This is a genomic window from Nocardia brasiliensis IFM 10847, assembly GCF_000710915.1.
In the GTDB taxonomy this organism is placed as follows: domain Bacteria; phylum Actinomycetota; class Actinomycetes; order Mycobacteriales; family Mycobacteriaceae; genus Nocardia; species Nocardia brasiliensis_A.
The window spans coordinates 1-112,755 of the sequence record NZ_BAUA01000044.1; the positions used below are offsets into that span (position 1 = coordinate 1).

Below are 112,755 nucleotides of genomic sequence, written 5' to 3' on the forward strand. Positions count from 1 at the left end.
ACGGCCGCGGCGCCCGTCGCGGCGGCGGCGCCGTCGCCGCACCGGCGCCGAGCTCCGGCGGCCCCCGCCCGGACGACATCGTCTTCACCGCCGCCGACGCCACCCGGGTGCTCATCGCGCTGTGGACGAAGCTGCGGCTGGATCAGATCGGCCCGGTCGACACCATCGAAGGCCTCTGCGACGGTGTGTCCTCGCGCCGCAACCAGCTGCTGGTCGACCTCGGTTCGGAGCTTTCGCTCGGCGCCATCGACGGCGCGGCGGACGCAGACATGGGTGCGCTCGCCGCGACCGTGGAGCGGCTCGCCCGCACCTACAAGCCGTTCGGCTCGGTGCTGACCGACTCGATCGGCGATCACCTGCGCAAGGTGTTCGGCCCGTCGGGCAAGCGCCCGGCCGCGATCGCCGAACGCGTGAAGAAGGTCTGGGAACTCGGTGACGGCTGGGCCAGCCACGTCACCGCCGAGGTCTCGCTCGGCACCCGCGAGGGCGCGAGCGTTCGCGGCGGCGAACTCGGCGGCCTGGTCGCCGGTTCGCTGGGTGACGGTGCCGCGGTGGACGCCGCCATCGACGCCGCCGTGCAGGCGGTCGCCGCGCGTCGCGGTGTCGCGGTGTCGTTGCCCTCGGCCGGTGGCGGCGGCGGTGCCACCGTCGACGCGGCCGCGCTCGGCGAGTTCACCGAGCAGATCACCGGACGGGACGGCGTGCTCGCCACGGCCGCCCGGGTGGTGCTCGATCAGCTCGGCCTGACCGAGCAGGTGTCCGCGCCGGAGGCGACCGACACCTCGCTGGTCGATCTGGTCTCGGCCGAATTGGGTTCGGACTGGCCGCGTTTGGTCGCGCCCGCGTTCGACGCGCGCAAGGCCGTGTTGCTCGACGACCGGTGGGCCACGGCCCGTGAGGACCTGGCCCGGCTGTGGCTCGGCAACGACGCCGAGACCGCGGCGCTGCCGGTGACCGGCTTCCTCGGTGCGGGTGAAGCCGTTGCCGCGCAGGCCAACTGGTGGCGCGAGCGGGCCAAGCACGAGGCCCGTTCGGTGCTGGCCGGGGTCTACGCGCAGATCGCCGAGGCCGCGCTGAGCACCGACGATCGCGGCATCTGGTCCGCCGATATCGCGGTGATCACCGGCGCGAGCAAGGGTTCCATCGCGGCCGCGGTGACCGGGCGACTGCTCGGCGGCGGCGCCACCGTCGTGGTGACCACCTCGGGTCTCGACGACGCCCGGCTCGCTTTCTACCGGAAGCTGTACCGCGACAACGCCCGGCACGGCGCGGCACTGTGGGTCGTGCCCGCCAACATGGCGTCCTACCAGGACATCGATGCGCTCATCGAGTGGATCGGCACCGAGCAGGTCGACAACGCCGGCGGCGCGAAGATCAAGACCAAGGACGCGATGACGCCGACCATGCTGCTGCCGTTCGCGGCGCCGCGGGTGGCCGGTGACCTGTCCGACGCCGGTGCGCGCGCGGAAATGGAGATGCGCGTGCTGCTCTGGTCGGTCGAGCGGCTGATCGGTGGGCTGTCGGTGCTCGGCGCCGACCACGACGTCGACGCGAAACTGCATGTGGTGCTGCCGGGTTCGCCCAACCGCGGCATGTTCGGCGGCGACGGCGCGTACGGCGAGTCGAAGGCCGCGCTGGACGCGGTGGTGGCCAAGTGGCGGGCGGAGAAGTCGTGGTCCGCGCGGGTCACCCTGGTGCACGCGCTGATCGGCTGGGTGCGCGGCACCGGGCTGATGGGGCACAACGATCCGATGGTCGCCGCGGTGGAAGAGGCCGGCGTGCAGACCTGGTCGACCACCGAGATGGCCGACGAGCTGCTCAAGTGGTGCACCTCGCGGGCGCGTCAGGTCACCCTGGCCGGCCCGCAGCAGATCGACCTGACCGGCGGATTGGCCAGGGCCAAGCTCGACCTGCCCGCACTGGCCAAACAGGCCGCGGAGCAGGCGGCCGCGGAGAACGCGGAAGCCGATGCGACCGCGACCATTCCGGCGCTGCCCGCACCGCCCGCGTTGACCTCGGTGCTGCCGGTGCCCGAATGGGGCACGGTCACCGCCGATCTCGCCGACATGGTGGTGATTGTCGGAGCCGGCGAGCTCGGCCCGTACGGCTCGGCGCGCACCCGGTTCGAGATGGAGGTCGAAGACCAGCTCTCGGCCGCGGGCGTGCTCGAACTCGCCTGGACCACCGGCCTGGTCACCTGGGAGAACGAGCCCAAGCCGGGCTGGTACGACGCCGAGACCGGTGACTACGTGCCGGAGTCGGAACTGGCCGAGAAGTACCACGACGTGGTGGTCGCGCGCTGCGGCGTGCGTCGCTACGGCGACGACGGCGCCATGGTCGACAACAGCGCGCCGCTGATGACCTCGGTGTTCCTCGATCAGGACCTGACCTTCACGGTCGGCGGCGAGGCCGAGGCCCGCGCCTTCCACGAGGCCGACCCCGAGCACACGGTGATCGTGCCGGTGCCGGATTCGGGCGACTGGACGGTGATCCGTAAGGCGGGCACCGAGATTCGGGTGCCGCGCCGGGCCAAGCTGTCGCGCACCGTCGGCGGCCAGATCCCCACCGGCTGGGATCCGACCGTCTGGGGCATCTCCGCGGAGATGGTGAACTCCATCGACCGCGTCGCCCTGTGGAACGTCGTCTGCACCGTGGACGCGTTCATCAGCTCCGGCTTCAGTCCGGCCGAGCTGATGAGCTGGGTGCACCCGAGCCAGGTCGCCAATACCCAGGGCACCGGCATGGGCGGCATGTCCTCGATGCGCTCGCTCTACATCGACAACCTGCTCGGCGAGTCGCGGGCCAACGACATCCTGCAGGAGGCGCTGCCGAACGTGGCGCTCGCGCACGTGGTGCAGGCCTACGTCGGCAGCTACGGCGCGATGGTGCACCCGGTGGCGGCGTGCGCCACGGCCGCGGTGTCGGTCGAGGAGGGCGTCGACAAGATCCGCCTCGGCAAGGCCGACCTGGTGGTGGCCGGCGGCTTCGACGATCTCGGTATCGAGGGCATCGTCGGCTTCGGTGACATGTCCGCCACCGCGGACTCGGCGGCCATGAGCGCCAAGGGCATCAGCGATCGGTACTTCTCCCGCGCCAACGACCGTCGCCGCGGCGGCTTCGTGGAATCGCAGGGTGGCGGCACCGTGCTGCTCGCCCGCGGTGACGTGGCGGTGGAGATGGGCCTGCCGGTGCTCGGCGTGGTCGCCTTCGCGCAGTCCTTCGCCGACGGCGTGCACACCTCCATCCCGGCGCCCGGTCTCGGTGCGCTCGGCGCGGGCCGCGGCGGGCGCGAGTCCCGGATCGCCGCCGAACTGCGCAAGCTCGGCGTCACCCCGGACGACATCGCGGTGCTGTCCAAGCACGACACCTCGACCGCGGCGAACGACCCCAACGAGTCCGAGCTGCACACCCGCTTGGCCACGGCCATCGGGCGGTCCGCCGGCGCGCCGCTGTTCGTCGTCTCGCAGAAGAGCCTGACCGGACACGCCAAGGGCGGCGCGGCCGCGTTCCAGCTGATCGGCCTGTGCCAGGTGCTGGAAAACGGTGTGGTGCCGCCGAACCGGAGTCTGGACTGTGTCGACGACAAGATGCAGGCCTACCCGCACCTGGTGTGGGCACGGGAGCCGCTGCGCTTCGGCGAGCGCTTCCCGCTGAAGGCGGGCCTGCTGACCTCGCTCGGCTTCGGGCACGTCAACGGGTTGCTCGCGGTGGTGCACCCGGAGGCGTTCATCCAGGCGATCGAGCCGTCCCGGCGGGAGGCCTACCAGCGGCAGGCGCAGGAGCGTCAGCTCGCGGGCCGGCAGCGCTTCGCCGAGGCCATGTGCGGCGGTGCGCCGCTGTACGAGCGCCCGGCCGACCGTCGCCTCGGCGGCGACGGCACCCCGGCCAAGCGGTCGCGGCAGCTCGAGGCCGACGTGTTGTTGTCGACCGAGGCGCGCCTCGGTGGTGACGGCGCATACCGGGCCGACGGCTTCGCGTGCGGTGCGGCGGTATCGGATGCGCAACTCGCGGCGGATGGTGCGCGCGCGAGCGGCCAGGGCGCGTCGTAGGCTCCCGCTCTATGACGATCCTCGGTATCGGCTTGGACTTGGTGACTGTCTCCGAGTTCGCCGAACAGCTCGAACGTGCCGGAACCACCATGCTCCGGGAAAGTTTCACCGCGGGCGAGCGACGCTACTGTCAGAGCAAGGGGACCGATCCGGCCCGCAGCTATGCGGCGCGGTGGGCGGCGAAGGAGGCGGTGCTCAAGGCTTGGGCATCGTCTCGGTTCGCCCGCCGTCCGCAGATCGGCGACAACCCCTACCCGCTGATCGAAGTGGTCAACGACGCGTGGGGCAGGCCGAGCATCAAGCTGCACGGCCTCGCCGCCGAATTCCTGCCGCGCGCAAGGGTTCACCTGTCGCTCACGCACGACGGCGACATGGCCGCCGCGATGGTGGTGCTGGAGGACCCGGGCGAACTGGCCGATCTGATCGCGGGCCGCGAAGGCCAGGGCTGACGATCAGTCCCGGTGGGTGCGCCGCAGCCGCCTGCGCTGCAGCGCCCACCACGCTTCCAGGGCGCGGTCGGGATCGGTGAGATCGATCCCGACCAGATCCTGGAAGCGGCGCAGCCGGTAGCGCACCGTATTGGTGTGCAGGCCCATCTCTTTCGCGGTGTGGTCCACCCGCATGCCGTTGCTCAGGTAGTGCTGTGCGGTGTCGAGCAGCGTTGCCGCGCTTTCGCTTTCACCCAGCGGCAGCAGATAGCGCCGATCGAGTTCCTCGCCCACCTCGCTGTCGGCCAGCACCGCCGGCAACAGCCCGAGGTCGGCCAGGGTGTGCACGCCGGTGAGCTCGAAGGCGTCGGCGGTCGCCATCGCGCGGGTGGCGCGCAGGAACGACGGTTCCATCCGGTCCAGCCGGGCGGCCGGGCCGATCCCGACCGCGGTCGGGAGCTCGACGGTCGGTGCCGCATCGACGATTCCGGCGATATCACCGTCGATGACCGCGAACAGCGCGTGCGGCCGATCACCCGCGGGCTCGAGCGCCCTGACCAACGCTTCGACCGGCACGGCGGCGCTCGGCCGGGCGCGCACCGCGTGATAGACGCGGAACGAGTCGAGGCCGTAACGCTCTGCCTGGACCCGGATTTCGGCGGCCGCGAGGGTGCCGAACAGGATCCCGCGCACCAGATCGGACCGGTGCTGCTGATCGTGCAGGGTCTGCTGGAACTCCACCTCGAGGTGCCCGCGTGCCACCGCGAGGATCGCCGAATCGGTCACGGCGAGAATGTCATTGGCCAGGTCGAGCAACTGCCGGTCGGTCAGCCCGAGTTTTCGGCCCATGGTGATGGTCTCGTCGGTCGCCACCCGCACCGCGAAGCGCCAGCCGTTGAACATCTCGTGCACCGGAATCCCTTGCCGGGCGCGTATTTTGCCGTGTTCGGTGAACAGTGCCAGCTCGGGCTCGGTCAGCTCGCTCTCGGCGGCGAGGGTGCGCAGCACCTGCTCGACGGTGCTGACCGCCGTCGGCAGGATCTCTTCGGTGTCCAGTCGCCCGTACGAGGGCACCTCGACGCGCATCCGTTCGATCGCGGTGGTGGTCAGGTCGGTGGCATGCGTGAGCAGCCGAGCCAGCAGGGCGCGGCGGTCCGCGGGGGTCGGACGAGTCGCCATTAACTGGAGGGTAACTCTCTTTTGGTCCGGCGACAAAGGGTGCGCCGGTTCGCCCGCCAGATTACGACAAACGGCATGATTGCGACGTGATCGCTCATGCAGTGTCCGCGGAACCGGGCGCGCCGCGACGGTCAGCGCTGGCTGGCCGAGCGCGATTCCTTCTCCGCGACCAGCAGATAGGCGACCATCAGCCGCTTGAGTTCCGACACCGCCTCGGCGTTGCTCTGCTCGTCCTGCACCGAGAAGTTCAGCATCGAGTAGACGACGTGCACCAGAACCTCGGCCATCATGGTGCGCCGCGCGCGGGGGGTGCGCGGCGTGAGGGGCCGCAGCATCTGCGCGACGACCTCGGCGAACTCCTTCTCGTGGATCGCGCCGGTGGCCCGCGTCGACGGGGTGGACTGCATCGCGAGCCACACCTCGCGCCGGGACGGGTCGGTCATCCACAGATTCGCCATGTGGTCGACGAACTGGTTCATGTGGCGCAGCCAGTCCAGCGACGGGATCTCGCCGTGGAAGTCGGCGAGCTCGCGCGAAACGGCCACGAGATCCTGCCGATTCAGCTCACAGACGATCACGTACTTGTTGGCGAAGAACTGGTACAGGGTGCCGATCGGCACCTCGGCTCTGGCCGCCACCTCTTCACAGGTGAACGATTCGAATCCGACCTCTACCAGCAGTTCTCTGGACGCCTGCAAGAGCGCGTCGAACTTTCGCTTGCTGCGTTCCTGCGTCGGCCGTCGCCGCGGCATGAGCTCCTGTGGGTCGTCCTGCAGCTCCAACGCAGGGTCCAGCCGTTGCTTCGACCTGGCCTCCGCGCGTACTTCCACGTATCCAGGCTAACGGTAGGGACACTCGCACGACACGCGCCGGGCATCTGCGTGTTCCTCTTCTGTCCGAATTCACCACCCATCCGGATCGAATTCGGCGTCGAACACATACCGAGCGCGCGTGGCTGCAGACGCGCGAAAGGATCAGGAAGGCGCGATCAGTGGTAGCTCGATCAGTGGTAACTCTCGGCGTCTCCACCGAACGTGGCGCCGTGCACGCGGTAGCTTTCGCCGACACCGGCTCCCGGCTACCCGAGCGCGTGCTGCTGCATCGGGTGCGGCGTACGCACAGCGACAGCAAGGCCGAACTGGCGGAAGCGGTCGAGACGGCGATGGACGAACTCGCCGCCGAACTCGGTCCCGAGCACGAGATCGCCGGCGCCGCGGTCACCTACCGGGACGCGGCCGAGCGGCGCGCGATCGTCACCAGGCTGGCGAGCGGGCGATGGCACACGGCCTCGCTGGTGTCGTCGAAATCGGCCCACCTCAGCGTGGCGGCCGTGATGACCTGGCTCGACGAGTTCGACGACCTGCTGATCTGTGAGGTCGTGCCGGGGTATCAGGCCTTCACGCTGGTCGATCGGGAGCGGCGCCGGATCGTCGCGGCGACCAGTCAGTCCGGCGGCGCGACCGCCGAGGCGATGGGCGCCGCGGTCACCGCGGCCTGGGACCAGTTCGAGGCGGCCGCGGTCCGGCCCGACGCGGTGGTGCTGATCGGTTCCGCCGCAGGCAAACCCGCGGTGGTCGCGGCCGTGGACGGCTTCGGCGCGCCGGTGATTCCGTGCAAGACGGCTTCGGCCGCGTCCGCCGCGGGTGCGGCGCTGTACGCGATGGCCGATCTGGACGAGTTCGGCCTCGCACCGGAGAAGGTGCGGCGGGTGCGCGGCGGTACGGCGGTGTTCGCGGCGGCCAGCGTGCTCGCGGGAGGTCTCGTGGTAGGCGGGGTCTACGTCGCCGGTGGTTCGTCGCGCACGCTGCCCGGTGCGGTCGTGAAGGACGCGCACGTCACCGCCGAGTCCAAGATGGTCGCGGGCGGGCCGGGGGGCGCGACCGGCGAGGATCGCGGGGGCGACGGCCCGGTGCTCGATCGGCGCGTGCCGGTTTCCGCGCACGTCCCGGATCTGACGGTGGTGACCATCGATCCGGCGGACCTCGGGCCGCAGTACTCCACGCAGCGGTGGGGCAGCGGACTGGAGCATCCGGAGCCGCTGCTCGCGGAGGGTGCGGCGCACGAGGCCGAGACCAACGCGGTCGCCCCGTTGACCTCGGGTTCCGGCATGCTCCCGGGGACGAACAAGGTCGGCGCGCCCAACGGTGCGCTGCTGTTCCCCGGCGAGACCCCGCCGCCGGCCGCTTTCACCCCCGAGTCCTACGCGTGGTGGGACAACCACTTCCGCATGATGTTGCAGTGGGCGGCCCAGCAGTTCTCGCCCGTGTAAACAGCGCAATGTCGACGGCCCGGTGCTTCGCCAGCACCGGGCCGTTCTCATGTGCCGCGTTCGCAGTGGGCTGTGTGGATGCCCGTGCCCATATAGTTTGCTAAAGTGTTGCCACAACGATCCTCTTGATCGTCTTCGTTGGTGGGTAGGTGGGGGATTCCTTGGGGGGTATTTGTGGATTTACTTAGCCAGAGAGCCATTTCGGGAGTTGCTACCGGCTTGGTAGCCATCGTTACCGATCGGTCGCTGAATGTAAGCCGATGCGCGCCTGTTCCCGCTCGTCCGCTCCCTTGGCGTCGACACCTTCGGGTCGCCACGGCTGTTGTCGCCGTGGTCCTGCTGGTCTGGGGTTGCGTGGTGGTGATCCTCCGTCCGCCGCTCGCGGCTGCTCAGCCCGACATTCCGTGTGAGCAGTGGCAGCAGATGCATCCCGGTTGGCCGTGTATCCCCGTGCCCAAGCCTCCGCCGCCGGGGCCGCCGACCGGGCCACCGACCACGCCGCCTGCGTCGGCGCCCGTGCTGCCGGGTCAGCCGCCCGGTGCCACCACTGGCGGCAGTAGGGCTGGAGCCCTCACGCCCCCGCCGGTCGGTCCGGGCAACGGCACGCCGATAGTGCCGGTACCGGGAGCGTCGCCTCCTGCGCTGCCCGGCAACTCACCGTCACCTCCGGTCGGCGTGCCGGTGCCGACGCGACCCTTGCCGCCGGAACGTGTACCACCTGCCGTGGAACAGACGCCGGCGCCACCGAGTATCCCGGTGCCTGTTCGGCAAGCAGCCCTGTGCCCGCTCGGGCGAAACCCCGACGGCAGCTGCCGCGGTCACAGTGCGCTCAATGGCTCGGGCGAGAAGGTTGAAATACCCGACGACTATATTTATGACCCGGACTGCGCGCGCGTACCCTCGGGGCGAACCTGCAATAGTTGGGTCTATATGCACGACTACTGCTCGGGCTCGCCCGACCAGCTGCCCAGCCCTGGTGCGAACGCAGACTTCCGGGGGCCTTGTGCGCGCCATGATCAATGCTTGGAACGCGGCGGGACGAACAATTTCTGCAACAATCAGCTGTACGCCGACATGATGCAGAATTGCGCGTACACCTATGGCACTTTGGATCCGCGCTACGAGCTCTGCCGGAAGAATGCCGAAGTGTACTGGACCGTCGTCACCGCCATCCAACCGCCCTTGCCTGGAAAGAATGGAACATGGTAGCGCTCACCAAGACCGTGTCGCGGATATTGATCGTGGCGGCTCTCGCCGCCGTCCCGCTGGGTTGTTCGAACGACGACGCGGCGCCTGATGATCGCCGGGTTCTCGAAGAGCGTGACCAGAAAGTCGATCAAGCGACTCGGGGGCAGATATCCACGGTCACCGATCGAGCGATCGGTGCATACAACAACGGCGACCTGACCGCTTTGCTGAATATCTCGTGCGGTCAGTTGAAATCGGAATTGGAGCGGACTGGCCCGGAGGCATTCGCTGACGAAGCGAAATCGGATACCGCGGCACGCGGTCCCGGGAACGTCACCGATGTCTCGGATGTCAAGGTGGTCGGCAATGTGGGCAGCGCGGCGGTGACCGTGCGATACGCACGCTACGTGGAAGGCTTGGACTCGGACAACAGTGTCAGGTTCTCGGCGGTCTATCAAAAGGACGCCGAGGTATGGCGACTCTGTGGGCTGAACTGAGTGCTGTCGGCTGAGTTGTCAGCGACGTTTCAGTGCATACGTGACGCTCAGCGATAGCGTCACGCAGATCAGCCACAGCAGAATATCCAGTGTGCTGGCGACGACCAGTGGCATATTGAAATAGACCAGGGATTCCGGTGGGTTGACCAGTGCATGATCGGAGAAAACGAGTTCGTCGTGTCCTGTTGTTGCGAATATCGCCTTGAATATTTGCAGGACACCTGATATGGCGGCCGCCGCCGAGATCGCCACAGACCGTCCGCGGCCGACAATCGGTCGCCTGATCAGTATCGCTGAAATCCAGAGCACGGCCGCGATCGCGAGCAGTGTCGTAAATGTCGCCACCAGGTAGGCGGTCAGCGATTCCCATTTCGGCAACGACGAGAGGCGTACGGCCACAACGCCGACGAGTATCGCGATGCATAAGACGGTCCGTATCCTACTGATGGATTTCGGTCCCGCAGAGACAGGCGCGGCCATATCGGAAAGCGTACCACCGCGCCATTTCGTCGCCGCAGTCTCAGTTCGTCGTGCGGCGGCGAAACAATGCGCCCGCGGCGAAATAGCCTGCTGTTCCGATGCCTGCGCACCACAGGACGGCCAGCCATGCGCTGTTCCCGATCGGGGTATCGAGCAGCAGGCCGCGCATGGTTTCGGTCACCGGGGTCACCGGTTGATGCTCGGCGAACCGGTGCAGCCAGCTCGGCATCGACTGCGGGGGTACGAATGCGCTGCTCACGTAGGGCAGGAACATGAAGAAGAAGGTCGCTGCGTTCGCGGCCTCCGGATTCTTCGCCAGCGCGCCCAACGCCGCCGCCACCCACGACAGAGCGAGTACGAACAGCGCGATGATGCCGTAGGCGGCCAGCCAGCGCAGCGGGTCGGCGGTAGGCCGGAAGCCGATCGCGACCGCCACGCCGATCACGATCGTCGTGGTGATCAGGTTGCGCAGCAGACTTTCCACGACGTGCCCGGTGAGCACCGAGGATCGCGCGATGGCCATGGTCCGGAAGCGGTCGATGATGCCGTTGTCCAGATCGGTGGACAGGCTGACCGCCGTTGTCGCCGAACCGAATCCGGCACACAACAGGATGATGCCCGGCACGATGTAGTCGACATAGGCGGTGCCGACGTTCATCGCGCCGCCGAACACGTAGACGAACATCAGCAGGATCACGACGGGTAGCGCGATCGTCACGATCATCGAGTCGGGACTGCGCAGGGTATGGCGCAGATTGCGGCTCAGCATGGTGGCCGAATCCTGCACGACGGTCGACATGGTCACAGCGCTACCGCCTTCTGCACAGTGGGATGCCCGGTGAGCGCGAAGAACACGTCATCGAGGTCGGGGGTGTGGATGGCGAGACCTTCGATGGTGATCGCCTGGTCATCGAACCGATCGAGCAGCTGTTTGAGGGTGCCGACACTGCCGTCCGAGGGCACCAGCAACTTCAGCTGGTCGACATCGATCTCGGCGTCCGGTACTGCCCGCGCGGCGGCGGCCAGTCCCGCCCGATCCGCGAACGACAGTTGGATGTGCCCGCCGGGCGCGAGCTGTTTCAGGTCGGCCGCCGTGCCCTGCGCGACGATCTTTCCGTTGTGCAGCACCGCGATTCGGTCGGCGAGCTGATCGGCCTCCTCCAGATACTGGGTGGTGAGGAAGATCGTCACGCCGTCGGTGACCAGATCTCGGATCACCTGCCACAACTCTCGGCGGCTGCGTGGGTCCAGGCCGGTGGTCGGTTCGTCCAGAAAGATGATCCGCGGTTGGCCCATCAGGCTCATCGCCAGGTCGAGCCGTCGGCGCATCCCGCCGGAATAGGTCGCGACGCGCGCGGCGCCGGCCTCGGTGAGATCGAACCGGGCGAGTAGCCGGGTCGTCCGGCGCGCGGATTCTCGGCTGCTCAGATGCAGCAGGCGGCCCATCAGGCGCAGGTTCTCCGCTCCGGTGAGTACCTCGTCCACGGCGGAGTACTGGCCGGTGACCCCGATGAGCTTGCGCACGGCGTCGGGTTCACGGGCCAGATCGTGACCGGCGACGCGGATCTCGCCGCCATCGGCGCGGGCCAGCGTCGCGAGGATGCGGACCATAGTCGTCTTGCCCGCTCCGTTCGGGCCGAGCAGCGCGAAGACCGTGCCTGCCGCGACTTCGAGGTCGATACCGGCCAGCACCTCCCGGCTGCCGAAGGCTTTGGTCAACCCGCTGATGCTGACGGCGGGGATGGATGGAACTGTCATAGTGTTCCTCGGATCGAAACTGTGTATGCGATAAACTTTGTTTAGATAGTACGCAGTTTTCGACGCGGGGCAAGAGGTGCTGCAGAGAAAGAGGTCGACAGTGATGGACACCCCGGAGACGAGTGGCGCGGAGGTGCTGGCCAAATCGTTCGCCCTGCTGTGGGGAATGGACGAGCAGGGCACCCGCGGGCCGAAACGCGGGCTCAGCCTCGATCAGGTGATCGACGCGGCCATCGAGGTGGCCGATGCCGAAGGGGTGGGCGCGCTATCGATGAGCCGCGTCGCGAAGCATCTCGGTTTCACCGCGATGTCGCTGTACCGCTATGTGGACAGCAAGGACACGCTGCTCGCGCTCGTGTCGGACCGGGTGCTCGGGCAGCCGCCGGAGCTGCCGGTCGGCCAGGGCTGGCGGGTCGGTATCGAGGCCTGGGCCTGGGCCGAGGTCAAGCAGATCCGGCGGCATCCGTGGTTCCTGAGTCTGCCGCTGGCGACGCCGCCGGTGGGGCCGTGCAATATGGCCTGGCTCGACGCGGGCCTGGCGACCTTCGCCGACAGCGCGGTGCCCGAATCGACCAAACTGCAACTGGTCATGAATGTTTCGCTGTACGTGCTCGGACGCCTTCGGGTGGCGCGCGAAATGGGCGGCGACGACGAAGACAACGACGAGTACCCGGCCATGCTGAGCCGGGTCCTCGACCCCCAACGCTTCCCCGCCCTGACCCGAGCCCTCGCCGCCCAAGCCTTCGACGAGGTGGACGCCGACTGGGACGACGCCGACTTCGCCTTCGGCCTGGCCCGCCTCCTGGACGGCTACGAACAATTCATCCGCTCCGTCGAGGCGTAGGGCTGGACCGACGCCGCCGACCAGCTCGCGATCTGATCAGCGGCGTTCTTCGACAGCGCCCCCGGACCTTCCCGAGCCGGCTTCCCCATCCCCACGGCAACCTGCCAAATAGCGCGATCGGTCATCGCGGTCGGTCAGACCGAGAGGTCGCGGCGGAGTTTGGCTACGTGGCCGGTGGCGCGGACGTTGTATTGGGCGACCTCGATTTTGCCGTTCTCGTCGACGAGGAAGGTGGAGCGGATCACGCCGGTGACGGTTTTGCCGTACATGGTCTTTTCGCCGAAGGCGCCCCAGGCGGTGAGCACGGACTTGTCGGGGTCCGACAGCAGGGGGAAGGTGAGTTGTTCGGCGTCGCGGAACTTGGCCAGCTTCGCGGGCTTGTCCGGCGAGATGCCGAGCACGGTGATGCCCGCGCCGTCGAGTTCGGCGAGGTTGTCCCGGAAGTCGCAGGCCTGCTTGGTGCAGCCGGGGGTGCTCGCGGCCGGGTAGAAGTACACGATCACCTTGCGGCCGCGGTAGTCGGCGAGCGACACGTCCTTGCCGTCGGCGTCGGGCAACGTGAAATCGGGGGCGGCATCACCGGGGGAGAGTCGTTGGTTGTCGGTCACGTCTTGCACGGTAATCGAAGGCTCGGACAGTCCGGGGACAGACAGAACGACACTGGCGATTACGACAGGCCCGCGCCCGCGGACCCGCGCGACACTTGTCGGGACCGACAGGGCACCGCGCGCTCGAGCGAACTACGACCGGACCGATAGACTCGTCCGGGAGCTGAGGGTGACCCGCGACGGCCGAACACGCACGCGATTCGAGCCCCGGCGCGCATATCAAATACAGGAGGCCGGAACGTGGCAAAGGACACCGAGCGGATCGAGCAGGAGATCGAGGCTGCGCGCACACGGTTGGCGAGCACGCTCGACGAGCTCGCGGTGCGTGCCGATCCGCAGCGGATCGCCAGCGACAGCAAGCAGATCGTGTTGCGAAAGCTGAACGAGCCCAAGGTGAAGTACAGCCTGCTCGGCGCGGCGGCGCTGGTCGTCGGGCTGGTGCTGCTCAAGATCTTCCGCTGATTCGTCGAACCCCGAACAGCAGAACACCCGGTGCGTACGTCACACCGGGTGTTCGTTTTTCACGGGTATCAGACCGTGGGGCAGGCGAACCCGTCACCATCTGGATCCAGGTGCGGACCGTAGCCCGGCTCGCCGCGAAAGAGCGGCGCCCGGCCGGCGGCCTTGGCGTCTTCGCAGTTGGCGAAAGCGCCACCCGCGGAACCGGTCTGCGTCAGACCGGCCGAACCGGTCGCGGCCGATCCGGTGTCGACGGCGGACGATCCGGTTCCGGAGGAACCCGAGGGAGGCTGCGCCCCTGCGGTCGGCGCCGCAAGTAGGGTCAGTCCCGCGACGGCAGCGCTGAAGGTAAGCCGGCGAACGTTCATGTATTCCTCTAAATAGTTGCTGCGATGGATAGGCGTCCGACCGGACGCCGCATCCACTGTTGTGACGGCTCGCCCTCTTGTCAACCGCGTCGCCGGAGAACTAGGGCATTAGGGGATCGGTCCGCAGCTGCGCTCACTCACCGAGCCGATGGCCCGCCAGATGCTCTGCCGGGATGTTTCCCATGCGTCCGGCCTGGTAGTCGTCCATCGCCTGGATGATTTCGGCGCGGGTGTTCATCACGAACGGCCCGTATTGCACGACCGGTTCCCGGATCGGCTGGCCACCGAGCAGCAACACTTCCAACTCGCCGCTTCGATTGTGTTGCGCCGCATCGGCACTCACGGTGATGGTGTCACCTTGACCGAATACCGCCAGTTGGCCCTCGCGCACCGGCCTGCGTTCCGCGCCGACGGTGCCGGTGCCGGACAGGATGTAGGCCATCGCCGTGAAGTGCTGCGGCCAAGGCGTTTCCAGCTGTCCGCCGGGGCTGATCGAGGCGTGTGCGTAGGCGATCGGGGTGTAGGTGGAGCCGGGCCCCTCGAAACCGCCGACCGAGCCCGCGATGAGCCGGACCAGCGCGCCGCCGTCGTGCGAGGTGACCAGCGTCAGTTCGCTACCGCGCAGATCCTGATAGCGCGGCTTAGCGAATTTGAGTGCGCGCGGCAGGTTCACCCACAGTTGGATGCCGTGGAACCAGCCACCCGCGACGACCAGTTCTTCGGCGGGCAGCTCGTCGTGCAGGATGCCGGAGCCTGCGGTCATCCACTGGGTGTCGCCCTCGCCGATCACACCGCCGCCGCCGTTGGAGTCGTGGTGCACCATGGTGCCGTCCATGACATAGGTGACGGTCTCGAAGCCGCGGTGCGGATGCCACGGTGCGCCTTTGGCCTCGTGCGGTTCGTAGGCGACCGGACCCATCTGGTCGAGCAGGATGAACGGATCGGCGGTGCGCAGGTCCATGCTCGGGAAGGGCCTGCGTACCTCGAAGCCCGCGCCTTCGCGCTGCTTGGGGGCGCTGACCACGCTGCGCACGGCACGGTCGCGCATGGTCTCGGTGCGGCGGGGCAGGCGCGGCAGCACCATGATGTCGGGGACGGTGATGGCGGGCATCGTGACCTCCTGAGCGGGTTGGTGTCCATGTCAACCAACTGGGACTAGACTTCATTCCCATGGAGTGGCTCAGTGATGAGGAGCAGGTGACGTGGACGGCGTACGTCCGCATGCGGCAGCGGCTGGACGCGGCATTGGCCGCGGGCTTGGCCAAGGACGGCGTGTCCGCGGCAGACTATGAGCTGATGGTCGCGCTCTCGGCCGCGCCGGGTGACTGCTTACGGGCCAAGGATCTCGCGGCCGAGGTCTGCTGGGAGAAGAGCAGGCTGTCCAAGCATTTGGCGCGGATGGACGCGCGCGGACTCGTCGATCGGCAGCCGGTGGCCGAGGACGCCCGCGGCGTACTCGTCCAGCTGACTCCGGCGGGCCGCCGCCTGCTCGAACGCGCGGCCCCCAATCACGTGCGGTTGGTCCGCGAGATATTCATCGATTGTGTGGATCCCGCTGAGGCCGAAGCGATTCAGGCGCTCTCGGACAAGGTCGTCACCGCGGTCGAGGAATCCTCGGTCGGCGCCCGTCAGGCGTCCTAGCGGCCGAAGAGCCGACGCCACCAGCTGACGCCGGACTGCGCGGGCGGCGACGCCGGGGCGGGTGCCGGACGCTGCGGCTTGCGCCGTCCGGCGCGCCACTGCTCGACGATCTCTTCGGTGTCCACCGGTGCGACCCGCACGTACGGACCGTGCGGCAGGCGCAACCAGTCGACGACGCGCTTGTTGAGCTCGCGCACGGTCTCCCGGACGGCGCGCTCGGACTGCAGTTCGCGCACGGTCTGCGGCAGCCGTTCGATATCGCGGCGCAGCAGGATCGACGGCGGCAGCAGCGCGTCGCCGCTCACGCCCTCCTTGCGGAGATAGCCCTTCAGCCACCAGTTCTCGTCGTCGCTACCGCGCGGGATCGGCTTGCCCGCGCCGGGCAGGTTCTGGAATTCGCCGCGCTCGGTCGCCTCGCGGATCTGCTTGTCGATCCACGATTCGAAATCGAGGCTCGCGGGCTTGCGCTCGGTCATAGCGGTCTCCATCACGTCGTCGTCGACGGCGGGTCTATGGCACCAGCGTACCGAATCGTCCTCAGCGCTGCTGAAACCGCTGCTGCGCAAGGTCTTTCGCTACGACCACGGCGTGATGGGCGGCTTCACCCAGAGCAGCTTCTCGTCGGTGTTCGCGCGCTGCGCGGCCGGATGGCCCGGGTTCCGCGCGGCCCATTCGTCCTTGTCCGTCAGCAGTGCCGCGACGGTGCCCCAGGTCTCCTCGGTGCTCGGCGGGTTGGTCTCGGCGGCCCTGGCGAGCTTGCGGCGCGTCGCGGCCGGCATCGCCAGCAGTTCCGGTCCGGTGATGCCCCGCTGCCAGATATAGCCCGCGAGGCGTTTGGCTTTTTCGGCGCGGCTCTTGGCCGCCGCGTCGCTGTGCGCGTAATCGGTCATCGCGGAAGTCCAAAGGGTCGGGTGATGAACGACCCTAGTCGCAGGTCGGCACGGACGCGACGACGCCTCCCCGCCGGCGGCGCGGGAAGGCGTCGGTCTGTGTGGCTCAGTACGCGCCGTGCACGTTGTCCATCGAGCCGTAGGTGCGCGCCGCGTAATTGCAGGCGGCGGCGATGTTGGCGACCGGGTCGTAGATGTCCCAGGAGGTGCCTTCGACGTGGTACGCCCGGAAGGTCGGATCGATCACCTGGAGCAGGCCCTTGGACGGGATGCCCGCGGCGGCGTTGGAGTCCCACAGATTGATCGCCTGCGGGTTTCCGGTGGATTCGCGCATCACGTTGCGCAGGATGCCGTCGTAGCTGCCCGGGATGTTGTTGGCCGCCATGATGTCGAGCGCCTGGCGGATCCAGCCGTCCAGGTTGTCCGGGTAGGTGGGCGCGGGCATCGGCGCCGGGATCGGCTCGGGCTCGGGTGCGGGGAGTGGGGCGGGCATGGGCGCCGGGAGGGCCGCGGCGACGGGTTGGGCGGCCAGGTGCCGGTCGGCGACCAGCGCGATGCGAGACGGGACGCTGTCGTCGGCCACCGAGACGGCGGAGGAGGCGGCCACGGCGACGATGCCGGCTGCGGCGATCGCGATGGTGCAACCCTCGCGGAGCGACGAGCGGCGGAGCTGGAAAAGGCGTCTGTCAGGCATTGCGAAATCGGTTCCTTTGTCGGGGACAGGTTTCGATCCGGGCGCGCGCGGGCAGCGCGGATCCGAGGCGGGGCGCGCGGGTCGGCGCTCGCCGGGACGGGCTGATGTGCTTTTGTGGGGTTTTGTTGTGCGGGACGTCCTGGTCCCGAAAACGCGACGCGTTCAGTGCGGCGATGCCGGGGCGCTCACTGCGAGCCCGGCCGCGATGTCGCGGGGAACTCCGCATCCTCGATGCGGAGAAAGTGGCGGAAGGTTGGGTTCGCGGGTCCGTTGCCGGATCCCGATCCGCCGACCGCGGCGGGCATGGTGCCTACCGTTGCGGTCGTTTTCCGAATGTGGGTGAACAACTCCTCGGTGTAACCAAACTCCAGGTCGCTTCTTGACCTGATCGCAGAATGGTCACAGATGGTTAACGCAGGGTGAACGAAAGGCGAATGGAAGATGCTACCGATCTTGGAATGCGCCCTCGGTAGTTGCCGAACCGTTACCTAAGCAGGGAGTTTGCTGCTAAACCGATTGTGCGACACGTCACAGAAGTTTTCGGCTAACGAATCCGTTTTCGGTTGCCGCATAGGGTAATGGTCCGGATCGGGGCCCGTGGTAAACCAGCGGCATCGGTCGGTTCCCCCGGTTGTCGCCCGGGGAAGTCCGATCCAGCGTGTGCGTGAAGCCGAATACAGGGGAGTAGCTAACCGTCGACACCTCGTTACCGGGGTAGATAGGACTGCCGTGAAGATCCGAACCGCCCCCGTGTGCCGTGCGGGCGTGCTCGTCGCCGGGGCCGCGACCGCAGCGTTGCCGTCTCTGGGTGTCGCTTTGCTCACCCTGACGACCATGGCGGCGGTCGATCTGCCCGACGCGGCGGGCCGGGGCGCGGTGATCAGGCAATATGCGGTCGTGCCGCTGGAGGCGGGCGTCGATTTCTGTCAGGACGCGAACAAAGACGAGGGGTACTACGCCGACCCTGACGACGACGCGGTGTTCTACCGCTGCCTCGATTCCGCGAACCGCCGCATGGCGACCCTGCACTTTCGCTGCCTCGATCAAGCCCGCTACGACGCGCAGCGTTCGGTCTGCGTGGTGCGTCGGCCGTACTGACCGGTCGCTCGTGAAATCTGCTGTGCCACAACGTGGACAGCGGGTTACGTGCGAATATTCGCTTTCCCCGGTGCGACCGCCGAGGCAGGATGGGCGCCGGTGGGCTGATCGGCTCGCCCGCGGCCGACCGGTGGGAGCGTGGTCATGGACTGGGTGCAACCGTTCTTCGAGACCGCCCCGCTCTGGTGGGGTCCACAGACGGTGCAGGAGAAAGACTTTCAGCGCGCGGACGCGATCGCCCGGTTGGCTGGTCCCGGTGTACGGCGGGTCCTGGAACTCGGCGCGGGCAGCGGCCTCACCGCGGCCGTCACGGCAGATCGGGGCTACTCGGTGGTCGCGGTCGAATTGAGTGCGACGCGTGCGCGGCAGGCCGCGGAACTGGTCGAGGGACGTGATCTACGGGTGGTCGAGGGCGACTTCTACACCGTCGACCTCGAGGGGCGGTTCGACTGCGTGGTCTATTGGAACGGTTTCGGCATCGGCACCGACGCCGAGCAGCGCACCCTGCTGCGCCGGGTCGGCGAGGAATGGCTCGCGGCGGGCGGCCGCATGATCGTGGACGTGTTCAGCCCGTGGAAATGGGCGCGGATCGCGGGTGAGCTCGAATACGACACCTACACCATCGATCTCGCCAATTCGAACGACTACGACCCGGTGGCCGGTCGTTTCAACGACCGCTGGTGGCCCGTCGGCCGAGAGGCGGAAGCTCTCGATCAGTTCGGTCGCTGCTACACCCCCGCAGACCTGCTGCTGCTCGTGGAAGGCACCGGCCTGACCGTCGAGCGGATGGAGCTGGACGGGGTGGAAATCCGTGCCGATCAACGGCATTCGGCGCAGCATCCGCTGTGGGAGGCCTGGGAGTATCGAGCGGTGCTGCGGCAGTCAGTCCCGGCCGACCGTCTCGAATAGGTTGAGCCGGTAGGTCTTCACCGGCGTCGTCCAGCCGAAGGCTTTGAGGCCGTAGCGGTATCGGGTCGGCCAGGTCCGGGCGACGGCGGGCTGGGGCGTGGCGAAGGTGCGTGACTCGCGTAGTCGCAGACCGCACTGTTCGAGGTCCGCGGGGTCGTCGCAGATCCATTTCATCCGTGCGGGAACCGCTTTGAACACCGGATTGCGATCCTGGCTGTTCATCATCATGGTCCCGCCGGTGTCGATTGCCAGTGGACTCGCCGGGAACGTCGCGGCGAACCGTTTCAGCGTGGTGCGCACTTGCTCGTCGGGGAAGTAGAGAAGCACCGCCTCGCTCAGCAGGAACACCGGTCCGGACCGCTCGGTGATCTGTGCGTACCAGTCCGTGTCGAAGATCGATCCGGCGATCATGGTGTAGCGCTCGCCGTCGTCGAAGAACTTGCGCCGCAACGCCATCGTGTCCGCGACGTCGAGATCGAACCAGCGAAGCCGGCCGTTGTCCAGGCGATCGAACCTGGTCGACAGGCCGCAGCCCAGGTCGACGACGGTGCCCTCGGGATGCTCGCGCAGGAACCCGCGCACGTACTCGTCGAAGATCGAGGCCCGCAGCACCGATCCGGCGAGTGACGGTCCGCGGAACTTGGCGAAGTCGTAGTCGATCGACTCGACGAGTTCGATCGCCTTGCGGTCGTGCAACACGCTCCGGCGCTGCCGGGCGTCGAGCGCTCGCCCGTACAGCGGGATCAGCAGCGTTTCCTGGACTTCGCCCAACGACACCATTTCGGCCACATGCGGAGCGTAACTTAGGTTAACCTAACCGTCTAGTGTCTCGGTGGTCAGGTCCCGTTTGCGATCGTCGGTTCGACTGTGCCGCAATGCAAATGGAGGAGTAAGGTGAACCTTATCGACTCCTTTGTGAGGTGCGTATGTCGACTACCTGGGTGGATACCCTGTTACGGCAAACACGACGATTAGGCGAGTTCCCCTACCCCCACCAGGCCGCGTTCCTGCTGGACAACCCCGTGCGCCGGTTCATCTCGAATCCGCGGTCGGTGATCGAACGGCTCGAGCTGGCCGGGACCGAACAGGTCTTGGAAATCGGGCCCGGCCCCGGCTTCTACAGCCTCGAACTGGCCAGGGAACTCACCGGCGGAAGGCTCGAGCTCTTCGATATCCAGCCGCAGATGCTGGACAAAGTGCGCCGCAAACTCGACCGGGCGGGCTGCGTCAACGTGGGATTCCACAGCGGTGACGCGGGCGCCGGTCTGCCCTTCGCCGACGGGCAATTCGATCTCGCGTTCCTCGCGGCGGTGATCGGTGAGGTCCCGGACCGCGCCGCCTGCGTGCGCGCCCTCGCACGCGTCGTCAAACCCGGCGGCCAACTCGTCTTCTACGAGTACTTCCCCGATCCGGACCGCTTGAGCGCGCCAGAGTTGCGGGAGCTGGCCGAGCCGGAGGGTTTTTCCTTCCGTGACGACCGCGGCGACCGATGGAGCGACCTCATTCGCTTCACCCGTGTCGCGTCGCCCAGCACCGCTGCCGAACCCGAATAGCGCTTCCCGGCAGCACCTTTCGGTCAACCGGCGCACGGCGCCGTGGCAGGTGCCGGTGCGACGGGCCGCGTCGGCATCGCGCGGAAGGTGCGGTGGCATACGGCGGCGAGCGCGAGCAACACCGCGCCCGCTGCCGCCGCGACCCAGAATCCCGCGTTCGCGCCGTGCGCGTCGATGATCGGCCCTGCGGCCGCGGGACCGATCGCGATGCCGAAACCGAGTCCGGCCGTGGACCAGGTGAGCGCTTCGGTGAGTGCGTGCGGCGGGACGGCGACCTCGATGAGTTGGGCCGCGAGGATCAGGGTGGGCGCGAAGAACATTCCGGCGATCAGCACCGTGACCGACAGTGCCGGAATGGATGTCACGAACAGCAGCGGCAGCGTCATCAGTGCGGTGGCGACGATGCCGAGCGCCAGGAGCTGCCCGATCGGCCGAGTGAGTTTCGCTGTGCCGAAAAGGAATCCGGCAACGCACGAACCGATGGCGTAGACCGACAACACGATACTGGCCGCCGCGGGCTGCCCCTGTGCACCGGCGAAAGCGATACTCGCCACATCGATCGTGCCCGCAATGGTGCCCATCGCGACCATCACGATCGTCACGGTCCAGACCGCCCGGTTCCCGAGCGCGCTGAACAGCGACGGCCGTTCACGCACCGCGGTGCGCACGGGTTCGGTGTCTCGCTGCGCGGCCAGCCACAGTGTTCCGGTGAGCAGCAGCAGGCCCGCCACCAGCGGTCCTGCCTGCGGGAACAGTGCGACGCTCAGTCCGAGTGACACCTGCGGTCCGACGATGAAGCAGACCTCGTCCAGCACCGTCTCCCAGGCGAACGCGGTGTGCAGGATCGGCGAATTACGGTGCAGCTCTGTCCATCTGGCTCGCACCAGAGCGGGAGCGCTGGGTGCGATGCCTGCTGCGGCCGCCAGTGCGAACAGTAGTTGATCCGGTCCGTGCAGGGCTGAGGTCAGCAGCAGTGCCGCCAGAGCGGACGTGCTCAGCAGGGCTGCCGCGGGTATCACTCGTCGTTGTCCGAGGCGGTCCACCAGGCGCGAGACCTGTGGTGCGGCGAGTGCCATCGAGACCGCGTAGGTCGCGGCGAGTGCGCCCGCCAGGGCGAAACTGCCACTGGTCTGCGACACCATCGTGATGAGTCCGATGCCGACCATGGACAGCGGCATGCGGGCGAGCAGGCCGGCGGTGGTCAGTGCTGCGGCTCCCGGCGAACGGAACAGTTCGCGATAGGAGTTGACCATGGGTCTCCCTTCGATGGGCGCCGCTCGAGCTTCACATACGGCGCGTATGTGAAGGCAAGCTATTTGACATACGTCGCGTACGTCAATAGCTTGGCCGCTGTGGGAACGAGCCGTTCACGAGCGGATATGCTCGAAGAGACGCGGGTGAAGCTGCTGGCGGCCGCCCGTGCACACTTCGGCGAGCACGGCTATGCCGACACCTCCATGGACGACCTCACCGCGTCCGTAGGCCTTACCCGTGGCGCCCTCTACCACCACTTCGGCGGCAAGAACGGCCTGCTCGCCGCGGTGGTGGACACCCTCGACGCCGAGTTGGACGCTGAGCTGAACCGGCTGTCCGCGGCCGAGCCGGACCCGCTCGTCGCGCTCGAAAAGCGTTGCCGCGCCGACCTCGAGGTCTCGGCGCGTCCGGATATTCAACGCATTCTGTTCCAGGACGCGCCGGCGGTGCTCGGTCGCACGGTCGACGCGGACCACAGCCACTGTGTCGAGTCGATGTCGGCGCTCATCGAGCGGGCGCAGGCCGAGGGGATGGTCGCCGCCGAGGTCGAACCCCGCAGCCTCGCTGTGCTCATCAACGGTGCGCTGATCGATGCGTCCCGCTGGATCGCCACTACGCCCGCCCCGGAAAACGCCCGTCGTCAGGACGAAACCCTCACCGAGTCTCGGTTTTGATCCGGGCGCTGCGGCTGAAGTAGAGCCCGGCGTCAGTGCACCTGCAGCGTCAGCTCGACCATGGGTAAGGTGCTCGCCGGGGCGCCGGTGGCTCGTTCGATGGTGACGCGCAGGTTCTTCCAGGCGCGGGGATGGCGTGCGCTGTAGCGTTCGAGTGCGGCGGCCGATTCCGCTGCGGTCATCGGCGTTGCGGTGGCGGGGACCGCGCGTTTCGTGCCCGTGGAGACGCGCACCCGGGGCTCGGCCTGAATGTTGCGGTACCACTGGGCTTTCGCGCCGAACCCGGACACCACGATGTAGCGGTGGGTCGAAGGGCGGTCGACGACCTCGAGCACCACGAATCGTGCTGCGCCGCTGCGGCGTCCGATGTGCTGGAGCATCAGTAGGCGAGTGCCGAACAGGAATCCGAGACCCGCGCGGTAGAGCAGGATCGGCGCACGCACCGCCCAACGGGTCTGCAACATGCGGGCACCGAAGTCGGCGATAGACATGGTTACTCCTCCAGGCTGGTCACGACACCGCGGTCAGTTCGCGTTCGGGCTCGTCGGGTGTCCGGTGTTCCGATGGCGTGGCACCGATGTCGAGCCGTCGCCGGTGGGCCCAATGCAGCCAGCACATTCCGGCGAGGCCGGCCAGTGCGGCGGCGAGACCGGCCTGCCAGGCCGAAGGCCGCCAGGTGAGGATCAGTTCGGCGTTCTCGGTGCCTGCCGGAATATGCACCGACACAAAGGTTCCCGCGAGCTTGCCGACGGCCAGGTCGCGCCCGCCGAGCGTCGCCTGGTAGCCGGGCCAAGCCAATCGGGCGAAGACGACCCGCCCGCCGTGTGCCGAGGAGACGCGAATGCGACTGGTGACGCTGGTGCGTTCGGTCGAGATCGCGGTGGCGCCCTGCGCGTCGGCGATCAAGCCGTTGCGGGTGGACAGCAGTCCGTCGGTGCGTTCGAGCACCCAGATGTAACGTTCGTGCCCCGGATAGTCGACCCACCGCCAGCCGGGCGGCGGGGGAGTGCGGCCGATCTCCGGATACTGCGCGCGTTGCAGGACCACGCGATCGACTTTCATCAAATCGACAATCGTTCTGCCCGTGACTGGTTCGACCGCGAACGCGCGGCGATACGCGTCCGGGCAGGTGCTCCCGTCCCAGCCCATGCACAGCAGCGCGCTGAACGCGGCGTGCCCGATCGGGGTGTAGGCGTTGACGTAGTCCAGGTTCATGTTCTTGGCGTAGTTGCCGAAAGCCAGTGAGCTGTAGGCGCCCGCCAGCGACTTGTCCTCGGGCCGGAGCAGTCCGCGGTCGGCGAGTTGCAGTGTGACTCCGTCGAATCGGGGAAACGCCGCCTGCATCGCTGAGCGTCGTTCGGGGAACCCGTATGACAGCGGTGTCGGCGGTGCGCCGCTCACCTGACAGTAGGCGATCGGGAACATCGCGACGATGGCCAGCACGCAGGCCATCGCCACACCCCGGGTGCGGATCAGCCAGACCGTCGCCGCCCCCAGCGCGGCGACGGCCACGGCCGCGACGAGATGCCACACGACCTGGTGCGGCCCCGCGGAGAACGACCGCACGAACAGTAGTCCGATCAGCACCGCGGCGGCGACCCCTCGACGCCGCCACTGCTCGACAGTGCCGTGGCGGCTGAGCAATACGCACACCAGCACCAGCAGTGCGATCGCCACCATCGGCAGCACCCGCGCGGGCCAGCGCAGCGGGCCGATCTGCCCGGGCCCCGCGCACCACATCAGCACGGCGGTCGCGAAGAGCGCCACCCCGCTCAGTTGGCGCGCCGAGGCCCGTGCCGCACGCCAGTCGATGAACGCCAGGGCGGGAACGAGGAACCACGCGATGTAGACCATCGGTAGCGGTTGGACGTAACCCCACCAGCCGGTGAACGCCGGAACCGTGCTCGGCAGACTGGCATTGAGCGATTCCGACCACGGCACCGTGAGGAACGGATCGTTGAGGATGCGCTCGTCGCCGCGCCAGGTGATCGGCGAGGCGAGCACGCTCGGTAGATAGGTCGCGAGTCCGGCGAGTCCCGCGCAGCTCGCCGCGAGCAGCAGCCTTGTCGTCGGCGCCCATCGTCGTTGGTAGAGCACCTCGCCCGCCGCCACCGCGACGATCATCAAGGCGGCTTCCACCGCGGGGAACACGTACTGCACTGAAATCGCCAGGTACAGAAAGACAACGGTCGGTATCGGTCCGCTGCGACCGCGCGCGTAGCGCACCGCGGACGCCCAGGCGTGCACCATCCAGGCCGTGCCGGTGAGCGAAGTGGCCCAACTGGATTCGTCGAAGAACAGAAACCAGCCGCTCAGCGGAAAGGCCACACCCGCCACCGCCGCCCACTGCGGCCGGGAACCGTAGGCGAGGCAGATCCGGAAGACCCCGAGCGCGGCGATGATCGAGAAGACCAGTTTCACCGCGGTGGCGTAGGCGGCGATGTTGTCGAACGAGGGCGCGAGCACGTCGACCAGAAGCTGCGGCGGGTTGTAGATCCCCGCTTCCTCCAGCGAGTAGTTGCCCGACATCCACTCCCACGGCACCAGCGCCGGGAACCGGCCCTCCCGCAGGTAGCGGCCCATCATGACCCACATGGGCGCGTACTGGGCTTCGGTGTCGTCGGTGTAGAAATGCCGCGGATTGCCCAGCAGCACAGCCGCGTAGCCCAGCACCACGCCGAGCGTGGTCACCGCCGCCCAGATGCGAACGTCCGCTCGCGATTCGTCCGCCGCCTCTGACATCACGACTTCGAGACCTTACCGGATAGGGGCATTGTGCAACAGTTGCTATGTGCAATATTTCTGCCGCGCCGACTCGATATACCTCTCATTCGTCGCGGGCGGGCCGCAGGATGGGAGAATTGGCGCTCACCGCAACCAAAGGGAACTGATGAGCCGCCGAACCGAGGAATCGGTCGATGAGATCACCGAGGCGCTGCTGACGGCGTCGCGAGTGTTGGTCGCGCTGTCGGCCCGGTCGATCGCCTCCGTCGACGACACGATCACCATCCCGCAATTCCGGACGCTGGTCATCCTTTCCACGCGCGGGCCCTCCAACGTGGCGGCGCTCGCCGGCATTCTGGGGGTGCGACCGTCCACGGCGACGCGCATGGTCGATCGCCTCGTCGCCGCGGAGCTGATCGATCGCAAGCCCAATCCGAATTCCCGTCGCGAGCTGATCGTCGAGTTGACCGCTCGCGGGCACGAGATCGTCGCCGCCGTGACCGACCGCCGCCGCGAGGAAATCGCCGTCGTGGTCGCCGAATTGCCGGAAGCCGACCGGCACGGGCTGGTGCACGCCCTCACCGCGTTCGCCGCGGCCGGTGGCGCCACCCACGGCATCGCCGACATCGAGAGCTACCAGCTGTGAACCGATAGGGGTTGCGGGACAAATTCGTTCGTTCGCCCGCACGGCGCGCCGATCGGGCACGGAGGTCACGTTATCCGGTGTGATCGGGCCAATTGTGTTGAATTCGTGGAGATTTCGGGCAGGGTTGGCGTGGCGCGCAGCGTGTCCGCCGTGCCCCCGAAACCGGGGTATTGAACGCCTGGGAGGGGTGGGGGACAGTTCGCAGTGTTCCCGAATTTTTCCGGGAAATTCATTGTTTTAGAGGGGATTTCATCGTGTTGAAGAACAGACCGGTCGCCGTCGCGGCGATGATCGGCGCGCTGGCCACCGGTATTGCACTGGGTGCACCGCAGGCGGGTGCCGCCGTCACCTACGTCGGTGTCGAGCGCGGGCAGAGTTTCGGTAGCTCCGAGTCCGCCCTGGGCGCCGGTTGCTCGTATTCGGTCATCGCGAAGACGGACCCGGGCCAGGAAGTGGTCTTCCTCGACGAGGCCGACGGGCGCATGGTCCGGGGCGCGTTCCAGCCGGCCGTCGTGGTCGCGGATGCTTCCGGCGTGGCACGCACCACGTGGATTCCGCCGCAGCGGGGTCAGCACCACATCTGGGTGGTCGAGTACCGGTCGGAGGAAGACTACGACGCGTATTCCCACGACACCCCGTTCCCGATCGGGACCGGGATCAGCGTCGGACCCGCGTGCGTCGTCCTGCCGTGATTCGCTGACGCCTCCGGCCGCGCACGTTTTACCCGCGACAGTGTGGGAAGTCGCGTAGCGGAAGGAGGCAGCAATGACCGAATCGGGCAACACCTACGACCCTCCGCAGGACACCGGCGATCCGGACGCGGTCGAGACCGACCCGGCAGCGCTCAACAGTGCCGAGGATCTAGACGAGGATCGATTGCGGCTGGACCCGCAGGAGGCGGGGATGGATCCGCCTGAGCACTGGTCCGGCGCGACCAAATACGGGATGACGCCGTGGGAGGAAAGCCACCCGCGCCCGCTGGCCGACCGGCTGGCCGAGGAGCAGCCCGATGTCGCGCCGGACTCGGCACAACCGGTCGAGGACGCCGAATCCCTTTCCGACGGTGCGGATCTCGAAGTCCGCGAGTACGAGGAAACCCTCGGCATCGCCGCCGACGTCGCGGGTGGTTCGCTGCCCGCCGGTATCCGGCAACCGTCGCCGCCGGAGTAGGCGGGCGCTACCCCTGGCTCTGATGGGTGGGCGTACCGAATCTGAGCGGCGCCGCAGGGGGTGCGAGCGCGGGGGCTGGTACCGCACCGGCCCGCCCGCATCCCCGGCCCGACCGGGATCGGCCGGTGTCGATCTGGTCGCCGATGAGCTGGGTGATCAGCTCGGCGATCAGTTCCGGCCGAGTCGCCGCCCATGAGCGGCGGCAGCTACCCGTTCGCCGAAACCGTGCCGACGAGCTACTACCTCGACGGCAATCGAGCGGTCGAACGCGCTATCCTCCTGTGTACGAGGAGGTTTCATGACGTCATCGGCCGAAGTTTTCCTGAAGCCGCAGCGTGCGGCGGGTCGGTACGTCGACCTCGTCAGCGCGCTCTTGCTCTGCGCGGGCGCCTTCCTCTTCGGAATTTGCCTGTCCTTCATGGTCGGAATGCTCGGTGCGCCCGGCGGACAAGCCAGCGAGTGCACGGGCGCCTGCCGCACCTACGCCGACGCAGGCTTCTACCTGATGGGTTACGGCACTTGCGTTCTGGAGCTGGTGGTACTCGCGCTGGTGGTCCGGAGTTGGCGGCGTCGGCGCATCGTCTCGGTATGGCCGCTGTGGTCGTTCCCGGCCCTGGTCGCCTTGGCCGCCGTAAGCGTCTTCCTCGTCTTCTTCGGCCCTGCCTTCCCTGGAGATTTCCTTCCCACGACCCCCGAATACCTGCCCTCTGTGAGCTGAAGTAGCCCGAGCAACAGTAGCCCCGGCGATGACCGGAACTGCGTGCTCGGTGAGTACGACGACGGATACACCGTCAGATCGGCGGACGCGGGCAACGCACGGAATCCAGCGTTCATCGTCACCCACCCCACGCAATACAGCTTGCCCGACGGCGCGACTTCGGCATTCCGATTCGGCCCTATCCGGGACCGGCCTGAAAGCCGCCCGGCGAGTCTCATCCCAGCAGGCCACCCCCTCGAACGGGTCGTAATACGGTCAACCTGCCCGCTGACAACGAAACTCGATTAGGTGGGAACCGCGATGGCGTGTACCAGAACCACGTGTGAGTGACCGCTCCATAAACCTTGACGAGGAGGATTTATGGCTGTTTACAACGTGCACGAACGATTACTGGCCGCCCAGCCCCGCGAGGTAGGCGCGCTCGTGGACACCCTCGCGAGCAGCGAGGACAAACTGTGGCCGCCCGGATGGCCGCCGATGGAGTTCGACCGCCCCCTCGGGGTCGGTGCGGTCGGCGGTCACGGACCGGTCCGCTACACCGTCGTCGCCTACGTACCCGCCACGTGGGTACGTTTCACCTTCACCGGCCCACGCGGCTTCGACGGCTTCCACGAATACGCCGTCCTCGCTGTCGACGAGAACCGCACAATGCTGCGCCACACTCTCGCCATGAAAACCCACCGCGCGGCGCGTCTCACCTGGCCCCTGGCGATCGGACCACTCCACGACGCCTGTCTGGAAGACAGCCTCGACCGCGCCGAACTCGCCTGCACGGGAACGGTGGCACATCCGGCACGTTGGGGGCCCTACATCCGGCTACTGCGCAAACTCCTCGGATCACCACAACTCCCGGGCAACGACGACTAGCCCGAGGTCGGCGCGAGCAGCCGAGGAGTACCTCGCCAGTGGGGTAACGGTCCTACTCGTCTGTTGTGAAGGACAAAACCCCCGACCGCGTTGCCTGATCAGGGACTGGTTGTGCGCGGTCGTTGCTCGGCGTGGGTGAGGACGCGGTGAGCGTTACCGCCCAGGATCGCGGCGACATCGTCGTCGGCGAAACCGATCCGCAACAGCGCAGCCGCGAGATTGGCGAAATCGGTTGATGCGCAATAGCCGTCGGCATAGTCCGGCACACCGTTCTTGTCGGTACCGATGGCCAGATGCTCGACACCGACCAGCTCGGCGATATGCATTGCGTGCCGGGCGAAGTCGTCGAGGTCGGTCATCGCGCGCCCGCGCATCGAAGCGGGCCACAACCCGATCACACCGCCGGTCCACGCGATGGCGTCGATCTCGACATCGCTGATGTAGCGGGGAAAGTCACGCACCGCCGAGGCCGCGGTGTGGGAGCTGATGACCGGGAAGTCGGACTCCTCGCAGACGGCCAACGTGGTATCGCGGTCGGCATGAGCGAGATCGGGCACGATGGCGAGCCGGTCGAGTTCACCGAGCAGCTCACGCCCATAGCCGGTCAGGCCGGTGGCTCTGCCTGCGGACCGTCGCACGCGCCCTGTGAGGGTGCTTCCGATCGACCCGATGCGGTTGTCCGCGTAGTGCATTAAGCCGAGAACGCGTAAACCACGCTGGTGCAGTAGTTCGAGCCTTTCGAGGTCTCCACCGAGAAAGTCCGCGCCTTCCACCCCCAGGACTACCTGCGAGGAACTCCCAGCGGACGCCTGCCCAGGGTCGGTGATCACCGCAAGGCCCGCAGCTTCAGCCTCATGGATCGCTGCATCGAGTTGTGTCCCCACCGCTCGCCAGGGCCCGCCGAACCGCCAAGCGGTTCCCAGCGCGTCCCCTACTGCGGTGAGGACCACGAGATCGACGCCGGCCGCGGTCAGGTTGGCGAGCGGGTCACGGGGAAGCGCCGCAACGCGTTCGGCGGCTCGCCGCACCAGCGGCGGCATGATCGCTCGCGGGTGGGTGTGAATATCGATCGTCAAGCTTCGATCGACAAGGTGCCGGGCCCGCTCACGTAGTTCGGGCGTCGGCGCCCATGGGTGCTGGGACAAGAGGTTGTTCTCCTCACGCACCGGAATGCGGTTCAGCGGCAGCAAACTATCGGGCGAATCGGCACTTGGAAGCGGGCAGGTAACTGGTGCTGCCGAAGCCGTCGGAAGCAAGCCCCGATACATCTGCACCGCAAGCATATCCTCGCTGGTCAACCTTCAACCGGTCTCGACCCGCCAGTGAAATGAACGTAGCCCCTGACCTCTGATACCTGGTCAAGGGCTGAATGTTGTGCGCCATCAGGGACTTTGTCACACTTTCTCCACCCACAGCCTGACTGTAGGTGTTCATGCGCTAGAAGGTAGCCCTCGTATCCAGGCCGGTCAAGCGGCGGATAGATTGTCTTAAAGCGCTCCGCGCGGCCTGCGCGGCAGTCTGATCGCCTGGCCGACGTGGCCGCGACCGCCTACTGCGGCGGCTTGGCCGAGGACCTGTGATGTTCGAATCCTGCTACACCCCAGTCGATATCGCCCACCGGATGGCACCCGCTACGGATTCCTCCGTCGAACTCGCCGGCTGCCGACCGAGCGTGGTCTGCGGGTTCGGTCCGGGGGACTGGCAGTCAAGGGGCCGGAGGTTGCAGGTCGCTGAGTCGATCGTCGAGCAATCGGACAGCGCTCGATCGTGGCGCCGCGGTTTCGAGAGCATCTTGCGCTGATCTCAGCTGGCCGGCTACCCGCGGGGATTGATTAGCGGTGTCGGCGGCAGTCAAGAATGCGGCGACGGCGGCGTTGATATCGTCGGCCTCGAGGTGGAGCGTGCCGAGCAGCACGTAGGTTTCAGCGCTGTCGCGCCGGGGCTGCAGCGCGATCGCCTCGGTCGCCGCACTGATCGCGGCCGCCGTGTCGCCTGTGCACCGGAGGGTTTCCGCGCGCAGTCGCGCGATGTGCGCTGGATCGCAGAAGTATGCGATCGATTCCGCGGGATCGCGGACCGCCTCGATGTCGGGCGTCACGGCGCGCGTCAACGCGGCGCGCGCTTCGCGGGCGTGACCGAGCCTGGCCAGGGCCACCCCGGCGATCCCGGCGGCGTGCGCGCGCAGCCGCGGGTCACCGGCGACCGCGGCGCGGGACTCCGCGGCGGCGGCGAGATCCAGTGCGAGCGTCGCGGCCCCGATCGCCCCGGCCGTCCAGGACCACTCAGCCATTGCCATTGCCGACGTGTCGTGCGCGCCGGCCTCATCGGCTGCTTCACGCGCAACGGTGAAATGTGCAGCGGCAGCGCTGTGATGACCAAGATCAAAACATTGCCACCCGGAGGACACGCCTATATGGCTACGCAGCACCAGTGCCCGCGAACGTAACCGTCCGCCGTCGACACCGACGAGTAACGAATCCATCAGCCGCGCCTGACTGAGCATGGTCCCGAGGGCCGCTCGTGGGCCGAGGAGATCGTCTTGCAGCTTCGCGTGGTTGACGATGACCTCGACGATATCGAACGTCGCGTCGTCGACACGCCACGGTGCCGACACCGGTCCGGCCAGCCGTTCGGTCTCGTCGCCACCGCTCGTGCCGACCAGGACCGCCGGCGATGCCGCACCGAGAACCGCGATCGCCTCCATCACGTTCCGGCGGTTCATCTCGCTCCTCCCTTCCATCGCCTCGATGTCCCACGCCGAAACACCATTGCCGCCCTGGGCCGTGCTCACATACGCGTCCACCCCGCGTCGGCGATTGAACAGCCCCAGGTCCGATACCGGCACCCCGAATACCTCTTCGAGCGCTCGCCGGTATTCCGGATGCGGCCAGGTGATCTCACCCCTGATCAAGCGACGAATTCGTTCCTCGGTGTATGCCCCTGGTCTGCCGGTGATTTGCTCATATGCCACATTCACGGCATCAGCGGCGTCGCGGCGTGTCCAACCCCGCCGCTTGATCATGTGATCCAACCGTTGGTTTCTCGCCGATGGCACCACCGAGCCGACCCTTCCCGCGTCCCGAGCTTGGCCAAACGGTAGCTTGCCTGCACCGAACCCGGTGAGCCCGCCGCGAAAATGGGGGGCTCAATGGGGGGCGGGACCGGTCTCCCGATAGTTGCTCGGCCGCGAAACAATCATTCGTGCACCTGGCGCGAGGTGCCCGCGCCACCGAATCGGTCCGGCACCGCCCCACCGATTTGGAATCACCTCGCGTCGGGTGCCACCACCGACCTGCAACCAACAACCGCGGGAGTCGAGCATGACACCGTCCACCAACGCCGCGGCTGCCGATCGTGTTCCACTGCAGCCGCTCTCCGCAGTGCCCTCCGAGCACGCTGTTTCGCTACCAACCGGCGCGGAACTACTCGCGGCGATACGCGGTGACAGTAGGGGCGGCCATCCATTGAGCACTCCCGCGAACAAGTTGGGAACCCTGCATCGATTCGCACTCAAACTCACGAACTCCGCTGCCATCGATGCGGAAAGACTCTCTCTCATCACAGCGATCGACGGCTGGGCCACAGCCCACCTCACCCATCTCGAACCGCCGATCACACATCGCCACGAATCACTCGGCGATCTGATCGACACCCTCGCGGGCAGCCAGATCCACGCCTACCATCTCCTGATGAACGGCGACCCGGCGGATCCGGCCGTCCACGCCGCCTGGCACCGGCTGGCCGAACACGTGGAAGAGTACTCAACCATGGCTTCCGGAGCCCTCACAAGTCCCACTCTCGAAAAGCCGGGGCAACGCGCCACGTAGCCGTCCGCGGCAAATTCTCGGCGGGATCGGGCGGTTGGGTTCTCCTCGAACCCTCCGGTGGGTTCGTCCAGCACGTTCCCCGCCGCCGGTATCGACCCGGTATCTGCGGGCGGACAAGCCCAGGCAAGAGGCGCATCCTCGACGAATCGTGCGCGACCACCGACTGGTACCAACAGGAGGCCTGCAATGCCAGCAGCCCGATCCGCCCTCTCGGCGTTGCTTGTGTCAGCATCATCTGCGCCGAGCACTCGCGGTGAACTGATTTGTGACGTTGTCGATGATCTCGTCGCGCGTGGCGTGCAGGCTACCGTGTCCGCTGGGACAACACATCGTTGCCGGTCCCTTCCGACGGCCTCCCCATTCAACTCATCCGGTGTTGATGGGGATTGCGTGGGCGTGTCAACTTCGGCCCAACTGTGGATCTGGCACAGATTGAGTGATTGACCCAATCGGGATGCGCGTTGGCCGTTGATGATTCATTATGTCGCGCGTGCTCTGCTGTCGGGCCGTTGGCGGTCCTGTTCCCGCACCTGAGTGAGCTGCGGATTGAGAGCGTGGTCGAGGCCGGTGCCGTCGTCCGGATCGAGGCGAGCGCGCCCGAGGCACCGGTGCCGTGTCCGGACTGCGGGCAGGTGTCGAGCCCGGTGCACAGCCGCTATGAGCGCCGGTTGTTCTGCAGCAACTCCGCTTGCGACCGAAGAACTTTCGCCGAACAGCTCCCCGGCCTGGCGGGGCTCGCGCGGCGCACCACGTTGCTGGAGCGCGTGCTGGGTGCGGTCGGTCGCGCTGGCAGTGGGTGGGCCGCGCCGGGGCTCGGTTGACCCGGAACCTGGCGGCGTCGGTGAGCCGGATGACGTTGTTGCGCAAGATCCGCGCGATGCCCGACCCGCAACCTGCGACGCCGCGGGTGCGCGGGGTCGACGACTTCGCGCTGCGCTGAGGCCACGACTACGGCACGATTCTGATCGACGTCGAGTCCCGGCGGCCGGTCGAAGTGCTCGACGACCGCACCGCCGACACGGTGGCCGCCTGGCTCCGAGCGCACCCTGGTGTCGAGATCATCTGCCGCGACCGCGCGGGAGCCTTTGCCGACGTCGCCACCGCCGGAGCACCGACTGCCCTGCAAGTCGCCGACCGCTGGCATCTGTGGCACAACCTTGGCGAGGCCGTCGAACGCACCCTCGCCGCCATCGCGAGTGCCTGAACAACGCGAATGTGGCGGAAACACAACCCGATTCGCTGACTGTCGACCTCATCGACACCGGGCCGACGACCGAGACTCACCTTGTCATGGAGCAGCGGTGTCGTCGAGGGCCACGTCAACAGGGTCAAGATAATCGAACGTCAGATGTTCGGCCGGGCCAAACCCGACCTGCTTCGCAAGCGAATCCTGATGAGCGACTGAACAACCCGACCAGACGGGATCACGAAACTCGTGCCAGATCCAGTATTGGACCGGAAGCGACAGGCCGAACCATCTTGTCTCCGGACTGCCCTGGGCAACTCAGCGTTGTGTGTGCCGGAACTCGCTCGGAGAGCGGCCGGTCCATCGCTTGAAGGCGTGTGAGAAGTTGGTGAGGTCGCTGTATCCGAGGTCAGTGGCGATCTCACTTACCGACATTGATCGGTCGAGTAGCCGCAGCACCGCGCGTTCGCGCAGGAATGACTGGCACAACCCGCGAAAGGTGGTCCCCTCATCGGCGAGGCGACGCTTGAGCGTGCTGGTGGATATCGACAGCTCGTGTGCGACCGACTGACTACTTCTCTGTCCGGGATCCTTCTCCAACAACCGTCTCACCTTCTCCGAGAACGATATGGTTCCGCTGCGCTGGTCGAGAGTTCGTCGCAGATCGACGATGGCGAGTCGATACGCGACGGGATCAGAGAACCGGCAGACCTCGTTGAGAGTGTCAGCGGGTATATGGAGGAACGACATCGGAGCGTCGAAGAACAGGCGCCCGGCCAGCATGTCCTCGCGATTGGTCGGGAAGGCCGGCGCTGGCCAACTCAGATGGAGTGTCACAGTTCGTACCTCTCCGGCGAGCATGTCGAGCAGTCGCAGTAGCGCCGACCCGCTGTAGGTGACGACCAGGCAGTCCAGCGCCGGATCACGTGTGTGCCCGGTGAGCCCGACGGTGAGGCCGTGCTCACTCGGATGGAACTGTGGGCTGACCGCTGTCGAAATCAACGGCAGATAGGTGAGCAGCTCCACGATCTCGGCCACCGAGCCCGCGCTGACCAGCGGAAAACTCAACGGGCCGAAGGACGTCAACTGGGCCTGTTCAGCGAACGCGAAACCGAGCAGGGTTGCCTGATCGACATCGAGTTCGGGGTATACCTCCCGAAACCACCGTAACGGGACCTGGGCGTCACGCTGGATCAGCGTCGCCTCGTCGGTTCCTTCGCGAGCCATGATGGTGCGGAGCCGTGCGACGGCGTCGGGGTCGAGCGCTTGGCTCTCGAGCAGTTGCACGAACACGAGCGGGGGCACACCCGCGTCATTGGTGCACACCCTCGTCATTGAGGTTCACCATCGTCTCGCTGAGCCGAATTCACAAGTTTCTGACTCCGTCGAACATAGTCGTAGCGCTCATCGTCGACAAGACTTTTACCCAGTATTCAGATTGAGGACTACGTATCAGGAGTTGGCTATGGCAGTTGTCACCTTTGTCTCCCACGACGGCCAGAAGCACGAGGTGCCTCTCCAGGAGGGTCAGTCGCTGATGCAGGTCGCGACCAACAATGCGGTGCCCGGCATCGACGGCGACTGCGGAGGTGAAGCCGCGTGCGGCACCTGCCATGTGATCGTCGATCCGCAATGGTCCGGGCAGGTCGGCCTCTCCGGCCCCGAGGAGGAGGAGATGCTCGCGATGAACCCCGAGCGCCAGCCGACCTCCCGGCTGTCCTGCCAGATGACGGCCGCCGCGGAGTGGGACGGCTTGATCGTCCAACTACCTGAGTTCCAGATGTGACTACGAGAGACAGCTAAGACGTGATGAAGATTCCTGAAGTAATCACCACCAAGGTTATGAAGATTCCTGAAGCAATCACCACCAAAGTTCAGTCGACGATCCCGATGGATCTTCAGATCCAGGGCGCACATCTGTATGACAAGACCCAGCGGTGGGTGACCGGGACGAACGGAGAGAAGCTCTTCGTCGAGAGCCCCATCCCGCCGGTCGAGGACGTCGAGCTCGCCGACATCGACCTCAGCAACCCCTTCCTCTATCGTCAGGGGCGCTGGCAGTCCTACTTCGAGCGCTTGCGCAACGAGGCTCCGGTCCACTATCAGCCCAACAGTCCGTTCGGTCCGTTCTGGTCCGTCACGCGGCATGCCGACATCGTGGCCGTCGACAAGAACCACGAGCTCTTCTCCGCCGAGCCGTTCATTATCATCGGGGCCCCGCCTCGTTTCCTTGATATCGAGATGTTCATCGCGATGGACCCACCGCGCCACGACGCGCAGCGGGCCGCTGTCCAAGGTGTTGTCGCACCGAAGAACCTGCGTGAGATGGAGGGTCTGATCCGATCGCGTGTCCAGGAGGTGCTGGACAACCTGCCCGTGGATCAGCCGTTCGACTGGGTGCGGAACGTCTCGATCGAGTTGACCGCTCGGATGCTCGCGACTCTACTGGACTTCCCGTACGAGCAGCGTCGCAAGCTCGTCTACTGGTCAGATCTCGCAACGTCGATGGAGCAAGCCAACGGCGGTCCCTCGGACAACGACGAGATTTTCCCCGCCATGCGCGACATGGCGCGCGGTCTCAGCGCTCTCTGGCACGACAAGGCGGCCCGGACAGCTGCCGGGGAGGAACCCGGCTTCGATCTGATCACTATGTTGCAGAGCAACGAGAACACCAAGGACCTGATCGACCGCCCGATGGAATTCTTGGGCAATCTCGTGTTGCTGATCGTCGGAGGCAACGACACGACCCGGAACTCGATGAGCGGCGGTGTTCTCGCACTGAACCGCTTCCCTGACCAGTTCGACAAGCTGAAGGCGAACCCCGGCCTGATCCCCAACATGGTCTCGGAGATCATCCGGTGGCAAACCCCGCTGGCCTACATGCGCCGGATCGCCAAGGCGGACACCATGCTGAACGGGCAGTTCATCCGCAAGGGCGACAAGGTAGTGATGTGGTACGCCTCGGGCAACCGCGACGAGCGCGTGTTCGAACGGCCCGACGAGTTCATCATCGACCGGGCCAACGCCCGCAACCACATCTCCTTCGGCTTCGGCGTCCACCGCTGTATGGGCAACCGGCTGGCCGAGTTGCAGCTACGGATTCTCTGGGAGGAGCTGCTTCCTCGCTTCGAGAACATCGAGGTGGTCGGCGAGCCCGAGTACGTGCAGTCCAACTTCGTCCGAGGTATCAGCAAGATGATGGTCCGCCTCACTCCGAAAGCCAGCGCATGAGCTCGCGGCGAGCCCTCATCGTCGGGACCGGCCATGCCGGGGTCCAACTCGCGGCCAGTCTGCGCCAGGAAGGCTGGACCGGTGAGATCGTCCTCATCGGCGAGGAGTCGACACTGCCCTACCACCGCCCGCCGCTGTCGAAGGCATACCTGGCCGGGAAGAGCACACTCGATGGGCTCGCGATCCGCAGCGCCGAATTCTACGCCAAGCAGGGAATCCGACTGCTGGCTGCGACGGTGGAGGCGATCGACCGCTCGGCTGGTCACCTCCTACTTAGCACCGGCGACGCACTGCCCTATGACAAGCTCGCGCTGTGCACTGGAGCCCGCCCTCGTCGGCTTTCCGCCCCGGGAGCCGACCTGGCCGGGGTCTACTACCTGCGCACCGCCGCAGACGTCGAGATGATCCGAGAGGCCACCAGCCCCAGACGTCGGGCCGTGATCGTCGGCGGCGGCTACATCGGACTGGAGACGGCTGCCTCGTTACGTGCGCTGGGTCTGGAGGTCACCGTGCTCGAGGCGACCGAGCGTGTCCTCGAACGGGTCACCGCCCCCCAAGTGTCGGCGTTCTTCGCCCGCATCCACCGGGAGTCGGGTGTGCACATCCGGACGGGCGCGCTGGTCGAGGCGCTGTCCGGCGACAGCCGAGTCCGCGAAGTGGTCCTGGCCAGTGGCGAAGCAATTCCGGCCGACCTCGTCATCGTCGGCATTGGCGTGGAGCCGAACACCGAGCTCGCCGCCGCCGCGGGTCTGGCCGTCGACAACGGCGTCGTGATCGACGACCAGACCCGGACCAGCGACCCCGACATCGTGGCCGCCGGGGACTGCGCCAGCCACACCATGGCGCGTTACGGCCGTCGCATACGCCTCGAGTCCGTGCCGAGCGCGGGCGAGCAGGCCAAAGTCGCCGCCGCGACCGTCTGCGGGAAGTCCAAGAAGATAGCGGCGCTTCCGTGGTTCTGGTCAGATCAATACAACCTCAAGCTCCAGATCGCCGGGCTCAACACCGGCTACGACGAAGTCGTCCTCAGCGGCGATCCGACCCTGGACCGCGACTTCACCTGCTTTTACCTGCGTGCGGGCGAGCTCATTGCGGCCGACTGCATCAACCGCCCCCGTGACTTCATATACAGCAAGCGGGTCATCACGCAGCAACTCCCCATCGACCGGGCGGAACTGGTGCTCGCCCGCTCGGCCTGATGAGGCGGGTCCTCGGGACGGTGATCTGACAACAGCGAGTGCGTGCCCGCATTTTTTGGAGCCAGGCTCGATCGCTACCAAGTTCGTTCATGGCGGGCTTGGTGTGCCCACCGGTTGTAGGTGGCCGTTCGTGGTGAATCCGCGCCATCACGCCGGACCATATCTGGGGGCGAGCTGTTCCTCGATCGACGGGTACGGCTCGTCGTGACCGGGCAAACTCGCCGCGTACTTGGCTTCGCAGATCCAGCCCTGAACACACGCATCGTCGAGCAGGTCAGCAGTCTCACCCGCTGGGTACCGCGCTGTGGCTCGCGGCTGCCCCATCCGGTGTGAGGTCCGTGGAGCCCGCTTCGAGGTAACGCAGCGCCACCTCGGAGATTCGGCGTGCCGTTTCGGTGCTGTCGTCGGCCGGTAGTACGAGGTGGCTGACCGTCAGGCGAATGAGCGCATCGACCGCGTCGGCGACGTCATCGAGGTCAAGGCGGGGGAAGTGTTGGCCGAACGAGGCGACCAGTCGCTCGGACGCGAGCTGAAGCATGGAAGCAGAGGTTGTCAGCAGGGGGAGGACGCCGGTTTCGTCGCGAGGGCTGCTACCCGGAGTGGTGAGGACGGCTTTGAGCAACGGGCTGGCCGCAGCCTCGTCAAGGGTGTAGCGCACCATCGCGCGTATCGATTCAGGCACCGCTCCGCTGTGCGATGCGAGCACATCCTCGACGCCGCTCAAGAACCGCTCCGCCTCGTACAGTACGAGCGCATCCCCAAGGCCTTGCTTGTCGCCGAACTCTCGATACAAGGTGGCACGTGATACCCCGATGAGCGTGGCGACCTCGCCGAAGCGGACCCGTTCCCAGCCCTTCTCGACAGTCAGGGTGCGAGCCGCGCGGATTGCCGTCTCGCGGAGGTGCCGTCTGAACGACAGCCTCACCGATTCCTCTACCACTCAACCGAGCGTAACAGAATGCCAGTTTTGTTCATGAGTTGACAATCTCCTCGCCTCTCTTCGAGTGTCCAACTTTGGCGTGATCGCCGCCGCTTGTTGCAACCATGATGTGACACGCGACGGACTTCTGATCATTTGTTGACAAATATGTGCTGATTGTCTCCAATGGTAGATGCATCACGGTCACACACGAGACCGGTGTTGGGTGCGCGTCAGTCGACAGGGAGGTCTGACCATGGGCAAGGCTTCGGATGAGGTCGGTAGGTCGGATGCGGTCAGTTGGTCGTCCAACCCCGAAGTGGAGGACTGGGCGCGCTCGTTCCGGTTCCTGGAGTCCGGCTCGCCCGAGTTGCCGCCACACCATCCCCATTGCCTTGGTTGCGGGCCGGCGAACCCGCACGGGCATTCCCTGTCGGTGCGGCGCTGCGGAGACGGCGTCGTCGCTCACCACCTTTTCGACCAGCGTCATGTGGGAGCGCCCGGGATAGCACACGGCGGCGCGGTGGCGACCGTCATCGATGACCTGTTTGGCTTCCTGCTCTACACGGTCGGCGAACTCGCTGTGACACGCCGTCTTGACCTGGACTATCTCGCCCCGGTTCTGCTCGACACTCCCTACACCCTGCATGCCGATGTGCGGTCGCGGGATGGCCGGAAATTGAATCTCGCGGCCAGGATGGAGGATGCGGAGGGACGCTCGGTAGCCACGGCCACCGCCCTGTTCATCGTGGTCGAGGCCGAACACTTCCTCCAGTCGCAGGCGACCACTCGGAGGCAGTCATGACCGCACCAACCGAGAGGGAACTGCTCCTCGACGTTTTGCTCACCGATCACGGCTCAGCCGGGCCCTACGAGGCGTTCCGGCGCCTGCGCGAGACGCAGCCCGTGTTTGTCACGCGATCGGGTGTGCTGGTGTTGAGCCGTTACGACGACTGCGCGGCCGCGCTCCGCGACCGTAGACTCGGCAAGGCCGATGAGTCACTGGGCTTCGGCTTGTCCGAGATTCCTGAAGAATTGCAACATCAGGCCATGCATCGGTTCCGGCGCACCATGCTGTTCCGCAACCCGCCGGACCACCACCGGCTGCGTCGGCTGGTCGCTGACGTGTTCACCCCCCGGCACATCGAAGAGTTGCGCGGCCGCATCGTCACGCAGATCCAGCACCTGCTCGATGTCATCGAGGACCAGGGCTTCGCCGACATCATCACCGATCTCGCGCTTCCGCTGCCTGTGAATGTGATAGGCGATCTTCTCGGAGTGCCAGTGGCCGATCGAGCAGTGGCAGCGCCTCTGGTGCGTGCCCTGGTCGCCTCACTCGAACCCGGCGCCGACGTCGCGGCGCTGACCGCCGCCTGTGAAGCTGAAGACCAACTCGCCACGTATTTCACAGACCTCTTGGCGGTCAAACGCGCCCACCCCGCCGATGACTTGCTCAGCCGACTCGCTGTCGCGCACGGCGACGACGTCTTGGATGACGACGAATGCGTCGGCACCGCGATTCTGTTGTTCGCGGCGGGGTTCGAAACCACCACAAACCTCATCGGTAACGGGGTTGCCGCGCTGCTAGCCCATCCCGACCAAATGGACCTACTGCGCGACCGGCCCGACCTGGCGAGCAATGCCGTCGAAGAACTGTTGCGTTACGACTCGCCGGTCCAGACCAACGGGCGCACGGTGCTCGAGCCGACACGGCTGGCGGGAGTCGACCTACACCCTGGGCAGGTTGTACTGACCCTGCTCGGGGCGGCCAACCGAGACCCGGACCGATTCTGTGACCCCGATAGGCTCGACATCACCCGAACCGGGATCCCGCCGTTATCGTTTGGCGCCGGCATTCACTTCTGCCTCGGCGCGCCGTTGGCCCGGCTCGAAGGAGCTGAACTCTTCCCGCTCCTCACGGCGCGTTTTCCCGGCATGAGGCTCGTCGAACAGCCTCAATGGCGCACGGGGTTGTCCTTCCGCGGTCTGTCGAGTCTGAAGGTGGCTACCGGATGCTAGTTCTGCCGTACCCGCACCAGAAGGGCGGCCATTGCGGGTCGGGTGCGTTGCGCGATCTCATGACCTGGGCGGGACTTGGCTGGGGTGGTCAGCTCAGCGAAGGACTCGTGTTCACCCTCGGCGGTGCGCTCGATTTCGCGTACCTGCGCGTCGATGCGCTGAACCCGCCGATATACCTGGTGGGGCGTGGTGCCGATTTGGAGGTCGACCTGTTGCGGCGCCTCGGCGCGAAGGTCGAACTACGTCAGACCGACGATCCCGTTCTCGGTTGGAAATGGGTGACGACCGAACTGGACTCCGGCCGGCCCGTCATGGTCTGGGCCGATATCGCTGAACTGCCGTACCTACGGGTACGACTGCGCATGAGCCGCCACGACATCGTTATCGTTGGCTACGACGACGAGACCCGCGTGGCATATGTTGTCGACAACGACCGCGATGAGATCCAGACGGTGCCTTATGACGCGCTGGCACGAGCCCGCTCCTCCACCGGATTCCCGACACCCACACGTCACGCCACCTACATGGTCGAATGGCCTTCCGCCGCGCCCGACCTCCCGTCCATGGCTGCCGCGGCACTCGAACAATCGGCGGCAACCCTGCGACACGGGGGACCGAGTGCCATCGCCGCACCACCCGCGAACGGTGTGTCCGGCACCGGACTCGACGGCGTTCGCTGCTTTGCCGACGATGTCACACGCTGGCCCGACATCTTCGGGGACGCCGACCTCGAGGCCGTGCTCAGGGCACTCGCCGCCTTCATCGAAAAAGCGGGCACCGGAGGCGGCCTGTTTCGTCGGCTCCTCGCTCAGGGGTGCGTCGATCTTGCCGATCACACGCGTAACCCGCATGTCGACGCGGCCGCAAGCGCAGCACGGCTGGCCGCGCAATCATGGACGAGGCTCGCCCAAATCGCTACATCCGACGAGACCCCATCGCTACGCTCGGTCCGGGTAGCCCAGGAGGCAGCCTTGCTACCGGAGTTGGAGGAAGCTCTGGCAAATCTTCTCACCATCGCCGCCAGCTCACTCTGAACCAGCCTCCGTAACAGCGGAGCTGGCTCCAACCTGTGGATGTGGGCCGGTCTGCAGCGATCGAAAACCCTCTAGTTGTAAGGGTTTTCGGCTCCGTATCCGCGCATCTCGAGCGGTGAGGTGGTCATGGTGAAGGTCTGCGGCGTAGCCGTGGCGGTGCTGCCGGAGTAGAGCTGGGTGCCTGCCTGGCCGATTGACTACCTGGTGAACGTGGGAATCACCGTGCGGGACTGCGGATTTCGTCTCGGGCAGCCAGCCTGGACGGGATCGGGAGGTCTGTTCTGATCGAGGACCTGTGTCGGTGGGGCAGAGGCGCCGTACGAGCGAACCGTAGCCCGACTGCGTCACGGCCGCCAGCAACTCGCGAAAGAACGACGCGGCACCCTGTCGCGATCGACCAGACGGCATGGCTCCCACCGATCGCCCGTCGCGACCAACGCCCCCGCCGCCGAATCCACCAGGACCGCCAGATCCCGCTGCTCGTCCTCGTTCGAGGCCATGGGCAACGACCGTAGATCAATGACTCCAGATCTGTCTCCTGAACTGCGAGAACAAGTTTGATAGTTCAGTCAATACGAAAGCGAATCCTGTTGGGCAACTGAACAACACGACCCTGCGATCGCTGAGTAGGCCCGGGGTGCGGTGGCGGGATTGCTCCTGCTCCGGTTCTAAACCCCCCGAGTTCGTTGGACCGGTCACCCCGGGGATTGCGGTCCCCATCGCGACACGAATGCCCGCACGCGGTCGCGGGAGCGAGACCGTCTCCCCAGGCGGTCTGGGTGAGGCCACCCACGCCCACAAGCTGCGGGCGGCACTCGGGATTGTCAAAGGACGGGAACCGCCGATGGCGGTGGCGTACTCCGCGGCCTGTCGTTCGAGCGCCCGGACGACATCCGGTTCGGCGGCGTTCTCGTCGGCGGTGAGAATCAGCGCCGTCCGGAATTGCCGTGGCCCAGAGCCAGCGACAGCTCGTCGGCATCGACGGATTCGCCGCGCAGGACGGCGTGCACGGGCCGCCGTCCTGCGGCCGATCGTGCCTCGTTGCAGTTGCTCCCGTTCCCGGCTGTAGGCGGCCACGAACAAGGCCCACAACCAGGTTCGCGCGGTCGGCGAGCGCGGCAACGCGCTAATCGAATGGTTCAAGGCCCTGCGCCGAGTCAGCTTGTGCCCCTGGCGAATCGGTGCGATCACCGCGGCTGCTCTGGTGTTGCTACACCTTCAACACGGTCGCAGCATCTGACCGCGACACACCGCTACTCGGAAAGGCTCACTGCGTGATAGTCGGAGAGCGTGAACTCATCCATTTGGGCACGGAATTGGCGCGCCGAGCCCGGGAATATGGTGGGGTTGAATCCATCTTCCGTCGGATGCCAGCTGGCGCATCTGGAATTCCGGGTCGTCCCGGAAAAGCGTTGCCGAATACCCGCGTTGAATCGGTCCTGCGCTGACTTACGCGCATCGAGGTATCGCAGGCCCCATCGCTCGAGCATCCGCACCGACTCGACGATGTAGTCGATCTGGGCTTCCAGAAAGAACAGCGCCGAATTGCGACCAGAACAGGAGTTCGGGCCGAAGGTGAAATGCAGGTTGGGGTAACCGGAAACATGGACGCTCTTGTACGCGCAGGCGCCCTCGGCCCATTCTTCCCGGAGGAGGTGGGCGTCACGACCACGAATGGGGAATGGCGTTCCGATCTTGCAGGGTACGTCGAATCCGGTTGCGAACACGATGGTGTCGAAGCAGCGCTCGACACCATCGACGGTGAGGATACCGCGTTCGGTGAGACGGACTATCGGGAAGGTGAGGAGTTTGCAGTGGTCCCGATCTAGAGCCGGAAGGTACGCATTCGAAACAAGCAATTGCTGACAGTTGGCCCGATAGTTCGGTGTGAGTTGCCGTCGTGTCCACTTGTCCTTGATCTGACGTCTCAACTGGAGTTTGGCCACCTGTTCCAATGCAGTGGTGAGACCCGTTGGCCACACCACACCGGACCTCATCGCCTCGTGTGCCCAGAAGTAGGCGGTCCGGGTCAGATCCTTGGTGAGCGGAAGTTTCTCGAACAACGACCTGTTCCACGCTGGCACCCTGTACTGCGGGTGAGGTAGGACCCATCTCGGCGTATGCTGAAACACGGTCACGTGACGGGCCCGGTTCACCAACTCCGGGATGACCTGAACTGCAGTGGCACCGGTGCCGACGACCGCCACCGTAAGTCCGGTCACGTCGAGACTGGGGTCCCATCGGGCGCTGTATACCTTGTGACCGCGATAGCCGTCAATACCGACGATGTCGGGCCTGCTCGTGTTGGATAACGGCCCAACGGCCATCACGACCGAGCGTGCGGTGATGACCTCCTCGCCACCACTGGTCGAGGTACGCACCCGCCAGGTCCCTGCGGCTTCGTCGAAGTCGAGTCCGATCACGGTGCGGCCGTACCAGATTCGTCGTTCGAGACCGTGACGGGCGATCACGTCGTGGATGTAGGCAAGGATGTCCGCACCTGACGAATATTCATGGCTCCCTCGCGGATTCCGGGCGAGCGAGAACGAGCCCAGCACCGACGGAATATCGCAATGCGCACCCGGGTAGACGTTGTCGCGCCACGCGCCGCCGGGTCCGGTCGCGCGCTCGAGTACGACGATGTCCTCGATACCCGCGCAACGCAATCGAATTGCGGTACCGATTCCTGATAACCCCGCACCTATGATCAGCACGCGTGTGACGGCGGGGATCGTTTTCCCGGGGTCATCGCGCTGCTGCTGCCTCTTGTCGATCATGCTGCGGACACCGGTTGGTAGGTGAGTTCGTTGATCCACGAGGGAACCGGTCCGAGCCATTTTCTAGGGTAACGTTCAGTAATCGTCAGGAGAGCGTTGCCGACCAGTAGGTGATAGGGGTGTGACCGGTCCATGACCATTTCGCCGTAATACTTGATTACGTGGTAAATCGGATTGCGGCGGGTGGCTACGCTGCGGTCTCCGATTACGCCGAATTTCCGAATCGCGTCGAAGAGCTTCTGTTCGTCGAGCCCCATCGCGATGATGCTGTCGTGCATACGGGTCAGCAGGGGCAACCCGGTGAGGATGCCGATGAGCATGGATGGGCGCAGCGCGGTGCCGGCTGCTTCGATGAACAGTCGGTGCACCGGCCCCGCTCCGATCATGTCCAGCACGTGGAAGTCTACAGCCAGATGACGGGACTCATCAGCGTTGATCTTTTGGAAGACCTTGTGACACAGCGGGTCTTTGATCTCCTCGAGGAGAAACTTCAGTAGTGCTCCGTCGAGCGCCACCTCGAGCATTGGAATGGCCGAGCCCAGAACGGACAGCGGCAGATCGTCGGCGTAGTTGTCCAGCCAGTTGATGGCAAGCCGGATATTGGTATTCGGTTCGGGGATCTCGTCGTCGTCGAGCATGCCCCATCGGCGCATCAGGGCCAGTTCGGCGTTCGCGTGTTTTTGCTCCTCGGCGTGGAAGTAGCGGTAGATCTCTTTCAGCGTGGTGTCGTGGGTTTGATGGGCGAGCGCTATGAACGCTCGCGAGCCGACCTGCTCGATCCAGACAAGATCAGACATGAACTGTTTGACCTGCGGGCGTTGCTCGGTCGTTATCGCGTCCGCCCCGGGCTCCTCCCAGTCGAAGTCGCCGAGTGCCCATTGACGCTGTTTGACGGTGTTTAGTGTGTGGTGCAAATCGATTGGCATCGCGTTACTCCTTCGCGATTGTGGACACTATTCCGACCTGGTGTCCGGAGGACAGGGCAGCGCCGCGGGAGCCGATCCGCCCACGTCCGGCAGCGAAGACTCTCGCGGACGGGTTGGCGGTGTACAAGCCGATGGCCCCGACGGCGGCGGAGGTTGGCGGCGGGCCCTTCTGAAGCCGCCCGCGCATCCGCTCCAATTTGAGCGTGGCATCCGTTAATGGGTTCAAGGCCAGCAAGGCCGACTGCGGATGACAGCCACCTTTGGGTGCTCCTCGAGTAGCCGCGGGTGGCGTGGCGACCGCCTGATATCTCCCCGCCGAGTCTCCCACGATCGCCAACCGGCCACCATCGGCTCGTGAGTTCAACCATCGATAGCCCCGCCAGGCGTCGTCGTTCGCGGCGGGAAAGCGATTCCGCAGGGACTTCTGGTATGCGACCGCGATCATCGGAAACTCTGATCGTGCGGAGAGTTCGCCCGTTGGTCTCCGGTGGGTCCGCGGTGAGCAAGTCACGCGCACAGGTGATATCTCGGTGGGCCGCGCGGTGTACCGGACGCCGACTCCAGCGATGGCTGTCGCAAGGGCATCTGCGGATGAGGGCCGGTGCCTATTGGTCCTCATCCGTTCATCGGTCAGTCCGGGGATGCGCCGGGTCGCCCCTTTGCGAACCACAGAGAATAACGGTACCTATCTAGTATTATTGTTTCAATGCCCACTTCAGAGTGTTTCTCGAAGTGGGCTATACGATGGGTCTGGGACACGCTCAAGGTCGACCGGCGATCCGGCACGCTCGGCAGCCGACCAGCCGCCTGGATCGAAGGACCTGATCAGGACGATGAACTACACCAGCTTGCTTCTGAAGGCAGTGTCGGTGATCCGGACGCCGACGCCGACTGGAACCCCGGAACGGATCCTCGACGCCGGGCTCCGGCAGTTCGAGGTTGTCGGGATCAGTCGCAGCAGGATCGAGGACATCGCGCGTCGCGCACGGCTGGCGCGTGTGACGCTGTACCGACACTTCCCGAGCAAGGAGCGCATCGTCGAGGCGGTGATCCTGCGAGAACTCGGCAGGTTCCTCGTGGAGTTGGAAGCCGAGGTGTCGGGCCATCGGGATCTCGAGGACAAGATCGTCGAGGGATTCGTGTTCACGCTGGCGGCAGTCCGTGGGCACGCTCTGCTCAATCGCCTGTTGGAGACCGAGCCGGAGTCCTTACTACCGTTTCTCACGATCGAGGGAGGCGGCCTTGTCGAGACCGCGTCGAACTTTCTGGCCGATCAACTCGCACAAGAGGTCCATGATGACCGCACAGATGCCGAACTTCGCGTGGTCTCCGAGTTGACGGTCCGCGTGATCTTGTCGTTCGTGCTCACCCCTTCGACCGGCATATCCCTCGACACCCCTGAGGGCGCGCGCCGGTTCGCGCGCCGCCATCTCCTGCCCCGGCTGCGTGACGAACGGGCCGGATAGAATTCGGGGCGAGACATATCGTTCAATATGTGTCATAAATCCGATCGCTGAAGTGCTCACCGAGAGGGAGGAGCGGAAGTGCGCGCTCTATTAACGCAGGAGCGGCATACTCGTCGTGGTGACGACGAAACCTGTGCGTCGCCGTGCGCGAACTACGGCCCTGCGTGACACGACGGATGCCCTACTCGATGCCGCGGAGTTCTGCTTCGAAGAGATCGGACTCTCGGCTACAACGATGGAGGACATCGCTCGGCAGGCCGGCGTCTCCAGGGCCACCGTGTACCGGCACTTCGCGAACCGCGAATCGGTAGTGTCGGGTGTCATCCTGCGGACGGCCAGCCGCTACCTCGGCAGGATTCGCGGGCCGCTCGCCGGACAACCCGATCTAGGGTCCGCCGTCCTCGCTTTCGTCGAGATCACTGTTCGAGCCGCCACCCGGGACAAGTCGATCGCCGTTCTGTTCGTCAGCGATGATCGCCTCGCCGGAATCGGACTGACCGAGAACACGTCGGTCGCACTCTTCGAGCTCGTCACCGAGTTCCTGCGACCGGTTTTCGCCCGCCACTCGAATGACCTGCAGCCTGGGATTTCGGTCGACGACGCCGCGGAGTGGATATTGCGGACAATCCTCAGTCTCCTCACCGTGCGGGGGCCGAGACGACGCAGCCCGGATGGCCTCCAGACGTACCTGCGGCGTTATCTCCTGCCCGCCATCGTCGTACCCGGAGCCGAATCGGTATCGCGTCACGATGACCCAGCCGGTCGGCCCTGCGCGCGATACACATCTGCAGTAGTGTCTCCTTGAGTGCCGTCAATGTAGAAGCGGAGGGGCACCGATGGAATTTCCGCAGTACGACCACCAGGTAGCCGGACAAGTGCTCGGCGTGGCGGCGGACGCCGGCGGAATCTCGACGTATCTCAGGTTTCGTCATGTCGAACTGAGCGCCGGCCGATTGGTCGCCGAGATGGAGGTACGCGACGAGCTCCTTACGCCGTTTCGCAAACTGCACGGCGGATGTCTGGCAGCCATGGTCGACCATTGCCTGGGCGTTGTCTTCTACCCGGTGATTCCGATCGGCTGCTGGGTCGCGACAACGGAGTTCAAGGTGAATCTACTGCGGCCGGTCACCGCCGGAGTATGTGTTGCCACAACGGAGATCATCGCGCTGACCAAGCGGTCAGGCGTCGCACGCATTGACATCACAAACGCCGGACACGCGGCATGCGCCGCGCAGGGGACGGTCACGATTGTCGGCGACGGGGGCGGCAACCCGTGACGATGGGTATGACCAAGGTACTGGTGTCGACTCGTGACGGAATCACGCTGACCGCAGATTATTATGTCCACGATGCCACCCGACCGGTTATCATTCTCCTCCATGGAGGCGGGCAGAATCGCCACGCCTGGAGCAACTCAGCGCTCCGCCTGCACGATCACGGCTACACAGTTGTGGCGTATGACGCACGTGGGCACGGCGACAGCGGCTGGGCCCCTGACGGACGGTACGAGGTCGAGCATCTTGCCGAAGACCTGCTCATGGTGCGGGAACGATTCTGCACCGAGCGCGCGCCCGCGGTCGTCGGAGCGTCACTGGGCGGGATGACTATTCTCGCCACCCATCTGCTCGCGCCGCCCGAGTTGTGGGGAGCGGTGGTGCTGGTCGACGTTACCCCTCGGATGGAGTTCGACGGAGCTCGCCGCATCGTCTCGTTCATGTCCGCGCATCCTGACGGGTTCGCGAGCCTCGAAGCCGCCGCCGACGTCATCGCGGCACACAATCCCCATCGTGAACGGCCGGTGCGGCTCGAAGGCCTCCACAAGGTATTGCGGCACCGTGCAGACGGTCGGTGGGTGTGGCGATGGGATCCCGCGTTCATTACTACCCGTTTTCAGGCGTTGCACCAGGACCCGTCGGTCGGCGTCGAGCAATTCGAGACGCTGGTCGATATGCTCCTCGAGGGCGCTGGTCGAGTTGTCGCCCCGACTCTGCTCGTGCGCGGTGCCCTGTCCGATCTGGTATCCCCTGAGACTGTCGCCGAATTTCTGGACGTCGTTCCTCACGCGGAGGCCGTCGACGTATCCGGAACCGGCCACATGGTGGCAGGAGATGATAACGATGCCTTCACCTCTGTTGTTACCGACTTTCTCGGACGCACGCTGTGAACGTGATCGATTGCGGTAACTCGACGACTGCATCGATGGGCTGTCCTATCTTGCGAGCCATGACTTAGCGGTCCTGGGGTGGGGGACGCGACCACGCTGCCCGCTTCCGAGACCACATAGCCGGCGGCAGCGCGATGCTGTGCGGCACAGTCCGGGATGTGGTCAGTCTTGCTGCGCTGCGATCATAGGGCTGTGCGGGGTTTCGATGGCGGTCGGGACGGGATCTTCGGCTCGGTCGCCTGTGCGTGCGTACGGGCGGCTCTAACGTCTGACGTTAGGCCTTGAATTCCACGAGTTCGCAAGAGGTCTCGGCGACAGCGAGCTCCTGGTTCAGGCCTGCGAAGGTGGCCTTCGCTTGCCGTTTGCCTGTGAGCAAGACTCGCCGCGCTAGCAAATCGGTGAGCTCCTCGGCGGGTGGAGTCAGGCTGGCTGAGATTACGCCCGAGAACCTGCCACTCACGCTGCTTGAGACCGGTGCGGCATGGTCAGGGAAGACCTCGGGTCACGTTCCCCTAACACCGCCGTGCGCCAGCCCACCCGCTCGGCGAGGGCGTTCATCGAATGCCTGGTCGGTGTACAACATGGCGTCACTGCGGCGATCGACCGTCATCCGCAAACCGGCGGGGTCGTCCGGGCCGCAGCAGGGTAGCTGATGCGATTGCGGGTATGTCGCCGCGTGTGCTGAATCCAGTTCGGCATCGTGTGGTGACGTGGCGGCGGAGCCGGATTCGCCATCCATGTGCCGAGGGTGCATGAGCACGAGGCTCGTGGCGAGGTCAATCGTTCAAGAATCTGTTCTGACCACTTGATATGCGTCTGATGACTCACTCTGATCCATTCGCTCCGGATGGAGGTGGGTACTTGGAGTCGACTCGCAACTGCCGTGGAGCGGCGGTCGCTGGAGATCTGCACAGTGCCGGCTTCTACAAAGTTGCTGTCCCGTATGCGGTTGATCGAGATGGCCTATTGACAGTACGTGAGCCCGGCCACATACTCATACCTTGAGTATCTAGTACTCGACGTAGCACACATGGAGGTGTCGTGGTCCTGTCTGATGGCAACTTGACAAGGCGCGGCTTTCCGCCGAAGCCAAGCGGATCGCGTCGCATGCGATATCGGCGGAATCGTTGATGCGTTATTGGCGGGTGCACTCGCTACAGCGCCGTAGCGATGCGAGAAATGGGATAGGAATCTGCGGTGGTGCCAACGCGTAGTGAGTTGTCGGCGTCGGCTCAAATAGTTCGGAAGAACCTCTCCGAAACTATTGTTTCGGGGCTGCGAACTTTTGGTCGCACGATGCGGATAGCGTATGCATCCGTGGCCGGAGCCGCGAGCGACATTGCTCGATCGAAGCTCCAGTGGCGTGAGGCGCTATATCAAGCCTGGTACTTGATCACGGTTACCGCACTTCCTGCGATTCTAATGGCCGTGCCGTTCGGGGTTATTGTTTCGGTCCAGGTCGGAAATCTGATCCATCAAATCGGTGCGGATTCTCTGCTCGGTGCCGCTGGAGGTTTGGGGGTAATCAAGCAGGGCGCCCCCATGGCAACGGGATTGTTGCTGGGCGCGGCCGGCGCGGCCGCGATCGCGGCCGACCTGGGCGCACGTAATATTCGTGAAGAGATCGACGCTATGCGAACGATGGGTATCAGTCCCATGCATCGCCTGGTCATTCCTCGGATGGTGGCGATGGTTTTCGTCGCGCCAATGCTCAATGTCCTGATCATCTTCGTGGGAGTGGTAGCGGGGTATGCGGTGGCGATCGGCCCACAGGGAGTGACGCCAGGCAGCTATTGGGGTACCTTCGGATCCTTCACCGTGGTCGCGGATATAGGCGTATCGATTGCCAAGTCCGTGCTATTCGGATTTATCGTGGTCATAATTGCGTGCCAGCGGGGACTCGAGGCCAAAGGCGGTCCGCGTGGGGTCGCGGACGGTGTGAATGCGGCCGTTGTCCTGTCCGTCGTCTCTATCGCCGTCGCTAATCTACTGATCACTCAGTTGGTTGCAATGTTCCTTCCAACAAGGCTGGCATAAATGTCGGAAACGAAACACACCCCGCCGCGGCTGGTGAAGGCACGGCGAACAGCGGCGACGTTCGGGGCGCGTGTCGTGCCTGTGGAGTCGATAGGGTTCGCCCTCGGTTTCGTCTGGCAGGCGTTATCGGCGATCCCGTTCACGCTGAAACGGTATCGAGCGGAGACGATGCGCGCGATCACGGATATGACGTGGGGGCAAGGTTCGATTATCGTTGGTGGTGGAACCGTTCCGATGCTGGTGGTGCTGGGACTGGTCATCGGAGGCTCGGTCGGCGTCGAGTCCTTCGCGACTTTAGACCTCATCAGTATGGGGCCAGTGGCCGGCATTGTCTCGGCCTTCGCCAACACCCGGGAACTAGCCCCCATCGCCGCAGGTGTCGGATTCGCCGCGCAAGCCGGGTGTCGTATAACCGCGCAAATCGGCTCTATGCGGATTTCGGAGGAGATCGACGCCTTAGAATCGCTCGGCCTGCGATCGATACCTTTCGTCGTGACCACCAGGATCATTGCCGGAGCAGTTGCAATCGTTCCGACCTTCCTGATCGCCTTGATCCTCAGCTACGCGGCATGTCGCATGGTGATCGTAGAGCTGCACGGCCAGGCAGCGGGCGTCTACGACCACTATTTCTATCAATTCATCAGTGGCTGGGACGTGACCGCTGCTGTGATCAAGGTTCTTGTGTTCGGAACCGCTGTTATTATGATCCACAGTTATCAAGGGTTTTTCGCCGTCGGTGGGCCTGAAGGTGTCGGAATCGCGTCCGGTCGTGCTGTCCGGGCGAGCTTCGTGGCAATCATCGGCCTCGACATGGTGTTGACCATCTTTTTGTGGGGTGTCAACTCCTCCATCGAATTCACGGGGTGAACGGCGATGTCTCGCTATGAAATGCCGGGCGTATCGACAACAAAACGGTCATCGATTACTGTTGGTGCCCTCGCCATCCTGACGGTTCTGATCGTAGGGGCGACTTGGACGATTTTGACCGAAAACTTGGCCCGCAGCGACAACCGAATGCAAGTGGTGGTGCGTACCGATAAGATCGGAGACGGCATCAATGTGGGAACGCCGGTTCAGTTCGATGGTGTGGAAATCGGTGCCGTCACTGCCATCGGTTCCGGTGGCGGGGCGAAACAGGTGACCTTGATGCTCGATCGAGCAAACTCAGCTGGGCTCACCGACGGTCTTCTCGTCGACTACTCGCCGTCGAATCTCTTCGGCATCAGCGAAGTCGCACTGAAACCGGGAGTTGGGGGAGCGCCTTTGCGAGACGGCGCCGTTATCGACCTGACGGGCCCGCGATCGGACAGGCAGCGAGATGCGACGATGGGCGTACTGATTCGCACCGTCGCCGAGACATCGGGGAACCTCCTCACTCCGGAATTGACCGAAGTACTGGTGCGGGTCGCCACGACGGCTCGACAGTTCACGCCGCTCATGGAGGTAATCGTGGTGTCCGGCCGGAACATCGCTGAGACGCAGACGATGTCAGTTTCGGATCTGCTGGATCAGTACGGCTCGATGCTTGTCGGCAGCGCATCAATGGTCGACGGGACCGTCGGCCTGATACATCGGCTCACCACAATCGAGATCTTGAACAACCAGCGCGAGTTGTTCGACGCAACGGTCAGTGTTGTAGGGCAACGGTTCTTCCCCGCCCTCGCGGAAACGCTATTTACGGCGCAGGGATACCTCTCGGAGTACGCGGTGATGCTCACGCCGATTCTCTCGGCGGCCAGCCGAATGGTATCCACGCCTGGAGTCTCCAGCGCGCAGCTCTCCGAGATCCTGTCGCGGTTGGATCGGTCGTTCACGTCGACTCCGGAAGGCACGGCTCTGAATGTCAGGTTCGTTCTCGATTTGATTCCGGGTCTCACGGCGTCGTTGCCGGGAACCTTCACTTCGACACCATCCGGAGGTAGTCGATGAACAGGCAAGGCCGGCTGTTGGCGGTCGCGGCGAAGCTCACAGTTTCCGTGGCCGTGATCGCAGTGCTGCTGACCGTCATCGTGCAGACAGTACAGCGCCCGGTGTCCGGGGGTACGAAGGAGTTTTCGGCGGTATTCGTCGATGCGAACGGCCTGAAAGCCGGAGACGATGTCCGAATGAACGGTGTCCGCGTAGGTAAGGTGCGTTCGATCTCGCTCGACGATGGTCATGCGGTCGTAACGTTCGTAGTCCAACGTGGTCGGCATTTGTACGAGAACACCGTATTCGCGATTCGTTATCAGAGTCTGGTAGGCCAGCGATATGTTGACGTTCAACAAACCTCGCCAGTGTCTGACGAGATAGCGGAGGGGAGCAGGATCGATGCTTCCAGAACCATTCCATCATTCGACATAACGGCGCTGTTCAACGGGCTGGAACCGGTGTTAACGGAGCTGTCTCCGGCGGCGGTCAACAAATTCGCTGCGAATATGATCGCTGTAATAGAGGGAGACGGTTCTGGGATCGGTTCGGTTCTCGACTCCATCGAGGCTCTGTCCAGCTATGCGCTGGACAGGCAGACGGTGATAACTGCGCTAGTTGCAAATCTCAAAAGGATATCCGACCACCTTGGCGGTCGCTCCTCGCATCTGGTGCAGCTTGTTGCGGAGCTGTCAGTGGTTGTCTCCACGCTGCGCAGCAAGGTGGATGGAATCGTCGAATTCGCCCTTATGGCACCTGATGTCATCGCACCGCTGAACAGTCTTCTCGGCGCGATTGGGTTGACGACCGGTAGCAACCCGGACGCTGATGCTCTGCTGCGAGCGGCGTTTCCGGACCCCCAGCATGCGATCGAAGTGCTTCGAAAACTGCCGGCTCTGCTTCAGGCCTTGAATGGTTGGATTCCGTCCAACGGACCGGTCGTAAACCGCAATTGTTCGAACGGCAATGCTGCGAGCCCAGAACCGTTCCAGGTGCTGATCACCGGACAAAGGATATCGATATGCAAACGGTGAAAAACAAACTCCTCGGCGTTGCCCGGAGTTTTGCTGGGCGACGGGCGGGGGTCGCCTCGTCACGTGCGGTTCGAGAATTTCGCTGGGGTGTGGTCGGAGCCTTGCTGATGGGTGTGGCACTTCTCGCTAGTGCACTGGTGTACGTGATACCGCTCGGCAAGTCAACATACTGGGCAGAGATGTCGGAGCTCGGGTCGATTAAAGTCGGCGACGACGTCCGTATCGCGGGTGTACCAGTCGGTTCCGTGAGGTCCATTGAACTGGGTCGGCGGAACGTCCGAATGAGCTTCGCCATCGACCATGACATATTCATCGGCGACCAAACAAGTCTTGAAATCCGAATGTTGACTATCATCGGCGGGCACTATATCGCTCTGACGCCAGCAGGGAATTCATTCCTCCGCTCCCCAATTCCTTCCGACAGAGTTCGTCTCCCTTACAGCCTCGGCAGGACCTTTCAGGACGCTGTGCAGCCCATCGGGGACATTGACGGGGAGACATTGCGGAAGAACCTGACGAGCATGAACCGTGCGATCGTTTCCGGACCGTCCGGAATTCACCGAGCGGTCGATGCGTTCGCGTCGCTCGTCGACATTCTCGACCGCCAGAACCGTGATGTGTCGGACACGCTCGCGATGGCCGACGAGTATATCGGTGCGATCAACAATTCGAAGGCGATGCTCGGGGAGTTGATCGCGAGTGTCAACCTGATGGAGACAGTGGGGCTCGACAAGCAGGCCGAGATCTTCGAAGCCGTCCGACTCATGGAACAGCTTCTGTCCCGTATCGCGGCGTTGGAGCCGGTGTACCGGTCGAGGTTGGAATCCGTCGCCCGAAGTCTGGCCGATGTCATACCCGAACTGAACCGTCTCGGTGAAGGGATGGGGCAGATCGTCACGAGCACTCGCGACCTGCTGTCGCGGCTGCAGCCGATCGCTTCTTCGGAAGAAGGCATCGTTGTCGACCAATCCGCATCGGTCGTTATGGCGCAGTCGGTATGTATCCCTGTTCCCGGAAAGGATTGCTGAGGATGAACAGGCTACTGGCGTCCCGGGGGCTTGCGTCCGTCCTTGGCGCCGGCGTTGTGTGCACAATTCTGATCGTCGGGTACTTCGCGATGATAGATCCGCCCAAGAAGATGCGTGGCTACTGCGCGACCATGCCGGATGCGATTGGTTTGTATACCGGAAACCATGTCACCAAGCGCGGCGTCAGAGTTGGTACGGTGACTCGCATCGAACCGCGTGGCGACGCAGTACAGGTCGATTTCGAGGTAGATGTGAGCTATTCACCGCGGGGTGAGGTGTCGGCCACCACCGTTTCGGACACCATCGTTGCGGATCGCTCCCTCGCGATACTCGACGACAGCGAATCTGACGTCGAATGGGATTCCCGGCAGTGCATCTCCCGTACTTTGACGCCGAAGAGCATGACACAGACCCTCGATGCGCTGGGGGACCTTGCGGACGAAATCAGTAATGGAAATGATCCGGCACAGCGAGGGCAACTATCCGATGAGATCGCCGCACTCGATGCCTCGTTGTCCGGCACCGGTCCGAGAATGAACGAAATAATTCTCAAACTCGGTCGGGCGCTCGATTCTCCCCATGCCGCGATCGGGCACATCGGAGCACTCATCGATTCGCTGCACACACTGACGGATAGCGTCGCCCGCGGATGGGGAGATATCAAGGCCATGATCACCCGTCTGGCACCAGGCCTGGAGGTGATCGATCACGGCATCTTCGAGCGCACGGTCTCGATCATCGATTCCTTGCGAATCATCGTGCCGTGGCTAAACGAAATCACCACCATGTTCGGCGACCAAATCCTTCAAGTGCTCGACGCGACCGTCCCTCTGGCTCGCCTCGCCAGCGCGAATGTCGGCACAATGAAGGAGATTATCGACATGGCACCGCCGCTGGTGCAAGCCTTCCAGAACGTGACCGACGCGAACAGCGGTCGACCTGTGCTGACGTACGCGCCGCCGCGGGTGGCGTTGCCGCAAGCGGATGCCGATCGAGTATGTGCCGCGATCGATCTTGTCGCACCCGGCCGATGCGGCACCGCCGCGGATGGTTTGGCGCATGTGTCACTGCTTCCTCTGGTACTCGGAATGGCAGGAGCGCGGTGATGACTCTGCGAATACACGCGGTAGCGAGAACTCCCCGCGCAGGCCTGGCTCGATTGGTGGCCGCGGCCGCTGTGGCGCTTGTGGGCATGGTTTCCGGGTGCGGATTCGATCCGGCCGCGATTTCTGTCCCAGGGACTGGGATATCAGGGGAGCGGTATCGGATCCGAATCGAGTTCGCCAACACGCTGAACCTGCCGTCACAAGCGACAGTGACGGTCGACGGTCTGCACGCCGGAATTGTGCGTGATGTCACGCTGATCGACGCCGGGAAGGAAAACGACGGATATGTCGTGGTCGATGTGGAGATGATGGCGTCGGTTCGACTGCCTGTCGGCACCACAGCTGAGCTCCGCCAACCGACCATTCTAGGGGACGTCTCCGTCGCGCTGATCACGCCGGCGGCCGGCGGCGACGGCGTCATCGCACCCGGCGCCACTATCGGGCGAGCCCAGACGAAGCCATTGCTGCAGGTGGAGGACACCATGAATGTCCTGGCAACTTTCGTCCAAGGGGGAGCAATACAGCAAGCCCAGGAAATCATCAACCGGGTGAACTCGGTTCTGCCGACGGACACACGGCAGACCGCCTCGATCTCGGAGGTACTGGGTACGGATATCGAAGACTTGGCAGAACATCTGGATGCCGTCGACGCATTGCTCGGTGGACTGCGGGCGAGTACCGATGTCGTCCTGAGCAGAACACCTGAGTTGGAGTATCTGCTCACCGATTCCGGAGTGGACCAGGCGGCTGCGTCGATGACATCGATGATCGGGTTGATCACGCTGTACGACGGGTTCAAACTGCTGACAGATTCCCTTCGATGGATCGGCCCACTTGCGCAATCGGGCGACGCGGCCGCCCGTGCCTTCGTACCGCTGTTGTTCACGTCTCGTCCTCTGGATCTGTCGGCCCCATCGAATTTCAACAAGATCGTGGCGATATTACGTGACAAGGTCATTCCGTTCGTGGAGCATGGACCAAAGATCAATATTACAGGAATCGAAGCCGCCGAAGGCTCGTCGGTATCCGAAGTCGATCGGATCGACGGGATTCTTTCGGCGTTGCGGATGATCGGAGCGGTGCGGTGAAATCGAGTTCGGCACTGTCTCTCGCCGCGATCGTATTGGTATTGATTCTAGGGATCGGGTATCTGACATTCGGTGTATTACGAGTAGACTTCTTCGGTAGCCGGATTCATGTGACGATGATTCTTCCCCGGGCTGGAAGTCTGCTATCGGGTTCACCTGTACTGCTGCGTGGTGTGAAGGTGGGGGAGATTGCATCGATCGATAAAGTCGAACGCGGTGTCGAATTGGAACTCGATATCGACTCGAGGTACAGAATTCCCGCTGCAAGAACCGCGAGTGTTGAGGACTTGTCGGGGCTCGGGGAACCTTATATCGAGTTCGTACCGAAAAACGATTCCGGCCCCTACCTGACGGATGGCCAGCGTATCGATGCGGTTCAAGTGTCGCTGCCGCGCTCCATACCGGACGTGGCGCAGACTGTCACTGGACTGCTCGAACAACTGAATCCACAGGCGATCAGCAATATCGTCAAGACCTTGGATCGGGCGCTGTCGGGAACGGAAGAGATTATGCCGAGGCTAGCAGCGTCGACGACACTGCTGTCGGAGACGATCCTGAGCAGGTCGCCCGCGATCCGCGGCATCCTCGCCAATTTGCAGACGATGGGTGCTGATATGGCTTGGGCCGGGCCGGGGATGGCCGCCGCCGGTCCCCTGTGGGAGGAGGCAGGAGCGTGGGGCGCTCTCATCGCCGATGCCATCGCCCGGCTGGCGCGAATAGGAAACATGCCGGACGACTACGTGCAGGGCAACGGCATCGTCCCCTTTCTGAGCAACGTCGCGGACTATCTCGGTCGCATCGGACCCGACCTGCGGAATCTGGCACCAGCTGTTCAGCCGTTGGCGGATAGTGCGAAGACATCCATGCCACAAATAGACATCAGCGATCTCATAGCACGTGCTCTCAGCGTCACCGGGGAGGACGCGTTGCATGTGCGTATCGGCATCAAATAGATCGGAAAATTCGAACCAAATGAGGACGCCATGCCACTAGAAACTGCTGACAAAATCGACGGCCACGCCGAAACCGAACCCGCAGGGTCGGATGCGCGTCAGGCGACAGAAGCAGCCGAGCAAACCCGGAACGGTCCGGAGAGAACCGTATCGGTAGGCTTGCGTTCCGTTGTTGTCGGGGCGCTGGTCGCGCTACTTGTCGTAGTCATGGCCGCTACCATTCTGCTGTGGCTCACTGCGAGGAATCAGTTGCGGGAAAGGGACGCCATAGCAGCGGCGGAGAAGCAAGCGGAGAAAGTCGCCTCCGAATACGCCGTCGGCGCATCGAACATCGACTATCAGAATTTCGATGATTGGGTACGCAATCTGAAATCAAACACTTCTCCAGCTCTGGCGAACAAGTTCGAGCTCACCGCCCCGCAGCTCAAGGAAATTGTGCTGCCGCTGAAGTGGACTTCCAATGCAACTCCCATCGCTGCGGCGGTTAAGTCGGAGGATGCGGGTGTTTACGTTGTGAATGTGTTTCTGAGTGTGACATCGACCAGTGCTCAGACGCCGGAGGGTGCGCAAACAACCGTTACTTACACCGTGACGCTGGACAAGAACGCAGATTGGAAGGTCACAGATGTCGGCGGCATCGACACGGCCCTCCCCGCCAAATAGGCCGGGCGATACGGCCGCGCGGCAAGGAACTGAACGAATGACCTCGATATCGACAACCGTTACACCCCCTCGAAGGTACATGCTCCACCGAGACGATGGGCCGACGTTGCAGATTGTCGAATGGGGCTCGACGACCCCCAGGGTGACGATCGTCCTGGCACACGGATTGGCACTGTCGCACGAGAGTTGGGAGGACGTCGCACAACTCGTCGTCACCGCGGATCCCACCGTACGTGTGCTCGCCTACGACCATCGGGGACACGGGGAGTCGCAATCTGCTCCAGCCAACCTCGAACTGCTGGCCGACGATCTCGCGGCAGTCGTCTCTGCATTCGCGCCGACCGGGCCGATCGTGCTCGGCGGGCATTCCATGGGCGGAATGACATTGATGGCGTTGGCCGAACGCCACTGCGCAATCCTCGGAGCGCGGGTAATTGGCGTCGCGTTCGTGGCGACCGCGGCCGGAGATGTCCTCGGGCGACTGATGCGCCGCAGAATCTGGTCGCGGTTGGTGTCGCTCGCTTTGACCGCAGCACCGCTTCTCCTGATCCCCTCCCGGCCGCTGCTCATCGTACGACAGCTGACGCGTGCCGTCTTGTTCGGGGCCCGGCCGTACCGCCATGACCTGAACCGAGCGGTGGGCCAGCTGGCGAGAAGTGATTCTCGCAGCGTCGCAGAGCTGACTCGTTCGATTCTTTCCCATGATCGCTACTTATCACTAGAGCGATTCGCCTGCCGCGTTGTCGTGCTGGCGGGATCGCGAGATCTTCTGACTCCCGCCTATCACGCTCGCGCGATCCACCGGCGCGTACCATGTAGCCACTTGGTCATCTTCCAGCAATCCGGGCACTACCTGCCTTATGAACGCCGCGGTGAGATTGCGGCCCACCTTCTGGGACTGACGCTGCAAATGGCGCACTCGGGGAGCGACGTCGCATAACGGCACCGGGATGTCAAGGAAAGACCACGTCGAAAGTGGGACTTCAGATGCTGAGCACAATGAATTACTGCAGGGAGAGTTTCTGATGTTGAGCACTATGCAGGACGAACCGCTGTCGCTGGCAACACTGCTGCGGTACGCCTCGACCTTCCAGGGCGACAGCACGGTGTCCACGTGGACAGGTGACGGTGTGCGCACCGTCACCTACCGCGAACTGGGCACTGATTCCGCCAGGCTGGCGAACGCGTTGCGCGGGCTGGGGATCGAAGAGGGCGACCGCGTCGGCACATTCATGTGGAACAACAACGAGCATATGGTCGCCTACATCGCGGTGCCCGCGATGGGGGCGGTGCTGCACGCCCTCAACATCCGGCTCTTCCCCGAGCAGTTGGTCTTCGTAGCGAATCACGCCGAGGACAAGGTTGTGATCGTCGACGGCTCGCTGCTGCCACTGTTCGCCCAATACCTGCCGAGCCTGAAGACGGTCCGGCACGTGATCGTCACCAATGGTGACGCCTCGACAGTGCAGGCGCCCCAAGGTGTACAGGTGCACTCCTATGTCGAACTACTCGCTGGACAGCCGGACAACTACGACTTCCCGGTGATTGATGAACGATCCGCCGCCGCAATGTGTTACACCTCTGGCACCACTGGTGATCCGAAAGGCGTCGTCTACTCGCACCGCTCCAGTTGGCTGCACGCCATGCAGGTCGGCTCGTCGAACGGCATGGGCCTGCTAGGCTCCGACACAGTTCTTGTGATCGTCCCGCAGTTCCACGCGAATGCGTGGGGACTGCCGTACGGGGCCTTGATGTCCGGCGCGAGCCTGCTCATGCCAGATCGCTTCCTGCAGCCGGAGCCGCTGCTGGCAATGATGGCGTCGGAGAAGCCGACCTTTGCCGCAGCGGTGCCGGCCATCTGGGGCGGTGTGCTCGCCGGACTCGAAACGCAGCCGCAGGACATCTCGCACCTACGCTCGGTCGCGATGGGTGGGGCGGCTGTGCCGCCGTCGATGATGCGGGCTTTTCAAGAGAAGCACGGTGTGCGGATTCTGCAGGCGTGGGGGATGACCGAAACCTCGCCGTTGGGTAGCGTCGCGTACCCGCCCGGCGGGGTAACCGGTGAGGAGGAGTGGGCCTACCGCTACACCCAGGGCCGCTTCCCGGCCAGTGTACAGGCCAGATTGGTCGCCGACGACGGTTCCGTGGTCCCCAATGACGGACAGTCGATGGGCGAGTTGGAGGTTCGCGGCCCGTGGATCACCGGGTCGTACTACTCGCAGGATGGCACGGTGATCGACCGGGACAAGTTCCACGACGGCTGGCTGCGGACTGGTGATGTCGGCAAGGTCACTCCGAATGGCTACTTGACCCTGGTGGACCGGTCCAAGGACGTGATCAAGTCCGGCGGCGAGTGGATTTCGTCGGTGGATCTGGAGAACGCGGTGATGGGTCACCCGGCCGTGGCTGAGGCGGCGGTCATCGGCGTGCCGGACGAGAAATGGGACGAGCGCCCGCTGGCAGCCGTCGTGCTGAAGGAAGGCTCCGAGGCCAAGCCCGAGGAACTGCGCAATTTCATCGCCGACAAGTTCGCAAGATGGCAGCTCCCGGAACGCTGGACGTTCATAGCCGAGGTGCCCAAGACCAGCGTAGGCAAGTTCGACAAGAAGCGCCTGCGCGCTCAGTACGCCGATGGCGCCCTGGCGGTCACGACCTTGTCCTGAATGCCTCCGTCTTCGAATCCGCGACTCGTCCAGTGCCCGGAGATGGGTGCCCCGGCCCATTGTCCGATGCTGGGCGGTCCGGAACATATTCGTCCGCTCGCGGGGTGCATGAGGGGCGCCCCGCGGCGACGAATGCCGTGGTACGCGACTCGCTTCCGAGCACAGATTTCGAGTGTGGAGTTGAGATGGTCACGCAGGACCCGCCGCGAATCGCCCGTCGTAGACGATCAACCACCGAGACGGCCTGGCAGCACCTCAACTCCGGGCCCCCGGTCATTTGCACCGGCACCGAGCATCAGTCGGTGCGCACAGTGATTCGCCCGTAATGGTCGATTCGTGCATGGGCCGTTCCCCGGCTCTCTACTTGTTGTCCGGAATGGTTTGAGCGCAGCCGATTACGCCGCGGGATATTCACCGAAGGTGACCGCGTGGGCGCCGATCCGTCGGCGACATCGAAGGCTTGGACTCGGGCCCGTAGCTCGGCCGCCAAGGACATCTCGGGCACCGGCACCAGGGATTACGCCTGTGCCGACTCGCTGCCGGCCTCGATGCGGATCAGTGGTTTACGATCACGCCCGTAACGGTGCGCACGGTGGAAGACCCGTATCTTGGTGTGGCGTTGCTCGCCTGGCACGTCCAGATCCGTACGCAACGTTCCATCGATCACCGACTTGAACCAGTCGAGCTTGGAATTCTTGCCGGATAGTCCTTGCGCGCCCCGGGCCATACCGAGGCGGACGGCCCTGTCGATCGTGTCGCGGCCGATCTGACATCTACGTTTGGACCGCGAGCCTTGGAACTCCCGTGCGAAGATCGCGGCGGATCGCCGCGTACAACTCGACCTTCTGTCGCTTCCGGTCCAATACTGGATCGGGCACGGTTTGCGGATGCTGCTGGTGATCTAGGGTTTCGGCACTGGTGACCATGCATTGACAGGTGCTACCTCTTGGGTAGGGCGTGTATGTGTGGACGGGGTGATGGTCATGGCGATGGGTCATGGATGCGGTGGAACGATCCCGGTGGAGACGGTTCGCACGGCCTGGGCCGCCAATCCGGGTGGGACACCGGCAATGTGGATTCGAGATCGGCTCGACGGGGTGTTCCTGGATTCCGATTTCGCTGATAGATATCCGGCCGACGGGAGATCGGGTCTGTCACCGGCGTGGTTGGCGTTGGTGTCGGTGCTTCAGTTCGCCGAGAACTTGACTGACCGCCAAGCTGCCCATGCGGTGGTGTGCCGGATCGACTGGAATTACGCCCTCGGGATGGAGTTGGACGGAGCGGGTTTCGATCACACGGTGTTGTGCGGGTTTCGTGAGCGCATGGTCCAAGGCGATCGAGCGGATCGGTTGCTGGCGGTGATGGTCGAGCGTCTGGCCGCGGCTGGGCTCGTCAATCCCCGTGGTCGCCAGCGCACCGATTCCACTCACGTGCTGACTGCGGTGCGCACGCTGTCACGGTTGGAGCGGATCGGCGAGACGCGGCGGGCGGCATTGGTCGAAATCGCCGGCGCGGCACCGGAATGGCTGTCGGAGATCATGGACCCGGAAATGGGGAGCAGCGCTACGCCTCCCGATCCGCTACGACCGGCTGCCACGCGGGACCGATGCCAAGCGCGCCTGGGTTCTGACCGTCGGCGCCGACGGGGTCGAGCTGTTACGAGCTCTCGCGGGCCCGGACGTCCCGAAACGGCTGCGCCAGGGGACGCAGGCTGAAATCTTGCGGCAAGTGTGGGTTCAGCAGTTTTGGTTCGACAGCGCCGGTCAGCTGCGATGGCGGGACGCGAAACAGACCAAGGACCGCCGAAGCCGCCGGTCGGCGCCCAGGCGATCGAGATCGGCCGCGACGGGGTCGCCGGACCCGACCTCGGAGCAAGTGCCCTGGTCGGGGACCGAAATCGTCTCCCCGCATGATCCCGAGGCTCGTTTCTGCCATCGCCCGGGAAAGGCCCAGTGGATCGGCTACAAGGTCCACTAGACCGAAACCTGCGACGACGACCTGCCCCATATGATCGTGCACGTGTTGACCACCACGGCCCCCGAGCAGGACGTCCACGCCCTCGACCCCATCCACACGGCGCTGGCCGACCAGAAACTCTTGCCCGGCGAGCATCTGGTCGACGCCGGCTACATCACTCCGCAGGTCATCCATCACCCCGCCACCGAGCATGCCGTCACCGTGATCGGGCCGGTCCGCGAAGATCCCCGCGCCAGCGAACATCCCGGCTTCACCAAGGAAGACTTCGTCATCGACCGGCAGGCCCGCACCCGCCACCTGCCCGCAAGGAATCACCAGCCCGCCCTGGAAACCCACCGTCGCCGACCAGCGCCCCGCCATCTCGGTGCTGTTCCGCCGTGGTGAATGCCGCGACTGCACCATGCGCCGCCAGTGCACCGGCAACGTCGACGACAAGGGCAGGCACCTGCTACTACTGCCCGGGCCACTGCAGAAGATCCAGTCCCACGCCAGGGTCGAGCAGAAAACCCCTGCCTGGCAACAGAAATACGCTGCACGCGCCGGATGCGAGGCAACCGTGTCTGAAACCATCCATGCCCACGGCCTGCGCCGATGCCGCTACCGCGGCCTGGCCCGAACACACGTCCAGCATGTCCTCACCGCCGCCGGAACCGACCTCATCCGCCTCAGTAAACATCCGAACAGACTGAAACCCAAGCCTCCCAGACGATTCCATCAACTCTCCCTCACCAGACCGATCTCACGGATCGCCTGAGATCACCAGCAGCCGAAATTCGTGCCAGATCCACAGTTGGGCCGGAGTTGACACCTTCGAGATTTATGCCGGTAACCACGCCGGAGATACCGCTTAGAGCCACCGACGAGGCCATCACCGCCTACAAAGCCGCACTGCCCACCCTCGCTCGACCCGTCTGAAACCACCCCTGGCGCGACGCACACGAGCCTGTGACATGCGAAAAGTTCCCGAATCGCATTCGGCCCCGAGGATTCCCGCAGGTCGAATTCCGTGAATACGTGTCAACCCGCCGAGGTTGTTCGTTCCAGTCCCATCGGGCAGCACAGGTCCTGCGCCAGCGCCCGAGAAGCCACACCTAGTTCGTCAAGGAGGCCGTTTCACCCAGGGCAGCCGTTCTTTAGCACGTCCTGAGCTGGAACGATATGAACGACTTCGGATGGTACGTTCGGTTTACTGTTGCGCCGGTTCAGTGATCGACGCCGACTCCGATCGATCCGTTCGAGTGGCGCGCATACGCCAGGGTCGTCGCAGATGAAATCGACCGCATTGACGGATGCGACGGAACCTGCTGCTGCCTCCGGTGCTTGGGCGTCCGGGTGACAGTGGGATGAGGATCAGCGCGCCGGCAAGGCTGATTACGGCCAGGGCGAACGCCGACCGTTCCACTCCATCCCAGAAGGCGGCCTTCGCATAGTCGGCGAGAGGCTTCCCCACAGCACCCGCGCGTTCAGCGACTTCGAGTGCACCGGCCAGGGAGCTGCGGACGGGAGCGCGAGCAGGCTCAGGAAGGCGGTACAAGACTTCGCCGATTCTCGACGAGTAGTTCGCCGACAGGATGCTGCCAGCGACGGCGATACCGACGGCCGCGCCGATTTCCCGAGTCGCGTCGTTGACAGCAGCCGACACCCCGTGCTTCTCCAACGGTGTGTCGAGCATGATCGCGTTGGTGGCGGGGGCGGCCGACATGCCCAGGCCAGCGCTCATGATCAGCAGAGGTGAGAGCACGTCGAGGTAGGACGAACCGGAGTCGAGGTGTTGGAGGGCTAACAAGCCGATGGCGATGGTCAGAAGCCCGGTCGTGGTCGTCAACCGGAGCCCCACCCGCGCCGCGATCATCGGTGAGACGAGCGACATCGCGATGAGCGGAGCGACCATCGGGGCAAGTGCCAGGGCCGAGTGCAGGGGCGTGAATCCCAAGATGAGCTGGAAATGCTGTACCAGCAGGAACATCACGCCGAAAGTTACGAGGAACTGGATGGTTATCGACAGCGCACCGCTCGAGAAGCCCCGGCGGCGGAAGAGCCGTACGTCCAGCAACGGGTGCTCGGCACGGAGTTCAGTGACGATGAAGGCAGCGACGCTCACCGCTCCGACCGCTCCCATGGCGAACACCCAGCCATCAGTCCAACCGCGCGATGGAGCCTCGATGATGGCGAATACCGCCGTACCGATGGCGAGTACCACCAAGAACATGCCGCGAACTTCCAGCTGTGGGCGTTCGATGTCATGAGAATCGGGGACGGTGAAGCCCAGAACCAGCAGCAGCAGTGCGACGAGGGTCAGGCCGACGAAGATCGAGTGCCATGACCAGCGAGTAAGGAGCAGACCGGATCCAACCATGCCGATCACTCCGCCCGAACCGGCGATACCTGCCCATACTCCGACCGCGTACTCCCGTTTGTTCATCGGTAGGTTGGCGGTCAGAAGCGACAGAGTCGCCGGCATGACGAGGGCGGCTCCCACGCCCGCCACCGCTCTGGACAGCATGAGCCATACTGGGGCATCGACCAACACTGGTACCAGGGAAGCGGCCGCGAATACGGCCAGTCCCACGGTCAAAACGCGTCGACGGCCGTATCTATCGCCCATCGCGCCCCCGGGCAACACCAGGCAGGCAAGCGCCAGCGTATATCCATCGACTATCCAGGTGAGCGCATTCTGGTCAGCTCCGGTGTCCAGCGCGATAGCGGGGAGCGCGGTGTAGAGCGCTGCCATGGCGGCGACAACCAGAGCCACCGCGGCGCAGGTCACCGTCATCGTCCAGGCCGCAGATCGTCGGGCGGCGAGTCGGTCTCCAAGACGGATCATGTCGTTTTCGGTTCCGTTCGCAATGGTTCGTCATCGGCTTTCGCGCGAGGGGGCCTGCGACTCAACTCGGTGTCGCCTCCACCTCCTCCAGCGATGACGGCACGGGATAAGGGGGACGCCCGCGACCTTGGATTCGGTAGCGGCCCCAAAAGTCTCGATCGCCGATGGTCCCGGCAGCTTCGCCGGAACAAGTCCGGACCACCACCGAACGGCGGCGACCCTGTAGCAACTCGTCGAGAATGTCGCTCTGGCGGACTCGCCCGTACCAGCAGAAGCGGCCATCGATGGGTTGGAAGAAGCCGCGCAGTTCGACCTGCACCTCGACTTCGTTGCTGGCGATGATCACCGTCGCCGACCCGACGTAGTCGGAGTCATCGTGCGGACTGTGAGAATTCACTGTGGTTTCCTTCGTCTGGTCGACAGTCGACGCCCCGCGGGGGATCCACCAGCACTGCAGGTAGGGCGGACCGGCGCTGGGATCTGGGGGCGTTGACCGCTTGACAATCCGGTCCGCCGTGGTCAAAGTTACCTCATACCTGAAGTATCCGCTACCTGCCGTAAGGGTAATTTGACCGGGTGCCCAGGCAACTGTGACGGGATGTCACTCCGTGCTGGATGCGTCGATGCGAGTCATCGGCCGAGTCGAAGGATGGACAAATGACAACAAGTGATGTTCGGGCCCAGATCGCCGGGCCTATAGCCGTAACCACCGACGGTATGGCGCGCGTGAGCGGTCGCCGACCCGTTGATCTGCAACGATCGGCTGGGCGGCTGCTCAAGACCTCTGCCGAGAAGTTTTACGACGCCGAAGTCGACATCGACTGGGATAGTCCGTGGTTGCCGGACAAGGCATGGCTTCCCGAGCACCGGGTGTCGCTCTACGGCACCGGGCTGTGGAATCGACTGTCGGATGAGCAGAAGATCGAGCTGGGCAAGCACGAACTGGTCAGCATCTTGAGCTTCGGAATTTACGCCGAGAATTTGCTGAGCATGGCATTGTTGCGGATGAATACAACGGGAGACCTCGTCGACAACAAGGCGCTGTACGCACTCGCCGAGGTTGGCGACGAGAGCCGTCACTCCATGATGTTCGCGCGCTTGATCGCCAAAACGGGCATCGCGCCTTACAAGCTTCCACGCGGGTTCCTTTCGCTGGCGAAGATCCTGCATTTCATCCCGCTGGGGCCGTCTATCCAGGGTGCGACCCTATTGATCGAGGAGATACTCGATCGCGCCCAGCGTGAAGCGATGAACGACGAACGCTTACAGCCGCAGGTCCGGCAGTTGATGAAGATTCACGTGCTCGAGGAGGCCCGCCACATCACCTTCGCGCGAACCGAACTTGTCGAGGGAATGCGTGCGCGTGGACGGGTCTCGCGGGCATGGCACCGCGGTGTGCTCGCGGTCGTTGCGAATTTGGCATATCCGATTCTGATCAACCCGAGGCTGTACCGTGTGGTGGGCGTGCATCCGCTGCGAGGGTTCCTCGCGTGCCAGTTCGGTCCGCACTACCGGGAGAACCTTCAGTTCATGTCCGAGCCGATGATCCGATTCTTCGACGAGGCCGGCATGCTGGAAGGCCGGGTCACACTGTTCCTTTGGCGTCTGTCGAGGAGCCTTCCCAGCGACATCGCCCAGCGGTGACTGGGCGCGGTCCGGCGAAACGTGGGGACCGCAGCGCGGAAAATACGAGTGAAAGCCGATACCGCTCGCATGCGGTAACCATCGATCGTTCCTGTGACCTTATTGGTAGAACGGTCCGATATTCGCGTACGTTGCGGGCACGATAAAATCTCAGTGGCTAACGCTATGGCGAGCCGCACGGTCAGAGGAAGCCGATGAAAAACAGTCGTTCTGGAAATTATGTTTACAAGTCCGATGGCGCGGGAGGTGAAGAAGCGCAGGTAAAAGTGCATCGGACACAAGTTCTCATCGTGGGAAGCGGCTTTTCCGGCATGGGGATGGCAATTCAATTACTGAAAGCCGGAATAGACGACTTCTTGCTGATCGAGAAAGAGACCGAGATCGGCGGAACATGGCGTGACAACACGTATCCGGGCTGTGCATGCGACGTTCCTTCGCACATGTACTCCTACTCCTTCGAGCCCAAACCTGATTGGAGTCAACTCTGGGCGGGGCAGGATGAGATCCAGAACTATCTCACCGGCCTTGCGCGTAAGTATGATCTGTATCGGCGGACTCACTTCGGCCGGGCGCTGCAATCCGGACATTGGGATTCCGACGATTCTGCTTGGCATCTGGTCACCTCGGACGGTCACGAGTATATTGCTCGGTTCGTGGTTTCGGGGGTAGGAGCATTGCACATACCGAGCATTCCCAAGATTGAGGGACAGCAGAACTTCGGCGGCACAGTATTTCATTCGGCGCAATGGGATCATGACTGCTCGTTGGCGGGCAAGAAGGTCGCTGTTATCGGTACCGGAGCGAGTGCGATCCAGTTCATTCCCGAGATCGCCAAGGTCGTCAGCGAACTGCACGTGTACCAGCGCACGCCGGCATGGGTGCTGCCTCGGAAGAACATCAAGTTTCCGAAGGCTGTTCGGGCTTTGTTCACCAGAGTGCCGATCCTCGCGAAGGGGCTTCGAACGGCCGTATACTGGTCGGCGGAATCCTTGTCGGTGGGCCTCAACGGCCATCTCAACCTTATGCGCCCGCTCGAGAGTATTGCCAAGTGGAATATCGCGCAGGGAATCGACGATCCCGTATTGCGCACTAAACTCACCCCGAGCTATCGCATCGGCTGTAAGCGGATCCTCGGCTCGAGCGATTACTATCCAGCCCTGAATAGGCCCACGACAACCGTGATAACCGATGGGATCTCGGAGATCGCTGAGGGTGCGATCGTGTCTCGTACCGGCGAGAAGCGCCCAGTAGATGTGATCATCTACGCGACCGGCTTCCATGTGACAGATGGGTTCGAAAGCCTGCGTCTCAAGGGCGCGTCCGGCAAGGAACTCGCGTCGGTCTGGTCGGACGAGGGGATTCAGACGCATCTCGGCATCACGACCGCCGGGTTCCCCAACCTGTTCTTTCTGCTCGGCCCCAACACCGGGCTCGGCCACAACTCCGTGGTCTTCATGATCGAATGCCAGATCAGATACATAATCTCGGCGATCCGTCTTGTGAAGGAGCGCGGCGCGGCCGCGCTCGAGGTGCGTGAGCCGGTCCAGCGGAAGTTCAACTCCGAGATCCAGCGGAAGCTGGTGAAGGGAGTCTGGAGCAGCGGCGGGTGTACAAGTTGGTACCTCGACGCACAGGGCGTCAATCGAACGGTCTGGCCGGGTTTCACTTGGCAGTACTGGCGGCGGACTCGCAAACTCGCGGCGTCGGATTTCGGGTTTGTCGGCGAATCGGCCCCTGCGCACCGTAGCGTCGACGCCTCGAATTCGCCTGGGAAGGAGAATCTTCCGAAATGAGAGATTTCAGTAATCGAGTCATATCGATAACCGGGGGTGGTTCGGGAATCGGCCGCGCGGTCGCAATCCGGCTGGCTGTCGACGGTGCGCGGCTGGCTATTGCCGATATCAACGGTGAGCGCGCTCAGGAAACCGCTTCCGTATGCAGGTCCTTGGGGGCCGAATGCCAGCACTATGAGCTCGATGTAGCCGATCGTCGCGCATTCCAAGATTACCGGAGTCGTGTCCTCGCTGACTTTGGCTCGGTCAGCATGGTGATCAACAACGCAGGTGTTGCGCTGGGCGCCGACATACTGGACATGGAGTGGAGCGACTTCGAATGGCTGATGGGCATCAATTTCTGGGGAGTGGTCAACGGAACGAAGCTGTTTCTTCCGGATCTGATCGATTCGGGTGACAGCCACATTGTCAATGTCTCGAGCGTTTTCGGGTTGATGGCTATACCGAGCCAGAGTGCGTATAATGCATCGAAATTCGCCGTGCGAGGATTCACCGAAGCACTGCGGCAGGAGATGCGAATCCGCCGGTTACCCATCGGTGTGACATGCGTACATCCCGGTGGTGTTCGCACTAATATCGTGCGAGATGCACGGGGTGTCGGCGTGATCGGCGATGAAGAGAAGATCGTTGCTGGATTCGATCGGATCGCGCTCACCACGCCGGACCGCGCAGCAGATGTGATCCTCAAGGGCGTCCGCCGCAACAGGCCACGAGTCCTCGTAGGACCCGATGCCCTGGGTTTCGATCTCATCACGCGGGCGGTGGGACCCAGGTATCAGGACCTAAACGCACCTCTGGCGCGCGTGGGATACGCGATAGGCCGTCGATACGGTCTGGTGAAGTAGCGCAGTTGGTATCGGTCCGCCGGCTAGATGGATGAGCGGGAGAAGCTGTCCAGCATTGATGGAGAAGGTATGTTCTCGAAAATAAATACGCCACGCGAACTCACTGTTTCCCGTGTGGTGCAGGAGACACCGGACGCGGTGTCCATATGGTTTGATGTCCCCGAGCGCCAATGGGAAGTATTTTCGTACGATCCTGGACAGTTTCTGACATTGCGTATCCCCGGGAGTGGTGATGGAAAACCTGTGGCACGCTGCTACTCGCTTTCGAGTTCCCCATATGCCGAGGACGAGTTGGCCGTGACGGTGAAGCGCACAGCAGGTGGGTACGGATCCAACTGGCTGTGTGACAACATTGTCGCTGGCGCTACGATGACTGTTCTGCCGCCGAGCGGGCACTTCACGCCGAAGGACTTCGACGCGGATATGGTATTTCTAGCAGCTGGCAGCGGCATCACGCCGATTATTTCTATTGTCAAATCGGCTCTGCTGGAGGGGGGTGGTCATCTCGTTCTCTTCTACGCGAACCAAGACGCCGAGAGCGTCATCTTCGGCGAGGACCTCCGCTATCTGGCTAAACAGTTTCCGGAACGGCTCAATCTGATCGAATGGCTGGAGAGCGAGCGCGGATTGCCAGACCGAGAAACTCTCTCGGAACTCTGCGGTGCGTATCAGAATCGGATGTATTTCGTGTGCGGCCCGGCAGCGTTCATGGATCTAGTGGTCGATGTTGCGCATCAAGTCGGTGTGCCGCACCGAAATCTCCATCGAGAAGTCTTCCAATCTCTTCGCTCCGATCCGTTCGACATCGAAAACAGCGTAAAACAATCGATGACAACGGAGCAAGCTCGTCTCGTGGTCTATCTCGACGGTGAGCGCGCCGAGTTGCAGTGGCCGAAGGATCTGTCGCTCGTCGAAGTCCTGCTGAACGAAGGCTTCTCACCACCGTACTCCTGTCGAGAAGGAGGATGCGGCGCGTGTGTGTGCAAGGTCGTGGATGGCGATATCGAGATGAAAGTGAACGACGTGCTCGACGAGGACGACCTCGAGGAGGGTGATCGGCTGGCTTGCCAATCGGTCCCGATCACCGACACCGTAACGGTGACGTTTGACTGACCGCCCGGCCACGGCACAGCCGGCGGCTGTCTTCGTCCGCTCGATCAGCCGGTCGATCGGCCTCATGCGATTGGCCGCTCACATGACCAGTAGCGTACGATCGTCCTGGTGGCAGGTGCGCGACAGAGGGTTCTGGAGGTCGGTAGCTCGGTGGTTCGACGAGTTGACGCACGATCAAGCCGTTGGGCAGAGCACCGGGTCCTAGTGCGAGCGGAGCTGGTTGATGCCGCGTATGTGGCCTTCGCCAAGTACGGGCCTGACGCCAGCATGGACGATATCGCTCGGGAAGCGGGGGCGACAAAACCCAAACTGTATCGCCACTTCAAGGACAAACAGGGCCTTCGTGCTGCGGTCGTGGAACGCGCGAAGGATCTCATGTGGTCCAATATTCTCGCAGCGGTCGATTTCGGATCCGATCCGATCGGTAAGGTGATGAATCAGCTCGCCGAGCAGTATACGCAACTGGTCGATGAGCACCGCAATGTATTCCAGTTTCTCGTTCGCAGCCATTTCATCGAGAGCTCATCGGAATCCGATCAGGCTCTCGAGGACGCGCGCGAGTTGGCTGGGTTCATTGCTGGCCATTTCGCGACAGTGCTGGAGAACGCTGGTGCGGACACTGCGGGCATCGATTTGGTGGTGCAGTCGATCATAGGTGCGAGCCTCTCCGCAACTGATTGGTGGATCAACTCGCAATCAGACCCGACTGCGGCGATGTCCCGCTCGGCCTTCCGCGAGCATCTCAGCGCAATCATCTGGGGAATTATCGATGCCTCTGCACGGGCCCGTGGAGTCCGAATCGATCCGTCTGCGACGCTGCGAATCGAGAATATCGAGCTGATCGAGGCCGAAACCATCTGACAGTTGGGCTCGAATCAAAGGTCGATGGACCTGTTGTACCAGGTCGCGCTGAACCGGCCCCCGACGGTTGACACGGCATCTGCGTGGACGCTTGGACCAATCGGCTGGAATACAGCCTGTGATGAGAAGTCACCGGCTACCGCAGCTTCGGCAAGGGTGGTCCATGCTTGCGCGGCCCGATGTGCGGCGGCGATAGTGTCGACATGGGGGGTTGCGTGTGTAGTCGGCGAGGCTGCCATAGCCTCGGGTTCGACGGTGAATTGGTGATGATGCTTGGGCCACCATCGCGCAAAGTTGGTGCCGATTACTGGAGAGGATCGGCGGCCATCGCCGTGAGATCTGTTGCAGGATAAGGCCAATCGATGATGTGGGGGCGTGGCGGGTCGGGATTGGAGGCTGGTGGACGCGCGGTCGAGCGCCAACGCTTCACAAAACTGGACGGGCATGATTCGCAACCGGCGAAGTTGGCCGCGTTCGAACTGGCCCTCACCACCGAGGGGCCGGTGCCGCTGCGGTTGGGCGGGATGCTGGTGGACGGCGAGGTCCGCGGGACGCCCGAGATCCCCGCTTGGGTTCGATCATTGCCCGCAATTCGTTGACCGCACCTGTTCCTGGGCTGGACTCGGTCCCGGTCGAGGACCGGCCGCCGATCAACATCACCCATCTGGCGTTTCAGACCATGGGTCGGTGTCCAGACCGAGAGCGAACGTGGGCCGTTTCACTGAGCGACCCGTCCCTGTCAAGACCAGTCCAAGCAAAGAGGCCGTGTAGCGCACCGGATCCGTAGTGCCAGGCCTTCTCGGGTGGGGGGCAAAACAAATGAGTCATCGGGTCGCTACTTTTAGGCTGGACAGTTCCCGGACGGCCCGGTCGGCCGTCGGGACTCCGAGGAGATCGCCGATCACGGTAACCGGCAGCGGAAGCGTCAGATCGCTGATGAAGTCAGCGACTTCACGCTCACTCATCGCATCAAGCAGGTGGTGGATCTGGATGGTGATCGGCGCTCGAAGCTCGTCGATTTGGCGAGCGGTGCATCGGCGACCAGCTCTCGGACCTGGGTCTGGTCCTCAATTGTGTGGTGGAGCTGGGGTTTCCCTCTCGCACGTGCCGCGGATGTTCGCCGTGGGGCCATTGAAGCCATGTCCGTCGCTGATGGCGGTCGGGCGGCCTACCTGGATTCGCCGCCGTCTCCGCCGCGTGATCGGCGTCGAGATTGTTGGTACCTCGGTCGGTGACCCGATTCGATAGGTCGGTTCGTGGATATCCTGGCCAAACGTTGAGTGCGGTGGAGGTGCTGCGGGCGGTGCCGGATTTCGATGCTCTCGATTACGCGCGCGAACAGTTGCGGTCCGTCCTCGACGAAGTGGCCGGCGCCGAGTTGCCGGTCGAATTGCGGGTGCAGTTGGGGCTGCTGGCCGCGCTGGTGGCGGTGGCCGAACGCCTTTCCGTCGCACCGGCGCACGCCCGTGCCGAGGGTTCGGTGGTGGACGGGGAAGTCGGGTCGGTGCGAGTGTTGGCCTGGAATGACTCGTACCTGGAGTGGAATGTCGAGCTCGCGGTCCGGGTGCTGGCCAAGACCGCACCGCGGGGCATCGATTTGATCCGTGTCATGATCGGTGAGGGTGGGCGGGTCAGCGCCGATCGGGTACGGGAGCTGACCGGCCTCAAGTCGATCGCCAACATGACACGGGCGATCCGCACCGCGTATGTCACCGTCGCTGGTGACGAGTTCCGATGTTCGGATCTGGTACGCTGCCGCCGCGTCGGGCTCGGCGCGACTTCACGCACCGAGTATTTCTTCCCGCCGGGTGTGCTGGCGTTGGTTGCGACCGCGTTGCAGCAGCTCGACGCCGACCGCTGAGCCGAACGAATCGGACCGGTCCTCACGACGGCGGACGTTCGGGTGGGCCAGGACGCTTGCAGCGCTCGGGAATCTCGGGCGCTGGTGCGGGGGTGGGCGGCACGGTTCGGGTGAGCGCGGTCGTGGACTCAGTCGTCCGTCGCGGTTACGGTCGTGTGTGTTCGGTGGGTGGTGAGGAAGTTGTCGACGAGTCGGGTGCAGTCGTCGTGGTCGATGGTGCGTAGTCCGGTGAGGCGGGCGAACACGATCGGGCCGAGGAGTTCGATGATGGCGAAGGTGGTGTCGAGTTCGCCGAGTGTGGCGCGGGCCTCGGGGCTGGTGAGGACCTGGTCGAACGGGTGGCGGTATTGCTCGATGACGCGGGCGCGTAGTGAGGTGACCGCGTCCGGGTCGCGGTGGTCGGGGTCGGGGTGGTCGTCGCCGATGGATCCCATCGCCAGCCAGGCCAGGGTGGTCATCTGTACCGGGGCTTGTTCGATGAGGTCGGCCTGGGTGGTGAGCAGCGCGATGAGCTGCTCGCGCACCGATGCGGTGCCGGTGGGGGTGTCGACGTGGGGGAGCAGCCGTTCGAAGGTCGCCGCGAGCAGTTGGGTGGTGCTGCCGAAGTGCCGGTAGAGGGTGGCGCGGGCAACTTTCGACGCGCGGGTGACCGCCTCGACGGTGACCGCTTCGACACCGCCGGTGGCCAGCAGATGGGTGGCCGCGTCGAGCAACCGGTTGCGTGAGCGTGCCAGCCGCGGATCGGCCTGCTCGTCGTCCGCGGTGCGCGGGCCGCTCGTCGCGGGATCCGGGTCGGTCATGAACGCGCTCCTCCGATTTGTCTGGTTCGTCCCCGTGGTGATGCGTGAACACTATCGCACGCCCCGACCGCTGTGATAATAATGTTCTCTCACAGAGACCGTCGGTCTCTAAAGTCGGGAGGTGTCGGTGACCACACCCGGGACGGACACGGTCGAGATCGCCCGCTGGAGCCGGGCCGAGTGGTGGATGCTGACGGTGTCGTGCCTGGCGGTGGCGCTGGTGGTCGCGGCGATGGCGGCGTTGTATTCGGCGTTGCCGCAGCTCGCGGTCGCGACCGGGGCCACCCAAGCCCAGCTGACCTGGATCGTCGACGGCTACACGCTGGTGCTGGCGTGCCTGGTGCTGCCCGCCGGAGCCGTCGGTGACCGCTACGGGCGCCGCGCGGTGCTGGTGGTGGGGCTGGTGGTGTTCGCCGCCGCGTCGGCGCTGCCGCTGCTGCTGGACGAGCCGGGGTGGCTGATCGCGGCGCGGGCGCTGGCCGGGGCGGGCGCGGCGCTGGTGATGCCCTCGACGTTGTCGATCCTGACCGCGGGCTTCACCCCCGCTCTTCGCGGCCGGGCGGTGGGGGTGTGGGCCGGGGTCGCCGGATCCGGCGCGGTGCTGGGGATTCTGGGTGCCGGGCTGCTGCTGGAGCGGTGGTCGTGGTCGTCGGTGTTCGTCGGGTTGACCGTGGCCGGGACGGTGCTGGCGGTGCTGGCGTGCACCATCGCCGAGTCGCGCCAGTACGAGCATCCGCCGGTGGACTGGGTGGGCGCGGTCGCGGTGGCGGTGGCGGTCGCGGCGATCGTGTTCGCCGCGATCGAGGTCCCCGCGCGCGGCTGGGCCGACCCGCTCGTCGCCGTCACCGCCGGGGTCGGTGTGGTCGCGGCGGTGGTGTTCGTGGTCGTCGAACTGCGGTCGGCGGCGCCGCTGTTGGATGTGCGGTTGTTCGCCCGCCGCGGTTTCGGTGCCGGGGCGCTGTCGGTGACCATCCAGTTCCTGGTCACTTTCGGGGTGTTCCTGCTGCTGGTGCAGTACCTGCAGCTGATCTTCGGGTACGGGCCGCTGGCCTCGGCGGCGGGGTTGGCGCCGATGGTGGTGCCGCTGGTGGTGATCTCGGTGATCGCGCCGTGGCTGTCGAGCCGGGTCGGGTTGCGGGTGATGACCGTGACCGGCCTGCTCACCATCGCCGCCGGGCTGGTGCTGGTGAGCCGGTTGACCCTCGCCGCGCACTACCTCGATCTGCTGTGGCCGCTGCTGATCATGAGCGCGGGCCTGGGGTTGTGCACCGCTCCGGCGACCTACGCCATCGTCGCCGACACTCCCGAGGCCAAACACGGGGTCGCCGCCGCGGTCAACGACGCCGCCCGCGAGATCGGTGCCGCGATCGGGATCGCGGTGGCCGGCAGCGTGCTCGCCGCCGGCTACTCCCACCGCATCGCGCCCGCCCTGCCCCGGCTGCCCGAGCCCGCTCGCGGCCCGGTCGCCGATTCCCTGGCCGCCGCCCTGCAGGTCGCCGACCGGGCCGGACCAGCCGCCGCGCCGCTGGCCGAGTTCGCCAAGGCCGCGTTCGTGCACGGCAGCGGCCAGGCCGCGCTCACCCTGGCCGCCCTCACCGGCGCCGGGGCGATCGTGCTGGCCGTGCTCGCCCCCGGCCCGACCCGACGCGCCCGCGCACGACGTCCGCACACGCCCACCCCGTCCTCCTGAGATATACCCCTTCTCGCGAAAGACGCCCGTCATGACGGCCTACCGCACGATCATCGTCGACACCGACGGATCCGACCGCTCCTACCGCGTAGTCGACCACGCGGCCGAACTGGCCCACGCCACCCACGCCCGACTACTGATCATCTGCGTCCGCCACGACGTCGACGAACGCGCCCTCGGCCACGAGTTCGACCTGCTCGGCTCCGACGCCTACCGGCTGCGTGGCAGCAATCCCACCGAAGCCATCCTGCGCACCGCCCACCAGCACGCCCTCGCCCACGGCGCGACCGCCATCGAAACCCACATACTGCCCGAACCGGCCCTACCCGCCCTGCTGCACCTGGCCGCGACCACCGCCGCCGACCTCATCGTCACCGCCAACCCCCACCGCTCACCACTGCTGGCCCGGCTGCTGTCCACCCCACCGATCGCACTCGCCCGCAAAGCCCACTGCGACATCCTCATCGCCACCCCCCGCTAGACACACCCCTGCTAGACACACCCACAGAAAGCGCCCATGACCGAGGACACCCCCAACACCGGCATACACGAGCCCGGATCCCAACACTGCCAGACTTCGGACTGGATCCCCGCCTTCCCCGTGGTCACACCCGAATCCGCCGACCTGCCACCCCACCACGACCACTGCCTCGGTTGCGGACCGGCCAACCCCCACGGCCACCAGCTGCGTGTCCGCCGCGACGCCCACGGTGTCCACGCCCACCACCGCTTCGACGCCCGCCACGTCGGCGCCCCCGCGATCGCCCACGGCGGCGCGGTCGCCACCGTCCTCGACGACCTGTTCGGGTTCCTGCTCTACAGCGTGGGAGAACTCGCCGTCACCCGCCATCTCGCCATCGACTACCTCGCCCCCGTCCTGCTCGACACCCCCTACACCCTGCGCGCCCACATCCACGCCCGCGACGGCCGCAAACTCCACCTGCACGCCAGCATCGAAAACGACCACGCCCACGTGGTCACCACCGCCACCGCCCTGTTCCTCATCGTCGACATCGACCACTTCCTGACCCCACCACACACCAACCCCACACGCCGATAGCGCCGAACACCCGACACGGCATCCGCACCCTCACACCAGCGCCGGACGCCACTGAACTGATCGCGTTCGCCACCTGATTGCGCAGGTCAACGCCTGCATCGGTACCATCCGCACGTTCACCCACTGGATCGCTCGCATCTGGAGGCGTTGTGCACATTCCGTACCGTATGTTCGACGTTCCCGGCGACCGCTACTACAGCAAGGACGGCATGTGGGCGCAGCGGCTGGGCGACACCGCGGTGCGGGTCGGTCTCACCGCATATTGGTTGGTGACCAACGCCTACCACCCGCCGTACCGGGAAATCAGCCTGTACCGCACCACCGACGCGAAAGGTATCGCCAACTTCGGAATAGAGCCAACCGACCCGCTCGCCGAGGTATGGGGGTGGTCGGAATTCGCCTGGATCGTTCTGTGGTCTCCGGTCTCGGCGAAGACGGCGACGTACAACTCCGAGGAAGGCAGCAACTCCCCGTCCGGCGCGCCCGCTCTCGACGATGCCTATGGTCAGGGGTGGATGTGCGAAGTCGAGTACGCGGCGAGTTTGCCCGGCCACGACGAGCCCTACCCATCGATCGAGGAACAGTTCGCCGCGTTGCTCGCAAGGGGTGCCTTGATCGAGGCTCACGCGTACCGGACCCACATCCGCGCCATCGCGAATGATGCCGACACCCGCGAATAGGGCGCTGCCCTGAACCGTCCGCGCCGACACCCGGCATCCGATCCCGCGACGGTCGGTCCGTCCCGGTGTCACACGTCGTCACAACGTCGTCGACTGGGCTTCCCGCGTTGTGCGTGCGTGGCCGCGGTGTCGAGCGGCCCGTCGAACCGTCCCGGTCGATGCACCCCGCAGGGCAAACCGCCGGTCGGGCAATCTCGGTGATCAGCGCACCTGGGGGCACGAAACCCGAGATACGCTGCGGCCGCCAGCGATACAGTGGCCGTGCAGCAACGAAAGGCCGTCACCCGCATCACCCCAGCCGTCAACAGCTCCGGTCACGGAAAGAGACAGTCGCGATGTCCGCCCACAGCGATACCCGCCACACGGCGGTGGACCTGCACGTCGACCGGCCGCACAGTGCCAGGATGTACGACTGGTTCCTCGGGGGCAAGGACAACTACGAGGCCGACCGGCAGGCGTGCGCCGAGGTGGAGAAGATCTATCCCGCCGTGCGCACCGCCGCGCTGGCGAACCGCCGTGCCGATTCGGATCGAACGTGCTCGAAGAATCGCAGTGCCCCACCGGGTTTGAGTACCCGCCCGATTTCCGCCAACGCCGTGCTCTGATCTGGCACCGAGCACAGCACCAGAGAAACAACCGCCGCGCCGAACCGGCCATCCTGTGCCGGAATGCGTTCGGCTGAACCATCCACAACGTCCACCGGCAGCGACAAGTCATGGGCTGCGTGTTCGGCGTGGTGGCGCAGCAATGGTTCCGGCTCGACGGCCACCAACCGTGGCACAGACGATGGGTAGTGCTCGAAGTTCGGGCCGTGACCGGCTCCGACTTCGATCACCCCCCGCACAATCCGTCCGTGAGGCGCTGGTGATATTCCCCGATACCGGCGCGTTCGAGACCCGGGCCCGCCAGTCCGACATAGAAACGAGAGAACACCGGACGGCTCTTCACCTCTTGCGGCATTCCATCTCACCGCCTTCTGCGATCGTGGGCATCGCCTCGCTTACACTTGAATTAGGAGGTCAATGCATAGTGAAGTCACTTCACGATGTACCGGGCGAGCGGGAGACCGCCAGTGCCGCAACGGATCGGCTGTTCGAGCTGACCGAGGTCCTGGGCGCGATGATGGAGCGCGGCATGGCCGAGCGGGGTTTGACCCAGGCGCGATCCCGGGTGCTGTGGACGCTGCATCACCGCGGGCCGCTCACCCAGCGCGCCTTGGCGGATCTGCTGGCCGTCACCCCGCGCAATGTCACCGGCCTGCTCGACGGGCTGGCCGCCGAGGACTACATCACCCGAGAACCTCATCCCACCGACCGCCGCGCCACCCTTGTTAACCTCACTCGGCGCGGAAAATCGTTCACTGCCACACTTCGGCGCGAGCGCGATGAGATGGCCGCAGCTCTCTTCGATGGTGTTCCGACCGAGCAGTTGCGGAGCTTTCTCGACACGCTGGAGGTTGTCATTGCCCGCCTGAAGCCCGGCGAGGCGGGATTGCTTCCGAGCTGCTGACGCGGCCGCTGTGCAGAGCGGTGAGCTTATCGGACGCCCTGAACCCAGCAACGCCGAGAACCGCCGATCCGCCCCACGGGCGGCTGTGGCAACGACGTCGCTTCGTCCAGCGTGCGGTCTGCCACTCGCCGTAGGTCTGGGCGCAGTAGCCTTGCTACTCTTCACGATTCGCTGAAGCATCCGCGAACTGCTGTCTCGAAATCCGCAGCTGTTCGCTTCCGTGGTCGGACAGAATCTTGACCTAGCATCTCGTCGCGCCTCCTCCGGGCGCTCGCTGTACCCGGCATGCCCGATGAGGTAGCCCAACGAGCCGCGAATGAACGGTGCTGTGGCGCTGGGAGATCGATCGTGTCTGTGGCGCTCTCGGTTGTGGTGACCATGGTTCGGAACCTGAATATGTCAAGTCCAGTCAACTTATGTCATCTGCGGGCATCTGTAGATTCCGGAGATTGCACGCGGAGAATTATGGAATTACCTTCGTCTTAGAAGTAGCTGCAGGCGAGTTGGAGAGATCTGGTCGAGAATTCAACATTATTAGATCAACGCGGAGGATTGACCCGTGCATGGCGAAGGTGTGTCGGCCAGCTGACTCAAGCGTGGCGGGAGGTGTGCAATGAATCCAGCGAGTATGGCGTCGGCGAATAGTGGTCGGCATTTTGAAGATAGGGGAAACGCGTGTGGTCGGGAGCATCTCCCGCTTCCTTCCCTAGGGTGGAACGCGGGGTGTGAGACCAAAAGGTATCTCTATAGTCTGACCACTATATGTTGCCATGGCCAGCTCGGTGATCGTGCGCTGTTCAAATTGGTGGGTTGGGTTCCTGGTCAGACAATTTCGCTCCGGCACAATGACCACAGCGTTCTCGTCTACCGCGACCCCAGTGGAGTGGAGCGGATCGGCCCGAAGGGGCATCTACGCTTGCCATCTATTGTTCGTCACCAGTGTCGAATCGAAGTCGGCGAACGACTCCTTCTCGCTGTGTGCCCGGATCAGGATCTGGCAATCATCTACCCCATCGCCGTGGTCGACTTTGCCCTGTTAACTTACCATCCCGAGGCACTGAGGCTGGCTGATGGCGACGCCTGAGATCGAAGCGGCTCGGGTGCTGCTACGGCGACTAGGGCTCACGCCCGAGCAGTTGCTCGAAACCTTGGGCCCTCGGTCGGTGCCGACATTCGGCGAATACGTACCGATCATTGCCACATCAATAGCCAGGAGCACCCTTCGTGTGTACGGCACCTATCTGGATCGCCTCGTCGAGGAGTGGGGCGCGCGCCCTCTGAACGAGCCGACAGCCTCAGAACTGAGGCAGCTCGCGGAGAAGACCAGGCACAGGGCGATCGTTCGCCGCAACTCTCGCGGCGGTCGCAGTGCCGCAGAGAATCTCATTGCCGCGGCTCGGTGTGTCTATCGTCATGCCGAAGAGGACGGATACATCCAACCCGACTGCAACCCCGCGCGGCGAGTTGCAAAACCGCGCCGCCTCGCCAGCACAAGGCGAGCGATCTCCAACCGCCAACTCTCCGAAATCGTTCGAGTCGCGGCGACCACCGGCAACGATCCCGAGCTGGACTCGTTGATCCTGCGACTGCACATCGAAACAGCGTGCCGGCGATGCGGCGCACTGGCGTTACGGCCGATGGACCTCGACCCCGAGCAATGCCTCGTACTTCTCCGAGAGAAGGGCGAAACGGTCCGGTGGCAACCGGTGACTCCGACATTGATGGAGGCTCTGATCAAGCATGTGGCAGAACGACACCGGGGCGCCGCAGACAAGGCAGCGCCACTGCTGCGCCGACGGAATGGCGCACCGATCACCCGCCGTCATTACGACTCCCTGTGGAATCGTATCGGCCGAGAACTGGAATGGGTTGCACGCCAACAGATAAGCGCGCATTGGCTGCGCCACACGACCCTCACCTGGGTGGAACGGAACTTCGGGTATGCGGTTGCCCGCGCATATGCTGGGCATTCCAATCCAGATGGGCGTACCGGACAGACCGTCACCTACATCAGGGCAAGTCTGGAAGAGGTTGCTGAAGCACTTGCTGCGATGACTGGGGAGCCACATCCACTCGCAGCCTGATCGCCCTGCCGCATAAGGAACTCCAAGCTCTGGTCAGGAGAGGAGATCCGCGAACACATTGATGCCAAGGATCGAGCCGCCCTGGGTCACTCCGGAGCCGTCGAGGGGCAGGCGCGCGTCCACACGCGGCGGATGTCGCAATCGATCCGGCCGACGACGTCCTCCAAACACCAGCTGGCATCGATGCGGATTTCGGCGACGAACGACAGTGGCTGCCACCCGTGATACCACTGCGCCACCTGCTCGGCCGTGAACTCCCGAGATTGAGCTCGGCCTGGCATGCCGACGAAGGGTCTCTTCGAAGGAAAGGTCGAAGCAGTAGTGCAACGCATCCGCCACGGACTCGGTGAGTCGTTCGAGCATGCGGCCGTAGCGGTCGGCGTCGAGGATGCCTTCGACGATGCCTTCGACGATCACGATCAAGCCCTGTGACAGTCCGAAGGTGGCGACGTGCTCGATGAGATCGATGTTCACCGCTGCCGGAATATCGCGCTCGCGCAGCATGTGACGGCGCACCGTATCCTGCGGCACGACAAGGCAACGGGCGCGCGGGAACCGCTGCTGCACGGCGCGGGCGACGGTGGACTTGCCGGAGCCGGAGTTGCCGCGGATCACCACCAGCACGCCCTTGGTCACGGTGTCTGCGGCATCAGGACGGCATCGAGTTTGCGGATGAATCGCGCCAGGTGCGGGTCGGTCGCGGGAAGACCGTGGGGGTCCAGGTCCCACCAGCGCCCGCCGTCGAACTCGGCGGGATCGAGCTGGTAGTGGCGCGTACGTTGACCACGGATCACGTAGTCGGGTAGCCGGGGCGCATTGCTGCGTCCCGGCCCCCTCAGAACTGGGCGTGCGCCTTCCGACGCACCCAGCTCAAGCAGACCTCTGGCCACTCGATGTGGTGATCGCCTTCCGGTCTCCGGCATGAAGTTGCCGGTGGCAGACCGCGTGTATGACTTCCAGGTTGGCAAGGTCATTCGTTCCTCCTTTGCTGCGGTAGACGACGTGGTGCACGTGGATTCCCCGGCTTTTGGCCATGAACCATCGTGCCCATTCGTAGACGCTGTCGGGTTCGAATCCCGCGCCTTCGATGAGGTCTTGTCCGCACCTGGGACACAGGCCCTGCTGCCGGGCTGCCAGGGACAGAATCAGTTTCGATTCCACACTCGGCATCCGTTTGCGGGCGCGTCGCCGCCAGTACTGCTCGAGTTCCGGATCGTCGCGCGAGGCGTCACCTTTGACGGCGATATGCCGCACGATCGGCGTCCAGGCGAGCTTGGTCATGTGCTTGCCGGAGCGGCCGAACACATGCCGATCCTCGCGGCCTGAATGGAACTTGCCCCAGTAGCGGCTCAAAATCCACCCCCAGCCCTTGTTCCGGTGGCGATACACGCCCCAGCGTTTCAGGGCTCGATAAGTGAATCGGTCGATCTTGTTGAAGATCTTCGACGATACGGCGTGCCGATAGTAGGTGGCCCAGCCACGCAGGAACGGATTTAAGGCGTTCACCACCTGATCAGCGGTGTCGCCCTGATGTTTTCGGATCGTGTCCCGAATCCGTTTCTTGGCTCGCCGTACTGCATCCTTGTTCGGCTTGATGATCAACTTGTCACCGAAACGCCGAATGTTGAACCCCAGGAAGTCAAACCCATTGGTGAGGTGGACGACGCGCGTCTTGTCCTCGTTGAAGGTCAGCCCTCGCGGGGAAAGCCATTCGGCCAGAGCGGCTTTGCGATCCCATGCGTCCGATTCCGTCTCGCAGAACACGACGAAATCATCGGCGTACCGAATAAGCGCCGCAGGCACATTCTTTCCGCGCGTGCCGCTGGCGGTCCGCGCAGCGTCGATGTGCTCTGCCATCCCGTGCAGGGCGATGTTGAGCAGCAACGGACTGACGACCCCGCCTTGCGGCGTGCCCTCGACCGTGTCCGCGAACCTGCCCTGCTCCATCACACCCGCCCGCAGCCACCCCTTGATCCTGCGCCGGCCCGGGAACAGGCCGATCGAACCGAGGAGGTGGTCGTGGCTGATGCGATCGAAGGCCGCAGACAGATCCGCATCCAGGACCCAGAGCCGCCGCGCCTTCTTCGAACTGGCCACCTTGAAGATCGCCTCGATCGCGTCGTGGCAACCTCGGCCCGGCCGGAATCCGTAACTGCGGGCCTCGAACCGCGCCTCCCATTCCGGCTCCAGAGCGTTTTTCACCCGGGCCTGGTCGATGCGGTCACGGATGACCGGGATTCCGAGCGGGCGCTGTTTCCCGTTGGCCTTCGGGATGTACACGCGTTTGACGGGCATCGCATCGACGGTCGGTTCGGCTAAGATATGCCGGACCAGCCGTCCACGTTCTTCGGTTTTGGAGCGCGACCGTCCCGTCGATGCCCGCCGTCTTCTTGCCGGTGCTGAGCTGGGTGACCCGTCGAACGCTCGTCACGACGTTCGCGCGGGAGCGCAGCATCAGCTTTTGCAGGTTGCGCACCTGCTTGTGATCACCATTTCGTGCTGCCCTGAAGATCCTCTGGCGCAATCGCTTTACGTGCGCCTCTTCCTGTCGCCAGTCGATGCTGTGCCACAGGTCGGCGTCGCCCTCGGGTCCGTTCATCGGGAAACCAGCGGCTTTCGCCGTCCTGGTGTTCCGTCAGTCCAACTTGTGCCTCGGTGCAAGTCCTCACCCATCGGTGTCTCCATGGTCCACCCGATCCACGTCAGCACCCTTTCGGGTCCGGCCATCAGGCCGGTATCCGCCGGGTTATGGCCAGCAGGTGAAAGTCCCTGTGTCCCTGGCGTTTCCCCTGGGCTTTCGCCCTGACGGCGTTCGCTTCTTGGATCATCCTGTTCCCGCAGTGGAATTCGCCCCCGTTGCCGTCGGGCTACCGGCCGACCTACCGGACCACTACGGGGTTTCCGCGTTCCGCTGCCGTTAGATACGTGCGGGTAGGGCGACGCCCTCTTTGAACCGACTCCCGCGGTGACCTTTCCGAGCCCTTATGGAGCGACCCGGTCGCGTCGTGCTTTTCAGCACCAGGAGTTACCACCGCCGACTGCATGCCATGGATGCGGCGTCGTTTTAACGGTCCGTACCGACGAGGGTTCACGGTGATTCGCCCGATCGCACTTCCCCTTCGCTTGTGGCACGGTGATGGCCCACCACGCCCTTGAGCTTGACCACCTCGGCTCAGCACCCCGGCGTTACCACCGACGCACCCGAGGCTGGGGATCGACCATCGGTCACAGGTCGAAAAGCTGACTCCTTTCATCATCAACTTCACTACTCAGGCAGCGACTTCGCGTCGCACCCACAGCGAAAAATCCACATGACCTGCGGTCTGGCCGACGGTGGTCGTGCGGGAAAGGAACAACGGTTGCTCGTCCACCACATCGAAGATTGGATCGAGACCGAGTTCCTCAGCGGCTTCCCGGCTGGCGGTGGTGAGCGGATGCTCTCCGGGCTCGACGTGTCCACCCAGCGGCAGGTGCAGCCCCGCCCTGCGGTGCAGGCCGAGATGGACCCCGCGCTCATCGGGGTCGATCAGCACAACGTAGGACACCAGATGTGGTGAGGGGGTCGCGGGTTTGGCGCGTCGGAAGATGCCGTCGGTCGAACCGAGCCAGTCCAAAGTCATTGTGATGTGCTGGTTTTCGAGATCGTCGTAGGCAGTGATACCCGCGACGATGTCGGCAACGACAGCAGTATCAGTCGATCTTGCTGATTCGGATGACGTGTAGATTCTGGCCGACCTCGCCGGGATAGCGGCGGGAGTGCATTTCGACCCGTTGCCATCCGGAGTCGGTGAATGCGCGAATTCGGCAGGCGGTGACGCATTCCTGGTCGGGTCCGAGGGTTTGGAAGGTCGCGCGGATGCTGTCCCAGTCGTCGGGGTGGAACAGCATGGTGTCGCCGTTTTCGCGTTCCCAGTCGATCCAGGTGGGGACTTGGTGGCCGATCCATTCGGTGAGGACAGGACGGTCGACGGAAGGAGTGGAGGCGAGCAGCGCGGCGGCAGGTCCGTCGGCGGGTCGCTCGGCGGCGAGTCCGAGTGCTTCGAGGGGACTGATCGGTGGCTGGCCGTGGTCGCTGATGTCGAGGTTCAGTCCGCGCATGCCGTTGTGCCGCTGGTCTTTTCGTCCGCGGGCGGCGGCCTGCCACAGCATGAGGTAGCCGGCGTTGTGGAGGACGGTGAACAACGCGTCGTGGGTGGCGTTGGGATCGGGGTTGATGCCCAAGGCCACCAGCTCGTCGATGGCGTCGTAGCGCACGACTCGGCGGAACATCTCCGCGGGCGAGAGGGTGGTGCTGTGGAAGTCGGTGTCGCCAGGCAGGCTGGACATGGCCCAGGACTCTTCGGTGAGTTGAGCTTGCAGAGTGTCGAGGTGGAAGCACATGCCAGCGGCTGGCCGGTGCGGTGTGAGTTCATCGTCGAGGTCGCCGATCCATACGTGCATGCCGTAGACGTCGCTCTCTGGGCCGAGGACCGGCACGATGCGCACGAATCGTTCTCCGCCGTCGCGCGCGGGGACCACGCGGTCGGTGGTTTCACCGCTGGCGCTGTGGCGTATCTGTTCGAGTACTTCGTCGAGGTCGACTCGCTCGTGTCGCTGCAACGAGCGGAGGCTGGTCCATTCCTTGGGGGCACCGTCTTTGTTGATGATGGTCATCGGTTGCGGTGCCATGGCCAAGGCTTCGACGAACAACCAGGTCAAGGACGGGTCCTTTCGTGGATCGGGTGTGCGATCGGGCTGGCGAGAAGCTGGTAGGGCTCAGGGCGCAGGCTTCCGCGCTCGTGCATGCGCAGTGTCGGGGCAGAGTGGTCGGAGTTCAGGCTGACGGGCAGCTCGAGTTGGTAGCTGGAGACGATGCGGCCCACCAGCAGGGTTGCTTCGTGCATGGCAAAGGCCATGCCGATGCAGGAGCGCGGGCCGGTACCGAACGGGTGCCACCAGCGGTCAGGGAATTCACGCAATCGCGCGGCCTGGAATCGGTCGGGATCGAATCGGTCGGCGTCGGAGCCCCACACTTGCGGGTCGCTCTGCGCGGCCAACGACAGCAGGAACACGGCCCTGCCCTGGGGAATGAGGTATCCACCGAGGGGGCGATCCTGGCGGGCGACCCGGAAGAGCCCCGGCACGGGCGGATGCAGGCGAAGAGTTTCGTTGAGTACGTTGCGAATTGCGCGCATTCCGGTGACTGCGTCGTAGTCCCATCCACCACGGGCGGTGACCTCGGCGCGAAGCCGATCCTGTAGAGCCGGGTCGGCGGCGATGTAGTGCAGGGCGGCCTCGAGCAGGGCGGCGGTGGTTTCGTGGCCGGCGACGAGAAACGTGAGCGTCTGATCTCGAATGTTGCTGTCGGGCAGGCGTTCACCGGTCTCGGGGTCCTCGGTTTCGAGCATCAGGCCGAGCAGATCGCCGGTATCGCGGCGACCGGAGGCACGACGTTGGGCGATGATCTCGTCGACGAATGCCCGCGCGGTCGCGACATCGCGACGCATGCGCGGGGCCTGCACCCGGGTGCGGAGGGCGCCGAGGATCGGCAGGTCGTTGGTTTGGTCGCTGGCCCAACGCAGGATTCGCGCCAGCGCCTCGACGAACCAGCGTGAGTCGGGCACGTCGCCGGCGTGACCCAGCAGCCCGAAGGGCCGCCCGAAACCCGCGCGGGCGATCACTTCGAGGGTGGCGGCGGTCATGTCGGCGTGCACATCGATGCGCCCACCGGGCGCGACGGCCCAGGCGTTGGTGAGGTCGTCGGCCACGGTGAGCATGGCCTCGTGGTAGGTGCGCATCGACGCCTGGGTGAAGCCGGGGCTGAGGATGCGATGTGCCATGCCCCACAACGGATCACGGCTGCGGGCGGTGAACAGCCCGGCGGGCACGAACCCCCGCAATGTCTCTCCCGGCCCCGCCAGGCACCGCGCCCAGTACGTTTCGTCGCAGGCTTGCGCGGCCAGGTGGGCACCGGCCACCACGATCACCCGGCTTTGCAGCAGCTTGCGCTGGAAGATCGGCCCGAGACTGCGCGACAAGAGCACCTCGTGCTGGGTGGGATGGTGGCGATCCACCGACGCCAGATCTCCCAGAACCGGAAGGCGGCCCGGGGCATGTGGCAGCCGATCAAGGGGCAACAACGACGCATTAGTCATAGCTCGAAACCCTCAGTTTGTGGCGAGCAAGCACGGTGAAATCGGATCTACCTGCGCACATGGTAGTTGCAGCAGTGATTGACGACACAATCGGGTGGTGCTGTAATTGATCTTGCGCTGGGCGGCATTCCCCCTGGTGGCGTCGCCAACTACATCCCGATCACTACAGGCCCGCCGGGTGCGGGCATGTCTTGCCTGATCGGATTCCGACCGCCATCCAATGCCAGGGATACGCCGCCCAGACTGCTGTTTGCTCCAGCACGCAACCACCGAGGATCCGGTCGGGCTGAATTCGGAGACGAATAGCCGGAAGGAGCCGGGCGATGGAGCATTCGCACAGTCCTCACACCACCCCCAAAAGCGCTGCCGCACGGTGGCACCGCGGCGGCCCAGATGGTTCGCGGCGGGCTTCGCCTGCGGATATGCCCGGCCACGCCTCGGGATGCACACACCCGCGTGGAGCACATGCGCCCAAGCATTGGGTCGTCGCGGAGATGCTGGGTGAATCTCCCACCGCGACTGTGGTGGTCGATGGCCGGTACACGCGTGGGTTCGCCAATCTGGCGCGGATCACGATCGCGCCGACGATCGCGATCGTGGCGCGGCTGCAACCGCTCATCGACCGCTGCGTCGTGAGCCGACAAGTCGAGACCGACCGCATCACGCTGGGATGTGGGGCGCCGATCGTGGTTGTCGCCGACCCTGTTGCCGGTCCGTACGGACACATCCGAGCGGTGAGTCTGTGGGCCGGTGGCATCGATGAGCAACCGCCGCCGGCTCCGGCGGTCGGCATCGTGGAATGGGACGCCGCTGTCGTGGTCGCGGCGTCGTCGGCGGGCCGCTCGCTGCTCTTCGACGACCAGCCCCTGGAGCGGCTCATGCTGCCGGAAATGCTGGCGTGCTTCGACTGGCTCGAAGATCGCTCCGGGTTCCTATCGCTGCTCAGCATCGACAACCCGGCCGATCAATGGTTCGGCGCTGCCACGCGAACGTTCAGCGACGGCTGCGTGCACAAGCTGCACCTCGCGGCACGAGCATCCGGCACCGCAGCCAGCCGCAGCGTTCGCGCGCTCGTGTGCGATATCGCCGACGCGGCACCGCCGACGGCACCCGACATCTACTCGAGTGCCCTGCGCAACGTGCCGATCCTGCCCGGCCACGCCCTGGCGCTCATCGATCTGAGCGGAATGTACATCCACGACTGGGTCGCAGACGACAACGATCCGATCAGCGGATGGGCCCATCACCGGCCACTGCTACACCCCGAGGACCAGGCCGCCATCGGCACCGTCTGCAAAGAGATGCTCGAGGGCACACGCACCAGGGCGCACGTGAGCGCGCGGGTCCGCTTCGACCCCGCCGACGAATGGATCCAGCTGGAATCGCAGTGGAGACGCATCGTGACTGGCGACCAGCCGCAGGCACTCGCCGACGTCGTCATCGTCCCCCCGATCCCGCCGTCCGTCACTGACAAATGCACCCGATGCCAGCGGATATCGGATCGTCATTGAACTCCGAAAAGGCAAGGGTGCAGCCCGGCATCCGAACCTAATCGACCGACCGAGGAGGCCGCGATGGACAACAGAGACTTCCGATCACGCACTGTGAGCCCCACGATCATCGACGGGGTAGCGCTGGACCCGACCTACGCTGCCGGAGCAGCATTGCGAGCCGCACAAGCGGCCCTCGACCACTACCGAACCCGGTCCTACAATCCCGCGGGCTGGGACGACGAGGAATCCGCGCGAGTCGCCATGGAACGCATCACGGCCTTCGACGCACGGGTTCAGCTCTTCGCCCCGCACCTACGCAATTCCATGAGCGACGAGGAGCTCGAACTCTATCGCTCCAACATGGAACCGCAGTGGCAGCAACAAGAACTCATCGCGCATTGGGCGGCCGCCGAGGCCAACCGAGACAACGATCCAGAACTGGCCGACAGACGCGCGGCACAGGTCAGCGCCGCCGGCATCGACGTCGATCGCGCCCGAGCGACCGCCGATCAGCATCAGGAATCGGTATGGCCGCCAACGATGTGGACCCGCATGGAGCAACTCGCAGCGGACTACACCGAGATCACAGCACAGTTGGGCAAGGATCCGTGGGCGTGAGCCCGACTGCGGCTGCACCCGCATGCCGTTTGAAGACATCGATCGCCGATAGAAACCGCCAATTCGGCTGATCGAAAAATTCTTTCATGAAATACCCGCACATACCATAACGAGGCGAAGATCAGACCACGATTTGCTTGCGCAGATATCGGATTCGACCTAATGTATTAGTAAGACCTCTTTCGAGGGGGCTATCCCGGCAACCGCCGTGCGGAACCGGATGAATTACCGAGCATTCTCACCGCTGACCAGTGGCCGAGTATGGAGTTCGCGGAATGTTCGGTACCCCTGCGATACCTATGCGCTTCGGACATGCATGTTTGAAATGTCGGAGCGCGTCGGGTCGGATGGGAGATGATGACATGAAGATTCTCGACAGGGGATGCCGACGTCCCCGCAGCTCCGACCGTCCGGGACTGGTTTGGGACCAGGCGCTGAACGAGCGATTCGAACGGCTCTACGACAAAATGATCGACCACGAGCGGCGCAGGCGCCGCCTGGTCCGACATTTCAGGATGCTCGACGACGAATAAACGTCGAGCATCGATGAGGCCGTAATCGGATCGCGGCACATGAGCTGCATGCGGACTCTTCTGCCAATCACACAATTCCCGCCCTGCGGTTACGAGCGCGTCCGTGATGGACTCGTCGTATTTCCGGGGTGATCGAATTCATCCGCTAACGAGCGGATGGCAACAATTCGGCCCCGCCTGAGTTGTGCCATTCCAGCTCGTCATGTGAGGCGGGTGGAATGGAGGTGCGCGGTGACAGATAAACCGTGTATTCACTGCGGCCGTACGTGCCGTGACCGAGTCCTGAACATTCATCAGATCAGCGAACGAACCGGGCATTCACCGGACCGGATCAGGCATCTGCGCGCACAAGGACATCCCCTGTACTCGCGTGCGTGGAAAAGCAGTGACGCCGCGAACGCCCCGATACTCCTCGAAGCGTCGGTAGTCGAGGAATGGATCCGGGCACGCAAGGCCGCACAGGAGCAGCGGCGATGAGGGCCAGCCACCTGTACAGGAGAAGCCACGGCGACCGTGCACGGCCCTGGCTTACGACGGCGGCATTGACAGCAGCGTGGTCAACCGGACTGGCACTGACCGCGTGCCCTGGACTCGCTGCCCCGGCACCGACCACCACAGGGTCTGGGTGCCCCGCCGTGATGGGAGTGTTTCTGCCGGGGACCTGGGAGACGAACTCCGGAGCCGACGAAACCGTCGCCGTGGGGCTGCTGGTCCCGGTCGCGACGACGCTCGCCGAGCGGTTCGGTGGCGATTTCGAGTTCCGATTCCCGGCGTATGCAGCGGCCGCGTTCGACGGCATGGCCTACGGCGACAGCAAGAATACCGGCGTGGCCGCAGCGCGACGTGTGATCGGCGAGGCGGCGAGCCGTTGTCCGGCAACGAAGTTCGTGCTGGCCGGCTACAGCCAGGGTGCCGACGCCATGGGGGATGTGGCCGCCTCGGCCGGATGCTCCGGTGATCCGGTCAGCGCCGATCGCGTGTTGGCGGTCGGTTTGATCGCTGATCCGCGACAAGGCACCGCCGGCGGCAAACTCGTCGGTCCGCAGGTCGACGGACAAGGCATCGCCGGTCCCCGCGACAGCGGGTTCTGCGCGCTATCGGCGGTGACCGCCGAGATCTGCGCGACCGGGGACAAATATTGTGCCACCAACGCCACCGAGAACCCGATCACCGCAGGCATCGGCCAGGCGTTGACGCGAACCGGGGCCGAACACGACGACCTCGCGAGCGCGCTGACCACCGACCTGTCCACCGCCGACATCACCGAATTGCCGGCCGCCCTCGACGAACTCGGTTCGACGACGTCGGGTACCGATCTGGCCGCGGCGGCGAGCAGAGTCGCCCAGACACTGGGTCCTTTGGCCGAGCTCAGTACCTGGGTTGAGGACAACCCGTCTGCGCGTGCTCGCCTGGATCAGGCAGCGGGGTCGGTGGAGAAAGTCGTCGCCGGAATTCTCGACGGCTTGCGCGAGTCGAACATCGGCGCGGCGCTGGATTCGCTGGCCGAGGTGGGAATCCGCCTGGCCGAGACCCACGCGGCAGGCGCGGCCCAAGCTAGCGCGGGGCAGGCCGCCGATTCGGTTGCCCCGCTGACGGCTGCGGTCACCTCGAGGGAATCGGAGATCATCGCGCAAGCCGCGCAGGGGCTGGCGGTGCTCAAACCGTCGGTGATGTTCGACCAGTTGATCAACGTGGTCGACAACGGACTCTCGTTCGCGGTCAACATCCCCGCCCTGGCGGACGCGCTGAACCGGATGATCGGCGTGCTGGGCGATCCCGCGACCGACATCCCCGGCAAGGTGCGTGCCCTGCACGGGGTGATCGGGGAAGTGCACACCCTGTTCGAGCCGCTGGTCGAGCTGGCCGACGGCGTCGATCTGCACACGGTGGCCCGGCTGATCGCGATGATCCCGGACACGACCGGCACCGCGCAGGTCGCCTCGATACTGGTCGACCTGCTGGCGAACCTGAACGTCAAACAGCTGGCGACGCAGGTCGGGAAGCTCCAGGAGAACGTGTGGGCGCTGGCCGAAACCCTCACCGCGGGAGGCGATCTCCTCGCCATCGGCACCCGGCTGCTGGAATTCATCCCCACCGCACTGGGATTCGCCACCCTCGCGGTCCAGACCCTGACCGGTGAATCGACAACCTCGTCGGGCACCGGGAGCACCGACATCACCAGTGCCGCGCGGACTCTGGTCGACTCCGCCGGAGGAGGCCAGGACGGTGCGGACGCAGTGGGACAGCTGCTGACCGAGGGCCTGCAGGCGGTGGAGTTCCTGCTCTCGGGTGTGCATCAGGACTACGGCAACTACGTCGTGGACTCCGATGGCCGGACCGCGGTGGTGTGGCTGACCGACTGGTTCAGCAACCGTATCCGCCAGGTTGTCGGGGTGCGGTGATGGCCGCGCCGTGGGCGGTTCTCGTGCCGGTCGTCGCTGTCGTCGCGATGACGGCGCTGATCCTCGGCTCCGGCGACCGGGCACCCGAGCAGGCCGGGTGTCTGCCGAATATGCCGCGTCCCCAAAGACAACCGACCTCCCGGGTTGTGGTGATGCCGGTGCCGGAGGGCACCTACTCCATCTCGTCCGGATTCGGACTACGCGAAGGTGGGGAGTTCCACGAAGGAGTCGACTTCGCCGCCGCGGCCGGAACCCCGATCTTGGCGGCGATCGACGGGACCGTGGTGGAGGCCGGACCGGCCTCGGGATTCGGCAACTGGATCGTGGTCGATACCCGCATCGGCGATCAGGTGGTGTCGACGGTCTACGGGCACATGGTCGACGGCGGCATCAAGGTCCTTGTGGGAGACGAGATTTCGGCTGGTCAGCAGATCGGCGAGGTGGGCAGCGCCGGCCAGTCCAGCGGTCCGCACCTGCATTTCGAGGTCGTTCCCGGCGGTCGCCGGCAGGGTGGAGAGCCGATCGACCCTCTCGAGTGGGTCAGCAGCGGGAGTTCGAATAGCGACGTCCTGGCGGCGTACAGTGTGCAGACCGCAAGGCCGAAATCGTCTCGGGATCGGCGTCATTGGGCACAAGCAGCCGGGTACGAGGTTGGCTGCGATCGACGCGAGGTGGTGGCGAGTGGGCCGCGACTGCAGGCAGGTGTTGTCCCGGAGGAATACGAGCCGTGGATTCTGCGCGCCGCCACGACCTGCGCCGAGGTCACCGGACCGATCCTGGCCGCACAGCTGCGTCAGGAATCGGGATTCAACCGCTTTGCGGTGTCACCGGCGGGCGCCGAGGGACCGGCGCAATTCATGCCCGGCACCTGGGCAGCTCATGGCATCGACGGCGACGGTGACGGGCGCACCGAGGTCACCTCCATCCCCGACGCGGTGATGTCGCAGGCCGCCCATGACTGCGATCTGGCCGAGATCGCGAAAGCCGGTCTGGCAGAGGGGCGTTTGCGCGGTGATCTGACCGAGCTGTGGCTGAGCATGTACAACTGCGGCGTCGGAGGAACTTTCGATTCCGGCGGTGTATGCCAGAACGCCGAAACCCTCGGCTACGTCAAAGCCATCCCCGAACTGGCTGCCACCTACGCGGCCGCCGGCACCACGGTAGGGCCGTCATGACCGGCCACGCTCGCCACACCGGCGGCGACACTTGTTGGACCTCGATGCGGTCACCGATGGCGTGTGAACGCCTGGTTCGCAAACTTGAGCGCCTATACGCGGACGACCCCGAAACTGCCATGCCGACAACAGATCTCACGAGGGAGGTGAGTGGCGATGAATGATGACGCATTCGATGTCGACGCCGCGATCGTGGAACGCGACGACTACACCGCCGAACAACCGGTCGACCTTCGTCGGCAACGGTTGCGTATCGGCAGTGACGACGGCGGCCCAGGAATCATCGAGGGAGAAGGCGACCCAGACCACAGCACTGGGAATGCGGGTGTCGGCCCCGACCCGTACGGCGTCGCGCAGACCGACGCCCCTGACCTCGATAGGCCGCCCTCGGCGGAGGACGTCGCCGCCATGCGCGAGGCCCGGCTGGCGATGCTGCTCAAACCCGCGCCGGGTGTGCACACCGACCCGGCACAGTGGGGGTGGCGCGGCCGGGTCAACGCACTGGGGTTACGGGTCCGTCCACGCCGCCGCGGCCCGGAGGTGGCGTATCGGCAAGCGGTGGAACGCATTCGGCAACCATTGGCGGGCACCTCGGTGATCGTCGTGGCGAACCCGAAGGGCGGCAGCGGCAAAACCCCGGCGACGGTGCTGTTGTCGGCGCTGCTCGGTCGCCATCGCGGGGGCCGGGTGGTGGCATGGGACGCGCACGAATCCTGCGGCACCCTGGCCGCACGCGCCGCGCGCTGCCCCGGGCAGCACACCGTGTGGGACGTGCTGGCGCACGCGCGTGAGCTGTGCACCGCCAATACCGACGCCGCGGGGCTGGCGCGGTTCCTGCAACGTCAACCGACGCTGGATGAGGTGCTGGCCTCGGACCAGACACCCGGCGGCAGTGTGTGTATCGGCCGCGAAGAGTGCGCGGCGATCCTGGCCGTGCTGCGTCGGCATCGGGAAATGGTGGTGATCGACACCGGCACCAACGACCGCGCGAGCGGCTTCCGCTGGGCCGTGGCGCATGCCACCCAACTGGTGGTACCGGTGATCGGGCGCCGTGATGTGATCGTCTCGGCCTTGCGGCTGCTCGACGGGCTCGCCGAGGACGGCTACGAGCAGCTGGCGTCGCGGGCGGTGATCGCCTTGTGCGAAGCCGGTCCGCAGTACCGCGACGTCGCCGACACTCTCGCTGCGGCGGGCATTACTCGTATCGTGCGGGTGCCGTTCGACCCGACGCTCGCTTCCGGTGATCGGATCGTGCTGACCCGCCTGGCACGGCATTCGATGCGGGCATGGACCGAGGTCGCCGCGACCGTCGTCGACACCGTCGCGGAAACCCTTGTCGCACGCCATCTTCCGATGGAATCGCGGTTCGTTCCCGAGTCCCGATGGACAGCTGGGACGGACGAGGCAACCCATCAACGACTGCTGGCCTACGCCATGCACGAAAGCGCACAGCAACGCACACAGAAGATCCGCATCCCCGCACAACCCGCCGCAGCCGACGACCTGGACACAGGCTGGTGAGTGACGTGATCAACCACCAAGGAGGTGACATCGGAATGAGTACTGAAACTCCTGCGACACAACGGATCCGGTTGGTAGCTCTACTTAGAGCGATTTGTGCAAGCGTGGTTATGGTCACGTGCGCGGCAGCACCAGCGTCGGCCCAGATCCCGAACCCGCTGAGCGGTATCAAACCGGATTTCGGGCTGTTCGACGGCGCCCTGGACGCGTCGTGGAAACGGATCGTGGCGTTCCTGTGGGCGCTGGTCGTCATCGGTGCGGCGGTGCGCGTCATCGTCGGCGCCTTCAAGGTCAAACGTGCCAAGGCCCGCGGCTACACCAACGACCTCGCCGAAGGCAGCGAAGAGCTGCAGGACGCGCTGGTCGCCCTCGGCCTGGTCGGGCTCGCGTCCCCGATCGTGGCCACCGTGCTGTTCGTCGTCGGCGGCTGAGACGACACGGGTGTGAGGAGGTCGATGCGATGCACAGGCACAGGAATCGATTCGCTGATCTGACACCGGAATCCACCAGTGCGCCCACGGGCAACCGTCCTGGCCCGCAGAACCCGCCTCGCGCCCGGCGGAGGCCGTCGCGGCGGTGGCTGATCGCCGCGCTAGTGACGGTGTCGATCGGAGCGGTATGGGTGCTCGCGACCCAATCGTGCGGGCCACGGCCTAGCGGTGACCACGATCGGATGAACACGGTGCGAGTGGCCCACGGCCCCACCGCGACCGCCGAGGGCGTACCGGTCGGGTACTCCCGCGACCGTGCCGGCGCGGCGACCGCGGCGGTCAATTCGATCCAGGCCCTGACCCAGGCTGGGCAGGGGCGCATCCGGATGGCCACCGTCGAACACGCGCTCGTCGCGCGCGATCCCGGGCCGGGACTTCGGCGGTCCCTGGGCATCGGCGCGAACCGCGCACCAGAGCGCAACGTCGTGAATCTGGTGCCCGCGGCGGTCTCCGTGCCGGAATTCTCGCCGTCGTCGGCGCGGGTGACGGTGTGGACGGTCGCGGTATCCCGCGCGGCGATCAATGACGGCGACCGGGTCTCGGTGATCACGGCCTGGGCGACGCACACTGTGTCGCTGGTGTGGGAGGCCGAGGATTGGAAGGCCAAAGACCTTGTCTCCCAGCTCGGTCCGACACCGGAGCAGACCGTGGCCCCCGACACGCAGTCGCTTCTGAACGAAGTCTTCGAATCTGGCTACTACAGCTTCTATGTGAACTGAAAGGCGGTGAGCAGCATGGTGATACGACAGTTCATCGCCGGGTTGGCTGCCGTGGCGGCACTTGTGGCCGCGCTGCTGACTACCGCCGTTCCGGCCGCCGCTGAGCCGACCAGCCCACCGGCTGCGGCGACGGGCTCACTGCCCCAAGGATTTCCCGACGATCTGCGGCAATATGTGGACGGAACCGACGAATTCCGTTCCGCACCATGGTTTTCCGGTGCCTGCGTGGACCGCGGCGGAGATATCGGCGCGTACGTGAACGCGGTCATGCTGGTCGAGGACCGGCTCATGTACTGGACGGCGAACGACGAGCAGAAGGCCCTGATGCTGGGTGCCGGTCTGCCCTCCAGTGACGCCAGCGTCGCGCGCGGCATCGTGACCAAGCGGGTTGAGCCTCCGAAAGAGATGCTGCCGAGAGTATTTCCCGCCGGTGACCCCTCCTATCGGCTGCCGGAGCCGACCTGCGCGGATGACATACGCCGGTGGGCAGGCACCCGGGCGTGGAACTCGTGGGGTTTCGAGTGGTCACCGCGCCCGGACGCACAATCGATGGTCGAGATCGCCAAAGAACTCGGTGACCGATCCGTTCCCGAGCTGGCCTGGGTCCAACCCTGTTCGGTGCACTTCTCCTACTGCTCGCACGCATACTTCGTCGACTGCACCAATTCCGACCCGGCCACCGGTGATCACACCCGATGCCTGGCATGGAATCGTACGGTCGGCAATCTGTTCGCCGGCACGGCGGAATGGATCGACGCGAACACCAGCCTCAGCGACCGCATCCAGCAGTTCACCGACGGCGCCTTGGAAGCCCAATACGCAGGCGGCCGGGCCGTCGCCCGCGGGTTCGCGTGGGCGTGGGACAAAGGGGCCGGGGTGGTGCGGTTCGTGACCGATCCGCAGAGCGTGATCGACGACTGGGCCAACAGCTCGAGAGACAGCGCGGTCGAACTGTCCGCCCGGGTGCTCGACGGGCTGGCCAGCGTGGGCCGATTCGACCCGAGCGCGGACTGGTTCCTGCGCTGGTACGCCTACAGCACCGGCATCGGGATCATCGTGATGGGCGCGATGACGCTGCTCGCGTTGTGGCGCGCCGCAGCCAAAGGAGAAACGATCAAGACCATCAGCGGCGACCTGTTCGGATACATGCCCGCCGGAGTGGTGCTGATGCTGTTCGCGCCGATGTTCGCGACCCTGCTGGTCACCGTCGCCAACGACGCCTCCGATTCCATCGCCCGCACGGTGGGGCCGGACATGGGCGAGCTGATCACCAACCTGCAACTGTTCACCGGAAAACTCACCGCGACCGACCTCGCCGGAGGCGTGCTGGTCGGGCTGATCCTGTTCCTGCTGCTGATCGCCGGAGCGTTAGCGGTGTTCTTCGGACTGCTCATGCATCAGGTCGCTCTACCGATGCTGGCGGTGGCGTCCGGGATCGGTTTCGGCATGTGGGTCCACCCGCAGTGGCGCAAGAAGGCCCTGCGCCCGGTGCTGGTGTTCATCGCGATCGTGTTCTCCAAACCCTTGCTGTTCCTGCTGCTGGGCACCGTGACCAGCCTGCTCAACTCCGCCGTGAGCGACGGCGGCGACGGGAAGCTCGGCACGCTCGGACAGCTCTGCCTCGTGGTGGTCGCGTTCTTGGTGGTCGGGCTGGCCCCGTGGTCGCTGCTACGGTATGCGCCGCTGCTGCCGTCACGCTCGGACGCGGCCGGGTTCGGGCAATCGAGCTCGTTGATGGCCGGTGCCATCGGCGGCGTGGGCACCGCCATGTGGTGGACCAGCCGCGGCGGACCCGGCCGCCACGGAGCGACGGGCCGGTCAGGGGGTAGCGATCGACCCACCCCAGCTGATGGCGGAGGAGGGTCCGGTCCGCAAGGGGCTCGGGATGGGGGTGGTGGATCGGCGGCATCGCCGACTGGCGCGCGGTTCGTCGGCGCGCTCGGCACCGAGTCCGGGACCCGCCCGCGCCGTGGCGCTGCCGGGGCGCGCCGGGTCACCTCGGGGCTGGGCAGCGTCGCTCGGGGTATGGGCAAGGCGGCGATGGCGGCGACTCCGATTGCTGCACAGGCAGCTTCGGGCGCACTGAACAAGGCGCGCAGCACCGCCGAATCCGCCCCGGGTGACGCCGAATCCGGGAGCGGGGAATGAGCATCGGCATGCGGACCTGCATCCTCGGCGGGGAGATCGCCCGCCGCAGCTGGCTGGGCTTGTCACGGCCGGTCCTGACCGCGTGGGCGCTCAGTATCGGTGCGGCGCTGGCGATCTATCTGCTCGGCGGGGGACAAGCCTGGACCATCGCCACCTCGCTCACACTGCTGGCGGCGGTGTTCGCCATGACCATGGAGTGGCGCGATAAACCGTCGCTGGCTGCGCGCCGTGCACACGATCTGCGCAACTGGACCCGGTACCGCCGCGGTGAACACGCCTACCGCAACCCAGACGACCCGGCTCACGGGGACCGGGCATTGGATCCCGGATGGGAGTTCCCGCCACCGCTGGGCAACACCGCGCCCCTGGCCGTGGCCGGCACGGGTTTGGACGATATGTTCATCGTCCGGACGGCCAATCCTGGTGAGCGCCCGTACTATTCGGTGACCATCGCCGTTGACGGCATCGCCGACGGGCTGCGCGGTGACGCCGCCTACGCGGCGATGTCGGCGGCCTTCGGGTCGTTCCTGGCGCAGATGGCGCGCACCAGCTCCCACGTGCGCGGCCTGCAACTGCTGCACCGCAGCGTCCCCCACGACATGACCCGCCACACCCGCTGGGCGCACACCCGTGTGAAGCGTCTGCACGATGCTCGCCTGCTGCCCGCGGTCGAGTCCTACGGCGTGCTCATCGACACCCTCACGCCGTTGGCGGAGGAACATCGGACGTTCGTGGTGCTGAGGTTCCCGCAGACCGAGGCGTTCATGGCCGACACCGCGCGACTGGCCCGTGGCAAGAACGCACCCATCGCCGGCGGTATCGCCCAAGTCGTGCGCGACGAAACCGAGAGAGCCACCAGGCTTTTGGCGATGGCAGGGATGGGGCGGGTGGACGTGCTGGGGGAACGGCGGATGTGCGCGGTCATCCGCGCCCTGCTGGACCCGAGTTTCGCGATCGACCGCCACCGCAACGCCACCTGGAACACCTGCTGGCCCAGCTACATCGGTGGCCGCGACTGCGTGGCCGTCGGCACCGACCCACGCTGGTGGACCCGAGTCGGGCACATCCGCCCACGTGCGATCGAACCAGTCCCACTCGGCCCCCTGTGGTTGTCGCCGTTGCTGACCGGTGTGGACGCCGATCCGGGCGACGACGACATCGCGCCGATGCCGACGATCCGAACCCTGAGCGTGCGCATGGATTTCGTGCCCGCCCACCGCGCCCGCGCGGCCACCAAGGGCGACGTCACTGCCGATCAGGCCCGCAAAGCCAAAGAACAGGAGAAGGGCAAACTCGACGACGGCTCCACCGAGGTCCTCGCCGACGCCTCCGAACGCCGCCGCCAGGACCTGATGCCCGGCTCGGGCCACCACGGCGTCATCTACACCGCCTCGATCGCCGTCACCGGCCGCAACCCCGACGACCTCGACCGTGCCTGCCTGCGCGTCACCGAAGCGGCCGGAGAAGCAGCCATCACCGACATCGACTGGTGCACAGGCGATCACGATGTCGCAATGTTCACCACCCTGCCCTTGGCGCGCGGCCTGGCCGCGACCCCGCACACCCGCTAGAAGGAGGTGCTCACCGTGCCGCTACGACACCACAGACGCCGAACCCGGCGCACCGCACCGCCGACTGACAACCTGGCCGAACGCCAAACATCCACTGCGGACACCGAATCTGCTCCACGGCGGGCACCGCGACGGTCCCGCTGGCTGGACCGGCACGGCTGGTATGAGCCCCGCAGCGAAGGCGCGTGGAGCACCACCCGCCAAGCCGAGGCGTGGAACCTGGCTACGAGCCGGCGACGGGTCCGCCATGATGGTGTGCTCGCCGGGTTGAACACGCTCTCCGGCGAGCTGGAGATCGTCGATGCGTTCGCCGCCTACGGCGCGGAGACCTCCGGCATCAACGTGTGCGTCATCGGTGATATCGGGCGCGGGAAATCCTCGTGGATCAAGACCGTGTGCGTGCTGCGCCAGCTTGTCGCCGGTCGGCAGGTGGTGGTGCTGGACAAGAAGCCGCAAGCCGGGTGCGGGGAATACACCCCCTTGGCCCAGGCTCTGGGCGCGGAGAGCATTCGGTTCCGCACCGGCGGGGCGGGAGCCCGGCTGAATCTGTTGGACCCGGCGATCAGCGCCGGGGGAGAGCATCACGGTGGCCTCGACGGCGTCGTGCCCGCCGGGCAGGAAGCCCTGGTTTTGGCCGTGCTCACCGACGCCATGGGGCGCGAACTCGACGAGAAGGAGAAAGCCGCGGTCGGGGCCGGACTCGGCCTGGTGAACGCCGAAGCCCGCGCGCAAGGCAGGGATCCGGTGATCCGGGAACTGGCCGTCCGGCTGCTCGACCCACGGCTCGAGGACGGGCACGGCTTCGGTGACCGCTGGAGCGGGCGCGCCTTGGAATGGGGCCTCGAACCCGGCCTGGCACTGCTGCGCCTGGCCGACCGGGATCTGCGGGGCCTGGTCGATGCCCCGACCAGCCCGGCCGTTCGCGACGCGCTGGAGACACATCCGCTGGTCCATATGGACCTGTCCGCGCTGCCGACCGACGGGCCCGCGCTGCGGGTGGTGATGACCACCGCGAACACCTGGCTGGCCAACAAACTCGCCTCGAGATCGGCCGCACACGAGCAAACCATCCTCGTCGTCGAAGAAGGCTGGCATGTCGCCGTCGGCTCCACCGGCGAGGTCTTCCGATCGAATCTGAAACTCTCTCGCGGACTGGGACTCTCGACGGTCTCGGCGTTCCATCACCCAGCCGACACCCCACCGGATTCCCCGGCCCGAGCGCTGATGGCCGAAGCATCGATCGTGGTCCTGTTCGGGCAAGCACGCGCCGACGACGCCGCCGAGACCGTGCGGCTGTACCGGCTGCCCGCCGGGACCGAGGAGACACTGATGCGGCTCGGTCGCGGACAGGCGCTGGTGAAGATCGGGTCACGGGACCCGATCCTGGTCACTCATATCCGGACACCGGCAGAGGTCGCGCTCACCGACACCGATGCCGCGATCACGGGGACACAGATCAGTGGGTTCGCTGCCAGTGAAGGGTTCCCCGAACCCGGGGCAGCCTCGATCAGCGATCTCGCTGTCCTGCGGGCCGAGTGCGACCCCGGAGGCCAGCCGTGAATGCGCGGCGGTGTATCCCCGAACCCGGGCAGCGTGAACCCCTGCTTCCCGCCGGGATGGGATTGGCCGGTCATTGCGTCGCCGTCGTGGTGGTCGCGGTCTTCGGCGGCGGCACCGTGTCCGGGGTGATCAGCGGGCACGGCGCGAAACTAGTTGCCGCCGAACACATGTCGGGGACCCTGGTGCGGCTGGTCATGAACCCGGCTGATCCGGCCAGTGCGTGGCCCAGCGACCCGCGACCGGGACCGGCATGGTTGACCTGGCTGTGCATCGTTCTGGTCGCCACCGCGTGGTGCGTGGGGATCTCCACCGCGCGTGAGGTCTACGCACAGCATGTCCGCCATCGTCGCCGGGATGGACTGGCGAGCGCGAGCGATCTGCGGGTCGTCGGGCTCGATCATCGCGCCGCCGTGGACAAAGCCGCCCGCGAATACCCACGGTTGGCTGCCGACACCTCACGCCGACGACGGCTCCGCGGGCGGTGGTGGCGGTGAGAAGCATTGGGCGACACCGGAGGCCGAACACGGCGCTGGCCGTGGACATCGGCGCGCTGGCTGATCAGCCGCGTCGGCACGTGTGGTTGCAGCACCGCGACGGGGTGATCGTGCACGGACCCACCGGCGCGGGGAAAACCTGGCGGGTAGCGTGGCAGCGCGTCGTCGACGCACCCGGATTCGTGCTCGCCACCACCACCAAAGCCGACCTCGTCGCGGCCACCCTCACCTCACGCGCAGCCCGGGGCCGGGTCGCGGTGTTCGACCCCGAACACCTCACCGGCTGGCCGCACAGCATCGCCTGGTCCATCCTGACCGGCTGCGCCGACCCCGACACCGCCATCCGCCGCGCCGACGCCCTGGCCCGCGCCATGCCCCTGGAAGGCACCCGCAACGGCGCCTACTTCGAGCAGAAGGCCGCCACCATGCTGCGCTGCTGCCTGCACGCCGCCGCGTTGCGTGGGTTGTCGATTCGTGAAGTGCGGGTGTGGGTTTCGTCGCGCACCAACCACACCGCCGTCGACATCCTCGCCGAGTCCATGCCCGACTGGGCCAGCGAACTCGACCAAATCCAGTCCTCGGCCAGCGAATCGGCCGACGACGTCCTCGCCGCCGCCGCGCGACTGCTCGAACCGCTGGCCTCCCCGACCCTGCTGGCGGCAGTCGACGTACCTACCGAAAAGTCCTTCGACGTGGCCGAATTCGTGCTCTCGGGCGCGAACACCCTGTATCTGGTGTCCAAGGGCACCTCGCGGAGCATGGCGCCGTTCGTGGCGGCGCTGGCCGCCGAAGTCCACTACGTCGCCGACCGGGCCTCCCAACACGCACCGGGCAAACGACTCGATCCGCCAGTGCGGCTGGTGCTCGACGAGATGAACAACGTCGCGCCGATCCCGGACCTGCCGCAGATCATGACCGACTCCGGCGGCAAGGGCATCAATGTGTGGGCCTTTGCCCACAACCAGGACCAGAACGAACTGCGGTGGGGCGCCGAGGGCGGCAAGGTGCTGTCCCAGTCCGCGCCCGCCATGCTCGTGCTGCCCGGCCTGCGGGGCGTGGAAGAGCTTTCGGCACTGTCGCGGCTGATCGGAGAACGCCGTCGTTGGGAAGCCACCCTGCACCAAGGCTCACGTAGCTACGTCCTGCACGACGACACCGTTCTGCGCACCGACGAAATCCGGGAACTGGCCACCGATCAGGCAGTGCTGATCTACCGCAATGCCCCCGCCATGGTGCTGCGCCTGCCCAGCGTCTGGGAACACCCGCCTTGGCGCACCGCGGTGACCCACTCCATCGCCGCGTTCGACGACATCGTCGCCGGGCGCACATCCCTACACGCTGCACGTGGCATTCGGGACGGAGGCCAACGATGAACAATGAACCAGCACAACAGGATCAGGACATGACCGGCGCGACTGTGCGGTTGGAGCCGTGCCGGTACAGCTGGCGCGACCTCGGCCAGGCGCAGGCCGCCGAACTGTGGGCGGAACTGATCGAGTGGGTGCAGTGGCTGCGGTGCCGCTATCAGCTCGGCTCCCGGGTGCCGGGGTGCTGGTACCGCCACGAGGTAGTCGTGGAGGAACTCACCGCGCTGATGGCCGCCCACACCGCCGCCTACTGGTGTGCCCCCGATGCTGTTGATCTGCCGCGCGAGGACATGACGGCCTGGCACACCCAATGGCTGTGGCCGACCATCGAACGGCTCACCCGCATCAGCGATTTCTCCGCCTGCCGACCGCACCACTGCCGCTATCAGGCCCATCCCCAGCCTGTGCATGCCGGTGTGGACGACTACCTCGCCGCACAATCCGCCCTCCGGCCCCCACGTGGCGGGCAGTCCGAGGCTGGGAGGTGAGCCGCGATGTACGCGATCGACGACCAGATCATCGACCGGGCCCGCATCGGCGACGACTACCTGCAACCGTTGCTGGCCGCGGTGCATCGCAACGTGTCGCTGCGGCCTCGATGTTTGTGCAGCGCAAGCGAAACCGGTGGCGTCGACATGTACGTGGCACGCGTCGGCGGACGCTACGTGCTCAAACGAATGCCCGGCACCGGACCCCACCACGCGCCCGGCTGCTCGTCGTACGCCCCGCCCGCGAACCTGACCGGACTGGCACCGCTGCTCGGCACCGCGATCCGCGAACAACCCAACACCGGCCTGACCCGCCTGGCCCTGGGCTTCCCGCTCACCCACCGCCCGGCACGCGCCAGCACCACAACCAGCGATCCCACTATGAACGCTGGGGCGGGCGAGCACGTCGACGAATCCAAACTGACGCTGCGCGGTCTGCTGCACTTGTTCTGGGACGATGCCGGATTCGTTCGCTGGGTGCCCGCCATGGCGGGCCGCCGGAACTGGGCCGCGATACGCCGCCACACCTATCTCGCCGCCGCAGCGAAAACAACGAAAACCCGTGACCTGTCCGAACTGCTCTGGCTGCCAGAACCATTCACCGTCGCCGACAAACAGGAGATCGCCGGGCGGCGTGCCGCGGCCTTCGCGCCCTATACCGGCACCACCGGCCCGCGTCGGCTGATGCTCGGGCTCGGCGAGGTCAAAGATCTCACCGCGGCACGGTTCGGACGGCACAAGCTGATCATCAAGCATGCCCCGGACTGCCCGTTCATCGTCGAAGCCGACACCGGTGCATCCCTCCGGCGCGCTTTCGCCACTGAACTGGCACTGCGGCAAGCACTTCCCGACACCAAGCTGATCACGTTGTTCACCTTCGGCGTCACCGGGGCCGGAGTCGCCGTCGCGGACCGTATCGCGGTGATGAATGTGAGCGCCGACTGGATCCCGTTCGAATCCGTCTTCGAGCACACCCTGATCACCGACTTGATCGCCCACCGCCGCCGGTTCACCAAGACGCTGCGCTACAACCAGCCGGCGACCACACCGTTGGCCTCGCTGATCCTCACCGACACCGACCCTCCTACCGTCTGCTACCTCACCAGCGCCACGACCAGCGGGCCACCACCGCCACTGGATTCAAATATTCCTCTGGCGCAATGGCTCTGGAATACCTCCGTAGCCACGATGCCACAGATCCCGCCGTCGGGTACCTGCCGCACGACCGGCGCCGGACCGAACCAGGCACCGGCCGAACACCCCCACTCCGAGGAGGTCCACCGCCCACCCGACACGAAGGAGGCCCCGTCATGGCCGATCAACGCCGCAACGCAGGCGAACGCTTCGACGAAGACGCGCTGCACAGCGACTTCCGCCACTACTACCAGCTAACCAACCTGCAGCAGTGGGCGATCGTCACCGAGGACGAACGACACCAACTGAACCACGAAATCGACGCCATCACACGCCGGTGGCTCGACGCACCCTCACCCTGGACCGACCACTGGGAGCACCTGGCGACATCCGCGCAACGCTGGGAAACCGATCCGCAGCAGATGCAACGATTCCTCGACCGGATCGCGGCAGACTACACCCGCACCGGCACGACCGACCTCGCCAGCGGCTTGCAGGTGCGCAGCCTGATCCTGGCGGGAGAACTCGTCGAATCCCGGCGCACCGACATCGGATTCGCCTCCGCGCCGACACCGGATCAACTCGAGTATTCCTATGGTTACGTCGCCAGCTACCGAACCCCGACCGACGGGACGACGTGGAACTCGCTGTCGAGCTGGGCCAGCGCACGGCAGTGGCTCATCGCGCGAGCCGCCGACAGCGACCCCGACACCCCGGTCGATATCACCATCACCGGACCAGACCCCCGCAGCGGAGCCGCGTCACGGCCGCTCATGACCGGAACCGGCCTCACAGCAGCAGAATTGAGCCAGCAGCTCCAGCACATCGAGGAACTACTCGGCACCCCACCAATTCCCACCGACCCGAGCGCACACTCCTGGCTCGACCAACTGCGCTACGAGGTCCTCTGCGACGCCTACCGTGCGACGCTGCTCGACGAACGCAATCCATGGGCGGTCGGACGGCGATTCGAACACCATCTCCACGCTGATGATCTGCGCTCCGCCATCCTCGATTACGGCGACCGAGCCGGATTCCTCAACACCGAGGCACTCCTGGGCACCATCCGTGGGGGAGTCCGCACCCCGGATTGGACCACCGCGCCGCGGACCAGCACGTGGCTCGACGACACCCTCGCCGACACCCAGCGCCATCTCGACGACTTCACCACTGAAGGACTCCGACTCACCTTCGTCGATCCAGACCAGCCCGAACTCACCACCGTCGGATTCGACGGCAGGACCTGGTATCTCGAACGCGGGCACACCGCAGCCGACCACCGAACGATCACCTACGACACCCCGCCAGCAACCTTCGCCGCCTGTGACGAGTTGCTCGCCGCGCTCTCCGAACCGGCCCCGGCCTTGCACGTTGCCGTGCCTGAGTGCATCACCAGCCAGCTTCGCACCTTCGACGCCGAACATCGCGCTGTGCAGCGGGATCTGGCCTGCGTCAGGCAAATTCGCGACGCCATCCGGGGTGGTGCACCCTACACGCTGCGACGACAACAGGAGCTGGCGAACTGTAGGCCGCGAACTCCGCAGCGCAGCGCTGTTGTCCGCGACGTCAACCGCATCACCACGGCGGACGCTCCGCAGCCGGAACCACCTGCGCCGCCAAAGCCATCGATGACCACGCCGCCGCCCAAACGCCGCCAGCCCCCCAAATCAGCTGGCCGGCAGCACCGGCGTCGGCTGTGACCAGGGAAGGAGGCAGCCCATGAGTAACACCAGGCCATCGGACTCTTCCGAAGCTCTGCGCGCGATTCGCACCCTGGTTCAGGCCCAAAACCTGCGTGCAGCCAAACAGCAACTACGCCAGCTACAGAATGACACCGACGACGCAACATGGTCGATGATCGTCGAAATCGCCAACACGCTGCGCTTCAAAACCCACACCGTCGCATTGACCAAGCTCCGCAAACTCTGGCGCGACAACGAGCAGTTCCGCCCCCTCATCGAAGCCTGCGTGCCAAAACCTGATGAACGCCGAGACATTCCACCGCAACCTTCGCCGCAATCAATAGCGGCAGACGGCTACCGGGCGAGCGAGGCCAGGGCGGGCAAGGTCGCTCAACGCATCGACCCGGACAAACGCATCGATCCCAACCGCCGATCCCGCAGCCCGAACACCAAAGTGATCGACGACTACGAGAGGAACCTCGCCCGCGACGAGCGCGACGACCCCGGCACGCCACGCCCCGAACTCATCGTGGACCGCCACGACTACGACCGCGACGTCTTCACCCACGTCCGCACCACACTCTGCGTGTCGTGCCGACTCGAACGTGCGGCAATCGATCACCACACCGAACGAGTCCAGGCCGGTCTGGGTGACGACGGACTGTGCGGCGAATGCCGCAGCCTCGGCCGACCCGGCCTGCCACCACTCGCTTCCGGCCACACCCTGGCCGATCAAGTACACGCCCGCCTCGACTACCTGGCCGAACACTTCACCACCGCAGACCGGGGCATCTTCCGGCAGGAATACCGCTACGGCAATCGGCACACCCGCCCCATCATCAGCGCCTGGGTCAAAGCCAACACCACAGCAGGTCCGGAACCACCCCGCCCCATCATCGACCACGACGGACCGAGCGTGAACGACTGGTGCACACAGTGCGAGGAGTTCCGTTATATCGCCTACCGCGACCACCGCAGAGGAGAGCGGGTACAGCTGTGCCTCGACTGCGACCCGCGAAACAAAGACACACTCGTGCCTGCAGGAAGCATCGAAGTTCGACACAGCCGCTACCAGCGCGAAATACGTGACGCAGCAAGCAAGGACAACGGAGAACAGACAGCTCCCGAGCGAGTGCAGGGTGGGCGAGAAGTAGGGGCGGGACAGCCTCCTACCTCGAAGGCTGTTGCTGCGGACGCTACGCCATCGCCCGCGAAGAGCACGGCTCCGCCCCAGACGACAGGCGCCATCAACGCGCTAGAAAAGGCCAGGACTGCTGCGCAAGAGCGCCGCCGCACAGTAGGCCGCCCCGCCGGAGGAGGGATGGCGACGAAACGATCGGTTCGGCGCTAGCGAATCGCGATTACTCGAGTTCGGCGGTCCCCGATGACGATAACGTGTTTGCCAGCCGGTAAATGGCGGCTATTGGGTACGACGATTACCTCTACATCAGGCTGGGCCGTCGCCCGTGTCAGCGCCGCGACGGCCTGATCGTCGTCGGATGAGGCTAAATACGTTCCTCCCCAGGCATATCCGTGTGCTTCGGCCCAGGCGCGTATGGGTAATCCGACCGACTCCGCACGCGCGCCGGGTGGAATCCTATCCCGGTTCAGGTATCCGAGGGCTTTCGCCCGGGGCGGTGTTGAAGGTTTGCGGTGCGGCAGCATGACGAGTTTCCTCATTGTCCATTGGGAATAGCGGATTAATTCGGTTGCGGTTCAAGCCAGGAGGAGGTCTTCGACTGCCGCCTGTAGCGCGGCCACGACGGTTGTAATGGGCGGTCGTGCCGAACCGTCAGGTAGGTGAAGCCAGCTACGCATGCGCAGCCCCGGGGTCGGTAGCGCCAGTGGCGTCGGCGCGAGGATCAGAACGATTGGGAGTCGGTAAGACGACAGCGACAATCGTTGGGCTACAACGGAATCGGTCGGACCCTCGCTGATGAATACCCAACGATCACCGCCGACCGCGAACACCGGCACCGCCGTCTCCAACAATCGATAGGCCGTTGCGGCCATTGGGCGTGGAGCAACTACGGCTGCCAGGGTCGGTCCTGTGGCACCGACGATGTGATCGTGGCCCGGAACGCGGAACGCTTCCAGTGCAAATTGCTCGCGGTAGGTTCGGCACCTTTGCTCGACTATTCGGGCGATGTAACTGTCGTCGCAGCAGTCGGCATCGATCAGAACGGACATCTGGTTGATCCCCTCCTCAGGCTGGCCGAAGCGAGGATCGGGCAATCTCGTGGCCCGATCTGGCGCTGCTGCCGACTGCGCTGACCTCACTGGACCGGTGACGAGGACGCGGTGCCCTTCCGCTCTCGCTGGCGATCCTGGCAACGATGCTGTCCACTGACCAGTACTCGGGATCGTTCTCGCTCCGGGAGAAGCCGGAATCCTGAGGTGCGGTGCGCCGGGTCTGGAGGCACCACGTCGCCGCGCAGCCCACACCGACTCCGACTACGAAGATCATGAATGTAAACATCGGTTACTACCTCCTTATCGGGATGAAGTCGTGATCGGACGCGCCCCGTGAACGCGTCGGCAGAAGGCGCAGGTTGCCTGCGCCCGGCCCGTGGATCTTCGAGTCCGCTGCGACAACAACGACCGGAGCCGGGGTGCGATGGCTCGTCATAGTGCGACCTCGCAAACTCTGGCGTCGGCGCGTATAAGCAGAATGTCGATCAAGCACGTATGAGGGATCGCCATCCCGGATAGATGGCCGAGAACTGTGACGACGATGTGGGCGTCGGCTCGGCAACACTCATGCAGGAGATCGAGGTAGGCCGGCGGCACCGTCGCCTGGGGTGACGACTCACGGAAGACTGCCGCCAGTTCGACCCCGAGTCCGCGGGCGACCTCAACAAGTCGGCGTTCCCAAACGTCCAGCTCGCCGGGAAGCAGGTCGACCCGCAAGTACCCGTACGCGAGCGGTAGCGATAACACATCTTCAACCGCGCCCATCATTCGACTTACCTCGCAGTCGCCGTAAATCGCCATATCCGTACATATAGGTCAATAACGAGAGCTAGATGGATTGAATGTAGACTACTTGGTAGGTCTACATTCAGCAATAGCTTCACGAGCGTTGAGTACGGTGGTAGTGGAGGGACGCCCGGTACTCTCGCGCTGCCAAGTTGAGGAGGTATGGTCCGATGTCAGAGCGTCGTGCAGACCCGACAGCCGTCAGCTTCCTGATCGGATACGAGCTGCGCGTGGCACGGGAGCGTGCCCGCATATCGCAGGTCGAAGCCTCCAAGGAAATCGGCTCCAGCACGGCGAAGATCAACTATCTGGAGACCGGCCGTACCCAGCAGCAACCTGCTGACATTCGAAAGTTGCTCGCGCTCTACGGCGTTGACGAGAAGCACATCGACCGCGTGGTGTCGCTGGCCGCTCGCGCAGATCAGAACCCTTGGTGGACACCGTTCGGTGAGGTGCTGCCCGACTGGTTCAAAACCTTCGTCGGATTGGAGGGGATGTGCGAGGGACTCTTCGCCTTCGAATCGATGAAGCTCCCGGGCCAGGTGCAAACGCCTGAATACGCTCGCGCACTGTTCGCGGACAGCATCGAGATCGCCCCGCTGGAGATCGACCAAGTCGTCAAGGCCCGGATGGCCCGGCAAAGACTGGAGACCGAGACGGCGCCGTTGAATTTCCGCGCGGTGATCGATGAGGCCGTGTTGCATCGGCTCGTCGGCGGCCCCGCGGTGATGCGCCAACAGCTCGAGCACCTGCTGGATTTGATGAAGCGCGACAATGTCGAACTCCACATCATGCCGTTCTCGGTGCCTGTGCACGACGGCATCAACGGAGACTTCGTGCTGCTCGACCTGCCCGGCGACCGCAGCATCGGATACGTCGAGCACTCCACCGGCGCCCTCTACGTTCAAGACGAAGACCAGCTGCGCTGGTACAAACTGGCAGCCGAACGGCTCTGCGCCGCAGCCCTTTCGCCAGCGGAGTCGGCCGATATGCTTGCTGAGCGCATCGCAGCGATCGACAACAACTAGTGGAGCAAATCATGATCTCGCGCCCGCTCACATGGCGGACATCCAGCTACAGCGGAAACACCGGCGGCAATTGCGTCGAGGTGGCGAGCGACGGTATCCGGGTCTACATTCGCGACAGCAAATACCGGCGCGACCCTGCGAACGATCCGGTGTCAGAGCCGATCATTGCCGTGACACCGGCGCAGTGGAAACACCTCGTCACGGTTGCCGTGACCGGCTCGAGCGCCGTCACGGAGCCCGCCATCGAGATCGGCGACACGGGTTGGGTCGAACTCCGTACCAAC

111 protein-coding genes and 4 pseudogenes (1 of these 115 only partly in view) are annotated in these 112,755 nt (G+C 65.0%); 79 read left to right on the forward strand and 36 right to left on the reverse strand.

What is annotated here, in order from left to right; translation table 11 throughout:
• Window positions 1-4,049: pseudogene (locus NBRGI_RS43560) on the forward strand (beta-ketoacyl synthase N-terminal-like domain-containing protein); the annotation flags it as partial.
• 11 nt (window positions 4,050-4,060) lie between these two features.
• On the forward strand, window positions 4,061-4,498 hold the full coding sequence (gene acpS, locus NBRGI_RS08565) for a holo-ACP synthase AcpS (RefSeq protein ID WP_014982362.1): 438 nt from the start codon (window positions 4,061-4,063) through the stop codon (window positions 4,496-4,498).
• A 3-nt stretch (window positions 4,499-4,501) separates the two neighbouring features.
• Here acpS and NBRGI_RS08570 read toward each other — a convergent pair whose 3' ends face one another.
• Both NBRGI_RS08570 and NBRGI_RS08575 read right to left on the reverse strand, forming a co-directional pair.
• Complete coding sequence (locus NBRGI_RS08570; RefSeq protein ID WP_029894287.1) at window positions 4,502-5,656, reverse strand: PucR family transcriptional regulator; 1,155 nt, start codon at window positions 5,654-5,656, stop codon at window positions 4,502-4,504.
• Between the two features lie 131 nt (window positions 5,657-5,787).
• Window positions 5,788-6,408 carry a TetR/AcrR family transcriptional regulator gene (locus NBRGI_RS08575; protein ID WP_226887505.1) on the reverse strand — a complete coding sequence of 207 codons (621 nt, stop codon included), beginning with the start codon at window positions 6,406-6,408 and terminating at the stop codon, window positions 5,788-5,790.
• 239 nt (window positions 6,409-6,647) lie between these two features.
• Here NBRGI_RS08575 and NBRGI_RS08580 point away from each other — a divergent pair, with 239 nt between their 5' ends.
• Both NBRGI_RS08580 and NBRGI_RS08590 read left to right on the forward strand, forming a co-directional pair.
• Complete coding sequence (locus NBRGI_RS08580) at window positions 6,648-7,925, forward strand: hypothetical protein (protein WP_148310745.1); 1,278 nt, start codon at window positions 6,648-6,650, stop codon at window positions 7,923-7,925.
• Window positions 7,926-9,127: 1,202 nt separating this feature from the next.
• Window positions 9,128-9,610, forward strand: a complete 483-nt coding sequence (locus tag NBRGI_RS08590; protein ID WP_029894293.1) for an Rv0361 family membrane protein — start codon at window positions 9,128-9,130, stop codon at window positions 9,608-9,610.
• Window positions 9,611-9,628: 18 nt separating this feature from the next.
• Here NBRGI_RS08590 and NBRGI_RS08595 read toward each other — a convergent pair whose 3' ends face one another.
• Genes NBRGI_RS08595 through NBRGI_RS08605 form a run of 3 tightly spaced genes read right to left on the reverse strand, consistent with a single transcriptional unit; the run spans window position 9,629 to window position 11,848 of the window.
• Entirely contained in the window at window positions 9,629-10,090 is a 462-nt protein-coding gene (locus NBRGI_RS08595; protein WP_148310746.1) for a hypothetical protein, read from the reverse strand.
• A gap of 40 nt (window positions 10,091-10,130) precedes the next feature.
• Window positions 10,131-10,889, reverse strand: coding sequence for an ABC transporter permease (locus tag NBRGI_RS08600; RefSeq protein WP_029894297.1), 759 nt, complete (start codon window positions 10,887-10,889; stop codon window positions 10,131-10,133).
• Between the two features lie 2 nt (window positions 10,890-10,891).
• Window positions 10,892-11,848 carry a daunorubicin resistance protein DrrA family ABC transporter ATP-binding protein gene (locus NBRGI_RS08605; protein WP_029894299.1) on the reverse strand — a complete coding sequence of 319 codons (957 nt, stop codon included), beginning with the start codon at window positions 11,846-11,848 and terminating at the stop codon, window positions 10,892-10,894.
• Between the two features lie 103 nt (window positions 11,849-11,951).
• On the opposite strand from NBRGI_RS08605, the gene NBRGI_RS08610 reads away from it, so the two are divergent.
• Window positions 11,952-12,692 (forward strand): TetR/AcrR family transcriptional regulator, encoded by a 741-nt coding sequence (locus tag NBRGI_RS08610; RefSeq protein ID WP_029894301.1) that lies wholly within the window; start codon window positions 11,952-11,954, stop codon window positions 12,690-12,692.
• 134 nt (window positions 12,693-12,826) lie between these two features.
• Here the strand turns inward: NBRGI_RS08610 and bcp are convergent, their stop codons facing one another.
• Window positions 12,827-13,300, reverse strand: a complete 474-nt coding sequence (gene bcp / locus NBRGI_RS08615) for a thioredoxin-dependent thiol peroxidase (protein ID WP_029894303.1) — start codon at window positions 13,298-13,300, stop codon at window positions 12,827-12,829.
• 240 nt (window positions 13,301-13,540) lie between these two features.
• On the opposite strand from bcp, the gene NBRGI_RS08620 reads away from it, so the two are divergent.
• The gene (locus NBRGI_RS08620; protein ID WP_014982372.1) at window positions 13,541-13,762 is read left to right on the forward strand and encodes a DUF3618 domain-containing protein; all 222 of its coding nucleotides are present in this window, start codon (window positions 13,541-13,543) and stop codon (window positions 13,760-13,762) included.
• Window positions 13,763-13,830: 68 nt separating this feature from the next.
• Here NBRGI_RS08620 and NBRGI_RS08625 read toward each other — a convergent pair whose 3' ends face one another.
• Window positions 13,831-14,127 (reverse strand): excalibur calcium-binding domain-containing protein, encoded by a 297-nt coding sequence (locus NBRGI_RS08625; protein ID WP_014982373.1) that lies wholly within the window; start codon window positions 14,125-14,127, stop codon window positions 13,831-13,833.
• A gap of 133 nt (window positions 14,128-14,260) precedes the next feature.
• A complete protein-coding gene (locus NBRGI_RS08630) occupies window positions 14,261-15,238 on the reverse strand; it encodes a pirin family protein (protein ID WP_029894305.1) in 978 nt (325 codons plus the stop codon).
• Between the two features lie 59 nt (window positions 15,239-15,297).
• Here NBRGI_RS08630 and NBRGI_RS08635 point away from each other — a divergent pair, with 59 nt between their 5' ends.
• On the forward strand, window positions 15,298-15,768 hold the full coding sequence (locus NBRGI_RS08635; protein WP_036558063.1) for a MarR family winged helix-turn-helix transcriptional regulator: 471 nt from the start codon (window positions 15,298-15,300) through the stop codon (window positions 15,766-15,768).
• Here NBRGI_RS08635 and NBRGI_RS08640 read toward each other — a convergent pair.
• The 3 genes from NBRGI_RS08640 to NBRGI_RS08650 all read right to left on the reverse strand — a co-directional run bounded on the left by NBRGI_RS08640 (window position 15,765) and on the right by NBRGI_RS08650 (window position 17,352).
• Entirely contained in the window at window positions 15,765-16,244 is a 480-nt protein-coding gene (locus NBRGI_RS08640) for a J-domain-containing protein (RefSeq protein ID WP_029894309.1), read from the reverse strand. The genes NBRGI_RS08635 and NBRGI_RS08640 overlap by 4 nt on opposite strands.
• Window positions 16,245-16,343: 99 nt before the next feature.
• On the reverse strand, window positions 16,344-16,658 hold the full coding sequence (locus NBRGI_RS08645) for a hypothetical protein (protein WP_029894312.1): 315 nt from the start codon (window positions 16,656-16,658) through the stop codon (window positions 16,344-16,346).
• A 106-nt stretch (window positions 16,659-16,764) separates the two neighbouring features.
• A complete protein-coding gene (locus tag NBRGI_RS08650) occupies window positions 16,765-17,352 on the reverse strand; it encodes a transglycosylase SLT domain-containing protein (protein ID WP_029894314.1) in 588 nt (195 codons plus the stop codon).
• 729 nt (window positions 17,353-18,081) lie between these two features.
• On the opposite strand from NBRGI_RS08650, the gene NBRGI_RS08660 reads away from it, so the two are divergent.
• The gene (locus tag NBRGI_RS08660; RefSeq protein WP_029894316.1) at window positions 18,082-18,450 is read left to right on the forward strand and encodes a chitin-binding domain-containing protein; all 369 of its coding nucleotides are present in this window, start codon (window positions 18,082-18,084) and stop codon (window positions 18,448-18,450) included.
• A 144-nt stretch (window positions 18,451-18,594) separates the two neighbouring features.
• Entirely contained in the window at window positions 18,595-19,359 is a 765-nt protein-coding gene (locus NBRGI_RS08665) for a class I SAM-dependent methyltransferase (protein ID WP_029894317.1), read from the forward strand.
• Here NBRGI_RS08665 and NBRGI_RS08670 read toward each other — a convergent pair.
• Window positions 19,333-20,139 carry a class I SAM-dependent methyltransferase gene (locus NBRGI_RS08670; protein WP_235210897.1) on the reverse strand — a complete coding sequence of 269 codons (807 nt, stop codon included), beginning with the start codon at window positions 20,137-20,139 and terminating at the stop codon, window positions 19,333-19,335. The two genes, NBRGI_RS08665 and NBRGI_RS08670, sit on opposite strands and share 27 nt — an antisense overlap.
• 161 nt (window positions 20,140-20,300) lie before the next feature.
• On the opposite strand from NBRGI_RS08670, the gene NBRGI_RS08675 reads away from it, so the two are divergent.
• Window positions 20,301-20,912 (forward strand): class I SAM-dependent methyltransferase, encoded by a 612-nt coding sequence (locus tag NBRGI_RS08675; protein ID WP_051727620.1) that lies wholly within the window; start codon window positions 20,301-20,303, stop codon window positions 20,910-20,912.
• Window positions 20,913-20,935: 23 nt separating this feature from the next.
• Here the strand turns inward: NBRGI_RS08675 and NBRGI_RS08680 are convergent, their stop codons facing one another.
• Window positions 20,936-22,165, reverse strand: coding sequence for an MFS transporter (locus tag NBRGI_RS08680; protein ID WP_029894323.1), 1,230 nt, complete (start codon window positions 22,163-22,165; stop codon window positions 20,936-20,938).
• A gap of 126 nt (window positions 22,166-22,291) precedes the next feature.
• Here NBRGI_RS08680 and NBRGI_RS08685 point away from each other — a divergent pair, with 126 nt between their 5' ends.
• Complete coding sequence (locus tag NBRGI_RS08685; RefSeq protein WP_200882143.1) at window positions 22,292-22,840, forward strand: TetR/AcrR family transcriptional regulator; 549 nt, start codon at window positions 22,292-22,294, stop codon at window positions 22,838-22,840.
• A 32-nt stretch (window positions 22,841-22,872) separates the two neighbouring features.
• On the opposite strand, the gene NBRGI_RS08690 is transcribed toward NBRGI_RS08685, so the two are convergent.
• Window positions 22,873-23,331: a nitroreductase family deazaflavin-dependent oxidoreductase gene (locus NBRGI_RS08690; protein WP_029894327.1), complete on the reverse strand. Its 459-nt coding sequence runs from the start codon at window positions 23,329-23,331 to the stop codon at window positions 22,873-22,875.
• 19 nt (window positions 23,332-23,350) lie between these two features.
• A complete protein-coding gene (locus NBRGI_RS08695) occupies window positions 23,351-25,582 on the reverse strand; it encodes a hypothetical protein (protein ID WP_029894329.1) in 2,232 nt (743 codons plus the stop codon).
• Window positions 25,583-25,730: 148 nt separating this feature from the next.
• On the opposite strand from NBRGI_RS08695, the gene NBRGI_RS08700 reads away from it, so the two are divergent.
• The 5 genes from NBRGI_RS08700 to NBRGI_RS08720 all read left to right on the forward strand — a co-directional run bounded on the left by NBRGI_RS08700 (window position 25,731) and on the right by NBRGI_RS08720 (window position 28,965).
• Window positions 25,731-26,210, forward strand: a complete 480-nt coding sequence (locus tag NBRGI_RS08700; RefSeq protein WP_029894331.1) for a MarR family winged helix-turn-helix transcriptional regulator — start codon at window positions 25,731-25,733, stop codon at window positions 26,208-26,210.
• 254 nt (window positions 26,211-26,464) lie between these two features.
• Window positions 26,465-26,902, forward strand: coding sequence for a hypothetical protein (locus tag NBRGI_RS08705; protein ID WP_029894333.1), 438 nt, complete (start codon window positions 26,465-26,467; stop codon window positions 26,900-26,902).
• Between the two features lie 73 nt (window positions 26,903-26,975).
• Complete coding sequence (locus NBRGI_RS08710; RefSeq protein ID WP_029894335.1) at window positions 26,976-27,380, forward strand: hypothetical protein; 405 nt, start codon at window positions 26,976-26,978, stop codon at window positions 27,378-27,380.
• A 298-nt stretch (window positions 27,381-27,678) separates the two neighbouring features.
• Window positions 27,679-28,098 carry a hypothetical protein gene (locus tag NBRGI_RS08715; RefSeq protein ID WP_029894337.1) on the forward strand — a complete coding sequence of 140 codons (420 nt, stop codon included), beginning with the start codon at window positions 27,679-27,681 and terminating at the stop codon, window positions 28,096-28,098.
• Between the two features lie 360 nt (window positions 28,099-28,458).
• Complete coding sequence (locus NBRGI_RS08720) at window positions 28,459-28,965, forward strand: hypothetical protein (protein ID WP_029894339.1); 507 nt, start codon at window positions 28,459-28,461, stop codon at window positions 28,963-28,965.
• 98 nt (window positions 28,966-29,063) lie between these two features.
• Here NBRGI_RS08720 and NBRGI_RS08725 read toward each other — a convergent pair whose 3' ends face one another.
• Window positions 29,064-30,041, reverse strand: a complete 978-nt coding sequence (locus NBRGI_RS08725; protein WP_235210892.1) for a dipeptidase — start codon at window positions 30,039-30,041, stop codon at window positions 29,064-29,066.
• Between the two features lie 629 nt (window positions 30,042-30,670).
• Window positions 30,671-31,876 carry a hypothetical protein gene (locus tag NBRGI_RS08730; RefSeq protein ID WP_029894343.1) on the reverse strand — a complete coding sequence of 402 codons (1,206 nt, stop codon included), beginning with the start codon at window positions 31,874-31,876 and terminating at the stop codon, window positions 30,671-30,673.
• Between the two features lie 553 nt (window positions 31,877-32,429).
• On the opposite strand from NBRGI_RS08730, the gene NBRGI_RS08735 reads away from it, so the two are divergent.
• The 4 genes and pseudogenes from NBRGI_RS08735 to NBRGI_RS43570 all read left to right on the forward strand — a co-directional run.
• Window positions 32,430-32,792: a hypothetical protein gene (locus NBRGI_RS08735; protein ID WP_029894345.1), complete on the forward strand. Its 363-nt coding sequence runs from the start codon at window positions 32,430-32,432 to the stop codon at window positions 32,790-32,792.
• Window positions 32,793-33,346: 554 nt separating this feature from the next.
• Window positions 33,347-33,613 (forward strand): hypothetical protein, encoded by a 267-nt coding sequence (locus NBRGI_RS43565; protein WP_148310748.1) that lies wholly within the window; start codon window positions 33,347-33,349, stop codon window positions 33,611-33,613.
• The gene (locus NBRGI_RS49585) at window positions 33,610-33,732 is read left to right on the forward strand and encodes a hypothetical protein (RefSeq protein WP_268808379.1); all 123 of its coding nucleotides are present in this window, start codon (window positions 33,610-33,612) and stop codon (window positions 33,730-33,732) included. The genes NBRGI_RS43565 and NBRGI_RS49585 overlap by 4 nt, the downstream gene beginning before the upstream one ends.
• A 12-nt stretch (window positions 33,733-33,744) precedes the next feature.
• Window positions 33,745-33,996 (forward strand): annotated as a pseudogene (locus NBRGI_RS43570) (transposase); the annotation flags it as partial.
• A gap of 300 nt (window positions 33,997-34,296) precedes the next feature.
• On the opposite strand, the gene NBRGI_RS08750 reads toward NBRGI_RS43570, so the two are convergent.
• The gene (locus tag NBRGI_RS08750) at window positions 34,297-35,313 is read right to left on the reverse strand and encodes a helix-turn-helix domain-containing protein (protein WP_029894347.1); all 1,017 of its coding nucleotides are present in this window, start codon (window positions 35,311-35,313) and stop codon (window positions 34,297-34,299) included.
• A gap of 130 nt (window positions 35,314-35,443) precedes the next feature.
• Between NBRGI_RS08750 and NBRGI_RS08755 the strand changes: the two genes are divergently transcribed.
• From NBRGI_RS08755 to NBRGI_RS08765, 3 genes are read left to right on the forward strand one after another with little or no spacing between them, the layout of a single operon-like run.
• On the forward strand, window positions 35,444-35,764 hold the full coding sequence (locus NBRGI_RS08755) for a 2Fe-2S iron-sulfur cluster-binding protein (protein WP_029894349.1): 321 nt from the start codon (window positions 35,444-35,446) through the stop codon (window positions 35,762-35,764).
• A 56-nt stretch (window positions 35,765-35,820) separates the two neighbouring features.
• On the forward strand, window positions 35,821-37,209 hold the full coding sequence (locus NBRGI_RS08760; protein ID WP_029894351.1) for a cytochrome P450: 1,389 nt from the start codon (window positions 35,821-35,823) through the stop codon (window positions 37,207-37,209).
• On the forward strand, window positions 37,206-38,408 hold the full coding sequence (locus NBRGI_RS08765) for an NAD(P)/FAD-dependent oxidoreductase (RefSeq protein WP_029894353.1): 1,203 nt from the start codon (window positions 37,206-37,208) through the stop codon (window positions 38,406-38,408). Before NBRGI_RS08760 ends, NBRGI_RS08765 begins: the two co-directional genes overlap by 4 nt.
• Before the next feature lie 283 nt (window positions 38,409-38,691).
• Here the strand turns inward: NBRGI_RS08765 and NBRGI_RS08770 are convergent, their stop codons facing one another.
• Complete coding sequence (locus NBRGI_RS08770) at window positions 38,692-39,348, reverse strand: TetR/AcrR family transcriptional regulator (RefSeq protein WP_063726243.1); 657 nt, start codon at window positions 39,346-39,348, stop codon at window positions 38,692-38,694.
• Between the two features lie 235 nt (window positions 39,349-39,583).
• Here NBRGI_RS08770 and NBRGI_RS08775 point away from each other — a divergent pair, with 235 nt between their 5' ends.
• From NBRGI_RS08775 to NBRGI_RS08785, 3 genes are read left to right on the forward strand one after another with little or no spacing between them, the layout of a single operon-like run.
• Complete coding sequence (locus NBRGI_RS08775; RefSeq protein ID WP_029894357.1) at window positions 39,584-40,132, forward strand: PaaI family thioesterase; 549 nt, start codon at window positions 39,584-39,586, stop codon at window positions 40,130-40,132.
• Entirely contained in the window at window positions 40,129-41,346 is a 1,218-nt protein-coding gene (locus NBRGI_RS08780) for a cytochrome P450 (RefSeq protein ID WP_029894359.1), read from the forward strand. The genes NBRGI_RS08775 and NBRGI_RS08780 overlap by 4 nt, the downstream gene beginning before the upstream one ends.
• On the forward strand, window positions 41,340-42,380 hold the full coding sequence (locus tag NBRGI_RS08785) for a BtrH N-terminal domain-containing protein (protein WP_029894362.1): 1,041 nt from the start codon (window positions 41,340-41,342) through the stop codon (window positions 42,378-42,380). The genes NBRGI_RS08780 and NBRGI_RS08785 overlap by 7 nt, the downstream gene beginning before the upstream one ends.
• A gap of 344 nt (window positions 42,381-42,724) precedes the next feature.
• Here the strand turns inward: NBRGI_RS08785 and NBRGI_RS48080 are convergent, their stop codons facing one another.
• Window positions 42,725-42,880 carry a hypothetical protein gene (locus NBRGI_RS48080; protein ID WP_158439822.1) on the reverse strand — a complete coding sequence of 52 codons (156 nt, stop codon included), beginning with the start codon at window positions 42,878-42,880 and terminating at the stop codon, window positions 42,725-42,727.
• Between the two features lie 578 nt (window positions 42,881-43,458).
• Here NBRGI_RS48080 and NBRGI_RS47325 point away from each other — a divergent pair.
• Window positions 43,459-43,620: pseudogene (locus NBRGI_RS47325) on the forward strand (IS5/IS1182 family transposase); the annotation flags it as partial.
• A gap of 13 nt (window positions 43,621-43,633) precedes the next feature.
• Here NBRGI_RS47325 and NBRGI_RS08800 read toward each other — a convergent pair.
• Genes NBRGI_RS08800 through NBRGI_RS49850 form a run of 3 tightly spaced genes read right to left on the reverse strand, consistent with a single transcriptional unit; the run spans window position 43,634 to window position 46,702 of the window.
• Entirely contained in the window at window positions 43,634-45,157 is a 1,524-nt protein-coding gene (locus tag NBRGI_RS08800) for a flavin-containing monooxygenase (RefSeq protein WP_081872531.1), read from the reverse strand.
• A complete protein-coding gene (locus NBRGI_RS08805; protein ID WP_029894366.1) occupies window positions 45,154-46,083 on the reverse strand; it encodes a reductase in 930 nt (309 codons plus the stop codon). The genes NBRGI_RS08800 and NBRGI_RS08805 overlap by 4 nt, the downstream gene beginning before the upstream one ends.
• A gap of 4 nt (window positions 46,084-46,087) precedes the next feature.
• Window positions 46,088-46,702, reverse strand: coding sequence for an alpha/beta hydrolase fold domain-containing protein (locus NBRGI_RS49850; protein ID WP_081872533.1), 615 nt, complete (start codon window positions 46,700-46,702; stop codon window positions 46,088-46,090).
• Between the two features lie 214 nt (window positions 46,703-46,916).
• Here NBRGI_RS49850 and NBRGI_RS08810 point away from each other — a divergent pair, with 214 nt between their 5' ends.
• The 18 genes from NBRGI_RS08810 (at window position 46,917) to NBRGI_RS46250 (ending at window position 64,924) form a co-directional block, all read left to right on the forward strand.
• Window positions 46,917-47,549, forward strand: coding sequence for a TetR/AcrR family transcriptional regulator (locus NBRGI_RS08810; protein ID WP_029894368.1), 633 nt, complete (start codon window positions 46,917-46,919; stop codon window positions 47,547-47,549).
• A 133-nt stretch (window positions 47,550-47,682) separates the two neighbouring features.
• A complete protein-coding gene (locus NBRGI_RS08815) occupies window positions 47,683-48,354 on the forward strand; it encodes a TetR/AcrR family transcriptional regulator (RefSeq protein WP_369498263.1) in 672 nt (223 codons plus the stop codon).
• A 31-nt stretch (window positions 48,355-48,385) separates the two neighbouring features.
• Window positions 48,386-48,826, forward strand: coding sequence for a PaaI family thioesterase (locus NBRGI_RS08820; RefSeq protein ID WP_029894371.1), 441 nt, complete (start codon window positions 48,386-48,388; stop codon window positions 48,824-48,826).
• 2 nt (window positions 48,827-48,828) lie between these two features.
• Window positions 48,829-49,713 (forward strand): alpha/beta fold hydrolase, encoded by an 885-nt coding sequence (locus NBRGI_RS08825; RefSeq protein WP_029894373.1) that lies wholly within the window; start codon window positions 48,829-48,831, stop codon window positions 49,711-49,713.
• Window positions 49,714-51,009: 1,296 nt separating this feature from the next.
• A complete protein-coding gene (locus tag NBRGI_RS08835; RefSeq protein WP_228808755.1) occupies window positions 51,010-51,750 on the forward strand; it encodes an ABC transporter permease in 741 nt (246 codons plus the stop codon).
• Entirely contained in the window at window positions 51,751-52,617 is an 867-nt protein-coding gene (locus NBRGI_RS08840; RefSeq protein WP_029894378.1) for an MlaE family ABC transporter permease, read from the forward strand. It begins immediately after the preceding gene.
• A gap of 6 nt (window positions 52,618-52,623) precedes the next feature.
• The gene (locus NBRGI_RS08845) at window positions 52,624-53,679 is read left to right on the forward strand and encodes an MlaD family protein (protein ID WP_081872537.1); all 1,056 of its coding nucleotides are present in this window, start codon (window positions 52,624-52,626) and stop codon (window positions 53,677-53,679) included.
• A complete protein-coding gene (locus NBRGI_RS08850; protein ID WP_029894382.1) occupies window positions 53,676-54,692 on the forward strand; it encodes an MlaD family protein in 1,017 nt (338 codons plus the stop codon). Before NBRGI_RS08845 ends, NBRGI_RS08850 begins: the two co-directional genes overlap by 4 nt.
• The gene (locus NBRGI_RS08855) at window positions 54,680-55,720 is read left to right on the forward strand and encodes an MlaD family protein (RefSeq protein WP_029894384.1); all 1,041 of its coding nucleotides are present in this window, start codon (window positions 54,680-54,682) and stop codon (window positions 55,718-55,720) included. The genes NBRGI_RS08850 and NBRGI_RS08855 overlap by 13 nt, the downstream gene beginning before the upstream one ends.
• 2 nt (window positions 55,721-55,722) lie before the next feature.
• Complete coding sequence (locus NBRGI_RS08860) at window positions 55,723-56,826, forward strand: MlaD family protein (RefSeq protein ID WP_158439826.1); 1,104 nt, start codon at window positions 55,723-55,725, stop codon at window positions 56,824-56,826.
• A gap of 56 nt (window positions 56,827-56,882) precedes the next feature.
• Window positions 56,883-57,914: an MlaD family protein gene (locus NBRGI_RS08865; protein ID WP_235204465.1), complete on the forward strand. Its 1,032-nt coding sequence runs from the start codon at window positions 56,883-56,885 to the stop codon at window positions 57,912-57,914.
• Entirely contained in the window at window positions 57,911-58,867 is a 957-nt protein-coding gene (locus NBRGI_RS08870) for an MlaD family protein (protein WP_029894390.1), read from the forward strand. The genes NBRGI_RS08865 and NBRGI_RS08870 overlap by 4 nt, the downstream gene beginning before the upstream one ends.
• 30 nt (window positions 58,868-58,897) lie before the next feature.
• Entirely contained in the window at window positions 58,898-59,530 is a 633-nt protein-coding gene (locus NBRGI_RS08875) for a hypothetical protein (protein WP_228791192.1), read from the forward strand.
• Between the two features lie 142 nt (window positions 59,531-59,672).
• Entirely contained in the window at window positions 59,673-60,470 is a 798-nt protein-coding gene (locus tag NBRGI_RS08880; protein ID WP_158439828.1) for an alpha/beta fold hydrolase, read from the forward strand.
• Between the two features lie 85 nt (window positions 60,471-60,555).
• Window positions 60,556-62,193 (forward strand): long-chain fatty acid--CoA ligase, encoded by a 1,638-nt coding sequence (locus tag NBRGI_RS08885; protein WP_029894395.1) that lies wholly within the window; start codon window positions 60,556-60,558, stop codon window positions 62,191-62,193.
• 977 nt (window positions 62,194-63,170) lie between these two features.
• Window positions 63,171-63,908, forward strand: a complete 738-nt coding sequence (locus NBRGI_RS46245) for a transposase (protein WP_148310749.1) — start codon at window positions 63,171-63,173, stop codon at window positions 63,906-63,908.
• 304 nt (window positions 63,909-64,212) lie between these two features.
• Window positions 64,213-64,554 (forward strand): hypothetical protein, encoded by a 342-nt coding sequence (locus tag NBRGI_RS48985; RefSeq protein ID WP_228791194.1) that lies wholly within the window; start codon window positions 64,213-64,215, stop codon window positions 64,552-64,554.
• Window positions 64,481-64,924, forward strand: a complete 444-nt coding sequence (locus NBRGI_RS46250; protein ID WP_235204471.1) for a transposase — start codon at window positions 64,481-64,483, stop codon at window positions 64,922-64,924. The genes NBRGI_RS48985 and NBRGI_RS46250 overlap by 74 nt, the downstream gene beginning before the upstream one ends.
• 432 nt (window positions 64,925-65,356) lie before the next feature.
• Here the strand turns inward: NBRGI_RS46250 and NBRGI_RS08905 are convergent, their stop codons facing one another.
• Entirely contained in the window at window positions 65,357-66,994 is a 1,638-nt protein-coding gene (locus tag NBRGI_RS08905) for an MFS transporter (protein ID WP_081872547.1), read from the reverse strand.
• 61 nt (window positions 66,995-67,055) lie between these two features.
• A complete protein-coding gene (locus NBRGI_RS08910) occupies window positions 67,056-67,391 on the reverse strand; it encodes a DUF4873 domain-containing protein (RefSeq protein WP_029894403.1) in 336 nt (111 codons plus the stop codon).
• Between the two features lie 260 nt (window positions 67,392-67,651).
• Here NBRGI_RS08910 and NBRGI_RS08915 point away from each other — a divergent pair, with 260 nt between their 5' ends.
• The 8 genes from NBRGI_RS08915 (at window position 67,652) to NBRGI_RS08950 (ending at window position 75,111) form a co-directional block, all read left to right on the forward strand.
• Window positions 67,652-68,638, forward strand: a complete 987-nt coding sequence (locus NBRGI_RS08915; protein WP_029894405.1) for an AurF N-oxygenase family protein — start codon at window positions 67,652-67,654, stop codon at window positions 68,636-68,638.
• Window positions 68,639-68,832: 194 nt separating this feature from the next.
• Entirely contained in the window at window positions 68,833-70,431 is a 1,599-nt protein-coding gene (locus NBRGI_RS08920) for a flavin-containing monooxygenase (RefSeq protein ID WP_081872549.1), read from the forward strand.
• On the forward strand, window positions 70,428-71,276 hold the full coding sequence (locus NBRGI_RS08925) for an SDR family NAD(P)-dependent oxidoreductase (protein WP_029894410.1): 849 nt from the start codon (window positions 70,428-70,430) through the stop codon (window positions 71,274-71,276). The genes NBRGI_RS08920 and NBRGI_RS08925 overlap by 4 nt, the downstream gene beginning before the upstream one ends.
• A 69-nt stretch (window positions 71,277-71,345) precedes the next feature.
• A complete protein-coding gene (locus NBRGI_RS08930) occupies window positions 71,346-72,389 on the forward strand; it encodes a ferredoxin--NADP reductase (RefSeq protein ID WP_029894412.1) in 1,044 nt (347 codons plus the stop codon).
• Window positions 72,390-72,593: 204 nt separating this feature from the next.
• Complete coding sequence (locus tag NBRGI_RS08935; RefSeq protein ID WP_051727596.1) at window positions 72,594-73,250, forward strand: TetR/AcrR family transcriptional regulator; 657 nt, start codon at window positions 72,594-72,596, stop codon at window positions 73,248-73,250.
• Window positions 73,251-73,612: 362 nt separating this feature from the next.
• Window positions 73,613-73,849 carry a hypothetical protein gene (locus NBRGI_RS48990; RefSeq protein WP_228808858.1) on the forward strand — a complete coding sequence of 79 codons (237 nt, stop codon included), beginning with the start codon at window positions 73,613-73,615 and terminating at the stop codon, window positions 73,847-73,849.
• Window positions 73,846-74,037, forward strand: coding sequence for a cytochrome ubiquinol oxidase subunit I (locus tag NBRGI_RS48995; protein ID WP_228791290.1), 192 nt, complete (start codon window positions 73,846-73,848; stop codon window positions 74,035-74,037). Before NBRGI_RS48990 ends, NBRGI_RS48995 begins: the two co-directional genes overlap by 4 nt.
• A 489-nt stretch (window positions 74,038-74,526) precedes the next feature.
• A complete protein-coding gene (locus NBRGI_RS08950; RefSeq protein ID WP_029894418.1) occupies window positions 74,527-75,111 on the forward strand; it encodes a hypothetical protein in 585 nt (194 codons plus the stop codon).
• A gap of 128 nt (window positions 75,112-75,239) precedes the next feature.
• On the opposite strand, the gene NBRGI_RS08955 is transcribed toward NBRGI_RS08950, so the two are convergent.
• Window positions 75,240-75,911, reverse strand: coding sequence for a TetR/AcrR family transcriptional regulator (locus NBRGI_RS08955; protein ID WP_029894420.1), 672 nt, complete (start codon window positions 75,909-75,911; stop codon window positions 75,240-75,242).
• Between the two features lie 187 nt (window positions 75,912-76,098).
• On the opposite strand from NBRGI_RS08955, the gene NBRGI_RS08960 reads away from it, so the two are divergent.
• The 5 genes from NBRGI_RS08960 to NBRGI_RS49000 all read left to right on the forward strand — a co-directional run bounded on the left by NBRGI_RS08960 (window position 76,099) and on the right by NBRGI_RS49000 (window position 79,946).
• Window positions 76,099-77,601 carry an MFS transporter gene (locus NBRGI_RS08960; protein ID WP_228791292.1) on the forward strand — a complete coding sequence of 501 codons (1,503 nt, stop codon included), beginning with the start codon at window positions 76,099-76,101 and terminating at the stop codon, window positions 77,599-77,601.
• A gap of 31 nt (window positions 77,602-77,632) precedes the next feature.
• Complete coding sequence (locus tag NBRGI_RS08965) at window positions 77,633-78,082, forward strand: universal stress protein (protein ID WP_029894423.1); 450 nt, start codon at window positions 77,633-77,635, stop codon at window positions 78,080-78,082.
• Window positions 78,083-78,118: 36 nt separating this feature from the next.
• The gene (locus tag NBRGI_RS08970; RefSeq protein WP_029894425.1) at window positions 78,119-78,661 is read left to right on the forward strand and encodes a PaaI family thioesterase; all 543 of its coding nucleotides are present in this window, start codon (window positions 78,119-78,121) and stop codon (window positions 78,659-78,661) included.
• Between the two features lie 167 nt (window positions 78,662-78,828).
• Window positions 78,829-79,341 carry a hypothetical protein gene (locus NBRGI_RS08975; RefSeq protein WP_029894427.1) on the forward strand — a complete coding sequence of 171 codons (513 nt, stop codon included), beginning with the start codon at window positions 78,829-78,831 and terminating at the stop codon, window positions 79,339-79,341.
• A 335-nt stretch (window positions 79,342-79,676) separates the two neighbouring features.
• The gene (locus NBRGI_RS49000; RefSeq protein ID WP_029894429.1) at window positions 79,677-79,946 is read left to right on the forward strand and encodes an SAM-dependent methyltransferase; all 270 of its coding nucleotides are present in this window, start codon (window positions 79,677-79,679) and stop codon (window positions 79,944-79,946) included.
• On the opposite strand, the pseudogene NBRGI_RS49855 reads toward NBRGI_RS49000, so the two are convergent.
• Window positions 79,910-80,311, reverse strand: a pseudogene (locus NBRGI_RS49855) (class I SAM-dependent methyltransferase); the annotation flags it as partial. The gene NBRGI_RS49000 and the pseudogene NBRGI_RS49855 overlap by 37 nt on opposite strands.
• A 14-nt stretch (window positions 80,312-80,325) precedes the next feature.
• On the opposite strand from NBRGI_RS49855, the gene NBRGI_RS08990 reads away from it, so the two are divergent.
• On the forward strand, window positions 80,326-80,850 hold the full coding sequence (locus NBRGI_RS08990; RefSeq protein WP_200881383.1) for a MarR family winged helix-turn-helix transcriptional regulator: 525 nt from the start codon (window positions 80,326-80,328) through the stop codon (window positions 80,848-80,850).
• A gap of 1,070 nt (window positions 80,851-81,920) precedes the next feature.
• On the forward strand, window positions 81,921-82,934 hold the full coding sequence (locus NBRGI_RS46260; RefSeq protein ID WP_081872551.1) for a tyrosine-type recombinase/integrase: 1,014 nt from the start codon (window positions 81,921-81,923) through the stop codon (window positions 82,932-82,934).
• Window positions 82,935-82,967: 33 nt separating this feature from the next.
• Here the strand turns inward: NBRGI_RS46260 and NBRGI_RS47330 are convergent, their stop codons facing one another.
• The 7 genes from NBRGI_RS47330 to NBRGI_RS09030 form a co-directional block, all read right to left on the reverse strand.
• Window positions 82,968-83,570, reverse strand: coding sequence for an AAA family ATPase (locus NBRGI_RS47330; protein WP_063726247.1), 603 nt, complete (start codon window positions 83,568-83,570; stop codon window positions 82,968-82,970).
• Entirely contained in the window at window positions 83,567-83,728 is a 162-nt protein-coding gene (locus NBRGI_RS48085) for a hypothetical protein (protein ID WP_158439830.1), read from the reverse strand. The genes NBRGI_RS47330 and NBRGI_RS48085 overlap by 4 nt, the downstream gene beginning before the upstream one ends.
• A gap of 76 nt (window positions 83,729-83,804) precedes the next feature.
• Window positions 83,805-85,229 (reverse strand): group II intron reverse transcriptase/maturase, encoded by a 1,425-nt coding sequence (ltrA, locus tag NBRGI_RS43585; protein ID WP_235210893.1) that lies wholly within the window; start codon window positions 85,227-85,229, stop codon window positions 83,805-83,807.
• Window positions 85,156-85,533, reverse strand: coding sequence for a reverse transcriptase N-terminal domain-containing protein (locus NBRGI_RS49010; protein ID WP_235210894.1), 378 nt, complete (start codon window positions 85,531-85,533; stop codon window positions 85,156-85,158). The genes ltrA and NBRGI_RS49010 overlap by 74 nt, the downstream gene beginning before the upstream one ends.
• 670 nt (window positions 85,534-86,203) lie before the next feature.
• Window positions 86,204-86,554, reverse strand: a complete 351-nt coding sequence (locus tag NBRGI_RS09020) for an NUDIX domain-containing protein (RefSeq protein ID WP_051727597.1) — start codon at window positions 86,552-86,554, stop codon at window positions 86,204-86,206.
• Window positions 86,555-86,624: 70 nt separating this feature from the next.
• Complete coding sequence (locus tag NBRGI_RS09025; RefSeq protein ID WP_029894437.1) at window positions 86,625-87,632, reverse strand: GAF domain-containing protein; 1,008 nt, start codon at window positions 87,630-87,632, stop codon at window positions 86,625-86,627.
• Window positions 87,629-89,068: a cytochrome P450 gene (locus NBRGI_RS09030; protein WP_051727598.1), complete on the reverse strand. Its 1,440-nt coding sequence runs from the start codon at window positions 89,066-89,068 to the stop codon at window positions 87,629-87,631. Before NBRGI_RS09030 ends, NBRGI_RS09025 begins: the two co-directional genes overlap by 4 nt.
• Before the next feature lie 422 nt (window positions 89,069-89,490).
• Between NBRGI_RS09030 and NBRGI_RS09035 the strand changes: the two genes are divergently transcribed.
• From NBRGI_RS09035 to NBRGI_RS47335, 17 genes are all read left to right on the forward strand, one after another.
• Window positions 89,491-90,579: a GAF domain-containing protein gene (locus tag NBRGI_RS09035; protein ID WP_195125707.1), complete on the forward strand. Its 1,089-nt coding sequence runs from the start codon at window positions 89,491-89,493 to the stop codon at window positions 90,577-90,579.
• A 63-nt stretch (window positions 90,580-90,642) separates the two neighbouring features.
• Complete coding sequence (locus NBRGI_RS09040) at window positions 90,643-91,179, forward strand: hypothetical protein (RefSeq protein ID WP_029894443.1); 537 nt, start codon at window positions 90,643-90,645, stop codon at window positions 91,177-91,179.
• 362 nt (window positions 91,180-91,541) lie between these two features.
• Window positions 91,542-91,712, forward strand: a complete 171-nt coding sequence (locus NBRGI_RS49015) for a hypothetical protein (RefSeq protein ID WP_158453171.1) — start codon at window positions 91,542-91,544, stop codon at window positions 91,710-91,712.
• 638 nt (window positions 91,713-92,350) lie between these two features.
• Complete coding sequence (locus NBRGI_RS09050) at window positions 92,351-94,114, forward strand: cutinase family protein (RefSeq protein WP_036558093.1); 1,764 nt, start codon at window positions 92,351-92,353, stop codon at window positions 94,112-94,114.
• Window positions 94,114-95,289, forward strand: a complete 1,176-nt coding sequence (locus NBRGI_RS09055) for a M23 family metallopeptidase (RefSeq protein WP_051727599.1) — start codon at window positions 94,114-94,116, stop codon at window positions 95,287-95,289. Before NBRGI_RS09050 ends, NBRGI_RS09055 begins: the two co-directional genes overlap by 1 nt.
• A 156-nt stretch (window positions 95,290-95,445) precedes the next feature.
• Window positions 95,446-96,810, forward strand: coding sequence for a MinD/ParA family ATP-binding protein (locus tag NBRGI_RS09060; protein ID WP_051727600.1), 1,365 nt, complete (start codon window positions 95,446-95,448; stop codon window positions 96,808-96,810).
• Window positions 96,811-96,914: 104 nt separating this feature from the next.
• Window positions 96,915-97,241 (forward strand): hypothetical protein, encoded by a 327-nt coding sequence (locus NBRGI_RS09065; RefSeq protein ID WP_148310411.1) that lies wholly within the window; start codon window positions 96,915-96,917, stop codon window positions 97,239-97,241.
• A gap of 242 nt (window positions 97,242-97,483) precedes the next feature.
• Entirely contained in the window at window positions 97,484-98,020 is a 537-nt protein-coding gene (locus NBRGI_RS09070) for a hypothetical protein (RefSeq protein WP_148310412.1), read from the forward strand.
• Between the two features lie 15 nt (window positions 98,021-98,035).
• Window positions 98,036-100,168 carry a hypothetical protein gene (locus NBRGI_RS09075; protein WP_051727602.1) on the forward strand — a complete coding sequence of 711 codons (2,133 nt, stop codon included), beginning with the start codon at window positions 98,036-98,038 and terminating at the stop codon, window positions 100,166-100,168.
• The gene (locus NBRGI_RS09080; RefSeq protein WP_029894458.1) at window positions 100,165-101,739 is read left to right on the forward strand and encodes an SCO6880 family protein; all 1,575 of its coding nucleotides are present in this window, start codon (window positions 100,165-100,167) and stop codon (window positions 101,737-101,739) included. Before NBRGI_RS09075 ends, NBRGI_RS09080 begins: the two co-directional genes overlap by 4 nt.
• Before the next feature lie 267 nt (window positions 101,740-102,006).
• Window positions 102,007-103,299: an ATP/GTP-binding protein gene (locus tag NBRGI_RS09085; RefSeq protein WP_148310413.1), complete on the forward strand. Its 1,293-nt coding sequence runs from the start codon at window positions 102,007-102,009 to the stop codon at window positions 103,297-103,299.
• Window positions 103,296-103,793 (forward strand): hypothetical protein, encoded by a 498-nt coding sequence (locus NBRGI_RS09090; RefSeq protein WP_148310414.1) that lies wholly within the window; start codon window positions 103,296-103,298, stop codon window positions 103,791-103,793. The genes NBRGI_RS09085 and NBRGI_RS09090 overlap by 4 nt, the downstream gene beginning before the upstream one ends.
• Window positions 103,790-105,166, forward strand: coding sequence for a type IV secretory system conjugative DNA transfer family protein (locus NBRGI_RS09095; protein WP_158439834.1), 1,377 nt, complete (start codon window positions 103,790-103,792; stop codon window positions 105,164-105,166). Before NBRGI_RS09090 ends, NBRGI_RS09095 begins: the two co-directional genes overlap by 4 nt.
• Complete coding sequence (locus NBRGI_RS09100; protein WP_148310416.1) at window positions 105,163-105,648, forward strand: hypothetical protein; 486 nt, start codon at window positions 105,163-105,165, stop codon at window positions 105,646-105,648. The genes NBRGI_RS09095 and NBRGI_RS09100 overlap by 4 nt, the downstream gene beginning before the upstream one ends.
• A gap of 6 nt (window positions 105,649-105,654) precedes the next feature.
• Window positions 105,655-107,040 (forward strand): DUF1173 family protein, encoded by a 1,386-nt coding sequence (locus NBRGI_RS09105; protein WP_051727605.1) that lies wholly within the window; start codon window positions 105,655-105,657, stop codon window positions 107,038-107,040.
• The gene (locus tag NBRGI_RS09110; protein ID WP_029894471.1) at window positions 106,959-108,482 is read left to right on the forward strand and encodes a hypothetical protein; all 1,524 of its coding nucleotides are present in this window, start codon (window positions 106,959-106,961) and stop codon (window positions 108,480-108,482) included. The genes NBRGI_RS09105 and NBRGI_RS09110 overlap by 82 nt, the downstream gene beginning before the upstream one ends.
• A gap of 19 nt (window positions 108,483-108,501) precedes the next feature.
• Window positions 108,502-109,815, forward strand: a complete 1,314-nt coding sequence (locus NBRGI_RS47335; RefSeq protein ID WP_148310417.1) for a hypothetical protein — start codon at window positions 108,502-108,504, stop codon at window positions 109,813-109,815.
• 365 nt (window positions 109,816-110,180) lie between these two features.
• Here the strand turns inward: NBRGI_RS47335 and NBRGI_RS47340 are convergent, their stop codons facing one another.
• On the reverse strand, window positions 110,181-110,654 hold the full coding sequence (locus tag NBRGI_RS47340; RefSeq protein ID WP_148310418.1) for a hypothetical protein: 474 nt from the start codon (window positions 110,652-110,654) through the stop codon (window positions 110,181-110,183).
• A 435-nt stretch (window positions 110,655-111,089) separates the two neighbouring features.
• Complete coding sequence (locus NBRGI_RS09125; protein ID WP_051727606.1) at window positions 111,090-111,458, reverse strand: hypothetical protein; 369 nt, start codon at window positions 111,456-111,458, stop codon at window positions 111,090-111,092.
• 155 nt (window positions 111,459-111,613) lie between these two features.
• Between NBRGI_RS09125 and NBRGI_RS09130 the strand changes: the two genes are divergently transcribed.
• Both NBRGI_RS09130 and NBRGI_RS43590 read left to right on the forward strand, forming a co-directional pair.
• Window positions 111,614-112,471, forward strand: a complete 858-nt coding sequence (locus tag NBRGI_RS09130; RefSeq protein WP_029894479.1) for a helix-turn-helix domain-containing protein — start codon at window positions 111,614-111,616, stop codon at window positions 112,469-112,471.
• Window positions 112,472-112,482: 11 nt separating this feature from the next.
• On the forward strand, window positions 112,483-112,755 hold the 5' portion of the coding sequence (locus NBRGI_RS43590) for a DUF397 domain-containing protein (RefSeq protein WP_036558193.1). 96 nt of this gene lie beyond the right edge of the window; the window shows 273 of its 369 coding nt (coding positions 1-273); the start codon lies at window positions 112,483-112,485; its stop codon lies off the right edge, out of view.

Bases quoted from the DNA above. Each gene is read 5' to 3' on its own strand.
- NBRGI_RS48990 (WP_228808858.1), top strand. From the start codon at position 73,613: ATGATGTGGGGGCGTGGCGGGTCGGGATTGGAGGCTGGTGGACGCGCG.
- NBRGI_RS09030 (WP_051727598.1), bottom strand. From the start codon at position 89,068: ATGACTAATGCGTCGTTGTTGCCCCTTGATCGGCTGCCACATGCCCCG.
- NBRGI_RS08625 (WP_014982373.1), bottom strand. From the start codon at position 14,127: ATGAACGTTCGCCGGCTTACCTTCAGCGCTGCCGTCGCGGGACTGACC.
- NBRGI_RS08695 (WP_029894329.1), bottom strand. From the start codon at position 25,582: ATGTCAGAGGCGGCGGACGAATCGCGAGCGGACGTTCGCATCTGGGCG.
- NBRGI_RS09050 (WP_036558093.1), top strand. From the start codon at position 92,351: ATGGGAGTGTTTCTGCCGGGGACCTGGGAGACGAACTCCGGAGCCGAC.
- NBRGI_RS08835 (WP_228808755.1), top strand. From the start codon at position 51,010: ATGCGGATAGCGTATGCATCCGTGGCCGGAGCCGCGAGCGACATTGCT.
- NBRGI_RS08575 (WP_226887505.1), bottom strand. From the start codon at position 6,408: ATGCCGCGGCGACGGCCGACGCAGGAACGCAGCAAGCGAAAGTTCGAC.
- NBRGI_RS08605 (WP_029894299.1), bottom strand. From the start codon at position 11,848: ATGACAGTTCCATCCATCCCCGCCGTCAGCATCAGCGGGTTGACCAAA.
- NBRGI_RS09035 (WP_195125707.1), top strand. From the start codon at position 89,491: ATGCCCGGCCACGCCTCGGGATGCACACACCCGCGTGGAGCACATGCG.
- NBRGI_RS49000 (WP_029894429.1), top strand. From the start codon at position 79,677: ATGTCCGCCCACAGCGATACCCGCCACACGGCGGTGGACCTGCACGTC.
- NBRGI_RS08680 (WP_029894323.1), bottom strand. From the start codon at position 22,165: ATGGTCAACTCCTATCGCGAACTGTTCCGTTCGCCGGGAGCCGCAGCA.
- NBRGI_RS46245 (WP_148310749.1), top strand. From the start codon at position 63,171: ATGGTCATGGCGATGGGTCATGGATGCGGTGGAACGATCCCGGTGGAG.
- NBRGI_RS08700 (WP_029894331.1), top strand. From the start codon at position 25,731: ATGAGCCGCCGAACCGAGGAATCGGTCGATGAGATCACCGAGGCGCTG.
- NBRGI_RS08720 (WP_029894339.1), top strand. From the start codon at position 28,459: ATGGCTGTTTACAACGTGCACGAACGATTACTGGCCGCCCAGCCCCGC.
- NBRGI_RS08765 (WP_029894353.1), top strand. From the start codon at position 37,206: ATGAGCTCGCGGCGAGCCCTCATCGTCGGGACCGGCCATGCCGGGGTC.
- NBRGI_RS09020 (WP_051727597.1), bottom strand. From the start codon at position 86,554: ATGACTTTGGACTGGCTCGGTTCGACCGACGGCATCTTCCGACGCGCC.
- NBRGI_RS08905 (WP_081872547.1), bottom strand. From the start codon at position 66,994: ATGATCCGTCTTGGAGACCGACTCGCCGCCCGACGATCTGCGGCCTGG.
- NBRGI_RS09040 (WP_029894443.1), top strand. From the start codon at position 90,643: ATGGACAACAGAGACTTCCGATCACGCACTGTGAGCCCCACGATCATC.
- acpS (WP_014982362.1), top strand. From the start codon at position 4,061: ATGACGATCCTCGGTATCGGCTTGGACTTGGTGACTGTCTCCGAGTTC.
- NBRGI_RS08635 (WP_036558063.1), top strand. From the start codon at position 15,298: ATGGAGTGGCTCAGTGATGAGGAGCAGGTGACGTGGACGGCGTACGTC.
- NBRGI_RS08825 (WP_029894373.1), top strand. From the start codon at position 48,829: ATGGGTATGACCAAGGTACTGGTGTCGACTCGTGACGGAATCACGCTG.
- NBRGI_RS08975 (WP_029894427.1), top strand. From the start codon at position 78,829: ATGTTCGACGTTCCCGGCGACCGCTACTACAGCAAGGACGGCATGTGG.
- NBRGI_RS08670 (WP_235210897.1), bottom strand. From the start codon at position 20,139: ATGGTGTCGTTGGGCGAAGTCCAGGAAACGCTGCTGATCCCGCTGTAC.
- NBRGI_RS08650 (WP_029894314.1), bottom strand. From the start codon at position 17,352: ATGCCTGACAGACGCCTTTTCCAGCTCCGCCGCTCGTCGCTCCGCGAG.
- NBRGI_RS08965 (WP_029894423.1), top strand. From the start codon at position 77,633: ATGACGGCCTACCGCACGATCATCGTCGACACCGACGGATCCGACCGC.
- NBRGI_RS08915 (WP_029894405.1), top strand. From the start codon at position 67,652: ATGACAACAAGTGATGTTCGGGCCCAGATCGCCGGGCCTATAGCCGTA.
- NBRGI_RS08860 (WP_158439826.1), top strand. From the start codon at position 55,723: ATGAACAGGCTACTGGCGTCCCGGGGGCTTGCGTCCGTCCTTGGCGCC.
- NBRGI_RS08820 (WP_029894371.1), top strand. From the start codon at position 48,386: ATGGAATTTCCGCAGTACGACCACCAGGTAGCCGGACAAGTGCTCGGC.
- NBRGI_RS09075 (WP_051727602.1), top strand. From the start codon at position 98,036: ATGGTGATACGACAGTTCATCGCCGGGTTGGCTGCCGTGGCGGCACTT.
- NBRGI_RS08960 (WP_228791292.1), top strand. From the start codon at position 76,099: ATGCTGACGGTGTCGTGCCTGGCGGTGGCGCTGGTGGTCGCGGCGATG.
- NBRGI_RS08690 (WP_029894327.1), bottom strand. From the start codon at position 23,331: ATGTCTATCGCCGACTTCGGTGCCCGCATGTTGCAGACCCGTTGGGCG.
- NBRGI_RS49850 (WP_081872533.1), bottom strand. From the start codon at position 46,702: ATGAGGACCAATAGGCACCGGCCCTCATCCGCAGATGCCCTTGCGACA.
- NBRGI_RS08630 (WP_029894305.1), bottom strand. From the start codon at position 15,238: ATGCCCGCCATCACCGTCCCCGACATCATGGTGCTGCCGCGCCTGCCC.
- NBRGI_RS09110 (WP_029894471.1), top strand. From the start codon at position 106,959: ATGGCCGATCAACGCCGCAACGCAGGCGAACGCTTCGACGAAGACGCG.
- NBRGI_RS09080 (WP_029894458.1), top strand. From the start codon at position 100,165: ATGAGCATCGGCATGCGGACCTGCATCCTCGGCGGGGAGATCGCCCGC.
- NBRGI_RS49015 (WP_158453171.1), top strand. From the start codon at position 91,542: ATGAAGATTCTCGACAGGGGATGCCGACGTCCCCGCAGCTCCGACCGT.
- NBRGI_RS08845 (WP_081872537.1), top strand. From the start codon at position 52,624: ATGTCTCGCTATGAAATGCCGGGCGTATCGACAACAAAACGGTCATCG.
- NBRGI_RS08885 (WP_029894395.1), top strand. From the start codon at position 60,556: ATGTTGAGCACTATGCAGGACGAACCGCTGTCGCTGGCAACACTGCTG.
- NBRGI_RS08780 (WP_029894359.1), top strand. From the start codon at position 40,129: ATGACCGCACCAACCGAGAGGGAACTGCTCCTCGACGTTTTGCTCACC.
- NBRGI_RS08930 (WP_029894412.1), top strand. From the start codon at position 71,346: ATGTTCTCGAAAATAAATACGCCACGCGAACTCACTGTTTCCCGTGTG.
- NBRGI_RS08775 (WP_029894357.1), top strand. From the start codon at position 39,584: ATGGGCAAGGCTTCGGATGAGGTCGGTAGGTCGGATGCGGTCAGTTGG.
- NBRGI_RS08715 (WP_029894337.1), top strand. From the start codon at position 27,679: ATGACGTCATCGGCCGAAGTTTTCCTGAAGCCGCAGCGTGCGGCGGGT.
- NBRGI_RS08750 (WP_029894347.1), bottom strand. From the start codon at position 35,313: ATGACGAGGGTGTGCACCAATGACGCGGGTGTGCCCCCGCTCGTGTTC.
- NBRGI_RS08570 (WP_029894287.1), bottom strand. From the start codon at position 5,656: ATGGCGACTCGTCCGACCCCCGCGGACCGCCGCGCCCTGCTGGCTCGG.
- NBRGI_RS09100 (WP_148310416.1), top strand. From the start codon at position 105,163: ATGAACAATGAACCAGCACAACAGGATCAGGACATGACCGGCGCGACT.
- NBRGI_RS08955 (WP_029894420.1), bottom strand. From the start codon at position 75,911: ATGACCGACCCGGATCCCGCGACGAGCGGCCCGCGCACCGCGGACGAC.
- NBRGI_RS08640 (WP_029894309.1), bottom strand. From the start codon at position 16,244: ATGACCGAGCGCAAGCCCGCGAGCCTCGATTTCGAATCGTGGATCGAC.
- NBRGI_RS08785 (WP_029894362.1), top strand. From the start codon at position 41,340: ATGCTAGTTCTGCCGTACCCGCACCAGAAGGGCGGCCATTGCGGGTCG.
- NBRGI_RS08805 (WP_029894366.1), bottom strand. From the start codon at position 46,083: ATGCCAATCGATTTGCACCACACACTAAACACCGTCAAACAGCGTCAA.
- NBRGI_RS47340 (WP_148310418.1), bottom strand. From the start codon at position 110,654: ATGTCCGTTCTGATCGATGCCGACTGCTGCGACGACAGTTACATCGCC.
- NBRGI_RS08920 (WP_081872549.1), top strand. From the start codon at position 68,833: ATGAAAAACAGTCGTTCTGGAAATTATGTTTACAAGTCCGATGGCGCG.
- NBRGI_RS08800 (WP_081872531.1), bottom strand. From the start codon at position 45,157: ATGATCGACAAGAGGCAGCAGCAGCGCGATGACCCCGGGAAAACGATC.
- NBRGI_RS09070 (WP_148310412.1), top strand. From the start codon at position 97,484: ATGAACACGGTGCGAGTGGCCCACGGCCCCACCGCGACCGCCGAGGGC.
- NBRGI_RS09105 (WP_051727605.1), top strand. From the start codon at position 105,655: ATGTACGCGATCGACGACCAGATCATCGACCGGGCCCGCATCGGCGAC.
- NBRGI_RS47335 (WP_148310417.1), top strand. From the start codon at position 108,502: ATGAGTAACACCAGGCCATCGGACTCTTCCGAAGCTCTGCGCGCGATT.
- NBRGI_RS08665 (WP_029894317.1), top strand. From the start codon at position 18,595: ATGGACTGGGTGCAACCGTTCTTCGAGACCGCCCCGCTCTGGTGGGGT.
- NBRGI_RS08970 (WP_029894425.1), top strand. From the start codon at position 78,119: ATGACCGAGGACACCCCCAACACCGGCATACACGAGCCCGGATCCCAA.
- NBRGI_RS08610 (WP_029894301.1), top strand. From the start codon at position 11,952: ATGGACACCCCGGAGACGAGTGGCGCGGAGGTGCTGGCCAAATCGTTC.
- NBRGI_RS08760 (WP_029894351.1), top strand. From the start codon at position 35,821: ATGAAGATTCCTGAAGCAATCACCACCAAAGTTCAGTCGACGATCCCG.
- NBRGI_RS08875 (WP_228791192.1), top strand. From the start codon at position 58,898: ATGCCACTAGAAACTGCTGACAAAATCGACGGCCACGCCGAAACCGAA.
- NBRGI_RS08850 (WP_029894382.1), top strand. From the start codon at position 53,676: ATGAACAGGCAAGGCCGGCTGTTGGCGGTCGCGGCGAAGCTCACAGTT.
- NBRGI_RS49010 (WP_235210894.1), bottom strand. From the start codon at position 85,533: ATGAACGGACCCGAGGGCGACGCCGACCTGTGGCACAGCATCGACTGG.
- NBRGI_RS08645 (WP_029894312.1), bottom strand. From the start codon at position 16,658: ATGACCGATTACGCGCACAGCGACGCGGCGGCCAAGAGCCGCGCCGAA.
- NBRGI_RS08595 (WP_148310746.1), bottom strand. From the start codon at position 10,090: ATGGCCGCGCCTGTCTCTGCGGGACCGAAATCCATCAGTAGGATACGG.
- NBRGI_RS08710 (WP_029894335.1), top strand. From the start codon at position 26,976: ATGACCGAATCGGGCAACACCTACGACCCTCCGCAGGACACCGGCGAT.
- NBRGI_RS08590 (WP_029894293.1), top strand. From the start codon at position 9,128: ATGGTAGCGCTCACCAAGACCGTGTCGCGGATATTGATCGTGGCGGCT.
- NBRGI_RS09060 (WP_051727600.1), top strand. From the start codon at position 95,446: ATGAATGATGACGCATTCGATGTCGACGCCGCGATCGTGGAACGCGAC.
- NBRGI_RS09125 (WP_051727606.1), bottom strand. From the start codon at position 111,458: ATGGCGATTTACGGCGACTGCGAGGTAAGTCGAATGATGGGCGCGGTT.
- NBRGI_RS08925 (WP_029894410.1), top strand. From the start codon at position 70,428: ATGAGAGATTTCAGTAATCGAGTCATATCGATAACCGGGGGTGGTTCG.
- ltrA (WP_235210893.1), bottom strand. From the start codon at position 85,229: ATGCCCGTCAAACGCGTGTACATCCCGAAGGCCAACGGGAAACAGCGC.
- NBRGI_RS08810 (WP_029894368.1), top strand. From the start codon at position 46,917: ATGAACTACACCAGCTTGCTTCTGAAGGCAGTGTCGGTGATCCGGACG.
- NBRGI_RS08685 (WP_200882143.1), top strand. From the start codon at position 22,292: ATGCTCGAAGAGACGCGGGTGAAGCTGCTGGCGGCCGCCCGTGCACAC.
- NBRGI_RS08755 (WP_029894349.1), top strand. From the start codon at position 35,444: ATGGCAGTTGTCACCTTTGTCTCCCACGACGGCCAGAAGCACGAGGTG.
- NBRGI_RS08855 (WP_029894384.1), top strand. From the start codon at position 54,680: ATGCAAACGGTGAAAAACAAACTCCTCGGCGTTGCCCGGAGTTTTGCT.
- NBRGI_RS48080 (WP_158439822.1), bottom strand. From the start codon at position 42,880: ATGGCCTCGAACGAGGACGAGCAGCGGGATCTGGCGGTCCTGGTGGAT.
- NBRGI_RS09130 (WP_029894479.1), top strand. From the start codon at position 111,614: ATGTCAGAGCGTCGTGCAGACCCGACAGCCGTCAGCTTCCTGATCGGA.
- NBRGI_RS09055 (WP_051727599.1), top strand. From the start codon at position 94,114: ATGGCCGCGCCGTGGGCGGTTCTCGTGCCGGTCGTCGCTGTCGTCGCG.
- NBRGI_RS08840 (WP_029894378.1), top strand. From the start codon at position 51,751: ATGTCGGAAACGAAACACACCCCGCCGCGGCTGGTGAAGGCACGGCGA.
- NBRGI_RS46260 (WP_081872551.1), top strand. From the start codon at position 81,921: ATGGCGACGCCTGAGATCGAAGCGGCTCGGGTGCTGCTACGGCGACTA.
- NBRGI_RS08600 (WP_029894297.1), bottom strand. From the start codon at position 10,889: ATGTCGACCGTCGTGCAGGATTCGGCCACCATGCTGAGCCGCAATCTG.